The organism is Dongia soli (genome assembly GCF_034044715.1).
GTDB lineage: Bacteria > Pseudomonadota > Alphaproteobacteria > Dongiales > Dongiaceae > Dongia_B > Dongia_B soli.
The window spans coordinates 861,246-976,588 of sequence record NZ_JAXCLW010000002.1; the positions used below are offsets into that span (position 1 = coordinate 861,246).

At 60.1% G+C, this 115,343-nt stretch carries 104 protein-coding genes, 2 tRNA genes and 1 pseudogene (2 of these 107 cut by a window edge); 55 read left to right on the plus strand and 52 right to left on the minus strand.

What is annotated here, in order from left to right; all coding sequences use genetic code 11:
* The 3 genes from SMD27_RS10485 to SMD27_RS10495 all read left to right on the plus strand — a co-directional run.
* Positions 1–952, plus strand: partial view of an ABC transporter ATP-binding protein gene (locus tag SMD27_RS10485; protein WP_320508312.1) — the 3' portion only. Its footprint begins 194 nt before the window's first position; only the last 952 of its 1,146 coding nucleotides appear in the window; its start codon lies beyond the left edge, outside the window; the stop codon is at positions 950–952.
* A 70-nt stretch (positions 953–1,022) separates the two neighbouring features.
* The gene (locus SMD27_RS10490) at positions 1,023–1,937 is read left to right on the plus strand and encodes an ABC transporter permease subunit (RefSeq protein WP_320508667.1); all 915 of its coding nucleotides are present in this window, start codon (positions 1,023–1,025) and stop codon (positions 1,935–1,937) included.
* 2 nt (positions 1,938–1,939) lie between these two features.
* Positions 1,940–2,788: an ABC transporter permease subunit gene (locus SMD27_RS10495; protein ID WP_320508313.1), complete on the plus strand. Its 849-nt coding sequence runs from the start codon at positions 1,940–1,942 to the stop codon at positions 2,786–2,788.
* Positions 2,789–3,231: 443 nt separating this feature from the next.
* On the opposite strand, the gene SMD27_RS10500 is transcribed toward SMD27_RS10495, so the two are convergent.
* The 6 genes from SMD27_RS10500 to SMD27_RS10525 form a co-directional block, all read right to left on the minus strand.
* Positions 3,232–3,879 carry a bifunctional 4-hydroxy-2-oxoglutarate aldolase/2-dehydro-3-deoxy-phosphogluconate aldolase gene (locus SMD27_RS10500; RefSeq protein WP_320508314.1) on the minus strand — a complete coding sequence of 216 codons (648 nt, stop codon included), beginning with the start codon at positions 3,877–3,879 and terminating at the stop codon, positions 3,232–3,234.
* Positions 3,879–5,741, minus strand: coding sequence for a phosphogluconate dehydratase (gene edd / locus SMD27_RS10505; protein WP_320508315.1), 1,863 nt, complete (start codon positions 5,739–5,741; stop codon positions 3,879–3,881). Before edd ends, SMD27_RS10500 begins: the two co-directional genes overlap by 1 nt.
* A 9-nt stretch (positions 5,742–5,750) precedes the next feature.
* The gene (pgl, locus tag SMD27_RS10510; protein WP_320508316.1) at positions 5,751–6,458 is read right to left on the minus strand and encodes a 6-phosphogluconolactonase; all 708 of its coding nucleotides are present in this window, start codon (positions 6,456–6,458) and stop codon (positions 5,751–5,753) included.
* Positions 6,459–6,470: 12 nt separating this feature from the next.
* Complete coding sequence (zwf, locus tag SMD27_RS10515; protein WP_320508317.1) at positions 6,471–7,949, minus strand: glucose-6-phosphate dehydrogenase; 1,479 nt, start codon at positions 7,947–7,949, stop codon at positions 6,471–6,473.
* A 265-nt stretch (positions 7,950–8,214) separates the two neighbouring features.
* Positions 8,215–9,171 carry a choline kinase family protein gene (locus tag SMD27_RS10520; protein WP_320508318.1) on the minus strand — a complete coding sequence of 319 codons (957 nt, stop codon included), beginning with the start codon at positions 9,169–9,171 and terminating at the stop codon, positions 8,215–8,217.
* A 33-nt stretch (positions 9,172–9,204) separates the two neighbouring features.
* Complete coding sequence (locus SMD27_RS10525; RefSeq protein WP_320508319.1) at positions 9,205–11,655, minus strand: GcvT family protein; 2,451 nt, start codon at positions 11,653–11,655, stop codon at positions 9,205–9,207.
* A 201-nt stretch (positions 11,656–11,856) separates the two neighbouring features.
* Between SMD27_RS10525 and SMD27_RS10530 the strand changes: the two genes are divergently transcribed.
* The 7 genes from SMD27_RS10530 (at position 11,857) to SMD27_RS10560 (ending at position 22,412) form a co-directional block, all read left to right on the plus strand.
* Positions 11,857–12,846 carry an ABC transporter substrate-binding protein gene (locus SMD27_RS10530; RefSeq protein ID WP_320508320.1) on the plus strand — a complete coding sequence of 330 codons (990 nt, stop codon included), beginning with the start codon at positions 11,857–11,859 and terminating at the stop codon, positions 12,844–12,846.
* Positions 12,847–13,040: 194 nt separating this feature from the next.
* Positions 13,041–14,084, plus strand: a complete 1,044-nt coding sequence (locus SMD27_RS10535; RefSeq protein ID WP_320508321.1) for a quaternary amine ABC transporter ATP-binding protein — start codon at positions 13,041–13,043, stop codon at positions 14,082–14,084.
* A 12-nt stretch (positions 14,085–14,096) separates the two neighbouring features.
* Positions 14,097–16,118: an ABC transporter permease gene (locus SMD27_RS10540; protein ID WP_320508322.1), complete on the plus strand. Its 2,022-nt coding sequence runs from the start codon at positions 14,097–14,099 to the stop codon at positions 16,116–16,118.
* A gap of 116 nt (positions 16,119–16,234) precedes the next feature.
* Positions 16,235–17,026, plus strand: coding sequence for a DeoR/GlpR family DNA-binding transcription regulator (locus SMD27_RS10545; RefSeq protein ID WP_320508323.1), 792 nt, complete (start codon positions 16,235–16,237; stop codon positions 17,024–17,026).
* A gap of 83 nt (positions 17,027–17,109) precedes the next feature.
* Positions 17,110–18,009: a choline kinase family protein gene (locus SMD27_RS10550; protein ID WP_320508324.1), complete on the plus strand. Its 900-nt coding sequence runs from the start codon at positions 17,110–17,112 to the stop codon at positions 18,007–18,009.
* A 9-nt stretch (positions 18,010–18,018) separates the two neighbouring features.
* A complete protein-coding gene (locus SMD27_RS10555) occupies positions 18,019–20,478 on the plus strand; it encodes a GcvT family protein (protein ID WP_320508325.1) in 2,460 nt (819 codons plus the stop codon).
* Positions 20,479–20,663: 185 nt separating this feature from the next.
* Positions 20,664–22,412 (plus strand): TadE/TadG family type IV pilus assembly protein, encoded by a 1,749-nt coding sequence (locus SMD27_RS10560; RefSeq protein WP_320508326.1) that lies wholly within the window; start codon positions 20,664–20,666, stop codon positions 22,410–22,412.
* A 3-nt stretch (positions 22,413–22,415) separates the two neighbouring features.
* Here SMD27_RS10560 and SMD27_RS10565 read toward each other — a convergent pair whose 3' ends face one another.
* Together SMD27_RS10565 and SMD27_RS10570 are read right to left on the minus strand one after the other, a co-directional pair.
* Positions 22,416–22,940 carry a hypothetical protein gene (locus SMD27_RS10565; RefSeq protein ID WP_320508327.1) on the minus strand — a complete coding sequence of 175 codons (525 nt, stop codon included), beginning with the start codon at positions 22,938–22,940 and terminating at the stop codon, positions 22,416–22,418.
* A gap of 71 nt (positions 22,941–23,011) precedes the next feature.
* On the minus strand, positions 23,012–23,578 hold the full coding sequence (locus tag SMD27_RS10570; protein ID WP_320508328.1) for a TadE/TadG family type IV pilus assembly protein: 567 nt from the start codon (positions 23,576–23,578) through the stop codon (positions 23,012–23,014).
* Between the two features lie 536 nt (positions 23,579–24,114).
* On the opposite strand from SMD27_RS10570, the gene SMD27_RS10575 reads away from it, so the two are divergent.
* From SMD27_RS10575 to SMD27_RS10615, 9 genes are all read left to right on the plus strand, one after another.
* Positions 24,115–24,309 (plus strand): Flp family type IVb pilin, encoded by a 195-nt coding sequence (locus SMD27_RS10575; RefSeq protein ID WP_320508329.1) that lies wholly within the window; start codon positions 24,115–24,117, stop codon positions 24,307–24,309.
* A gap of 60 nt (positions 24,310–24,369) precedes the next feature.
* A complete protein-coding gene (locus SMD27_RS10580; protein WP_320508330.1) occupies positions 24,370–24,837 on the plus strand; it encodes an A24 family peptidase in 468 nt (155 codons plus the stop codon).
* 118 nt (positions 24,838–24,955) lie between these two features.
* On the plus strand, positions 24,956–25,954 hold the full coding sequence (cpaB, locus tag SMD27_RS10585) for a Flp pilus assembly protein CpaB (protein WP_320508331.1): 999 nt from the start codon (positions 24,956–24,958) through the stop codon (positions 25,952–25,954).
* A 2-nt stretch (positions 25,955–25,956) separates the two neighbouring features.
* Entirely contained in the window at positions 25,957–27,729 is a 1,773-nt protein-coding gene (locus tag SMD27_RS10590) for a type II and III secretion system protein family protein (protein WP_320508332.1), read from the plus strand.
* Positions 27,730–27,737: 8 nt separating this feature from the next.
* Complete coding sequence (locus SMD27_RS10595; RefSeq protein ID WP_320508333.1) at positions 27,738–28,424, plus strand: CpaD family pilus assembly lipoprotein; 687 nt, start codon at positions 27,738–27,740, stop codon at positions 28,422–28,424.
* 15 nt (positions 28,425–28,439) lie between these two features.
* Complete coding sequence (locus SMD27_RS10600; RefSeq protein WP_320508334.1) at positions 28,440–29,645, plus strand: AAA family ATPase; 1,206 nt, start codon at positions 28,440–28,442, stop codon at positions 29,643–29,645.
* A 4-nt stretch (positions 29,646–29,649) separates the two neighbouring features.
* Complete coding sequence (locus tag SMD27_RS10605) at positions 29,650–31,059, plus strand: CpaF family protein (protein ID WP_320508335.1); 1,410 nt, start codon at positions 29,650–29,652, stop codon at positions 31,057–31,059.
* Positions 31,052–32,056, plus strand: coding sequence for a type II secretion system F family protein (locus SMD27_RS10610; RefSeq protein ID WP_320508336.1), 1,005 nt, complete (start codon positions 31,052–31,054; stop codon positions 32,054–32,056). The genes SMD27_RS10605 and SMD27_RS10610 overlap by 8 nt, the downstream gene beginning before the upstream one ends.
* A 5-nt stretch (positions 32,057–32,061) precedes the next feature.
* Positions 32,062–33,021 (plus strand): type II secretion system F family protein, encoded by a 960-nt coding sequence (locus SMD27_RS10615; RefSeq protein ID WP_320508337.1) that lies wholly within the window; start codon positions 32,062–32,064, stop codon positions 33,019–33,021.
* A gap of 17 nt (positions 33,022–33,038) precedes the next feature.
* Here SMD27_RS10615 and SMD27_RS10620 read toward each other — a convergent pair whose 3' ends face one another.
* Positions 33,039–33,812 (minus strand): tetratricopeptide repeat protein, encoded by a 774-nt coding sequence (locus SMD27_RS10620; RefSeq protein WP_320508338.1) that lies wholly within the window; start codon positions 33,810–33,812, stop codon positions 33,039–33,041.
* Positions 33,813–33,959: 147 nt separating this feature from the next.
* On the opposite strand from SMD27_RS10620, the gene SMD27_RS10625 reads away from it, so the two are divergent.
* Complete coding sequence (locus SMD27_RS10625) at positions 33,960–34,388, plus strand: pilus assembly protein N-terminal domain-containing protein (RefSeq protein WP_320508339.1); 429 nt, start codon at positions 33,960–33,962, stop codon at positions 34,386–34,388.
* Positions 34,389–34,486: 98 nt separating this feature from the next.
* Here the strand turns inward: SMD27_RS10625 and SMD27_RS10630 are convergent, their stop codons facing one another.
* Complete coding sequence (locus SMD27_RS10630; RefSeq protein WP_320508340.1) at positions 34,487–34,660, minus strand: hypothetical protein; 174 nt, start codon at positions 34,658–34,660, stop codon at positions 34,487–34,489.
* A complete protein-coding gene (locus tag SMD27_RS10635) occupies positions 34,651–34,989 on the minus strand; it encodes an extracellular solute-binding protein (protein WP_320508341.1) in 339 nt (112 codons plus the stop codon). The genes SMD27_RS10630 and SMD27_RS10635 overlap by 10 nt, the downstream gene beginning before the upstream one ends.
* A 107-nt stretch (positions 34,990–35,096) precedes the next feature.
* Between SMD27_RS10635 and SMD27_RS10640 the strand changes: the two genes are divergently transcribed.
* Entirely contained in the window at positions 35,097–35,876 is a 780-nt protein-coding gene (locus SMD27_RS10640) for an aminotransferase class I/II-fold pyridoxal phosphate-dependent enzyme (RefSeq protein WP_320508342.1), read from the plus strand.
* Positions 35,877–35,995: 119 nt separating this feature from the next.
* Here the strand turns inward: SMD27_RS10640 and SMD27_RS10645 are convergent, their stop codons facing one another.
* Positions 35,996–36,778, minus strand: coding sequence for a 3-hydroxybutyrate dehydrogenase (locus SMD27_RS10645; protein ID WP_320508343.1), 783 nt, complete (start codon positions 36,776–36,778; stop codon positions 35,996–35,998).
* A gap of 286 nt (positions 36,779–37,064) precedes the next feature.
* Between SMD27_RS10645 and SMD27_RS10650 the strand changes: the two genes are divergently transcribed.
* A complete protein-coding gene (locus tag SMD27_RS10650; RefSeq protein WP_320508344.1) occupies positions 37,065–38,465 on the plus strand; it encodes an amino acid permease in 1,401 nt (466 codons plus the stop codon).
* Positions 38,466–38,574: 109 nt separating this feature from the next.
* On the plus strand, positions 38,575–39,531 hold the full coding sequence (speB, locus tag SMD27_RS10655; RefSeq protein ID WP_320508345.1) for an agmatinase: 957 nt from the start codon (positions 38,575–38,577) through the stop codon (positions 39,529–39,531).
* Here speB and SMD27_RS10660 read toward each other — a convergent pair.
* Positions 39,478–39,915 (minus strand): type II toxin-antitoxin system HicB family antitoxin, encoded by a 438-nt coding sequence (locus SMD27_RS10660; RefSeq protein WP_320508346.1) that lies wholly within the window; start codon positions 39,913–39,915, stop codon positions 39,478–39,480. The two genes, speB and SMD27_RS10660, sit on opposite strands and share 54 nt — an antisense overlap.
* Positions 39,916–40,067: 152 nt before the next feature.
* Between SMD27_RS10660 and SMD27_RS10665 the strand changes: the two genes are divergently transcribed.
* A complete protein-coding gene (locus tag SMD27_RS10665; RefSeq protein WP_320508347.1) occupies positions 40,068–40,952 on the plus strand; it encodes a DUF72 domain-containing protein in 885 nt (294 codons plus the stop codon).
* 5 nt (positions 40,953–40,957) lie between these two features.
* Here the strand turns inward: SMD27_RS10665 and SMD27_RS10670 are convergent, their stop codons facing one another.
* Together SMD27_RS10670 and SMD27_RS10675 are read right to left on the minus strand one after the other, a co-directional pair.
* The gene (locus SMD27_RS10670) at positions 40,958–41,641 is read right to left on the minus strand and encodes an aspartate/glutamate racemase family protein (protein WP_320508348.1); all 684 of its coding nucleotides are present in this window, start codon (positions 41,639–41,641) and stop codon (positions 40,958–40,960) included.
* Positions 41,638–42,555 (minus strand): 3-hydroxyacyl-CoA dehydrogenase NAD-binding domain-containing protein, encoded by a 918-nt coding sequence (locus SMD27_RS10675; RefSeq protein WP_320508349.1) that lies wholly within the window; start codon positions 42,553–42,555, stop codon positions 41,638–41,640. The genes SMD27_RS10670 and SMD27_RS10675 overlap by 4 nt, the downstream gene beginning before the upstream one ends.
* 343 nt (positions 42,556–42,898) lie before the next feature.
* Between SMD27_RS10675 and SMD27_RS10680 the strand changes: the two genes are divergently transcribed.
* Positions 42,899–43,099, plus strand: coding sequence for a hypothetical protein (locus SMD27_RS10680; protein ID WP_320508350.1), 201 nt, complete (start codon positions 42,899–42,901; stop codon positions 43,097–43,099).
* A 66-nt stretch (positions 43,100–43,165) separates the two neighbouring features.
* On the opposite strand, the gene SMD27_RS10685 is transcribed toward SMD27_RS10680, so the two are convergent.
* From SMD27_RS10685 to SMD27_RS10720, 8 genes are all read right to left on the minus strand, one after another.
* Complete coding sequence (locus SMD27_RS10685; protein WP_320508351.1) at positions 43,166–43,834, minus strand: trimeric intracellular cation channel family protein; 669 nt, start codon at positions 43,832–43,834, stop codon at positions 43,166–43,168.
* A 46-nt stretch (positions 43,835–43,880) separates the two neighbouring features.
* Positions 43,881–45,149 (minus strand): M20 family metallopeptidase, encoded by a 1,269-nt coding sequence (locus SMD27_RS10690; RefSeq protein WP_320508352.1) that lies wholly within the window; start codon positions 45,147–45,149, stop codon positions 43,881–43,883.
* Between the two features lie 164 nt (positions 45,150–45,313).
* Positions 45,314–46,093 (minus strand): 4,5-DOPA-extradiol-dioxygenase, encoded by a 780-nt coding sequence (gene ygiD / locus SMD27_RS10695; RefSeq protein WP_320508353.1) that lies wholly within the window; start codon positions 46,091–46,093, stop codon positions 45,314–45,316.
* Positions 46,094–46,331: 238 nt separating this feature from the next.
* Positions 46,332–46,407, minus strand: a tRNA-Glu gene (locus SMD27_RS10700).
* Positions 46,408–46,585: 178 nt separating this feature from the next.
* Positions 46,586–48,400 carry a single-stranded-DNA-specific exonuclease RecJ gene (recJ, locus tag SMD27_RS10705; RefSeq protein WP_320508354.1) on the minus strand — a complete coding sequence of 605 codons (1,815 nt, stop codon included), beginning with the start codon at positions 48,398–48,400 and terminating at the stop codon, positions 46,586–46,588.
* Positions 48,401–48,419: 19 nt separating this feature from the next.
* Complete coding sequence (glpX, locus tag SMD27_RS10710; RefSeq protein WP_320508355.1) at positions 48,420–49,379, minus strand: class II fructose-bisphosphatase; 960 nt, start codon at positions 49,377–49,379, stop codon at positions 48,420–48,422.
* Between the two features lie 125 nt (positions 49,380–49,504).
* On the minus strand, positions 49,505–50,842 hold the full coding sequence (locus SMD27_RS10715) for a homoserine dehydrogenase (RefSeq protein WP_320508356.1): 1,338 nt from the start codon (positions 50,840–50,842) through the stop codon (positions 49,505–49,507).
* Positions 50,843–50,891: 49 nt separating this feature from the next.
* Positions 50,892–52,169, minus strand: a complete 1,278-nt coding sequence (locus SMD27_RS10720) for an OmpA family protein (RefSeq protein ID WP_320508357.1) — start codon at positions 52,167–52,169, stop codon at positions 50,892–50,894.
* 359 nt (positions 52,170–52,528) lie between these two features.
* On the opposite strand from SMD27_RS10720, the gene SMD27_RS10725 reads away from it, so the two are divergent.
* Positions 52,529–54,328 (plus strand): PHA/PHB synthase family protein, encoded by a 1,800-nt coding sequence (locus SMD27_RS10725; protein WP_320508358.1) that lies wholly within the window; start codon positions 52,529–52,531, stop codon positions 54,326–54,328.
* Between the two features lie 25 nt (positions 54,329–54,353).
* Here the strand turns inward: SMD27_RS10725 and SMD27_RS10730 are convergent, their stop codons facing one another.
* The 5 genes from SMD27_RS10730 to SMD27_RS10750 form a co-directional block, all read right to left on the minus strand.
* Complete coding sequence (locus SMD27_RS10730) at positions 54,354–56,390, minus strand: elongation factor G (RefSeq protein ID WP_320508359.1); 2,037 nt, start codon at positions 56,388–56,390, stop codon at positions 54,354–54,356.
* Between the two features lie 125 nt (positions 56,391–56,515).
* Positions 56,516–56,998 carry a DoxX family protein gene (locus tag SMD27_RS10735; protein WP_320508668.1) on the minus strand — a complete coding sequence of 161 codons (483 nt, stop codon included), beginning with the start codon at positions 56,996–56,998 and terminating at the stop codon, positions 56,516–56,518.
* An 11-nt stretch (positions 56,999–57,009) separates the two neighbouring features.
* Positions 57,010–57,759 (minus strand): DNA-binding domain-containing protein, encoded by a 750-nt coding sequence (locus SMD27_RS10740; RefSeq protein WP_320508360.1) that lies wholly within the window; start codon positions 57,757–57,759, stop codon positions 57,010–57,012.
* Positions 57,749–58,633: an MNIO family bufferin maturase gene (gene bufB / locus SMD27_RS10745; protein WP_320508361.1), complete on the minus strand. Its 885-nt coding sequence runs from the start codon at positions 58,631–58,633 to the stop codon at positions 57,749–57,751. The genes SMD27_RS10740 and bufB overlap by 11 nt, the downstream gene beginning before the upstream one ends.
* Positions 58,634–58,701: 68 nt before the next feature.
* Positions 58,702–58,992: a BufA1 family periplasmic bufferin-type metallophore gene (locus SMD27_RS10750; RefSeq protein WP_320508362.1), complete on the minus strand. Its 291-nt coding sequence runs from the start codon at positions 58,990–58,992 to the stop codon at positions 58,702–58,704.
* A 135-nt stretch (positions 58,993–59,127) separates the two neighbouring features.
* Here SMD27_RS10750 and SMD27_RS10755 point away from each other — a divergent pair, with 135 nt between their 5' ends.
* Together SMD27_RS10755 and SMD27_RS10760 are read left to right on the plus strand one after the other, a co-directional pair.
* A complete protein-coding gene (locus SMD27_RS10755; RefSeq protein WP_320508363.1) occupies positions 59,128–59,772 on the plus strand; it encodes a sigma-70 family RNA polymerase sigma factor in 645 nt (214 codons plus the stop codon).
* Positions 59,773–59,775: 3 nt separating this feature from the next.
* Positions 59,776–60,426 carry an NrsF family protein gene (locus SMD27_RS10760; RefSeq protein WP_320508364.1) on the plus strand — a complete coding sequence of 217 codons (651 nt, stop codon included), beginning with the start codon at positions 59,776–59,778 and terminating at the stop codon, positions 60,424–60,426.
* Positions 60,427–60,436: 10 nt separating this feature from the next.
* Here SMD27_RS10760 and gcvA read toward each other — a convergent pair whose 3' ends face one another.
* Entirely contained in the window at positions 60,437–61,318 is an 882-nt protein-coding gene (gene gcvA / locus SMD27_RS10765; protein WP_320508365.1) for a transcriptional regulator GcvA, read from the minus strand.
* A 149-nt stretch (positions 61,319–61,467) separates the two neighbouring features.
* Between gcvA and SMD27_RS10770 the strand changes: the two genes are divergently transcribed.
* The 6 genes from SMD27_RS10770 (at position 61,468) to SMD27_RS10795 (ending at position 66,974) form a co-directional block, all read left to right on the plus strand.
* Entirely contained in the window at positions 61,468–61,698 is a 231-nt protein-coding gene (locus SMD27_RS10770) for a hypothetical protein (protein WP_320508366.1), read from the plus strand.
* Positions 61,699–61,817: 119 nt separating this feature from the next.
* Entirely contained in the window at positions 61,818–62,816 is a 999-nt protein-coding gene (gene tauA, locus SMD27_RS10775) for a taurine ABC transporter substrate-binding protein (RefSeq protein WP_320508367.1), read from the plus strand.
* Between the two features lie 56 nt (positions 62,817–62,872).
* Entirely contained in the window at positions 62,873–63,760 is an 888-nt protein-coding gene (locus SMD27_RS10780; RefSeq protein ID WP_320508368.1) for a taurine ABC transporter ATP-binding protein, read from the plus strand.
* Between the two features lie 10 nt (positions 63,761–63,770).
* Positions 63,771–64,604 (plus strand): taurine ABC transporter permease TauC, encoded by an 834-nt coding sequence (tauC, locus tag SMD27_RS10785; RefSeq protein WP_320508369.1) that lies wholly within the window; start codon positions 63,771–63,773, stop codon positions 64,602–64,604.
* A gap of 19 nt (positions 64,605–64,623) precedes the next feature.
* Positions 64,624–65,478, plus strand: coding sequence for a taurine dioxygenase (tauD, locus tag SMD27_RS10790; RefSeq protein WP_320508370.1), 855 nt, complete (start codon positions 64,624–64,626; stop codon positions 65,476–65,478).
* Between the two features lie 50 nt (positions 65,479–65,528).
* Positions 65,529–66,974, plus strand: a complete 1,446-nt coding sequence (locus SMD27_RS10795) for an FAD/NAD(P)-binding protein (RefSeq protein WP_320508371.1) — start codon at positions 65,529–65,531, stop codon at positions 66,972–66,974.
* 58 nt (positions 66,975–67,032) lie between these two features.
* Here SMD27_RS10795 and SMD27_RS10800 read toward each other — a convergent pair whose 3' ends face one another.
* Both SMD27_RS10800 and SMD27_RS10805 read right to left on the minus strand, forming a co-directional pair.
* A complete protein-coding gene (locus SMD27_RS10800; protein WP_320508372.1) occupies positions 67,033–70,212 on the minus strand; it encodes an efflux RND transporter permease subunit in 3,180 nt (1,059 codons plus the stop codon).
* Entirely contained in the window at positions 70,209–71,444 is a 1,236-nt protein-coding gene (locus tag SMD27_RS10805; RefSeq protein WP_320508373.1) for an efflux RND transporter periplasmic adaptor subunit, read from the minus strand. Before SMD27_RS10805 ends, SMD27_RS10800 begins: the two co-directional genes overlap by 4 nt.
* 332 nt (positions 71,445–71,776) lie before the next feature.
* On the opposite strand from SMD27_RS10805, the gene SMD27_RS10810 reads away from it, so the two are divergent.
* The 12 genes and pseudogenes from SMD27_RS10810 (at position 71,777) to SMD27_RS10870 (ending at position 83,582) form a co-directional block, all read left to right on the plus strand.
* Complete coding sequence (locus tag SMD27_RS10810; protein WP_320508374.1) at positions 71,777–72,568, plus strand: DeoR/GlpR family DNA-binding transcription regulator; 792 nt, start codon at positions 71,777–71,779, stop codon at positions 72,566–72,568.
* 28 nt (positions 72,569–72,596) lie between these two features.
* Complete coding sequence (locus SMD27_RS10815; RefSeq protein WP_320508375.1) at positions 72,597–73,775, plus strand: MFS transporter; 1,179 nt, start codon at positions 72,597–72,599, stop codon at positions 73,773–73,775.
* A gap of 201 nt (positions 73,776–73,976) precedes the next feature.
* A complete protein-coding gene (locus tag SMD27_RS10820) occupies positions 73,977–74,597 on the plus strand; it encodes a DUF6655 family protein (RefSeq protein ID WP_320508376.1) in 621 nt (206 codons plus the stop codon).
* A gap of 255 nt (positions 74,598–74,852) precedes the next feature.
* Positions 74,853–75,584: a substrate-binding periplasmic protein gene (locus tag SMD27_RS10825; RefSeq protein ID WP_320508377.1), complete on the plus strand. Its 732-nt coding sequence runs from the start codon at positions 74,853–74,855 to the stop codon at positions 75,582–75,584.
* 842 nt (positions 75,585–76,426) lie between these two features.
* Positions 76,427–78,603 (plus strand): annotated as a pseudogene (locus SMD27_RS10830) (HD domain-containing phosphohydrolase).
* A gap of 71 nt (positions 78,604–78,674) precedes the next feature.
* Entirely contained in the window at positions 78,675–79,544 is an 870-nt protein-coding gene (locus tag SMD27_RS10840) for an SMP-30/gluconolactonase/LRE family protein (protein ID WP_320508380.1), read from the plus strand.
* Positions 79,545–79,557: 13 nt separating this feature from the next.
* The gene (locus tag SMD27_RS10845) at positions 79,558–79,908 is read left to right on the plus strand and encodes a VOC family protein (RefSeq protein WP_320508381.1); all 351 of its coding nucleotides are present in this window, start codon (positions 79,558–79,560) and stop codon (positions 79,906–79,908) included.
* An 85-nt stretch (positions 79,909–79,993) separates the two neighbouring features.
* A complete protein-coding gene (locus SMD27_RS10850; protein ID WP_320508382.1) occupies positions 79,994–81,439 on the plus strand; it encodes an MFS transporter in 1,446 nt (481 codons plus the stop codon).
* Positions 81,440–81,705: 266 nt separating this feature from the next.
* Positions 81,706–81,921: a hypothetical protein gene (locus SMD27_RS10855; protein WP_320508383.1), complete on the plus strand. Its 216-nt coding sequence runs from the start codon at positions 81,706–81,708 to the stop codon at positions 81,919–81,921.
* 108 nt (positions 81,922–82,029) lie between these two features.
* The gene (locus SMD27_RS10860; RefSeq protein WP_320508384.1) at positions 82,030–82,197 is read left to right on the plus strand and encodes a Thivi_2564 family membrane protein; all 168 of its coding nucleotides are present in this window, start codon (positions 82,030–82,032) and stop codon (positions 82,195–82,197) included.
* 72 nt (positions 82,198–82,269) lie between these two features.
* Positions 82,270–82,965 carry an MgtC/SapB family protein gene (locus SMD27_RS10865; protein ID WP_320508385.1) on the plus strand — a complete coding sequence of 232 codons (696 nt, stop codon included), beginning with the start codon at positions 82,270–82,272 and terminating at the stop codon, positions 82,963–82,965.
* A gap of 137 nt (positions 82,966–83,102) precedes the next feature.
* Positions 83,103–83,582 carry a PAS domain-containing protein gene (locus SMD27_RS10870; RefSeq protein ID WP_320508386.1) on the plus strand — a complete coding sequence of 160 codons (480 nt, stop codon included), beginning with the start codon at positions 83,103–83,105 and terminating at the stop codon, positions 83,580–83,582.
* On the opposite strand, the gene SMD27_RS10875 is transcribed toward SMD27_RS10870, so the two are convergent.
* Together SMD27_RS10875 and SMD27_RS10880 are read right to left on the minus strand one after the other, a co-directional pair.
* Positions 83,546–85,282: a SulP family inorganic anion transporter gene (locus SMD27_RS10875; protein ID WP_320508387.1), complete on the minus strand. Its 1,737-nt coding sequence runs from the start codon at positions 85,280–85,282 to the stop codon at positions 83,546–83,548. The genes SMD27_RS10870 and SMD27_RS10875 overlap by 37 nt on opposite strands.
* Positions 85,283–85,313: 31 nt before the next feature.
* The gene (locus SMD27_RS10880) at positions 85,314–86,258 is read right to left on the minus strand and encodes a LysR family transcriptional regulator (protein ID WP_320508388.1); all 945 of its coding nucleotides are present in this window, start codon (positions 86,256–86,258) and stop codon (positions 85,314–85,316) included.
* A gap of 161 nt (positions 86,259–86,419) precedes the next feature.
* Between SMD27_RS10880 and SMD27_RS10885 the strand changes: the two genes are divergently transcribed.
* Positions 86,420–88,012, plus strand: a complete 1,593-nt coding sequence (locus tag SMD27_RS10885) for a 5-guanidino-2-oxopentanoate decarboxylase (protein WP_320508389.1) — start codon at positions 86,420–86,422, stop codon at positions 88,010–88,012.
* A gap of 83 nt (positions 88,013–88,095) precedes the next feature.
* Here the strand turns inward: SMD27_RS10885 and SMD27_RS10890 are convergent, their stop codons facing one another.
* Complete coding sequence (locus tag SMD27_RS10890) at positions 88,096–88,314, minus strand: hypothetical protein (RefSeq protein ID WP_320508390.1); 219 nt, start codon at positions 88,312–88,314, stop codon at positions 88,096–88,098.
* Between the two features lie 295 nt (positions 88,315–88,609).
* Here SMD27_RS10890 and SMD27_RS10895 point away from each other — a divergent pair, with 295 nt between their 5' ends.
* Entirely contained in the window at positions 88,610–89,197 is a 588-nt protein-coding gene (locus tag SMD27_RS10895) for a hypothetical protein (protein ID WP_320508391.1), read from the plus strand.
* 89 nt (positions 89,198–89,286) lie between these two features.
* On the opposite strand, the gene SMD27_RS10900 is transcribed toward SMD27_RS10895, so the two are convergent.
* The 3 genes from SMD27_RS10900 to SMD27_RS10910 form a co-directional block, all read right to left on the minus strand.
* Positions 89,287–89,362 (minus strand) — tRNA-Glu (locus SMD27_RS10900).
* 199 nt (positions 89,363–89,561) lie between these two features.
* Positions 89,562–90,608, minus strand: a complete 1,047-nt coding sequence (locus SMD27_RS10905; RefSeq protein WP_320508392.1) for a threonine aldolase family protein — start codon at positions 90,606–90,608, stop codon at positions 89,562–89,564.
* A gap of 36 nt (positions 90,609–90,644) precedes the next feature.
* Positions 90,645–91,022, minus strand: coding sequence for a DUF6476 family protein (locus SMD27_RS10910; RefSeq protein ID WP_320508393.1), 378 nt, complete (start codon positions 91,020–91,022; stop codon positions 90,645–90,647).
* Between the two features lie 66 nt (positions 91,023–91,088).
* Here SMD27_RS10910 and SMD27_RS10915 point away from each other — a divergent pair, with 66 nt between their 5' ends.
* Both SMD27_RS10915 and rpoH read left to right on the plus strand, forming a co-directional pair.
* Positions 91,089–92,078, plus strand: a complete 990-nt coding sequence (locus SMD27_RS10915; RefSeq protein WP_320508394.1) for an RluA family pseudouridine synthase — start codon at positions 91,089–91,091, stop codon at positions 92,076–92,078.
* A 267-nt stretch (positions 92,079–92,345) separates the two neighbouring features.
* On the plus strand, positions 92,346–93,239 hold the full coding sequence (gene rpoH / locus SMD27_RS10920; protein WP_320508395.1) for an RNA polymerase sigma factor RpoH: 894 nt from the start codon (positions 92,346–92,348) through the stop codon (positions 93,237–93,239).
* Positions 93,240–93,412: 173 nt separating this feature from the next.
* On the opposite strand, the gene SMD27_RS10925 is transcribed toward rpoH, so the two are convergent.
* The 6 genes from SMD27_RS10925 to SMD27_RS10950 form a co-directional block, all read right to left on the minus strand.
* Entirely contained in the window at positions 93,413–94,324 is a 912-nt protein-coding gene (locus tag SMD27_RS10925) for an OmpA family protein (protein ID WP_320508396.1), read from the minus strand.
* A gap of 272 nt (positions 94,325–94,596) precedes the next feature.
* Positions 94,597–95,067 carry a hypothetical protein gene (locus tag SMD27_RS10930; protein ID WP_320508397.1) on the minus strand — a complete coding sequence of 157 codons (471 nt, stop codon included), beginning with the start codon at positions 95,065–95,067 and terminating at the stop codon, positions 94,597–94,599.
* 12 nt (positions 95,068–95,079) lie between these two features.
* Positions 95,080–97,134 (minus strand): protein kinase family protein, encoded by a 2,055-nt coding sequence (locus tag SMD27_RS10935; protein WP_320508398.1) that lies wholly within the window; start codon positions 97,132–97,134, stop codon positions 95,080–95,082.
* 193 nt (positions 97,135–97,327) lie between these two features.
* Positions 97,328–98,878, minus strand: coding sequence for a purine-cytosine permease family protein (locus SMD27_RS10940; RefSeq protein WP_320508399.1), 1,551 nt, complete (start codon positions 98,876–98,878; stop codon positions 97,328–97,330).
* Positions 98,879–99,070: 192 nt separating this feature from the next.
* Positions 99,071–100,363, minus strand: a complete 1,293-nt coding sequence (locus SMD27_RS10945) for an adenylosuccinate synthase (RefSeq protein ID WP_320508400.1) — start codon at positions 100,361–100,363, stop codon at positions 99,071–99,073.
* A 48-nt stretch (positions 100,364–100,411) separates the two neighbouring features.
* Positions 100,412–101,560, minus strand: coding sequence for an ATP phosphoribosyltransferase regulatory subunit (locus tag SMD27_RS10950; RefSeq protein WP_320508401.1), 1,149 nt, complete (start codon positions 101,558–101,560; stop codon positions 100,412–100,414).
* A gap of 290 nt (positions 101,561–101,850) precedes the next feature.
* Between SMD27_RS10950 and SMD27_RS10955 the strand changes: the two genes are divergently transcribed.
* Complete coding sequence (locus SMD27_RS10955; protein ID WP_320508402.1) at positions 101,851–102,237, plus strand: GFA family protein; 387 nt, start codon at positions 101,851–101,853, stop codon at positions 102,235–102,237.
* 11 nt (positions 102,238–102,248) lie between these two features.
* Here SMD27_RS10955 and SMD27_RS10960 read toward each other — a convergent pair whose 3' ends face one another.
* The 3 genes from SMD27_RS10960 to SMD27_RS10970 form a co-directional block, all read right to left on the minus strand.
* Positions 102,249–103,277, minus strand: a complete 1,029-nt coding sequence (locus SMD27_RS10960) for an HAD family hydrolase (protein WP_320508403.1) — start codon at positions 103,275–103,277, stop codon at positions 102,249–102,251.
* A 107-nt stretch (positions 103,278–103,384) separates the two neighbouring features.
* Complete coding sequence (locus SMD27_RS10965; RefSeq protein ID WP_320508404.1) at positions 103,385–104,191, minus strand: PhzF family phenazine biosynthesis protein; 807 nt, start codon at positions 104,189–104,191, stop codon at positions 103,385–103,387.
* A 19-nt stretch (positions 104,192–104,210) separates the two neighbouring features.
* On the minus strand, positions 104,211–104,444 hold the full coding sequence (locus SMD27_RS10970; RefSeq protein ID WP_320508405.1) for a DUF1127 domain-containing protein: 234 nt from the start codon (positions 104,442–104,444) through the stop codon (positions 104,211–104,213).
* 95 nt (positions 104,445–104,539) lie between these two features.
* Between SMD27_RS10970 and ehuR the strand changes: the two genes are divergently transcribed.
* The 3 genes from ehuR to SMD27_RS10985 all read left to right on the plus strand — a co-directional run bounded on the left by ehuR (position 104,540) and on the right by SMD27_RS10985 (position 107,076).
* Complete coding sequence (ehuR, locus tag SMD27_RS10975; RefSeq protein WP_320508406.1) at positions 104,540–105,937, plus strand: MocR-like ectoine utilization transcription factor EhuR; 1,398 nt, start codon at positions 104,540–104,542, stop codon at positions 105,935–105,937.
* Between the two features lie 73 nt (positions 105,938–106,010).
* Positions 106,011–106,751 carry an AzlC family ABC transporter permease gene (locus tag SMD27_RS10980; RefSeq protein ID WP_320508407.1) on the plus strand — a complete coding sequence of 247 codons (741 nt, stop codon included), beginning with the start codon at positions 106,011–106,013 and terminating at the stop codon, positions 106,749–106,751.
* Positions 106,744–107,076 carry an AzlD domain-containing protein gene (locus SMD27_RS10985; RefSeq protein WP_320508408.1) on the plus strand — a complete coding sequence of 111 codons (333 nt, stop codon included), beginning with the start codon at positions 106,744–106,746 and terminating at the stop codon, positions 107,074–107,076. The genes SMD27_RS10980 and SMD27_RS10985 overlap by 8 nt, the downstream gene beginning before the upstream one ends.
* A gap of 7 nt (positions 107,077–107,083) precedes the next feature.
* Here SMD27_RS10985 and SMD27_RS10990 read toward each other — a convergent pair whose 3' ends face one another.
* The gene (locus SMD27_RS10990; protein WP_320508409.1) at positions 107,084–107,935 is read right to left on the minus strand and encodes a LysR family transcriptional regulator; all 852 of its coding nucleotides are present in this window, start codon (positions 107,933–107,935) and stop codon (positions 107,084–107,086) included.
* Positions 107,936–108,051: 116 nt separating this feature from the next.
* Between SMD27_RS10990 and SMD27_RS10995 the strand changes: the two genes are divergently transcribed.
* Entirely contained in the window at positions 108,052–109,056 is a 1,005-nt protein-coding gene (locus tag SMD27_RS10995; RefSeq protein ID WP_320508410.1) for a zinc-dependent alcohol dehydrogenase family protein, read from the plus strand.
* Between the two features lie 83 nt (positions 109,057–109,139).
* Here the strand turns inward: SMD27_RS10995 and glmM are convergent, their stop codons facing one another.
* From glmM to ybgF, 5 genes are all read right to left on the minus strand, one after another.
* Positions 109,140–110,492: a phosphoglucosamine mutase gene (gene glmM, locus SMD27_RS11000; RefSeq protein WP_320508411.1), complete on the minus strand. Its 1,353-nt coding sequence runs from the start codon at positions 110,490–110,492 to the stop codon at positions 109,140–109,142.
* A 52-nt stretch (positions 110,493–110,544) separates the two neighbouring features.
* The gene (gene folP, locus SMD27_RS11005) at positions 110,545–111,585 is read right to left on the minus strand and encodes a dihydropteroate synthase (RefSeq protein WP_320508412.1); all 1,041 of its coding nucleotides are present in this window, start codon (positions 111,583–111,585) and stop codon (positions 110,545–110,547) included.
* A gap of 188 nt (positions 111,586–111,773) precedes the next feature.
* On the minus strand, positions 111,774–113,690 hold the full coding sequence (gene ftsH / locus SMD27_RS11010; protein ID WP_320508413.1) for an ATP-dependent zinc metalloprotease FtsH: 1,917 nt from the start codon (positions 113,688–113,690) through the stop codon (positions 111,774–111,776).
* A 100-nt stretch (positions 113,691–113,790) separates the two neighbouring features.
* Positions 113,791–115,239 carry a tRNA lysidine(34) synthetase TilS gene (gene tilS, locus SMD27_RS11015; RefSeq protein WP_320508414.1) on the minus strand — a complete coding sequence of 483 codons (1,449 nt, stop codon included), beginning with the start codon at positions 115,237–115,239 and terminating at the stop codon, positions 113,791–113,793.
* Positions 115,240–115,246: 7 nt separating this feature from the next.
* Positions 115,247–115,343, minus strand: partial view of a tol-pal system protein YbgF gene (gene ybgF, locus SMD27_RS11020; protein ID WP_320508415.1) — the end only. Its footprint extends 905 nt past the window's final position; the window shows 97 of its 1,002 coding nt (coding positions 906–1,002); its start codon lies off the right edge, out of view; its stop codon occupies positions 115,247–115,249.

Sequence of the window (115,343 nt, forward strand, 5' to 3'; positions counted from 1 at the left end):
GCTGCGGATGCTGGCCGGTTTCGAAACGCCGACCACTGGCAAGATCTTCATCGACGGGGTCGATATGGCCGGCATCCCGCCCTACGAGCGGCCAACCAATATGATGTTCCAGTCATATGCCCTGTTTCCGCATATGACCGTAGAGCACAATGTTGCTTTCGGCCTGAAGCAGGATGGCGTCAAGGACGCGGAGATCAAACAGCGCGTCGCCGCAATTCTCGAACTGGTCAAGCTGACCCAGTTCGCCAAGCGTAAGCCGCACCAACTTTCCGGCGGTCAACGGCAGCGTGTCGCCCTCGCCCGCTCGCTGGTCAAGCAGCCGAAGTTGCTGCTGCTCGATGAGCCGCTGGGCGCGCTCGACAAGAAGCTGCGCGAAGCGACGCAGTTCGAATTGATGAATATTCAGGATCGCCTGGGCATCACCTTCATCGTCGTGACCCACGATCAGGAAGAAGCCATGACGCTCTCCACCCGGATCGGCGTCATGAATGCCGGCGAGATCGTCCAGGTCGGCACGCCGCAGGAGATTTACGAATACCCGAATAACAAGATGGTCGCGGACTTCATCGGCTCGGTCAACCTGTTCGAGGGGCGAATCGTCGAGGACGAACCCGGTCACGTCCTGATCAATTCACCCGAAGCCGGCGGCGATATTTATATCGATCACGGTATTTCCAGCGCACCGGGGGCCAAGGTCTGGGTCGCGCTGCGGCCGGAAAAGATCCACCTCTCCAAAGAGAATGTCCAGCAGCCAAACAACTGCCTCAAGGGCGTGGTCAAGGGCATTGCCTATATGGGCAATCTGTCGATCTATCTGATCCAGCTCGATAGCGGCAAACAGATCAAGGTGACGCAGCAGAACCAGCTTCGTTCGGCGGAGCAAGCGATCGATTGGGATGATCGCGTAAGCCTGACCTTCCATCCCAACAGTCCCGTCGCGCTGCTGAGCTGAGACCATGACAAGCGATAGCACATCTTCCCTGCCAGCCGGCGATGTCGGCAAGACCGGGATCGCCCGCCTCATGCCTTTTTCGGGAGGCCTGCATGCGTTCCTGCTGAAAATCGGCCTCTCGCCGCGGAACTGCGTCATCCTGGTGCCTTATATCTGGCTCACGCTGTTCTTCCTGGTGCCGTTCTTCATCGTCTTGAAGATCAGCTTTGCCTATATGACGATCGCGCAGCCGCCCTTCACCCATTTCTCGGAGACAGGGCATCTCAGCCTCAATATCAGCGACAGCTACGGCCGGCTGATCAGCGATCGCCTCTATATCGACTCATATCTCAATGCCATCAAAATGGCGGCGATTTCGACCGTGCTCTGCCTGTTGCTGGGTTATCCCATGGCCTACGGCATGGCGCGGGCAAAACCATCGACCCGCAACATCCTGCTGATGCTGGTCATCCTGCCGTTCTGGACCTCGTTCCTGATCCGCGTCTATGCCTGGATCGGCCTCCTGAAGAATAACGGCGTCATCAACAATATGCTGATGGCGCTCGGCATCATCAACGAGCCGCTCCATATGATGAATACCAATTTCGCGGTCTATATCGGTATTCTCTATTCCTACCTGCCCTTCATGATCCTGCCGCTCTACGCCAATCTCGAGAAGATGGATTTGTCCCTGCTGGAAGCGGCAGCGGATCTTGGCTGCCGGCCGTTGAAGGCTTTCTTCGTCATCACCGTGCGGCTCTCTTTGCCGGGCATCGTCGCAGGGGCCATGCTGGTCTTCATCCCGGCGGTCGGCGAATATGTCATTCCCGAATTGCTGGGCGGTCCCAGCACGCAGATGATCGGCCGCACGCTCTACAACGAATTCTTCTCCAACCGTGACTGGCCGACGGCCTCGGCAGTGGCCATTGCCATCCTCATTCTGCTCGTCGTCCCATTGGCGATCTTCCAGCGCTACCAGGACAAGCAGATGGAGGCTGCGGAGTAATCATGCATCGACAATCCTGGTTCATCCTCCTGGTCCTGACCCTTGGCTTCATCTTCCTTTATGCGCCGATCGTCTCGCTGGTGATCTTCTCCTTCAATGCCAGCAAGCTAGTGACGGTCTGGGGCGGTTTTTCAACCAAGTGGTACGGCGCCCTGGTCCAGGATCAGCAGATCCTCGATGCCGCCATGTTCAGCCTTCGCATTGCCGCCATCAGCGCGACTTTGGCGACAATCCTCGGTGTCATGGCGGGATATGTCCTGGTGCGCTTCCACAAGTTCCGTGGCCGCGCTGCCTTTAGCGGTATGGTGACGGCACCTCTGGTCATGCCAGAGGTCATCACCGGCATTTCGCTGCTGCTGCTGTTCATTTCCATGGAACAGTTGATCGGCTGGCCACAGGGCCGGGGCCTGACCACCATTATCATCGCCCATACGACCTTCACCATGTCCTATTCGGCCGTGGTGATGCGCTCACGCTTCCTTTCCCTGGATATCTCGCTGGAGGAAGCGGCGATGGATCTGGGGGCCAAGCCATCGAAGGTCTTCTTCGTCATCACCCTGCCGATCGTTGCACCGGCGGTGATCAGCTCCTGGCTGCTGTGCTTCACGATCTCGCTGGACGATCTGGTGATCACCTCCTTCACCAACGGCCCCGGCACCACGACCCTGCCGCAGGTGATCTTCTCCAAGGTGCGGCTTGGCCTCGACCCTAAGGTCAATGCCCTGGCGACGATCATCATCAGCATCGTTGCGACCGGCGTCATCATTTCCAGCTTCTATATGCGTCACAAGGAACATCAACGTCAGCGCGACGAACAGATGGCCATTCGTGCCGCAAGCCAGATGGCTTGACACCTCATATCAAGGGGATGTCAATGAAACGGGGAGCGAATGCTCCCCGTTTTCTTATCGGGAAGGCGATTTCCAGATCGCCGATCGGCAGAATACTTGTGCTGACCAGCCCTGCTTGCAGCCCGCGCTCCTTGTGAGTTTGACATTCGGGGACCAGGGACCCGATCCGGGCCCAAACCGGCAAACATCAGATGTTGGGAGCCAGCGCAGCGCACCATCGGCCAGGTGGTCAGCGACCTTGAGATGCAGCGCCCCCGAAGTCTTGCTGATAGAAGCTTCCGAAGCCACAGCCTTTGTGACCCGGATCACAGACGAAAAGACGGTTCAGGTTTAGCGTTAGAAACGTAGGGCCGGCCGTCACCTCACCGTCCCCAGCATAGCCAGTCCTGCAGACCGAGCGCCCGTGCTACTCATCCCAGCCGGGCGCTCTCCCCTTTTTGGCTTCAGACCGCAATTTCTTGTCGCATGATGGCGCGGAAACGCTCAACACGGTCGGCGATCTCCTGCCATTGCCCGGCCATGATCGCGCCTTCAGGCACCACCCAGGAACTGCCGACGGCGATTACATTGGGACAGGACGCGTAAGTCGCCGCGTTGTCGACATCGATGCCGCCGGTCGGACAGAACATCACATCCGGCAATGGCCCGCGCAAGGCGTTCAACATCGCGACCCCGCCGGACAATTCGGCTGGGAAGAATTTCAAGGTCGTCAGCCCCTCTTCCAATCCCGTGAGGATTTCCGAAGCCGTTACCGCCCCAGGCAAATAGGGCACATTGAGGTTACGGGCGGCGCGGATCAGGTTGACGGTCAAGCCCGGGCTGACGGCGAAACGCACGCCCATCTTCGCCAGGCGTTCCAATTGCGACGTGTTCGTGACACTGCCGGCACCGACGATGATCTCCGGCACCTCCGCGATCACCCGTTCCATGACCTTCCAGGCCGCCGGACGGCGGAGGGTAACTTCGATCATCTTGACGCCGGCAGCAACCAGGCATTTCGCTAGCGGCACTGCGGGCTCTTCGGAATCCATCACCACGACCGGCACCACGCCAGTCTCGCGCAAGGTATTCCGCATATCGAACTCGGCCATCACGCCACCTCCGCTCCGACGCGCTGCGCGCCGCCCAATTTTGTTCCCTGGCTATCGATCCAGGCACCGAAGGTCATTGCCCCCTGCTCCGCCGTGGTCGCCAGTTGCCGCATGCCGGCGAAGAGCTCACGGCCAATGCCATCCTGCATCGCATGGCTATGCCACAACTCACGCGCGGCCAATTTTGCATCCTCCACCTGAACGTCCAATCTACCGGTCTCCGCATCGAGCTCGACGATGTCGCCATCCTGCAACCTGGCCAGCGGCCCGCCATGGCTAGCTTCCGGCGTCAGATGGATGGCTGCCGGTACCTTGCCGGAGGCGCCGGACATGCGGCCATCCGTCACCAAGGCGACCTTGTAGCCCAGATCCAACAGAACGCCCAGCGATGGTGTCAGCTTGTGCAGCTCCGGCATGCCATTGCCGGACGGACCCTGGCCCCGCAGAACGACCACAACATCGCGATTCAACTTGCCGTCCTTGAAAGCCTGGATCACATCGTCCTGATCGTCGAAGACGGCGGCCGGCGCAATGACACGGCGATGCTGCGGTTTGACGGCCGATATCTTCATGACCGAGCGGCCGAGATTGCCTGTCATGAGGCGAATGCCGCCCTCGTCAGCGAAGGGATTATCGATCGGCCGCAAGATGGAAGTGTCGAGAGATTCGACCGTGCCCGGGCGCCAGATCAGGCGGCCGCCATCAAGAAAAGGTTCTTCCGTGTAACGCGAGAGTCCCTGCCCCATGATCGTCTGCACATCTTCATGCAGTAGGCCGGCCTTCAGAAGCTGCGCGATAACGAAACCGACGCCCCCGGCGGCTTGGAACTGGTTCACGTCAGCACTGCCATTGGGATAGATCCGGGCCAGCAAGGGAGTGATCCGGGAGATATCCGCGAAGTCCTGCCAATTGAGAATAATCCCCGCCGCCCGCGCGCAGGCGATGAGATGTATCGTGTGATTGGTTGAACCGCCCGTCGCCATCAAGCCGACGACCGCATTGACGAAAGAACGTTCGTCGATCACATCGGCGATCGGTCGCGGCGTTTTGCCGCCGATGGCGATATCCACCGCATGCTGTGCGGCTGCTACGGTCAAAGCATGGCGCAGCGGCATCTCTGGATTGACAAAGGCGGCACCCGGCATATGCAGGCCCATGATTTCCATGAACATCTGATTGCTGTTGGCGGTACCATAGAAGGTGCAGGTCCCAGCCGCATGATAGCTGGCCATTTCGGCCTTCAGCAGTTCCTGACGGTCCACTTGTCCTTGTGCGAAAAGCTGCCGTATCCGGCTTTTTTCGTCATTCGGAATGCCGGAGGTCATCGGTCCACCGGGAACGAAGATGGTTGGCAGATGACCGAAGCATAAGGCACCGGTTAGTAATCCCGGCACGATCTTGTCGCAGATGCCCAGGCACAAAACAGCATTGAACATGTCGTGGCTGAGCGCCACGGCCGTCGCCATGGCGATCACATCGCGGCTGAACAGTGACAGTTCCATCCCAGGCTGGCCTTGGGTTACGCCGTCACACATGGCCGGCACGCCACCGGCAAATTGCGCGATCGCGCCCTTTTCGCTCGCCGCCGCTTTGATGATATCCGGGTAATCCTTGTACGGGTGATGGGCGGAAAGCATGTCGTTATAGGCGCTGACAATCGCCACATCGATGCCGGCTTCATCGCTGAGCTTATGCTTGCCTTCGGCATCGCAGGCAGCGATGCCATGGGCGAGATTGCCACAAGAGAGATTCCGCCGGCGCTTACCCGTCTGGGCACGGGCCACCTTCTCAAGATAGACTTTGCGGCTTTCCGCACTGCGCTTGACGATCCGTTCGGTAACGTCGCGAAGAGTCGGGTTCATCTTCGGTTCTCATTCTTCCGTGAAATGAATTTCCACCGGCACACGACCTTGCCGAAGGATTGCGGCGATCGGCAGCTCCGATGCTGCCGCTGTCTTGGCACGCTCGATGACGGCCAGTTTGTCGGCGCCGCGTATGGCGAGCAGGATAAGGCGGCTGCGCAGCAGAAAACCCAAGCTGAGCGAGAGGCGGGGCTGGCCATTGATCGGCGCATCGCTGGCAATGCAGATAGTAGCACTCTCGGGGTTCAACCCTTCGGCCAGATCCGGCAGGCCCGGAAATAGCGATGCGAAATGCCCGTCTCCACCCATACCGAGCAAAACAGCATCGAGGGGCCGAGATAATTGCCGCAATGCAGTTTCAGCGCCTGGAATCCCAAGGCTTGGTTTCGGTGATGCGTCGTAGAGACCGATCATATGTGCCTCGGCCGCCGGTCCCTGCAAAAGGCGGTGGCGAACCAAAGCCTCGTTGCTGGATCGATCGGAGACCGGCACCCAACGTTCATCCGTTAGGGTGACAGCCACCCGAGCCCAGCAAAGCTGCATCTTCGCCAGCGCATCGAAGATCGGTCCGGGCGTTGTTCCACCCGGCACAGCGAGAGAGGCCGCTCCATGATCTTCCACTCCCAGCCGGAGTTGCTTGGCGATACGGTCCGCGACCGCCTGTGCAAAGACTTCGGCAGTTGCATGGCGATGATTTGTAATATCGGGGACAATCATCCGTATCGCGCGTCAATCCTCTTCATGCCAGGTACGACCATCGCGTTCGATCAGGGCGATGGCTGCTGAGGGGCCCCAGGCCCCTGCTGTATAATGCTTCACGGGCACGTTTTGTTGCTGCCAGGCATTGAGAATCGTGTCGGTCCACTGCCAGGCGGCTTCGACCTCGTCCACGCGCATGAACAAAGTGGGGCGGCCGCGAATAACATCCAACAGCAGGCGTTCATAAGCGTCAGGGATGACCGTTCCGAAGGTATCGGCAAAACTGAGATCCAAGGCGGTCTGCCGCAGATTCAATTCGCCCGGGCCCGGTTGCTTGTTCAGCATCTGGAAGCGAATTCCTTCATCCGGCTGAATGCGCATGATCAGCCGGTTGGGCGGGAAAGGTCCGGCCGTATCCGGATAAATGAAATGCGGCGGCGAGCGGAACTGCACGACGATCTCGGAGCAGCGCTGCGGCAGACGCTTGCCGGTGCGCAGATAAAAGGGCACGCCGGCCCAGCGCCAATTATCGATATGTGCTTTGATCGCCACGTAGGTTTCGGTGTCGCTGCCACCTTTGGCGTCCTGTTCCTCGAGATAACCAGGCACCGCTTTGCCGTCGATAGCGCCGGCCCGGTATTGACCGCGTACCGTCAAATGCGCGACCTCGTTCGGCGCGATCCGCACCAGGGACTTCAGCACCTTCACCTTCTCATCGCGAATGGCATTGGCTTCCAGCGAGATCGGCGGTTCCATCGCGGTCAGACAGAGAAGCTGCAGCAGATGGTTCTGGATCATGTCGCGCAACGCGCCGGCGCCATTGTAATAGCTCCAGCGGCCGGAGACGCCGACGGTTTCCGCCACGGTCACCTGGACATGATCGATATAGGTACGGTTCCAGAGCGGTTCGAACAGGGAATTGGCAAAGCGCAGCACCATGAGGTTCTGCACCGTCTCTTTACCGAGATAGTGATCGATGCGGTAAATCTGGTGCTCGGCCACGACTTGGCCTACCTCTGCATTGATCTCATGCGAGGACTCAAGGTCGTGACCGAGCGGCTTCTCCAAGACCAGCCGCGTCTCCGGCGTGATCAGCCCGGCTTCGCCCAGAGACCGTGTGATCGGCCCGAAGAGGTCAGGTGCCGTGGCGAGATAGAAGACGCGCGGCACCTCCTCCCGCCCCTCGAAGACTTTCTTCAAGGCGCCATAATCGTCATGCTGTGTCGCATCCATGCCGACAAAGGAGAGGCGCCGGGAAAAACGTTCCCAAGTCTTGGTATCGAACGCCTTTTCCGGCAGGAAGTCGTGACAGGCCTGCTCGACCAGCGCGCGGAAAGCATTGTCATCCAAATTGCCACGCGACGCGCCGATGATGCGACCGTCCTCCGACAGCCGATTGTCACGGTCGAGCTGGAACAAAGCCGGCAACAGCTTGCGCTTCGCCAGATCGCCCCGGCCGCCGAATACAACAACGTCAAAGGGATGGGTGATAAGGGTTGGTCTTGGCATTCGCCCTATACCTCTATCGCTGAAATCGGTCCGATGCCCTCAGACTAACCGGTCCCGACTTGAGAATGAAAGCGGCTAAGGCTGACCGATCCGAGATAGTTTGTCATCGCTCATTGTTAGCGCTAACTTGCATTGCAAATCAATGGCCATGAACGTAATCCCGGCGCTTCAATATCCTTATTTTAGATGCGAATTTCCGACGGACCCTTTCCTGCCTGTCACGGGTCGCCCGAGAGGTCCAGAATGCCCGGACGGCCCGATCGAATTACCCGTCGACGATCGCCTGCAGATGGCGACCGAAATCCGCCTGCCCCATCAGCTTCTTGCAGCGTTCGAAGCGGTTGACCGCATAGGCCCAGAAATCATCCGCGGGGTTCTCGTTGAAATGCTGGATGATGCCCCAAAGCGTCCAAAGAAGGTCACACATCGCCTTATAGGCCACCATCCGGCCGCGTTCCGCCGGCGGAATGCGGTTTTCGAAATAGGCGCGCAACAGGGCTTCGTCCTGATCAGGGCCGAAACTGGCTTCGACCGAGAGATCGCCAAGATCCCACATCGGATCGTTATTGCCGGCATATTCCCAATCGATGACATAGACGCGGCGCCCGGTATCAAGGAAATTCTCGGACAGCGGATCGCAATGGCAAGGCACTACCGGTAGCTCGCGCACGGCCAGCGCCTCGCGCACCTTTCCCGCATCGCGCTTGACGTCATGATAGCCATCGGGCAGTGGCGCGTTTTTCTTGCCGAGAAAATCCAGATACTCATCGATCATCTGGAACAGTTCAAACCGATTGCGGAAAGGTTTACCGCAATCATGTATCCGGCGCAGACTTTGAGCAGATCGTGCCACGGCGCCGAGATCCTTGAAGCGCTCAGCATTCATCGTGATAGCGCCATCGATGAAACGGCACAGCATGACCCCGTCTCTTTCATCGAACCACAGGAGCTCGGCATTGACACCGATCTCGGCGGCGATGCGGGCGGCCTGGGCCTCGTTCACCCGGTTGATATATTCGCTGGTACCGGCGCCGGGAATGCGTAGAACGAAACGGCCGCTCGGCGTTTCCAAACGATAGTTCCGATTGGTCAAGCCACCCAACCGCTCGATGGTGATTTCCATTGGCGGCAGATCGCGCATGGCCGGCATGCGCGCCAGGGCCGCCATCACATCATGTCTTGCGTCATGTTGCGCCGCGGCGCCTTTCCGCTCCTCGCTCAAGTTTTCCTCCCAGCATCATCAGGTTTTTTGTCATCAGGCTTTCAGCCTTTCGTTTTTTGCATCGTAAAGTGCGCCGTCATGGCGCGTCGCGGCGCTGACCTCGCCGAAAGCTTCGATTTCGAAGCCGGTTTGCTGCGCCAGATCGACCGGCAGATAGCCATAGGCAATGCTCTTGCCGATCGTGTAGCCGAAATTGCCGCTGCTGGTAACGCCGACCACCTTACCATTCTTCAGGATCGCCTCGCCGCCATAAACTGCCAAGGGATGCTCCAGCGTAAAAGTGCAGAGTTTCTGCCGGATGCCTGTCTCGCGCTGCCGCAGCAAAGCGTCGCGGCCGATGAAGTCGCCTTTCTTGAAATTGACCCGGAAGCCAAGGCCGGCTTCCAGCGGCGTATAATCCGGCGTGATGTCGCTACTCCAATAGAGATAGTTCTTTTCCATGCGCAAGGAATCGATGGCGCGGTAGCCGGCATCGCGAATGCCGTAAGCCTCGCCGGCCGCGCGCAGCAGCTCGTAGACATGGCCCGTATATTCCGTCGGGATATGCAGTTCCCAGCCCAGTTCGCCGACATAGCCGATGCGGATCGCCAGGACGGGCGCAGCGCCGATGGTGATCTGGCGGCAGGTGCCATAGGGAAAGGCGGCGTTGGAGACGTCCTCTTCCGCCACTTGGGACAGCACATCGCGTGCCTTCGGGCCGCAGAGATTGATCACCGCTTTTGCCGAGGTGACGTCGATGATATGCACCGAGCCGTCATTGCGCAGATGGCTTTCGATCCATTGCCGGTCATGGCCGCCAAAGGCGCTGCCGGTGACGAAATAGAAGCGGTCCTGTCCCAAGCGGGTGAAAGTTAGGTCGCATTCGATGCCGCCCTTCTCGTTGCAAAGCTGGGTATAGATGGCGGTACCGACGGGTTTGGCGATATCGGAGACGGCGAGGCGTTGCAAGGCGGGCACGGCGCCTGGGCCGATGATCTCGAATTTCGCGAAAGAGGTCTGGTCGATCAGCGCGACATTCTCCCGGATCGCCCGATGCTCCGCGCCGACATGTTCAAACCAGTTGGTCTGGCGCCGGTCATAGGCCGGCTTATCCACCGCTTCGACACCCACCGGTGCAAACCAGTTGGGCCTTTCCCAGCCGGCGCGCGAACCAAAGACGGCGCCCCTCGCCTTCAGCGTCTCGAAAAGCGGCGAGCGACGGATATTGCGCTGTGTCTCATGCTCATCACCTGGGCGATGCAGCTTGTAATGATGGCCATAGAGCTCGACGGCGCGGCGATACATGAACCAGCGGGTGCTATGATGGAAGCTGAACCGCCGCACATCGAGTGGCCAGAGATTGAGGCTGGGCGACCCTTCGGTGATCCATTCAGCCATCATCCGGCCGGCACCACCGCCGGCGGCGATGCCGTAGAGGAAGCCGGTCGAGACGAAGTAGTTGTTGAGTTCCGGCGCCTTGCCCATGACAAAATCGCCGTCCGGCGAATAGGGAATCGGCCCGTTGAGTAATTGCCGCACGCCCACCGTCTCGATTATCGGCGTCCGTTTCGTGGCATAGCGGGCCAGAGGCTCGAAACGCTCGAAATTATCCTTCAGCAATTCCTGGCCGAAATCACGCGGGATGCCGTTCGGCGCGAAGGCCAAGGTATTGTCCTCATAACCGCCGACGACGATGCCGCGCACTTCCGGCTTGTAATAAACGAGATGATCCGGATCGCGCATGGTCGGCATGCGGACCGGGATATCCGGGATCGGATCGGTGATGAGATATTGATGTTCAACCGCAAATGACGGCGCGCGCACGCCGGCCAGTTTCGCGACTTCATGACCCCACATACCGCAAGCATTAACGACGAGATCGCAGCTCCATTTGCCTTTATCGGTATGGACTTCCGTCACCCGGCGATTGGTGATGGTGTAATCGATCACACGCTCGCCGATGACGATTTTCGCGCCCCGGTCCTTGGCGCCCTTGGCCAAGGCCTGGCAGACGCTGGAGGGATCGATATAGCCGTCGCTGGGAATGTAGACGGCGGAGCGCACGTCATCGAGGCTCATGATCGGGAAAAGCTCCTGCGCCTCTTTTGGCGACAGCCAGTGCATTTCCAGATCGAAGCTCTTCGCCATGGTAAGCGAGCGTTTGTTCTCCATCTCGCGCTCGGCGGAGCATGCGAGACGCAAGCTGCCATATTTTTTCCAGTCCAGCGGCTGGCCGGTTTCGGCTTCAAGGCGGTCGTAGAGCTCGACGGAATATTTCAGCATCCGCGTGGTGTTGCGCGAAGTGCGCAGCTGGCCCACCAACCCGGCCGCATGCCAAGTGGCGCCATGCGTCAGGCCGCTCTTTTCCAGAATGACGACATCCCTCTTGCCGAGCCGCGTTAGGTGATAGGCGATGGAGCAACCGAGAATGCCGCCGCCGATGATGATGATTTCCGCATGCCGTTGAATGGCATCTTGCCGGCCGGAAGCCGCGGCGCCCGTCATTCCAATTCTCCCCGAAAGCCTTCAAGCCATCTCGGCGGAGCTCGGCCGAGATGCAGAGCACGATTATTGATGACACAAAACCACATGAATACAAAAATAAATCTTGCTCTTATGTGGCTTCTTGGCGTTCAATTGAGAAGTCAGGCGTGCAATGAGGCGCAAAGCGCCAATAATAAGCAACAAATTTGCATGGAGGCGGAGATGTCCAAGCTCAGGTTGGCCGGTGCGGCCGGCATCGTTGCGTCCGTTTTGTCCCTCGCTGTCCTATCATCTGCGGGTTTGTCGCAACGGGCCATGGCGGCAGCCGTGCCGGAAAGCACCGATCCGATCAAGATCGCTCTGTTCGACTGGACCGGCGTCAACCTGAACGCGACCATTCTCTCGAAGATCCTGAAAGCGCAGGGCTACAATGTGGATCTGGTGACGGCGGATTATCTCGCCAGCATCAATACCGGCCTGCGCACCGGCGATCTCACCGTGGGCATGGAATATTGGGACACCACCGCCAGGGAAGCGATGGCCGATGCGGATGCCAGCGGACAGACGGAAAATCTCGGCAAGCTCGGCCCCAAGGCCAAGGAAGAATGGTGGTTCCCGGAATATATGAAAGAAAAATGCCCCGGCCTGCCGAATTGGGAAGCGCTGAAGGATCCGAAATGCGCCGAGGCTTTCTCGACGCCGGAGACAGCACCCAAGGGACGTTATCTTGGGGGCCCGGTGACCTGGGGCGGTTTCGATGACGAACGCGTCGAGGCCCTGGGCTTGCCCTTCGAAGTCGTGCATGCCGGGACCGATGCCGCGATGTTCGCTGAATTGGAATCCGCTTATCAGCGCAAGGCGCCGATCATCCTGTGGATCTATTCGCCGCATTGGGCGCCGGCGAAATACAAGGGCGAATGGGTGCAGTTCCCCGAATGGACCAAAGAATGCTACGAAGATCCGAAATGGGGCACCAATCCAAATGCCACATATGATTGCGGCAAGCCTCATGGCGAGATCTGGAAATATGGCTGGGCGGGTATGAAGGACAAATGGCCCGTCGCCTATAAGATCACCAAGAACTATACCATCGATACCGATGAGCTGAACAAGATGATCGGTGAGATCGATCTCGACAAGAAGTCGATCGATGAGGTTGCCGATGCCTGGGTGGCCAAGCATCAGGCCGAGATCAAGAAGTGGGCTGAATAGGCCGCCGGCCGCGCTGTCGACTGGCCAGTCGCGGTATCGTCCGAGACTGGCCCGTGCCCGAGATGAGAGGTGCCGCAACCTGACCATGTTCACGGCGGCAACTCGCCAGCCTGAGTTGCCACCGTCATGCCGCTTCTCCCGATAGCGCGGCCTTGCTTTTAGAGGCGAATGATTAGGGCCCAATGACGGAGACAATGACGCGAATGCCCATGACCGACCGGCCCGTCAAACTCTCCTGCCGCAATGTCTGGAAGGTTTTCGGTCGAGAGGCCGAACGCTTCCTGCAAAATCACTCAACGCCCACTGCCGATCAGATCGCCGATGCAGGGTTGCTGGCGGCGGTGCGCGATGTCAGCCTGGACATTCATGACGGCGAGATCTTCATCGTGATGGGCCTCTCCGGTTCGGGCAAATCGACGCTGCTGCGCTGTCTCTCGCGTCTGATCGAGCCCAGCGCCGGGTCGATCCTGCTTGATGGCGACGATCTGCTGAAGGCTGACGAAGCTCGGTTGATCGATATCCGCCGCCACAAGATGGGCATGGTGTTCCAGAATTTTGCGCTGCTGCCGCATCTCTCCGTTCTCGAGAACGTGGCCTTTCCCTTGTCGGTCCAGAATGTCGGCAAGGTGGAGCGTTTGCGGCGGGCGATGGAAGTCATCGAATTGGTGGGATTGAAAGGCCGTGAGCAATCCTATCCCCGCCAGCTTTCGGGCGGCCAGCAGCAGCGCGTCGGGATTGCCCGCAGCCTGGCGGTCAATCCAGAACTCTGGTTCCTCGACGAGCCGTTCTCGGCTCTCGATCCCCTGATCCGGCGCGAGATGCAAAGCGAATTGCTGCGGCTGCAGAATGTGCTGAAGAAGACCATGGTCTTTGTCACCCATGATTTCGATGAAGCCATTCGCCTCGCCGACCGGATCGCCATCATGAAGGATGGCGCGGTGATCCAGACCGGTACGCCGGAGGAACTGGTGACCAATCCGGCGACCGATTACGTGGCGGAATTCACGCGCGATGTGCAACGTGCCAAAGTGGTTTCCGCAGCCAGCGCCATGCAGCCCCCCAGTACCGGCCATTTCGACAGCGCCGTCGCCGCCGATCTGAAGATCCAGGCGGTCGCCGCCCAGGTCATCGGCGGCGGCAAGCCGGTCGCCGTCACCGCCGCCGATGGTAGCGTCATCGGCGAGCTAACGCCGGATGCGGTGCTCACGACGTTAATTGGCCGCGAGGCGCATAGATGAGCTGGCTCCGTCATGGCCGTGCTTGATCAAACTGCGCCGGGATCAGCCCTGCGCTGGCGGAACTGGCGCTGGCCCCTTGCCTGGATGGCGTTGCTGCTGATCGCGATCGGGTTGATCAGCCTGCCCGGTCTCGCACCCTGGGCCATCGATTACCCGAAGCAATGGATCATCCCTCTCGCCGCCGAGCTGACGGTGCTGATGAAATGGGTGGTGAAGAATTTCTTCATCATCACCCGCGCCATCGCCTCGATCCTACAGGTGCCGCTTGACCTGGCGCTCGGTCTGCTGGCCAAGGGATTCACATTCGGCAATGGCGCCGGGGCCTTGCATTTGCCGCGCATGTCCTGGCTAGGCATCATCATCGCTTTCACCTTGCTGGGCCGCATGCTCGGCGGTGGCGGCATCGCCCTGATCGCCTTTATCTGCTTCAGCTATATCGCTTTATTCGGCCAGTGGGACAGCGCCATGTTGAGCCTGGCCTCGATTGCCATTTGCGTTCCCTTTGCCGTTCTGCTGGGCCTCGGCTTTGGCATCCTCGCGCATCGTAGCCCGAAACTCGATACCTATGCCATCCGGCCGATGCTGGACCTGATGCAGACCGTGCCGGCCTTCGCCTATCTGGTGCCGGTCCTGCTGCTCTTCGGTTTCGGTCCGGTCTCGGCGATGATCGCCACGATCATCTTCGCCATGCCGCCGATGGTGCGGGCGACGGCGCTCGCTTTGCAGCAGGTACCGGAAGACATCCAGGACTTTGCCAGCATGGCCGGCTGCACGCGGGGCCAGCGGCTGTGGCGCGTGATGATCCCCACGGCCCGCCCGTTGCTCATGGTCGGCGTGAACCAGGTCATCATGATGACTCTCAATATGGTGATCATCGCCTCGATGATCGGCGCAGGTGGGCTCGGCTACGATGTGCTGCTGGCTTTGCGATCCCTGGATATCGGTAAGGCCTTGGAGGCCGGCCTCGCTATCGTCGCGCTTGCGATCGCCCTGGACCGGCTGAGCCAAGCCGCCGCCGACCAGGGACCGCTCGACCCGACGGCACCTTCGCGCCGTCGTCGATATGCGATGATCGCCCTCGCCGTCCTTTTCCTCACCACCCTGGGCGGCCTGTTCTGGCCCTGGCTGGCTGGTCTGCCGAAGGATATGACGCTGACGACGGGACCGATCTGGAGCGAGATGATCGCCTGGATCAACGTGAACTTCTTCGATGCGATCGATGCGACCCGAACCTGGCTGCTGCTTCACCTGCTTAATCCCGTGAAGCAGTTTCTGCTGAAGACACCATGGATCGTGCTGGTCGCGGCGCTTGGCCTGCTCGGGCTTTATCTCGGCGGTATACGCCGGAAGCAAGGTTGGCACCTGGCGAGCTTGGCCATGCTGCTTTTCGCCTTCAGCGCCGTGGTCGGCCTGTGGGAGAAGGCCATGATCACCGTCTATCTCTGCGGCATCTCTGCCGCCTTCGCCTGCCTGATCGGCATTCCCCTTGGCATTCTCGGCGGCCGGCGCGCTTTGGCGAACCGCATTCTCGGCGTCGTGGTCGATACGCTGCAAACCCTCCCCAGCTTCGTCTATCTGATCCCCGTCGTCATGCTGTTCCGGGTGGGCGATGTCACCGCGATGATCGCCATCGTGTTCTTCGCCGTGGCGCCGGCCATCCGCTATACGAGCCATGGGATCCGGCAGGTGCCGTCACAGTTGATCGAGGCGGCGACCGCCATGGGCTGTACGCGCCGCCAGCTTCTCTGGCGCGTGCAACTGCCTTTGGCGCTGCCGGAAATCCTCCTCGGCATCAACCAGACGATCCTGCTCGCCCTCAGCATGCTGGTGATCACTGCTCTCGTGGGCACCCGCGATCTCGGTCAGGAAGTTTACATCGCCTTGACCAAGGCCGATCCCGGCCGTGGCATCGTTGCCGGCCTGGCCATCGCCTTCATCGGTATCACGGCGGACCGGCTGATGTCGGCCTGGGCCAGGCGATTGCGCCAGGGCATGGGGCTGGCAACCGTGGAAGGCGGAGCAGCGAATCATTGACTTGGGCATGTGTGGGCAGACACAGCTACGCACGAGAACAGGACTGCTTGCAGAGTTAAGGGCCAGGGTTACGTGCCCAAGTTACACGCTGGAGTTACGAGCCGGGGAGGCCCGCTATGAGTGATGTCGCATTGGATTTACCGGCCCTGCGCCTGAACGACCGGCAAGGCGCCTTGCTGGAGATGCTCCGGCGCGAACAGATCTGCAGCATCAGCGGTCTTGCCGAGGCATTGGAAGTTTCCACCGAAACCGTCCGGCGCGATATCCGGCTGCTGGCCGCCAAGGGCCTGGTGGTCAAAAGCCATGGCAATGTGCACTGGCCAGACCGGCGCGACGATCAGCCGTTGCAGCGGCGCATGTCGGAGAACATGGCCGGCAAGAGCCTGATCGCCGCCGCCGTTGCCCGGGAGATCACCGACGGCGAATCCCTGCTGATCGATAGTGGCAGCACGACGATCTTCGTTGCCGAGGCCTTGCGCGGGCATCGTAATCTCACCGCCATCACCATCTCCGCCCCGATCGCCCAGCATCTCAGCCAGGGCAGCGGCAACCGGGTCTTCCTCGCCGGCGGCGAGATGCGGGCGGATGACAGCGCGGTTTTCGGTCCGGCCGCCCTCGCCTTCATCGAGCAATTCAGCGTCCACACGGCGATCGTTTCCGCCGCCGCGCTCAGCGCCGATCAGGGGTTGATGGATAACCACCTTTGCGAAGCGGAGGTCTGCCGGGCGCTGGTCAAGCGGGCTGAACGCGTCATCGTCGCCGCCGATAGCAGCAAGTTCAGCGCCAAGGGCCTGATCGTCGCCTGTGGTTTTGAGGATATCGATCTGCTGATCACCGACGGGCCGCCGCCGCCGAATGTGGCGGAAAAGTTGGAAGCAGCGGATGTTCAAGTGCAGATTGCCACTTAAAACAACATAAAACAGTCATTATTTGTTGCTTTTGGATTGATGTACGCCCGGAAGCATGGCACTTTTCCGGCAGCAAGGAGGCGATGACGCATGAGGGTTTCGCGGTCGTGACAACGGCGCTGGAGCAAGCTGCGGCTTTGGATTTCTGGACCGGGCCGGTCAGCCCGATCCAGATCAAAGGCGGCATCACCAATGCGAATTTCATGGTCGAGGATGCAGGCCACAAATACTTCGTCCGCATTGGCGACGATATCCCCGTTCACGGCGTCATGCGCTTCAATGAACTGGCCGCCAGCCGTGCTGCTGCGTCTTGTGGTCTGTCGCCGGCAGTCCGGCATAGCGCGCCGGGCACGCTGATCTTCGATTTCATCGATGCCCATACCTTCGCGGCGGAGGATGTCAGGCAGCGGCCTAATCTGACGCGTATCCTGGATCTCGTCCGCCGTTGTCATCGCGAGATGCCGAAGCATGTACGTGGTCCAGCTTTGATCTTCTGGGTCTTCCAAGTGCTGCGCGATTACGGCCATAGCCTCAAGGACGGCAAAAGCCGTCATCTCGATGCGCTGCCGCGCCTGATGGGCATTGCCGGGGAGCTGGAGCGCATGGTGGGCGCGGTCGAGATCGTCTATGGCCATAACGATCTGCTGCCGTCCAATTTCCTCGACGATGGCAAGCGGCTTTGGCTGATTGATTGGGACTATGCCGGCTTCAATTCGCCCCTTTTCGATCTCGCCAATCTTTGCTCCAACAACGAGGTGCCTGCGGCGGACGAGGTCTGGCTGCTGGAAGCCTATTTCGAAAAGCGCGCAGATGACGATCTGCTGCTCCGCTATCATGCGATGAAATGCGCCTCGCTGTTGCGCGAGACGCTGTGGAGCATGATTTCCGAGATTCATTCGACGCTCGATTTCGATTACGCCGCCTATACGGCAGAAAACCTGGCGCGGTTCGAACGCGCCTATGACGAACTCACCCATCGCTGAGGTATGACGATGTCCGAATTCCCGAGCCAGGCCCGCGCTGTCGTCATCGGCGGCGGCATCATCGGCTGCTCAACCGCCTATCATCTCGCCAAGCTCGGCTGGAAAGGCACGATCATCGTCGAGCGGCATAAGCTGACCAGCGGCTCGACCTGGCATGCGGCGGGCCTTGTGGGCCAGCTCCGCACCTCGGCCAATATCACCCAGCTCCTGAAATATTCGGTCGAGCTCTACAACAAGCTGGAAGAGGAAACCGGCCTGGCAACCGGTTGGAAGATGAATGGCGGGTTGCGTCTCGCCTGCAACCGGGAACGCCTGACGGAAATCAAGCGCCAGGCGACCACGGCGCATTCCTTCGGTTTGGAGATGGAAATCCTCACCGCCCAGGAGGCGCAGAAGCTTTGGCCGGTGATGGATATCTCCGATGTGGTCGGCGCCGCCTTCCTGCCCACCGACGGCCAGGTCAATCCCGCCGATATCGCCCAGTCGCTGGCCAAGGGCGCGCGGCAGAACGGCGTGAAGATCTACGAGGAAACGGCGGTCACCGGCATCGTCATCGAAAAAGGCCGCGCGGTTGGCGTCGTGACCGACAAGGGGACGATCCGCTGCGATGTGGTGATCAATTGCGGCGGCCAATGGGCGCGTGAGATCGGTCAGCTTGCCGGCGTCAGCGTGCCCCTCACCTCCGTCCAGCATCAATATATCGTCACCGAGCCGATGGGCGGCGTGCCGAAGAACCTGCCGACCCTGCGCGATCCGGATCGTCTGATCTATTTCAAGGAAGAGGTTGGCGGCCTGGTCATGGGCGGATACGAGCATAATCCGATTCCGTGGAAGCCGAATGGCGAGCGCGGCAAGCTGCCGGAGAATTTCGCCTTCCAGCTTCTGGAGAATGACTGGGATCATTTCGAGCCGCTGATGGAACAGGCCATGGCCCGCGTCCCCGGCCTGCAGCAGGCGGGCATCAAGCAGATGATCAATGGGCCGGAGAGCTTCACACCGGATGGAAATTTCATCCTCGGCGAAGCGCCGGAGCTGAAGAACTTCTATATCGGCGCCGGCTTCAACGCCTTCGGCATCGCCTCTGGCGGTGGCGCCGGCCGGGCATTGGCGGAATGGGTCGCTGCCGGCGAACAGCCGATGGATCTCTGGCCGGTCGATATCCGGCGCTTCGGCACGGTGCATCGCGATAAGAACTGGGTGCTGACGCGCACGCTGGAGGCCTATGCCCATCACTATTCGATGGCCTGGCCGCATGAGGAACTGGAAAGCGGCCGTCCTGTCCGCACCTCGCCGCTTTACGGCCGGCTGAAGGAGCAAGGTGCCGTCTTCGGCTGGAAGCTCGGCTGGGAAAGACCGAACTGGTTTGCCCCCAAGGGCGTCGATCCGAAAGATATTTATAGCTACGGACGGCAGAACTGGTTCGATCATGTCGGCGCCGAACACAAGGCGGCGCGCGAGCGTGTCGTGCTGATCGACCAGACGTCTTTCGCGAAGTTCATGATGGTCGGCAAGGATGCCGAAGCGGCGCTGAGCTGGATCGCCGCCAATGACGTGACGAAGAAGCCGAGCAGCATCATCTATACGCAGATGCTCAACCAGCGCGGCGGCATCGAATGCGATCTGACGGTCACGCGTCTTGCCGAGGATGCCTATTACATTGTCACCGGCACCGGCTATGCGACCCATGACTTCAACTGGATCAGCCGGCATATTCCGGAGGGGCTCGATGCCCGTCTCATCGATGTCACCTCGGCCTATGGCGTCTTGTCGCTGATGGGGCCGAAGGCGCGCGATGTGCTGCATGAAGTGACGCTCAGCAACATCTCCAATACCGCCTTCCCCTTCGGCACGATGCAGGAAGTCATGATCGCCGGTGTGCCGGTGCGTGCTTTGCGCGTGACCTATGTCGGCGAGCTCGGCTGGGAGCTGCATGTGTCGATGGATGGGCTTGCTGTCGTCTATGACGCGCTGATGCAGGCCGGCGTGCCGCATGGCATCGCCAATGCCGGCTATCGCGCGATCGAGAGCCTGCGCCTGGAGAAGTTCTATCGTGCCTGGTCGAGCGATATCTCGCCCGATCATTCGCCGCTGGAAGCCGGGATGGGCTGGGTCGTGAAGCTGAAGAAGAATATTCCTTTCCTCGGCCGCGATGCCCTCTCGACCCTCGCCGCGAAGAAGCTGCCGAAGCTTCTTGCTTGCTTCACCGTCGATGATCCGTCGATCGTGCTGCTCGGACGCGAAACGATCTTCCGCAACGGCAAGCAGGTCGGCTGGCTGGCTTCGGGCGGCTATGGTTATACCCTGCAAACCAATATCGGCATTGGCTATGTCCGCAACCCGCAAGACGGCGTTTCACCGGAAGATGTACTGAGCGGCAGCTACGAGTTGGAAATCGCCTGCCAGCGCTATCCCGCCAAGGTCAGCCTGCAACCGCTCTACGATCCGAAGAACGAACGGGTGAAGGCGTAAGTATTCAATTTTAGGAATACAGTATTGAGAATAAGCGAAGCGCACATTTCAATGTGCGCTTTTGCATAAATATCGACGAAATATCCAATGATTTCAGGGCATTAATCGTTTCTTTAGCAATCTGACCTAAAAGGACCAGTCTCAAGATACGGCGCGCTGATGCGTGCCATCCTATGAGGATGCCGATGCGGCTGCGCTCGTTCCTGCCTAAACAATGCGATCTCGCGCTGCGCGCCAAGCGCCGCCTCTGGCGCGATACCAGCGGCTCGGTTGCTCTTTATGTCGCCGTCACCATGACCGTCATGATTGCCGCCGTTGGCATCGGCATCGATACGGCGCGGGCGTTTCTGTTGAAATCGAAACTGTCGCAAGCGCTCGATGCTGCTGCCTTGGCCGGCGGCAAAGTCATGATGTCGAGCAATCGCGACAGTGACATCGAGATGTTCTTCAATGCCAATTTTCCGGCGAATTACATGGGCGCCACGGTGAATGGGCCGCATATTGAAGAGCCCAATGGATCCTCAAGCAGCACGCTGACTTTATCGGCGACGGCAGATATCAAGACAATCTTTGGCAGCTTTTTAGGCGTCGATACGATGACCGTCGCTGCCTCAACCGAAGTGACGCGTGCCTTGAAGGCTCTGGATGTCGTTCTTTCCATCGACGTGTCCGGATCGATGAAGACCTATGACGATGATGTGCGCGATGCCGCCAATGATCTGGTCGACATCCTGTTCGATAATAAAGATGACCCGCCGGAGGTTACGATCGACGGCGTAACCTATCAGTTGCTACATATCGGTCTTGTGCCCTGGAATTCGAAAGTGAACATCAAGGGCAGCTCAGGAGTGAAGTTGGAGGCTAGCTCGACCATAAGCAATCCGGTGACAGGCAAGCAAAGCCAGAGTTGGGACATGATCTATCCCGATGACGGGGTCGGCGGCAAAGAACATCGCATCAAGCTCTTGACTCAACCGGATGACAATTGGAAGGGCTGCGTCTATGCCCGTTATCTCGGGGATGATGACCAGGGTTATGACAATGCCGACCTGACGCTCGGCTATACGGCAACCTGGCCAGGCTGGCAGCCGATTCCAACACTCGAGGGCGAGCCAAGGGAGTTCAAAAAAGGCGAACCTACGAAATGGGACAACAAAAGCGGCGGGTATATGAACGGGACCGATTGGACTAATACAACAAAGGTCTGCGACCAATCTTATTGGAATGACAGTATCGCCAATTCCGTTCCGCACGACTTGCTTGTGCGCTATCCCAGCAGTTACCCGGCGACCAATGGAACGCCGAATAACTGGAAAGTCGCAAAGCCGAACTTCGGCAAGAGCCATAATGATTGTGACGCTTGCTACGAGCGCGGCATCACCCGGCTGCAAACAAATAGACTCGCCATCCGCGATGCCATCGGCGGACTGGACGGTCCGAAGGGCTCCACCAATATTACCCAGGGTCTGTTTTGGGCTTACCAGACCGTCATGCCAGGCGCGCCATTCAACGATGCGCTGACCGATGAAGAGGTTGCCAATAAATTTCCCCGCAACCGTGCCATTGTGCTGCTGACGGACGGCGAAACCGTCGGCGGCAACGGTGATGCCTATAAAGGTTATTTCGGATCAGGGACCCAGGCTGGCACTAACACCAGCCATGGGATGTTGTCAGCGGAAGGCGATTACTGGCCGGCCAACAAGCAGAATAGCCTCAATAATCGGTTGTTGAAGCTGGCGGCCAAGATCAAAGGGCCCTCGGCTGCCCGTATCTATGTGATCCAGTTTCGGAGTACCGCCAATACAGCCCTGCTGCAAAGCGTAGCCTCAGGCAAGGACGCACCTTACTTCTTTAATGCGGCAGATCCGGATGAGTTGCGGAATGCTTTCAGGCAGATCGCAGCGGATCTCTCGACCCTCCGCCTGACACAGTAAGCCTTACGAAGTGCTGCCGTCACCGTCGCAGCCGCCACTGATTCCCGACAGGTTGTTCCCGCGTGGTCGGAAATAGGCGACGTCGTAATATTCCATACCGCTCCAGATGATATTGCCGAAAACCGGGGCGAAGTTGTAGCGCGTTTCGGCCACAATGACGTTCGCACCGGTATCGACAGTGAAGTTCGCCGGCAGGCTTGGCGTATCGCCCGATCCACCGATTTTGCTGCCGACACCAGCCTTGCTGGAACACTGCCAGGCTATTTTCGCCTGCTCATTCTTTGCCCGCGTAATCGAGCTGATCACCACGGCGCCCGGCTCGAAACTGAAGGGCCGCATGATCTCGTCTGCACCAGAAAACAGATCCTGCAATTGATCGCCGGTGATGCCGACCGGCTGGCGCGCGACGAGGTCGCCGATCTCGACAGTGACGCGGGTGATCTTTTGATAGATGATCAGGCCACGCGGTACCTCGAAGGCGCCGAGGGCCAATATTACAAGGAATGGCAACGCGGCAGCGAATTCCATCGCCGCGACGCCGCGCCGATTGCGACGGAGCCGATGGAAACCCGCACGGCAAGACCGCATAAGAGCTACCGTCAATTCTGCCAACCGCCTTCACCGGATTTGCAAGTCGATCCGACCGGGCAAGGTTCGTTCTGGACGACGACCGTAGCCGTCATGGGCATCTTGCCATCCTTGCCGAGAAATTGACGCATGATTGGCGTCAGCACATCCCAGTCGTAATCGACCTTATATTGAACGATCTCATTCCCCGAGCCCGGACTGTCCGCACCTTGATCCGCATCCCATTGATGATTCACATTGACGTCGGTATAGGGCTCGCCCTGGTCATATTGGCCATTGCCGTTGGTATCGGTATAGGGTTCGGGCTGGCCGATATTGCCAAAACTGGTATAGACCTTGGTGCTGATCCGCGACGGGTCGATTTCGACCGGGCCGATCGCATATCGTTTCAGGACCGCGACGATTTCTGCTTTCCGCTCGCCAGAGGTGGCTTCCTGTCCCGTCACACCATAACGCGCCGCCTCGCGCAATCCCCCTTCGATGGTCGACATGTTGAACATCATCAGACCGACTTCGATGGTACCCATGCTGAGCAAAAAGAGCAGCGGCGCGACGAAAGCGAATTCGATCGCGGTCACGCCATCGCTGCGACGAACGAAGCAAGATATTCGTTTTGAGAACCGGCTTGAGCTCAACAACATGACGGCACGTTTGATATGAGAAATGTCGATTGCGCCTAGAGTATCTGCCGAGTTTGCACGGCGCTTCTTATCAAAGCATAGACAGTGCAAAAACGGGCGATTATTTACGGTTAATAAAGTATTGACGCCCGCAGGTAGCGAAAATCCCATTGAAGCGGCGACATTCACCTTTTCGCAACCTTTCTGATCTACAAAACGGAACATTTGGCGGGGCTCTAATTCCCGCCAAAAATCACGACATGCACACGCAGATGTAAGTATAAAAATAAATATTTCCATGTGATTTTGCATCGTTTTTGAGATGTTTTACTGAATATCTAAACGATAATAAAGAACAGATGCGTATTTTTATTTGACCACTATGTTGAATAGAGTATCGTCATCGCAAGACGGATTTCCAGAGCCCCGCGGAAATCATGATGTGTCGGTTCAAGGGACAGCCTTCCGGGTCACCACTTCGTCAGGAGACAAATATGTTGAAATTGGTTCGCAAGTTTAAAGGTAGCAAGTCTGGCGTCACCGCCATCGAATACGGTCTGATCGCTGGTTTCATCTCGGTCGTCATTATTGGAGCGCTGACGGCATCGAGCAGCAGTATGGAAAGCATCTTCACAAAGATTCAGAACGCCCTCCACGATGCAGCGGCTGGTGGTGGTACGACTGGTTAAGTTTAATAGCGCGATGAACTGAACAGGTTCAACTGCGCGGATTTTACTTTGACCGCAGACATGGTTAGTAGCGCGACAGCAATCGCAGGCATCGTTCTGATGATCCTTGCCGCGCTATCGGATAGCCGGAGTTATCTAATTCCGAACTGGTTGACGGCGGGCGTCGCTCTGACGGCCGCCGTCAGTTTCTTGCGCCTGCCGTTTGACCTCACGTTCCTTGCGTTACATCTTGGCGCCGCGCTTCTGATCCTCGCCGTCGGCTTCGCGCTCTTTGCCCAGGACCTGTTCGGCGGCGGCGATGTGAAACTGCTGACTGCTTTGGCGCTTTGGACCGGTTTTGCGGATCTCCCTCGGCTGTTATTGGTAACGACACTGGCGGGCGGCCTGCTTGCGCTCGGCATCCTGATATGGCGACGGTTGCGCCTTGCCTCGGGCGGCGTCATCGATCAGCGCCTGCCTTATGGGATCGCCATCGCCGCCGGCGGAATCGATTTCTGTATTCGCCAGCTGGAAATATTCCCTAAGTAGAATAGATATTTCCGCCCTGCCCCTCTTTACCCTTTTTTCACTATACAGCCCCAAAATCATAGTAAATATGCGCGCTGTCCGGTGCGCTGCCTGAAATCACGCTGCTTCGAGACGCCATATGCGACCGATCGTCATCGTCTTCGTTCTGTTTGCGGTCATCATGGCCGGCCTCGCAGCTTTTCTCGCCAAGACCTGGCTGGATGCACGCAAGCCAATAGCGGTGCATAGCACGACGGCGCAAGCGCCGGCCAAGCCTGCCGGCATGATCCAAGTGCTGGTCGCGGCTCGTCAGATCGAGGCGGGCACACGCTTGACGTCCGAGGATATCCGCTGGGCCGATTGGCCGAAAGCGGCGGTCGAGGATCGCTTCATCAAGGAAGATGAGATCGACAAGGCGGCGGAAAAGGCAACCACCGAACCGTCCGGCTCTTCCATGATGCCGGTCGTCAAAAAGGAAACGGACCAGGCAACCCATACCGGCACCGTGGTGATTGGCGCCGTTGCCAAGCGGCGTATTCTGAATGGCGAGCCGATCGGGTTGGAATCCATCATCCAGCCCGGTGATAAAAGCATTGTCGCCGCCATCCTGCCACCCGGCATGCGGGCGATCAGCATCCCCATTTCCACGGAAAGCGCGGCAGCCGGGTTCATCGCACCGGGTGATCATGTCGATGTGTTGCTTGCATCGAATGTCCGCTCGGCCGTCGGCGATAGTGACAACAAGAAAGAAGATGTCATCATCAACTGGTCGACGGAAACTATTCTGCATGATGTCGCGGTTCTGGCGATTGATCAGCAATTGGGGAAGACCAAGGATGATGGACCGGCCATCATCGGCAAGACGGCCACGCTGGAAGTTTCCCCCGCTGATGCCGAACGCCTGCTGGCCGCCCAGCAACTGGGTTCGCTGAGCCTGGTGCTGCGGAGCATGGTCGCCGACGCTAAGCCGGAAGCCGAACCACTCGACGACGACTACGACGATCCGATCCTTTACACCTCGGATAAAGACGTCAGCAAAGGCTTGGCGGCGTTGTCCGGTGGGAAGAAGGGTATTGTCGGCAATAGCGACAAGGTCCGCGTCAACCGCGGTGGCGCCCTTTCGGAACAGAGCTTCTAAATATGCGTTTATTTCCCCGCCTTCTCTGCTTATCGGGCCCCGTCGCACTCGTCCTGGGAGTGATTCTCCCGGCCCATGCGCAGCAGGCGCCCACCTTAACCGACTGGCAGCCTGGCCCCGTTGTTACATCGCCGAATGTCGCTTCCCCTAATACGGCGCGGCGCGCCGACTGGGCGAAGATGGTTGATCAAACACCGGAACAGCATGCCAAGAAAATGTCGGCCGTCACGGCGCCGCAGATAAAGCCGGTACTACAGATTAATGATGCAACACCGCCGGCTGCGCAATCGGATGAGCCGCCGGTGATGGCAGCTCCCGTTCCTCCCGTCGCTGTGGCGCCGCTTGGAACCGCGGGAACGGCCGCTCCTGCTTTGGCAAGTATGACGCAGGAACAAACTGCTGCTACCGCGCCAGCGCCCAACTCGATAGCGCCGAAGAAAGTCGAAATACCAGTGCCTGTAGCCCCCACACCTGCGCCGCTATCAGGTATCGCTGCGGCCCCGGCCGACCGGCTCGTCCTGCCGCTGAATAAGACCAAGGGGCTGGCCCTGGGTGACGCTGTCCGGGATATCATCATTGGCAATCCGGATATCGCCGATATCGTCGTTCGCTCTCCCAAGCAGGTCTACCTGATCGGCAAGGCCATCGGCGACACCAATGCGTTTTTCGTCGATGCTCATGGCGAACTGATCCACAAGGTGGATATCGTCGTCCAACCGGACGCCGAAACTGTACAAAATAATATCGATACCTTGCTCCCCGGTGAGCATATCCAAGCAAAGGGCATGAGTGACTCGATCGTCCTCTCCGGCAGCGCCAGTTCCGACCGCGCAGCCGCCCAGGCACGTAACATCGCCCGGCGCTTTGTCGCCAAGGATGAGAATGTCGTCAATATGATCCGCGTCACCAGCGAACAGCAGGTCTTGCTGCGGGTGCGTGTCGCTGAGGCGCAGAAAACGGTGTTGAAGGAACTGGGTATCGACAACCTGCTGAGCCCGACCACCTTGGGGCCGCTCACCATCGATGCGGCAACCTCGGCCCTCGGCCTGGGTCCGAATATCGCCGGAACACTTGGCATTTCCTCGGGTAATTTCGATTCGACGGTCCGATTGCTGGAACAGCATGGTTTCATCCGCACCTTGGCAGAGCCCAATCTGCTGGCGGTTTCGGGCGAGACGGCCAGCATGCTGGCGGGCGGGGAATATCCGATCCCGGCGCCGCAGGATGTAGACACCATCACCATCCAGTACAAGCCATTCGGCGTCAGCCTGGCCTTCCTGCCGGTGGTGCTGGATAGCGGCCGGATCAGCTTGAAGATTTCCACCGAAGTCAGTTCGCTGTCTCAGGCCAATGCGGTTTCGATTCCGACTTTCTCCGGCGACATTCAGGTGCAGGGCTTCACCACCAGGCGCGCCAACAGCACGGTGGAACTCCCCAGCGGCGGCAGTCTGATGATCGCGGGCCTGATGCAGAACGATATCATCAGCAGCCTGAACGGTATTCCGGGCCTGATGGATATACCGATCCTCGGTACACTCTTTTCATCGACATCGTTCCAGCGGAACGAGACGGAACTCGTCATCTTGGTTTCGGTGGTGCTCGCCAAGCCGACCGATCCGCGGCAACTGGCCTTGCCGACTGACGGTTTCGCGCCGGCCACCGATCTCGACCGCTATTTCATGGGCAATTTGCAGAACATCTATGTGAAGCGCCCCAATCCGGATCCCAATGCGCCGCAAACCCTGCAAGGGCCGATCGGCTATATCGTGAAGTGAGCGGAGAGATGCGACATCCGATCAGAAACGTCATGATGTTGGGCGGTTTGCTGATGATATCGGCATGCGGAACCGAGCCCTACTCGCTTTATGATCCACATGCGGCCTTTCCGACAACGGCGACACGGCGAACGGCTTATCTGGATGTTGCGCCATTCCAGCAACAGATCCCGGCAGCGACCGACAGCGGGAGGCTTCAGGAGTTCCTGGCAGCTTATCGCCAGAATGGAGAAGCCCCAATCGCCGTGACCTCCACTGCGCCGCACGTCTCCGATCCAATGGCGCAACGCGAAGCGCGCGACATCGCCATCTGGCTACAATCCCAAGGTGTTCCCGCTGGGGACATTCGTCTCTATGTGATGGAATCGCCAGTTGCCGCTGGACCGCAACTGACTTTTCCAATGTACACAGTCGCCCAACGCGAATGCGGCTATTGGAATTCTGCGATCACGAATGATCATGACAGCGCCAATACCGACAATTTCGGCTGCGCGACCCAGAAGAACGTCGATGCGATGACCGCCAATCCCCGCGATCTCCTCATGCCGTCGACCGCAACCGGCCGTGACGGTGCGCGGGCCTGGAAGATCGTCGACAATTATCAGCAGGGCAAGCCGATTCCAGGCGCGAATGACATCAAACAGGACGTCAATTACTCGCTTGGCACGACGCAATCGAGCGGCGGCGGCCAGTAAATCGGGGAAGCAGCCGTGAACCATCGACTGAACATCGACGTTTTCGCCCTGGCGCCTGAAACGGCGGAATCGGCGCTTGGCCTCAAGAATCTTCCCGCCTTCCTGCGTGCGACGGTGAACCCTCATTCCGGTGGTTTGGCAGGTGCCGTGAAGCATTACGCAACAAATGCTGCATCCCAGCTCATCATCGTCGAGGATGATGGCGATACCGCGGCATTAATCAAACGGTTGGAAGGCCTGGCCGGCGTGGTGGAGCCCGGCCGCAAATTGATCGTGATCGGTGCCGTCAACGATATCACGATTTATCGGCAGATCATTTCAATGGGCGTCGCAGATTATCTGCTAAGCCCAGCTTCGATCGGAGATCTGAGTGCGGCGATCGAACGCGCGACCCATGACCCGGCAGCCCAACCCAAAGGCAAGGTTATCAGCTTCTACGGCATTCGTGGCGGCGTCGGCAGCAGTACCGTAGCGCATAATGTGGCTTGGCTTCTGTCGACGCAGATGAAGATGCGGACGATCCTGGTCGATCTCGACCTCGCCTTCGGCACGGCCGCCCTCGCCTTCAACGAGGAACCGCGCCAGCCGCTAATCGACGCATTGTTGGATCCTGAACGCCTTGACCCGATTTTGCTGCAGCGGTTTATGGTTGGGGAGAGCGATGATCTGCAAATCCTGTCGACTCACGGCATGCCGCGTAGTTCGATGATACTGAGCCAGCTCGCCATCGAGAAGCTGGTCGATCTCTCCCGGCAGATGGCGGATATCGTCGTCCTTGACCTGCCGCATTACTGGGCGAACTGGGTCGAGGATCTATTGCTTCTCGCCGACGAAACCATCCTGGTGGCATCGCTCGACCTCGCCAATCTTCGCGATGCGCGCAATCTTGTAGACTTGCTGCGTGCTAAACGGGGTGAAGAGCGTGAGGCGCGGCTTGTCATCAGTAAGGCTGATATGGGTAAGCGCAGCCGCCTGACTGTCAAGGATTTCACCTCGACATTATCCGTGCAGCCGCTCGCGCAGATTCCCTTCGATCCCACATCCTTCATCGAATCCGTCAATGATGGCAAGGTGATCAGCGAAAAGAACCGCAAGCATAAAGCCGCCCTCGCCTTCCAAAGGATCGCCGATGCCGTATCGGGGCGACCGCAGCCAGCGCGCCGCCTTATGTCGTGGCGGCCCGCCCTGAAGCGGCAGGTTGCCAAGCCCGCCAGGACCTAGAACGATGTTTGGCAAACGCAACCATCCGATTGGCCAGGAAGCGCCCTCTGGCGCCGTCGCGGCGGCACCGGTCTTTGTGGCGACGCCGGCACCTCCCGCATCGGCCGTTGTCAAAATTACGAATGTCCGCCCGGCTGAATTGGACGGCCGTCTGGCAGAAATCAAGGCCAATGTCTTCAACGACCTGATCGCTACGGTCGATCTCTCCGAACTGGCCAGGCTCGATTCAACGTCGATGCGCGAGGCGATCAATGATGTCGTTTCGGACATTATCGGCGTTCGCAATCTGACCATCAGCGCCGCCGAACAGCAGCTTCTGATCACCGATATCTGCAATGACGTGCTGGGGCTTGGACCCTTGGAGCCCTTGATCGCGCGCGACGATATCGCCGATATCATGGTGAATGGCCCCAACAAGGTCTATATCGAAGTCAACGGCAAGATCGAATTGACCGATGTCCGGTTCCGCGACAATCAGCAATTGATGAATATCTGCCAGCGGATCGTCTCGGCTGTGGGGCGCCGGGTCGATGAATCGAGCCCGGTCTGCGACGCCCGTCTGCTCGACGGGTCGCGCGTCAATGTGATCGTGCCGCCTTTGGCCATCGACGGGCCGACATTGACGATACGGAAATTCAAGCGCGATCGCCTGACACTCGATAAGCTGATCCAGTTCGGTTCGATCTCACCGGCCGGGGCGAAGCTGCTGCAGATCATCGGTCATTGCCGCTTGAACGTGATCGTCTCGGGCGGTACCGGCTCGGGCAAGACCACCCTGTTGAACTGCCTGACGCAATATATCGATAGCGACGAGCGTATCGTTACCTGCGAAGATGCAGCCGAATTGCAGTTGCAACAGCCCCATGTCGTCCGCCTCGAAACCCGGCCGCCGAATTTGGAAGGCGTCGGTCAGGTCACGATGCGCGACCTGGTCAAGAACTGCCTGCGTATGCGGCCGGAGCGCATTATCGTGGGCGAGGTGCGCGGTCCCGAGGCTTTCGACCTGTTGCAGGCGATGAATACCGGCCATGACGGGTCGATGGGAACGATCCACGCCAACAATCCCCGGGAATGCATTTCCCGTATGGAAAACATGATCGCCATGGGCGGCTATAACCTGCCCGCCAAAACCGTGCGCGAACACATTGCCGGCGCGGTACAGGTCATCATCCAGGCCGCGCGATTGCGTGATGGTTCGCGCCGTATCACGCATGTCACCGAAGTGATCGGCATGGAAGGCGAAGTCGTCACCCTGCAGGATCTGTTCGTGCATGAAATTGCCGGGGAGGATGGCGCTGGCAAACTGATCGGCCGGCATCGTTTTACCGGGTTGCGCCCCTCGTTCTGGGATCGAGCGCGGTATTTCGGCCGGGAGCGCGAACTGGCCGAGATTCTGGAAAGCGACGATGCTTGACCTCGTCCTGCAGATGCCACCCTTGATCCTCGGCATTCTCGCCGGGTTGATCCTCTTACTGATCTGCGTCGCGGCTCTGCTTTTCGGCTCCCTCTACGGGCCAAAGGCAAAATTGCAGAAACGGATCACCAATGTAGTCGGCAAGCCGGTGGGTTCGGTCAAGTCGAGCAAGACCGATAAAGGCGGGCCGGATCGCCGACGGGGCGTAGAAGCGAAGCTTCGGGAACTGGAGCGTTTAAAGAAAAGCAAGCGCGGATATCGCTTGAACGAAGAGCTGGTCCAGGCGGGCCTGCGCGTCTCGCCGCGTCAATTCGTCGTAATCGCATGCATGGTCGGTCTGCTGCTGGCGGCATTATATCTGGTTTCCGGCTTGCCGCGGATCGGTCTGCCGCTGATCGCCATTATCGGCATGCTTGGCCTGCCTAAATTCTATCTGCGATTCCGGATCAAGCGACGGTTGAAGCAATTCACCGCTCTTTTTGCCGATGGAATCGATATCGTCGTGCGCGGTGTGCGCACCGGCCTGACAGTGGGCGAATGCCTTGCCATTGTCGGGCGAGAAATGCGCGACCCGGTCGGCAGCGAATTCCGGCAGGTGACGGAAGGTATTCATCTTGGCCTCAGCCTGGAAGAATGCCTGAACAAGATGCATGGCCGCGTCCCGACAACTGAGGTGCGTTTCTTCAATATCGTCCTTGTCATGCAGCAATCGACCGGCGGCAATCTGGCGGAAACCCTGGAGAAGCTGTCTGATATTATCCGGTCTCGTAAACGCATGCGCGACAAGATCCAGGCCTTGTCCAGCGAAGCCAAGACGTCCGCCGCCATTGTTGGGGCATTGCCGGTGCTGGTGTCGCTCGCTCTGGTAGGAGTCGCCCCGGATTACATCAAGATTTTGGTGACCGCCGATCTTGGCAAATGGCTCATTGCGGGCGGTCTCGTCTGGATGAGCATCGGTGTGTTCGTCATGGCGAAAATCATCAGTTTCGACCACTGAGGAAAATGATGCGGTTCGATATCGAATTTCTCATCCTCATCTGCGCGGCTCTGGCGGCTTTCGCCTCCATCCTTGCAGTGGGCCTACCCTTCTTCCGGGGAGAGCGCTTCGAATCCCGGTTAAAATCCATCTCGGATCGTCGGCGCGAACTGGCCAAGCAGCAGCGCGAATCCTTCCACGTGCGCGGCCGGTTGCAGGTTGGCAGCGGCTGGAAATTGAAGCAGCTGGCGATCCGCAGATTCAAGCTGCAGGACCTGCTGGAGGCCAAGGAATTGCGGCTGCAATTGGCCCGTGCCGGGCGCCGGGGCCAGCAAGCTGTCGTCAACTTTCTTTTCGCCCGCGTCGCGGCACCGCTCGGCTTACTGATCTTTTCGCTCTTCTACGCCTTCACGGTATTCGCGGAAAAACCCCTCGTCTTTCGCATATTTGCCGTTCTACTGGCGACGACAATCGGCAATTACCTGCCGATCATCCTGCTCAAGAATGCCGTCACCAAGCGGCAGCAAAAATTGCAGCGTGCTTATCCGGATGCACTCGATCTCATCGTCATCTGCGTCGAATCCGGCATGTCGATCGAAGCGGCTTTTGCCAAGGTCACCGAGCAGATGATGGAGGGTGCGCCGGAACTGGCGGAGGAGTTCGGACTGACGACAGCTGAACTCGCTTTCCTAAACGACCGCCGCCAAGCTTTCGATAATTTGGCGGATCGCACCGGCCTGCCTGCATTCAAGTCGCTGAGCACCACTTTGCAACAGTCCGAAAAATACGGCACGCCGGTCGCTGTCGGCCTGAGAGTTTTAGCAAAGGAAAGCCGCGATAGCCGTATGGCGGCGGCGGAAAAGAAAGCGGCGGCCCTACCGCCGAAACTGACCGTGCCGATGATTATGTTTTTTCTGCCGGTGCTTTTTATCGTGATCGGCGGCCCGGCAGTCATCCAAGTCTTGGATATGATGGCCCACCGGTAATCGCCGGCCGGCCAACTTCAATTGCTACCCAGCCCCTGATAATAATTGATATTGTTCCGCGCCATGTCATCGGGCAGGTCCATCCGGATCAGGCGCGTTGCACCGTCCTTGTCGCCTTTGAAAGCGAGCAACAACGCCAGGTTCTGGCGCATCTGGGGGCTGGCACTCGGCTGATTGACGGCCTGCTGCAGGGTCGAGATCGCCATATCCAATTGGCCGGATTGCGCAAGCGACAAAGCGTAGTTGTTCAGCAGATCGGAATTGGCGGGCGCCAGCTTCAGACCCGCCTGATAGGCCTCCTGCGCCAGGGCATATTGGCCTTGATAGTCGTAAGCGACCCCTAGAGCCGAATAGATTCCCCAATCATCGCGCGTCAGTCCCTTGGCCTGATTCAGCGCTGGGATCGCCAAATTCAATTGATCGGCCGCGAGATAATCCTTGCCGAGCTCGACGAGCAACGGCGGCTTCACGCCAACTTTAGTAATGCGCGCATTGACGACCTGGATCGCCTGTTGCGGCGACCCGGCAAAACGGAAATTCCGCGCCAGGGCCAGCAGGATGGTCTCGTCATCGGGATAACGCTGCAACAGCGTCGTATAATGATTGGCGGCCTCGCTGTATTTGTATCCCGCCTCGGCGTCTGCGGCCGCCTGGCGGAGCGTGACGTCCAGATTGGGAACGGCCGGCTCTTTCGCGGCATCTGCTATGGGAGCGCTGTCGGCGATGTCCTGGGAAGTAAAGCTCTTCACCGTGCTGCAGCCCGCAAGGAGGATCGAGATCGATAGAATCATGCAGCTGCTTTGCCATGCACGGAGCATCGTCAACCTCTTTATCCTGTGCCGTACCGACGGGAATTAACCTGGTCTTCACCAAGCCCGCTTAACGTTGTTGCAACGCCGCCGCATCCGGCAGCCGCGCTGGGACATTCTGGGCCTTTTATGATGAAGAAATCCTTTATGGGCTTTCTGCCCGCTTTGTTGGTTTGGGGATTATTTCTCGCCAGTCAAGCGAAAGCCGATTCCGTCCTCGCCGTCGACTTGAACGGCGCCCGGAGTATCGGCCTGAACGCCGCCGCCAATGATGTGATTGTCGGCAATCCCGCTGTGGCGGATGTGTCCCTGCAAGCGCCCGACCACCTTGTCGTTATCGGCAAGCAGGCGGGCCGCACCCGCGTCATCGCCATGGATGCAGCCCAGAAGGTTCTATTCAACCAGATCATCGTCGTCGTGGCCGGCGATGAAGGCATGGTGACCGTGACCGGCCCGCGCAAAGGCAATATCGTCCAGAACGACTATGCTTGCGCCACTCATTGTTCCGCTATACCCGGCGGCTCGGGATCCGGATCAGGTCAGCCTCCCGCTCCCTGATCAGCAATAACAAAAGCTTCTTCTAAGAGTGTGCCCCGGCTGACCGCGCACGGTCTACTGCGCGAGCCAGCTATTGAAGTGCCCATTCCAGGCGGTGCTCATGACGACCTCTCCATCCGCCAGTAATTGCGGCGGTTGCGCGCCGGCGGTCCACCACACGCGCAGTCGGGTTTGATCTGGTCGAGTTTCTTGAAGGCGCGATCAACGCCTTCGCTGGTGCCAAGTACCTTATAGACGTCCTGCGGGGCTTCGCCGTCGGCGATCAAGGCCATCTCGAATGTGGTCTCGGCGATTTGCGCAAGGCGCGCGGTCCGGGAAACTTCTTCACATCCCAGAAATCGGCGACAGTCTTCGGCCCGCCATTCGGGAATTTGCCGGCGTCATAAGCGTAGATCGTGTCGAAGACGATGGTAGCGAGGGCGCAATCCATTGCCGCGCCTTCGACAAACTGGTCGCGCCCGCCAAGCGCGCCATAGTCGATCGGTTCCAGCCAGCCTTCGTCGCAACCTTGCAGTGCGTGGCCGGGTTCGACATCGACCACATCCCACTCATCTGCTTCAGCTCCACCATGCTTTTGAGCTTGGCGGTCGAGCCGTCCCATTCATCCTGCAGGATTTTCGTGCCAGTCTTTTTCGCGAAAGGTTCGAAATAGGTCACATCCTGGCTTTTCGTGTAAGCCTCGCCGCCAGGGCATGATGCCGGATCAGCTTGAAACGGCCTGTCGGCAATGGTGGCCTCTGGGGGGGTGTGGTTCCGAGTTATCAGAACCCCACGGCCATCACCTTGCCCCTGGAACGTCGCCGGGCGCTTTTGGCGATTGCGCAGCGCTACAATGTCCTTCTGATCGAGGATGATGTCTACTGCCCCTTTCTGGATGCACCGCAGCAAAGCTTTGCCAGCATGGCACCCGATCTGATGGTGTATGTCAGCGGCTTCTCGAAATTTGTCGCCCCCGGCTTGCGCCTGGGCTTCGTCGTGGCGCCTCGCGCTTTGGTGGGCGATATTGCCGCCGCCGTCCGGATCAACTACTGGAGCATCAGCCCCCTCACCGCCTTGATTGCCACAGCGATGCTGGAGGACGGCGTTATCAACGACCTCGTGATGCGCCAGAAGGAGGACCTGCGCCGACGCCAAGCTTTGGTCAGCCGGATTCTGGCGAATTTCGATATCCGGACCGGCGATACCTCAACCCATTTCTGGCTGCATCTGCCCGAACCCTGGCCCTCTGCATCTGCACGACGTCGTGTGAGGAGCGTCGGCTGCCACGCTGGGAAAAAGCAAATACATCAATTGCGCGTGAAGGGCGAACTATCGCTCCGGTGTCGGGTTGTCGCTCCATTCCAGCGTCGCCCGGCCGATCACAAGACGATAAGAGCCGGTCGGGACTGCCTTCGGGAGGCTTCAGTCATGCGCTCAGTTCTGCTTTGGATTCTAGAAGTTCCGGTCCCCGTTATCCTGCTCGCCCTTTTTATCAATTCGTTGCAGTAATCGTTCGCATCATTTCACCTTTGATGAAACGGCGTGCAATCAAAAGCACAGCCCCAGTTGCCGACACGGCTATGCCGCCGGCAACTGGGCTGCCTGCCAGCCATGGTTGAATTTCCGGCTTACGCCGCGGTCCAGCCACCATCGATCGACTGCATGGAACCGTTAATCGATTTACCTGCATCCGAAGCCAAAAAAACTGCCAGGGCGGCAACATCCTCGACCGTGACGAATTCCTTCGTCGGCTGGGCCAGCAGCATCACATTCTTCTTCACCTCATCTTCCGTGATGCCGCGGGCTTTGGCGGTATCAGCGATCTGCTTTTCCACCAACGGCGTCCAGACATAGCCCGGACAAATGGCATTCACGGTGATGCCGAAGGTGGCCAGTTCCAAAGCGGCGGTCTTGGTCAGGCCAGCGATGCCATGTTTGGCTGCGACGTAAGCCGCCTTGAAAGGCGAAGCCACCAGGGCATGGGCTGAGGCGGTGTTGATGATGCGGCCCCATTTGCGCTGTTTCATGCCGGGAATGGCGGTGCGGATGGCATGGAAGGCTGAGCTGAGATTGATGGCGATGATCGCATCCCACTTCTCCACGGGGAATTCCTCGATCGGCGCGACATGCTGGATGCCGGCATTGTTGACCAGGATGTCGACGCTGCCGAAGGTCTTTTCGGCGGTTTTGATCATCTCGGCAATCTCACTGCCTTTCGACATATCGGCGGGTGAATAGATCGCCTTGACGCCGAAGGTGGTTTCGATCGACTTCCGCTCTTTTTCGATCGCCGCCGCATCACCGAAACCGTTGATCAAGACATTGGCGCCCTCTTTCGCCATTGCCTGGGCGATGGCGAGACCGATCCCACTGGTCGAGCCGGTGACGACAGCGGTTTTACCCTTCAACATGCCTAATCTCCGTCGTTTTGGTAGCTGGATGACGCGCTGGTCGGCTGGGATGCCGGCCGAATTGAGGTCACAGCATGCAGCGGTTTTTTGTGCGCTGCAATATACTTCTGGAAGCTGTCATCGATCTGCCATCTCCACTTCCCCTTGCCCTACAGGTAACGAAGGCATGATTTTCGAAAACGATGGGGCTAGCAATTCCATCCTTCGACGCCTAAACCTGATCATATTCTCTTGATCCGTGTCCCGGATCGGCAAATCCCTACGACAAATCCCCAAGGAGAAGCGCATGCTTGAAAAACTGACGCGCCGCATGTCGGTCGAACGGCTGCAAGCCGAAAGCCTGAAGCGCAAGGATTTCCACCGAGTGCTTACCCTCTGGCAACTGACGGCGATCGGCATCGGCGGCATTATCGGCGTTGGCGTTTTCGTCCTGACCGGCGTGGTCGCTGCGACCCATGCCGGACCAGGCGTCGTGCTCTCCTTCATCGCCGCCGGCATTGCCAGCGCGGCCGCCGCTTTGTGCTATGCCGAATTCTCCAGCATGATTCCGGTGACCGGCAGCGCCTATACTTATGGCTATGCGGTGCTCGGCGAGCTGGCGGCCTGGATCATCGGCTGGGACTTGCTGCTGGAATATGCGCTGGTTGTCGCGGTGGTGGCGATCGGTTGGTCGGGCTACGTACGTGCTTTGCTGGATGCCGCCGGCATCCACCTGCCCGATTGGGCGGCCGAGGTCGAGGTTGGCCAGGTAGGCCACCGTTTCGACGTCATTGCCGCCTTGGTCTCCCTGTTCATCGCGGCCTTGTTGACGATCCGCATGGAAACCGGCGCTCGCTTCAACAGCTTCATCGTCGGCATCAAGCTTGCCGGTGTCCTGCTGGTCATCATCGTCGGTGCCTTCTTCATCAAGCCGGAGAACTGGCACCCCTTCCTGCCCTTTGGTTTTCACGGGGTGCTGACCGGTGCTGCCATCGTCTTCTTCGCCGTTTTCGGCTATGACACACTGACGACCGCGGCCGAGGAGGCGCGCGATCCACAGCGCGATCTGCCGCGTGCGGTGCTGCTATCTCTCGCCATCGCCATGGTCCTCTATATCGGCATGTCCCTGGTCCTAACCGGTATGGTGCCTTACCAGTCGCTGAATAATACAGCCCCCGTTGCCAATGCCTTCAAAGATCTCAACCTGAACCTGGTGATGATCATCATTTCCATTGCCGCCATCGCCGGCATTACCAGCGTGCTCTTCGCCTTCATGCTGGCCGCGGCACGCATCTGGTTTGCCCTGGGGCGCGATGGGCTGCTGCCGCGATGGTTTGCGAAACCGCACCCGACCTTCGGCACACCCTATCGGCCGACGATCATCCTGGGGATCGGCACCGCGCTCGCCGCCGGTATCTTTCCCATCAGCGAGGTCGCCGAACTGGTCAATATCGGCACGCTCTCGGCCTTCATCGTCATCTGCGCTTCAGTGGTGCTATTGCGTTGGAAGCAGCCCGGCCTGCAGCGGCAATTCCGCGTACCCTTCGTTTATGTCGTCGCGCTCGTTGGTATCTGCGCGTGCATCGCCTTGATCGCCGGTCTGCCGGTGCCGACTTATGAGCGTTTCGTCATCTGGCTGGTCATCGGCCTCGTCATCTATTTCCTTTACGGCATTCGTAATAGCGCACTGGCCCGGGAAGGAAAATAAACGGCACTAAACGCGGGAGTGCCGAATGCTTTGTGCATTGACTTCCCGCATTGGCCGGGGAAAAGTGCGGCAATAATTGAACGCATAATCAAATTGCTGGGGGTCGAATATGAGTGCAGCTTACGGCAATGATCGGGCTTTCACCGCTACCGATCTGAAGGGAACCCAGATGGAGCCGACTTTTGCCGGCGCGCTGAGCTTCCTACGCCGCAAATACAGCCGCGATCTGAGCGGCGTCGACGTCGCTGTGACCGGCTTTCCCCTGGATACAGCGGTCACCAATCGACCGGGTACGCGTTTCGGCCCACGCGCTATTCGCGCCGCCTCCAGCCATATGGCCTGGACGCGGCCCTATGGCAGCCCCTTCGATCCGCTGGATCGGCTTGCGGTCGTCGATTATGGCGATTGCCGCTGGGATCACGGACGCCCGGAGCAGATTCCCGGCGCGATCGAAGCCCATGCCGATGAGATCATCTCGAAAGGCGTCGCGCTGCTTTCATTGGGCGGCGATCACTTCATCAGCTATCCGCTCTTGAAAGCCCATGTGAAGAAGCACGGCCCCCTTTCCCTGGTCCATTTCGATGCCCATTCCGATACCTGGAATGACGAAGGCGGCGATGGCCGGGTCGATCACGGCACCATGTTCTATCATGCCGCCAAGGAAGGGCTGGTCGACCCCAAGCGCTCGGTACAGATCGGCTTGCGGACGCATAACGACGATCTTCTGGGCTTTAACGTCTTCGATGCGCCCTGGGTACATGAGCACGGCGTCAAGGCAGTCATCGAGCAGACACGGCGGATCGTTGGTGACAACAAGGCCTATCTTACCTTCGATATCGATTGCCTCGACCCCGCTTTCGCGCCGGGAACAGGCACACCAGTCTCGGGCGGCCTCACCTCGGCCCAGGCACTGGCGATCCTCCGCGGTTTCGCCGGCATCAATTTTGTCGGCATGGATATCGTCGAGGTGGCGCCGGCTTATGACGTGGGTGAAATCACCGCGCTTGCCGCTTCACATATCGCCCATGAGTGGCTCGTGCTCTACGCCAGCCGTAAACGCGCGTAATCGGCAAAAGGTCTCATAGCGAAAAAGCGGGCGGTCCAGATAGCGCAACAAGGGATTACCCGACAGGGGGCCGCATAGCGGATTGACTTCCGCTTCCTCCTTCCCGTGTATATGCGACGGCAGAAGGGGAACCACGGTGATGGCGCCCTCCCGGAGTTTATCAGCAGCGGCTGGCTCGGCAAGAATTTCGTCGACCCGGCGCGGCAGCGGCACCTTACGATTCTTCGCACGCATCGCCGACACATGACGAAAGAGAAGAATCTCGGCCTGCGACAGAGCCTTCTTGAGTTGCGGATGGCGGACGGACAGGCCGGGGAAATCCGGAAAACCGATTTCGTATCCCCCCAGCTGATCGCCACGGATCACTGCAACGTAATAAATCATCTGCTGGTTCCACTCATCGCATATTCGGTTCGCGCTATATAGGCGCCACCGAGCCACAGGCAAGACTGCGGCTCATCACGAAGCCGCGATATATCCTCGGCATCGAACCTTTCCCCCTACTGTCTGTTTCTCCATTTTAATGGAGGTGCGGGATGAGCAGATCGGGGAAGGTTCGCATCGGCATATCAGGCTGGCGATACAAGCCATGGCGCGGTGTGTTCTATCCGGAAGATCTGAAGCAAAAGGATGAATTACCCTTCGCCGCAGATTGTTTCCCGACAATCGAGATCAACGGCACGTTCTATTCGCTGCAACGCCCGGAAAGCTTCGCGCAGTGGGCCGCCGAGACGCCGGCAGATTTTGTCTTCGCGGTTAAAGGCCCACGCTACATCACCCATCTCCTGCGCCTGAAGAATGTCGAAAAGCCGCTCGCCAATTTCTTTGCCAGCGGCATCTTTGAACTCGGCGCCAAGCTTGGTCCGATTCTTTGGCAATTTCCGCCGAATTTCAAATTCGATTCCGACCGCCTCGAAGCCTTTTTCAAGTTATTGCCGCAAGATACCGAAGCAGCGGCGCGCCTCGCCCGCCGGCACGATGACAAGGTGAAAGGCCGGACATCCTTGAAGCCACCAAAGAAAATTCCCCTCCGTCATGCGATGGAAATCCGTCACGATAGCTTCCGCTCGCCCGACTTCATCAAGCTGTTGCGGAAATACAAAGTGGGCCTGGTCGTCGCCGATACGGTGGAATGGCCCTGCCTGATGGACCTCACCAGCGATTTCATCTATTGCCGCCTGCACGGCTCCGAAGTGTTATATGCCAGCGGCTATGACAGCCGTGCCCTGTCACAATGGTGCAAGCGCGTAACGGCCTGGGCTAAAGGCGAGGAGCCCAAGGATGCCAAACGCGTCCTTGATGAACCCGCGCCGAAACGGGCGACGCGCGATGTCTATGTCTATTTCGACAATGACATGAAGGTGCGTGCCCCACGCGATGCGGCCTCCCTGATCAAGCGCGTCGAAAAAGCCCTCGCGTGACGCGCTCAGCTTGGTCGTTGAGCTGCCACCAGCTGACGCATTTTCCGGACGGCGCTGTCCGGTGTGGTGAGAACCGTGCGGCCCGCTACCGGCGCAATCGCCGCCGCGGCCCGGGCAAGAGAGAACTGGCCGAGCACCAGCACATCAACGTGCATCTCCGCCGCTGCCTCCGCAACCAATGCATCATGCCGCGCGCCGTCACCTGCTTTCAGGGCTGCGAGCGCGCCATCGACGTTCCGCGCCATGAGATTGATCTCGATACCCCGCGCCGCGGCCATGCCGCGCAACTCGGTTGTCAAAGCAGTTAAGGATGGCGGAAAGGTCACCAGTAGGCCTATGCACCGGCCGGTATCGAGCGCCGCCTCGAAAGCCGCTTCATTGGGGCGCAGAACCGGCAGGGACAAATCGGCTTTCACTGCATCGATGGCCGGCTGGAAGGCCGAACAGGTGAACAGAATTCCCGCGGTCTTGCCGCCATCGCCAGAGAGATTGGCCGCGTAACGCCCCAATGTGAGAAAGCGTTCTCGGATGCTCTGCGTGAGCTCGCCGGCAGCGGCAAGGTCGCTGGAGAGCGAGTTATCCATGAGATCGAAACAAGTCGCCTCGGGCCAATGGGCGGTGAAGGCACGGTGGATCGGCGCCACGGATTCCGTCAAGGCATGAACCAGCATGATGCGCGAAGGGCTCATTGCTTGGTCCTCAGCCGCAGCGTCGCCATCAGCTTTGCATCACGCTCCTTTTCCAGATCGTCGATGGACCGACCCGCGGCTTCCTCGGCGATCCCGGCGACCAGCTTGGCGCATAGCTCTGGGGTCAGCTGCGGATTACCAAGGGTTTTCCAGCGGCGTTCCTGGCTAGGACCGAGATGCTGGAGGTAATGTTCGATGCCGCCTGCCCCGCCGCCCAGATGATAGGCCATATGCGCGCCGATGATGGACCAGCGCAGCCCCGGCCCATTCACCAGGGCCCGGTCGATATCCGCCACGTCGGCGACACCTTCCTCGACCAGACTGACCGCTTCGCGCCACAGCGCCGAGGCCAGCCGGTTGGCGAGATGGCCGGCAACCTCGCGCTTGAGACGAACGGTCTCGCGATCGAGACCACGATAAAATATCTCCGCCCGGGCGAGCACCTCATCATCCTGGCCATATAGCTCAACAAGCGGCATGAGATGCGGCGGATTGAAGGGATGCGCCAGGATGAAGCGCTTCGGATGCGCCAGTCCTTGCGACAGATCCGACCAGCGCAGTGACGATGTGCTGCTGGCGATGACGGCACCTTGCGGCGCGGCAGGCTCGATTTCGCGGTAGAGCTTGGTCTTGAGCTCGACGGATTCAGGTGCATTCTCCTGAACCCAATCGACCCCATGCACCGCCCCGGCCAGGGTCTCGACCACGGTAACGCTGCCCTCGGCGCGATAGCCCAGCTGAACCAGCTGCTTGGCCGCCTTGTCCGCCCGATCAGCAAAGCTCTCCCGTGCCGCCTCCGACGGATCCCAGGCCCGAACCAGATAGCCACCGGCCCGCGCAAACAGCGCCGCCCAACTGGCCCCGATCAGGCCACCGCCGATAACGGCTACTGTCTTCAGATCTTTCTGTGTCATCCCTCGTCTCGCGATGTTGCCGATTATGCAGGAGCTTCCTAGGCGCGAATAAGTTGCTTTTCCGCAATCTTATCCAAGAAGAATCTTTCGGAAATGACGAAAAATTAGGGGGCTTCGCACCTTTGCCGGAACGTAACGGTAAGCTTGGCCCGATAAAAGAGCACCAAACGCGACCCGCAGCAGTCAAATCGGCGGCATCGCAGCACCTTTGGACTCGTCTCTGGTAAAGACTGAAAGCCGTCGCAGCGCGGACCGGGGCGGACTTGAAGAGCCAAACGAAGCCCGCGGCAATTCGCAAAGTGACCTTTCGAAATGCCGGTCAACTTCATGGAGATTCGTTGTCATGCTTTATTCATTGATTATTACGATCTGCGCCATCAATGCCCCAGACCGTTGCCAAGTTTACGAGCAGCCAATGGAACACGGTTCGGCCATGCCCATTATGGCCTTTGTGGAAGCACAAGGCATTCTCGCGCAATGGCTGGAACAGCATCCCGGTTATAAGCTCGCGCATTGGCGGCTCGAACCTGGACAAGGATCGTAACCGTCTTCGGTCCCTGGGATCTGGCGATGGCTATAGGCTCCGGCACCAGCATCACGACAAGAACCACTAACCGGCATCTTCCGGCGGCGGTTGCGGATTGGACCCTGGATCGCGGCCACGCCGCCTGCGAGTTGCGGCGACCGGCAATCGCCAGCCGTATTTGATTGCCATGACCCGAAGTCCGAAACAGAGAGCCGCCCCCACAAGCGCCGCTGCAGGGGACGGCAGTTGCAGCATGTTGGCGATCACCACGATCGCCGCACCAGCCAGGGCGGCTACCGCATAAAGCTCCGCCCGCAACACGGTTGGGATTTTCGCCAACAGGACATCGCGCGCCATGCCGCCGCCGATACCGGTCAGCATGCCGAGCAAGGTTGCCATGACCGGGTTCAGCCCATAGACAAGAGCCTTCTGCGCCCCGGAAACCGCAAAAAGAGCCAATCCCGCAGCGTCGAACACCAGTACCGGACTCCATCGCTGCGTAATCGCGGCTGGAAAGTAAAATGTAATGAGGCCGGCGAGGAGCGAGACGCCTAAATAGTGCCAGTCGTTGATAGCCCCGGGCGGAACGGCGCCAATCAAAACGTCCCGTGTGATTCCGCCGGTATTGGCCGCGGCAAAGGACAGCACCAGAATGCCAAACACATCGAGCCGATGCTTAACACCGGCCATCGCACCGCTGAGGGCGAAGACAAAGGTGCCGGCAAGGTCGAGTATATATGGGAGCAACTCCATGAATGCCTTTTCCCCTGACACCGTTACATGGTGTTTTCAGCATTGCTTAGGGTGAGAGCCATGCCTGCGTCGCGGCGACCAGTGTCTCGATGCCGGTCCGCAACGTAGGATGGATGACCGGCGCAAACTTCGGGCTGTGATTGACCGGAAGCTCGTTCAGCCGATTAGCCGCCTTGGCTTTCTCATAGATATCGGGATCGGTGCCGCCCACGAACCAGAAAACCGACGGTGACTGCCACTGGGATCCAAATGACCCGAAATCCTCGCTTGCCGGGGCCGGCCCCGTTTCACGAACCCGCCCCGCACCGAAATGCGCGCGGAATGCGTCGACCACCCGCTTGCTTGCATCGCGATCGTTCATGTTAAGGGGATAATGATCCAAGATCGTGATTTCGGGTTTGCGCTGAGCGCCTGACGCTTCCGCCTCGGCATTGACGATGCGCTCAATCGCCGCGAGCACGCGCTTTCGCACCCCGGCATCGAATGTCCGGACATTCAGTTTAATGATGGCTTCGTCGGGAATGACATTCTCTTTGGTGCCCGCCTGCAATGAACCTACGGTGATGACGGCAGCCTCGGCGGCCGCCACCTCGCGCGAAACAATGGTTTGAAGCCGTATCACAATCGCCGCCGCCATGATGACGGGATCAATACTGGCCTGTGGCATCGACCCATGCGCGCCGCGGCCGAACAGGCGGATCTGCAAACTGTCCGCCGCCGAAGTGATCGCAGCCGCGCGCCCGGCAACGGTGCCGGCCGGTCCCACCATGACATGCTGGCCAAGGACCACATCCGGTTTGGGAAAGCGACTGAAAAGGCCATCGTCGATCATGGCTTGGGCACCTTCGGCCGTTTCTTCTCCAGGCTGGAAGACCGCCATCAAGGTTCCATGCCACGCCGTGCGTTCCTCGGCGAGCAGTTTCGCGGCGCCCGCCAGCCATGTCACATGCATATCATGCCCGCACATATGCGAGACCGCCACGGTCTTACCATCTCGATCGGCGGCGGTTACCTTGCTGGCATAGGGTAAACCCGTCGCCTCCGCCACCGGCAGCGCATCCATGTCGGCCCGCAGCATGACCGTCGGTCCATTCCCGTTCCGCAGCAGGCCGACGAGGCCGGTCTGCCCGATGCCAGTCGCCACTTCATAACCGGCGGCGCGAAGGCGATCGGCGGCCAATCCTGCCGTACGCGTCTCCTGCATCGAGAGTTCCGGATGAGCATGCAGATCCTTGTAGAAGGCTTCCAAATCCGCGAGCAGACCGTCGACATTATCCAATATCGTGTCAGTCGAATTGCCTTGGACCTTGTTCATGATGAGAACCCTCTCCTTGTCATAATCGTGGCCGTTCGCCGTGCATTCATGCCACCCCGGCCTACAGGCATATCCGAGCTTTTTTCAGAGACGGCGGAGAGCAGCGATGAGGGTCCCGCCGTTTCTCATCAGCATGGTTGCAGACCGGCACGTGCGGCGCCCGGTCACCCCACCTGAACCGTCAGCATGGAGATCGAGCCGCCATCGACACCTTCGACAGGAAAGCCGATTTGTTCCTCGTGTTGCCCGGCGCCAAGGACATAGAGCAGCGGCAGATAGTGATCAGGGGTCGGAATTGAAAGCGCCGCATCGGGGCCGAGGTTTTCATAGTGGATGAGCGGATCGAAATCGCCGGCAAGGATCATTTGCTTCGCCTCATCTTCGAAGCGAACCGCCCAATCATAGGGGTCGCGCGAATGCCGTCCCCAGGCATAGGTATGGAGATTGTGCACGAGATTGCCGCTGCCGAAGATCAGCACGCCTTCATCCCGCAACGGCGCGAGCTTCTTGCCGATCTCAAAGTGGAACGAGGCTGGTTCAGTCTCGTCGATGCTGAGCTGCACGACGGGAATTTCGGCCCGGGGATAAACATGCCGGAGCACGGACCATGTGCCATGATCCAGTCCCCAGGAATTGTCGAGTTGCACGTCCAAAGGCGACAAGAGTTGTTGCACCCGGCGCGCCAACACAGGATCGCCCGGTGCGGGATATTGGACCTGATAAAGTTCCGGGGGGAATCCGCCGAAGTCGTGGATCGTCTTTGGCGCCGTGGCGATCGTCACACCCGTCTTGGGCACGAACCAATGTGCGGAGATCGACAGGATGGCCGTCGGCCTCGGAATTTCCTGCCCGATGCGCCGCCATGCGTCCGAAAAGCCGTTGCTGGTGACGGCGTTCATCGGATTGCCATGACCGAAGAAGATTGCAGGCAGCCTATTGGTCATCGCTCAGCCCGTGCTTCTGGAGATTGTCGATCTCCCCTGCGGTGCCTTTGTCGCATCGCGCGCCGCTAGAATGTGCTCAATGACAGTTGATCATCGTCATCCCGTTTTGGCCGGAAGGCAACGGCAAGGTGCCAGACAATCCAGACGCGCATAACGAGCCGAGCCTGCGGTCAGCGGGCGCATCTCTCTCTACAGATTTTGGCAAATAGCCGTTTCCGGCAATGTCATCGCAGCGCGATGGCGTCCCCAAGGGGATTCGAACCCCTGTTACCGCCGTGAAAGGGCGATGTCCTAGGCCTCTAGACGATGGGGACTAAAGACCGGTGGCGGCTGAGCGGCTCGCCACGGAACGGCGCTTGTTTAACCGGTGGCCGGGCTAAATGCAACCCTGAAACGCCGAGTCGGTTCGCTTTCTTGCGCATTCCTGTCCGGATCGTCCCGCTTGACAGAAGCGGCGGGTAAATCGCTGAATTTTCGGTTGTTTCCGCAGGCTCAAAGCCCGGTACTCAGCCCGGCTGGGGCGGCATCGTCGATCAGGAGCTGGACTTCCTCCCGCCCCTGCCAGCGGTCGAGGCGCAGGCTGCCGGCGAGATGCAAGGTCGCGCCGCGCGATTGCAGCAGCAGCTTGCCGAGCGGCTCGTCCGCCACCCGGAAGGCGATGGCCTTCATCCTTGTCCCGTCGCTGCCCTGGATCTGACAGCGGACATGGCCGGTGCCGACCACATCGGCAAAGGCGATCCGGGCATCGGGAATGGCGAAACGCGGTTCGGGATTGCCGCTGCCGAAGGGGCCGATCTGCTCCAGCATGGTGACGAAATCCGGTGTGACGGCGCGCGGCTGAAGGGCGCCGTCAAGCGGCATCACCGGCACCAGGGGACTACCGTCGAGATCGGTAACGAAACGACGGGAGATGAAATCCGCGAGTTCCGGCATGCGCTCGGCGCCGACTTCGAAACCTGCCGCCATGGCATGGCCGCCGCCTTTGGCGATGATGCCGGCCTCGCGAGCGGCGATGACGGCATTGCCGAGATGCAGGCCGGCGACCGAGCGGCCCGACCCCTTCCCCATCCCGTTGCTATCCAAGGCGACGACGCAGACCGGGCGTTGATAGCGTTCCTTGAGACGGCCGGCGACGATGCCGATCACCCCGGCATGCCAGCCTTCGGCACCGACCAGGATCAGATGCGGATTCTCCGCCGCCTGACGCTCCGCCGCTTCGATGGCGGCAGCCAATACGTCAGCCTCGATGGCACGGCGCTCGGCATTCAGCTCATCGAGCCGGCGCGCCAGCGTTCCCGCCAGGATCGCATCTTCACCGGACAGCAAGGTGGCACCGAGATCGGAGGCGCCGACCCGGCCACCGGCATTGACGCGGGGACCGAGCAGGAAGCCGGCATGATAGGTGCCCGGCCGTTCGGCAACACCGGCCACGTCGCTGAGCGCGCTGATGCCGATATTGCGGCGCTGGGCCATCACCTTGAGGCCTTGGGCAACCAAGGCACGGTTAAGACCGGTCAGTGGCACGACGTCGCAGACGGTGCCCAAAGCCACGAGATCGAGCCACTGCAAGAGATCCGGCTCAGGCCTTGTCGTATTGTACCAGCCGCGTTGCCGCAGCGCGCGGTTGAGTGCCACCACCAGCAGGAAGGCGACGCCGACCGCCGCCAGATGGCCATGGCCCGGCGTTTCGTCCAGGCGGTTGGGATTGACGATGGCGGCCGCGATAGGCAGCGCCGGCTCGGCTACGTGGTGATCGACGACCACGACAGAGAGGCCGATCTTCGCCGCCTCTTCCAAAGCGGCGAAAGCGGTGATGCCGCAATCGACCGTGATGACGATGTCGATGCCTTCCGATCGCAGACGATGCATGGCCGGCGCATTGGGGCCATAGCCTTCATTCATCCGGTCGGGCACATAGAGGCGGATCGGCGCCGCGCCGACCGCTTTCAGGAAGCGCATCAGCAGGGCCGCCGAGGTTGCGCCATCAACGTCGTAATCGCCGAAGATGGCGATGCGTTCGTTCTTTTCGATGGCCGTGACGAGGCGATCCACAGCCTTTTCCATGTCGCGGAATTGCGACGGATCGGGCAGCAGATCACGCAGGCGCGGCGCCAGGAAGGCTTCGGCGGTTTCCACCGTCTGGCCGCGCGCGGCAAGCAGCCGGCCGACCAGTTCAGGCAATTGCAGGCGCTGGGAAATGGCGAGACCCTGTCGGTCGACCTCGCCACCGCCATCAGGAACCCGCAACCGCCAGAGGCGGCCGCAAGCCGAGCGAGCGACGCCGAGAAATGCGTCGACAGGCCCCATATTCAAACCACCGCCATGCTCAGACGTCGATCGGACGCTTGATTTTCCAGTTGTGCTGCGCCTCGACATAACGGACGGTGCCGCTCTTCGACCGCATGACAAGCGAATGGGTCGAGGCCATGCCGGCGGACCGGCGGACGCCGCGCAGCATGGCGCCGTCGGTGACGCCGGTCGCGGCGAACATCACATCGCCCTTGGCGAGATCCATCAGATTGTATTTGCGGTTGAGGTCTGTGATGCCCCAGCGATGGGCGCGACCGCGCTCATCGTCGTTGCGGAACAACAGCCGGCCCTGCATCTGGCCGCCGATGCAACGTAAAGCCGCCGCCGCCAAGACACCTTCCGGCGCACCGCCGCTGCCGAGATAGATATCGACACCGCTGGTGGGCGTTGCCGTCGCGATGACGCCGCTGACATCGCCATCGGAGATCAGCATGATCCGCGCACCCGCGGCGCGCACCTTGGCGATCAATTCGGCATGGCGCGGGCGATCGAGGATGCAAGCGACCAGATCGCTCAATTCCATCTTTTTCGCCTGGGCGAGATTCTTGAGATTCTGTTCCGGCGAATTATCGAGATCGACGACGCCTTCCGGCAGGCCGGGGCCGACGGCGATCTTATCCATGTAAACGTCCGGCGCATTGAGGAAGTTGCCGGCCTCCGCCATCGCTACCACGGCCAGGGCATTGGATGCGCCCTTGGCGCAGATCGTGGTGCCCTCGAGCGGGTCCAAAGCGATGTCGATCTTCGGGCCGCCGGAGCCCACTTTCTCGCCGATATAGAGCATCGGCGCTTCATCGCGCTCGCCCTCGCCGATGACCACCGTGCCCTCGATGGGAAGGTCATTCAAGGCACGACGCATGGCATCGACTGCCGCCTGATCGGCGGCCTTCTCATCGCCACGCCCCATCAGCCGCGACGCCGACAAGGCCGCCGCTTCCGTTACGCGCACTGCTTCCAAAGCCAGATTACGATCCATTCTCTCTACTCCCCGCAATGGGTCTCAAGGCTTATCGCCGCCGAGGCCGCGTTGCACGTCACGTTTTCGTTGCCGGCCTATTGCCGCTGCACGTGCATGTTGCAGCGTCTTTGGGCACGAGTCTATCAGGCCAACATCTCGATCGGCATTACATGCGCAGGTTCCAGAATCGCCTCGACCTGATCCAATTTGACCACGACGCGGGCAATGGCCGCCTCCGTGGTTTCATGGGTGGTGAGGACGATCGGCACCGGGCCGCCGGGCTGGCGCGCACGCTGGATCATGGCCTCCATCGACACATGTTCGTCACGCATGATAGCAGCAATGTCGGCCACCACGCCGGGCTTATCCACCACCATCAGCCGCAGGTAAAACGCGCCGATCCGCCGGCCGACCGGGGCCGAGGGTAGCTTACGCAGGGTCTCGGCCGGCGCCGAGAAAGCCGGCAAGATGCGGTCGCGGGCGATATCCATCAGGTCGCTGACCACGGCGGAAGCCGTCGGCCCTGCCCCGGCGCCCCGGCCGATAGCAACATTCTGGCCGACGAAATTGCCGTTGGTCACCACGGCATTGAAGACGCCGTCGACTTTGGCGATGACGCTGGATTGCGGCACCATGCAGGCATGCACGCGTTGCTCAACACCGTGCTCGGTCAGGCGGCTCAAGCCCAGCAGTTTGATGCGATAGCCGAGTTCCTCGGCATAGACGATATCCATTGCCGAGACATTGCGGATGCCGCTGACCCGGATACCGTCGAAATCCACTGCGCAGCCGAAGGCAACGCTGGTCAGGATCGACAGCTTATGCGCGGCATCGATGCCGTCGACGTCGAAACTGGGATCAGCCTCGGCATAACCGAGAGCCTGCGCTTCGGCCAGGACATCGGCGAATTCGCGGCCCGTCTCGCGCATCTGCGTCAGGATGTAATTGCAGGTACCGTTGAGGATGCCGTAGACGTGCTCGATGCGATTTGCCGCTAGGCCCTCGCGCATTGCCTTGATGACGGGTATGCCGCCAGCGACCGCCGCTTCATAGGCAAGTCCCAGGCTGGCCCGTTCCGCCGCCAAGGCCAGCGCCGTGCCGTGATGGGCAAGCAAGGCTTTGTTGGCGGTAACGACATGTTTCCCGTTGGCGATGGCCGCTTCGACCAGAGCCTTGGCCGGACCGTCGGAACCGCCGATCAATTCGACGACGACATCGACCTTCGGATGGCTGGCCAGCGCCAAGGCATCGTCACACCAATCCAACTGGCTGAGATCGAGGCCGCGATCCTTCTTGCGATCCCGTGCCGAAACGGCAACCACCTCGATGGCTCGCGGGCAATGCTGGAGGAGGACGTCGCGATTCTCCGTCAGGAGCTTGACCACGCCGCCGCCCACTGTGCCAAGGCCGGCGATACCGACACGCAAAGGCCGGTCCGCCCCCGCTTTCGTTTTGCGAGACGTTGCACTTTCAGCGGCCATGACCGTCTCCGATCGACCGCCGATGCGGTAACACGTTCATCATAAACTTTCAGTTGCTGCTGAGATAAATTTCTGCACGCCGATTTGCCGCTTCGCCCGACGGCATGATTTCCGGATAGACCGGCCGGCTGTCGCTGACGCCCGCCACCTGGACGAGGCTGGCATCGACGCCCAGGCGCACCAGATAGGCCGCCACGGCTTGCGCCCGCTGCTGGGACATATCTGCATTGGCTTTGTAATGCCGATCGAGCGGCATGTCCTCGGTGCGCGAGCTGGCATGGCCGACGACGCGAACGACGCCGCCATAAGTCTTCTGCATGCGAGCAACCTGCTTGAGGATGCGGCGGTCATCTGCGGAGAGTTGGGCCGAACCGTTCCCGAAATAAATCAGGCCGACCGGCTCTCCTCCCGGCTGGTCGGCAAAGCCGGCAACCGGCTGGCCGAAGCCCTGTGGGCCGGAAACCTGCGGACCCGTTCCAGCATAATTGACATATATCCCTGGCTGATTGCCATAGGCAGCCGAACCGCCATTCGAGGTGCCGCTCAGTACGACCGGGCCGCCTATGGCAGTACCGCGGATCCCAGGCACTGCGCCGGTGTAAGGCGAATGATAAAGCTGCTGCGACCGGGCCTGCTTCTGTGCATCATCATAGCCGATGTAAGGCGGCAAGGTCGTCTGGCCGAACAGGGGATCCGGCTGATTGTCGGCTTGAGCGATCTGGCCGGTATCGGCCTGCGTGTCGCTCGTATCGACATCGCCTGCAGCAGTAATAATAGTCAGCTCTTCGTCAGCTGCCCCGGCAAGTCGATCCATGGCATTCGGCACCGCGTTGAGCGATTGCGGCGAGCCGTTCGACTGATCATCCGCCGGCGGCTGATCAGGTTCCATATTCGGTTCCGGCGTCGGCCTTTCCATTGGCACTGTGTTGATATCGGGATAGCCCGAACTGTTTTTGGCAGCCGGGGCTGGGGTCGGCGTGGGAGCTGCCTGTTCGGACGGTGTCGGCGGGGCGGCAGGCGTGCCGGGCTCAGTCGACGGTTGGGCTTCGCCGGGCGGCGCGGCTTCCGGCGCCTCCCCTTCCGCGGCCTTGGGCGTCGGAGGCGGTGCCGGTTCCGGCCGTGGCACGCTTTCGGACTGCGGTTCCAAGGTCTGGTCGGTATATTGGGCATTGGCGCTGTCGCTGCCCAATCCTTGCGGGACGGTCGTCAGATCCGGCCCGCTAGCGGTCGGTGGGAATGGCGGCTCGTCGCTGCTACAGGCACTGACTGCAAATACCGCGGCCGCGATGAAACCCCAACGGCATATATGGCGTCGTAACGCCGGCATGCGATTCATGTCCTGTCCAAATGGGCTTTTGTCCCCCGCTTGCGCTTCGCATGGGCGCACGGCTCGACCGCAATCCAGCTGACGATTGCCGTCGTTACTATAGTCGATCATCCTGCCTCTAACTCCCCATCCGCGCCGTGCGGACATGTTCTGAGCCCTCGCATCCTTTCCGACCAAACAAAATCCTGGGCGGAGCAGATGACAGTCACCGCCAAGCGACCTAATATATTTACCAAGGGCTGGCAATATGGCGTTCGAATCCCGTCTCGGTTCCTAACTATAGCAGAGAAACCTTGCCGTCGATTGGTATTTTCCGCCGTATGCAACATCTTGAATAAAGGCCACTTTCAGGAGATTTCATGGCTGAACAACCCGACCTGGAAAACAAGGGCACAGATCCGGCGGCCTGGTCGGAAGCAATGGCGAAAATTGCCGAGCAATCACAACGTCTGGTAAGCGATTTTCTCAGCCGAAATGCCGATGATATCGGCGCTCAGGCGGATCCCCTGAATATCGGTCGTGCCTTCCTGGAAATGACCTCGCGCTTGATGGCCGATCCGCAAAAGCTGGTCGAGGCACAGATCTCGCTCTGGCAGGATTACATGAATCTCTGGCAGAACACCGCGCGCCGGATGATGGGCGGCGAAGCCGAGCCTGTAATCAAGCCGGCAGCTGATGACCGCCGCTTCAAGGATGCTGCGTGGCAGGACAACCAGGTCTTCGACTACATCAAACAGTCTTATTTGCTGACCGCCCGCTGGCTGCAATCGACCGTTCATAATGTCGAGGGGCTGGACCGCAGGACCGCCCAGAAAGTCGACTTCTATACGCGCCAATTTGTCGATGCCATGGCGCCTAACAATTTTGCCATGACCAATCCGGAGGTCTTGCGCGCAACGGCGGAAAGCGGCGGTGAAAACTTGGTGAAGGGCCTGCAGAATCTGCTGGAAGACCTGGAGCGCGGCAAGGGTAAGCTGGCGATCCGCATGACGGATCTGGAAGCCTTCGAGATCGGCCGAAACATCGCCGTCACGCCGGGCAAGGTCGTGTTCCAGAACGGCCTGATGCAGTTGCTGCAATACGAGCCGGTGACCGAGAAAGTGGCGAAGCGGCCGCTGCTGGTCATACCGCCCTGGATCAACAAATATTATATCCTGGACCTGAAGCCGGCGAATTCCCTAATCAAATGGCTGGTGGAACAGGGTCACACCGTCTTCGTCATCTCGTGGGTCAACCCCGATGAGAAACTGGCCGCCAAGAGTTTCGAAGACTATATGAACGAAGGCCCCCTCGCGGCGATCGACGCCATGGAGGCGATCACCGGCGAAAGCAGCGCCAATGTCATCGGCTACTGCCTGGGCGGCACCCTGCTTGCTTGTACCCTCGCTTATCTGACCGCGAGTAAGAAACAGGACCGCATCGCCAGCGCCACCTTCATGACCACGATGGTGGATTTCGCCGAGGCCGGCGAGCTTGCCGTCTTCGTCGATGAGGAACAGCTCGCCTCGCTGGAAGCGCGCATGAGCCAGCAGGGTTATCTCGAAGGTACGGCGATGGCGAATACCTTCAATATGCTGCGGGCCAATGACTTGATCTGGTCATTCGTCATCAACAATTACCTGCTGGGCAAGGAGCCCTTCCCGTTCGACCTGCTTTACTGGAATTCCGACGCCACGCGCATGCCGGCGGCGATGCACAGCTTCTATCTCCGCAATATGTATCAGGAGAACCGGCTCAGCAAACCGGGCGGGCTGACGCTGAAAGGCGTGCCGATCGATCTCACCAAGATCAAGACGCCGGCCTTCATTCTCTCGACCAAGGAAGATCATATCGCGCCGTGGAAATCGACCTATGCCGCGACACAGCTTTATCGCGGGCCCGTCAAGTTCGTGCTGGCCTCATCGGGCCATATCGCCGGCGTGGTCAATCCGCCAGCGGCAAACAAATACAATCACTGGGTCAATGAGGCGAAGACGCTGCCGAAAAAACCGGATGACTGGCTGGCCGGTGCCGAGATCCGCCCCGCCTCCTGGTGGCCGGAATGGCAGAAATGGGTGACCACCCACAGCGGCGGCACAGTGCCGGCCCGCAAGCCAGGCAACAACAAGATGAAGCCGATCGAGGATGCGCCCGGCAGCTATGTGAGGGTGCGGTCCTGATCTCCGCGATCGGCGATCGATCCTATTACTGCGCCGCCCGGCGTTGCTCGATGACCTTTTCCGCAAGGCGTCCGGTCAGCTCCTGCAAATGATCGAAATGAGCCGTGAAATTGCCGACGCCCTGCGTCAGGGAGCGCAGCTCGATCACGAGATCGAGAATTTCCGATTGCGGCATCAGCGCTTCAATCGATTCCCAGCCGGGCCAGTCGGGCTTCGCCGCGAATTGCAGGATCTGTCCGCGCCGCGAACTGATCAAACCATGAACCCGGGAGGTGAATTCGTTGGGCGCCGAAATCTCCACTTGATAAATCGGCTCCAGCAGGACCGGATCGCATTTCGGCAAGGCCTCCTGCATCGCCATGCGGCCCGCCGTCTTGAAGGCTTGGTCCGAGCTGTCGACCGAATGATATTGGCCATCGCATAAAGCCACGGCGACATCAACGACCGGGAATCCCAAAGGACCGCGACCGAGGTAATCCTTCACGCCGTCCTGGACCGAGCCGATGAACTGGCGCGGGATGGCGCCGCCGACGATGCGGTCCTCGAATAGGAATCCCTGGCCGCGCTCCAGCGGCCAGACCTCGATATGCACATCGCCGAATTGCCCATGGCCGCCGCTTTGCCGTTTGAAGCGGGCATGCTGCGCCGTCTTGTGGCGAATGGTCTCGCGATAGCTGACCTGCGGCCGCTGCACCCGGACCGGCAGATTATACCGGCTTTTCAACCGCTCGATTGCCACCTGCAGATGGATCTCACCCTGTCCATGGAGCAACAGCTCGTGGGTATCCGGATCGTGACCGAAGGTCAGCGATGTATCTTCTTCCGTTAACTTGGCCAACGCCGCCGTCAACTTCACTTCATCGTTGCGGTTCTCGACACCCATCGCCAAGGCGAAAAGCGGCGCGAGCGGCTCCGGCCACTCTGCATGCCGCGCGGCAGTTCCTTCCGCCTGCAGCAGATCGCCGGTCTTTGCCTGATCCAAACGGCCGAGCGCGACGACCTCACCGAAGCCGGCCTGCGGCGTCTTTTCCAGCACATTGCCCTTGGGGCGCATCAGGCCGGCGACACGCTGTCCATTCAACGTCATGCCGTCAGTCAGCTTACCGGCGAGGATGCGGGCAAAGGACAATTTCCCGGCATGGGGCTGATGCACAGTTTTGTAAATCAAAGCGGCTGTTGATTTATCCTGCAGATGCAGCCGCTGCACCGTCAGATCGGGACCTGGCACGTCATGACGCAAGGCTTTCAGCAGGCGCCGAACCCCGTGATCCTTTTCTGCCGCGCCGAGCAATACCGGCACGATGAGATCGGCGGCAAGATCCTTGGCAATTTGGTGATAGATAGCGTCATTGCTGGGCTGGGCGTCGCTTAATAACTGTTCCAGCAAGTCGTCATCGAAATCCGCAAGATGCTCCAGCAGATCGCCGCGCGCCTCCTGCTCCCGGGCGAGAATGGTATTCGGCAATTGGATCAGCGCCGATTCCCGACCCGGTTGATAATGATAGGCCCGCTCGCTGACGAGATCGACATAGCCGGTGATGACATCGCCGTTTTTTCCGGCTTCGCGGATCGGCACCTGGCGCAGCAGGAGCGGCCGCGCGGAGACCGATTGCAGGGCGGACAGCACCTCCCGCACCGGCTGGGCGGAGACATCCATCTTATTAATAAAAATGAGATGCGGGATGTCGTGATCGTCGAGATATTTAAAAAGCCCCGTCAAAGCGAGGGCACGTTCGACCACTGGTTCGATCACGACCACCGCCACATCGGCGATCATCAGGACATTGCGGGTATCCTGATTGAATTCAACCGAGCCGGGGCAGTCGATGAAGCACCAATCCTCGTTCAGATATTGCGTGACCGCCGCGGTGGGTTCGACGGACATCTTGCGTTGTCGCGCTTCCGGCGATGCATCGCCCAGCGTGTTGCCCTCCTTCGCCGTCCCCTTGCGATGCAACGCATTGGTGACGTACAGGAGGCTTTCGAATAAGGCTGTTTTTCCGCTGAGATAAGGTCCGATAAGAGCGGCGCAACGCGGCGCCGTCGGATCTCTGCCAGGCATGCGATCCTCCCTCTGATGCGGCCGCGCCGGCTGGTTCCGGGAGGTACCCGTCCGCGCAGCCTGGTTGCTTCAGATAGAAAATCATTTCAGCCCCAGGCAGCCGGCGCAAGAGAGAAATCCGCACATTAGTCAAGTTTGACCGAGTGCACCGCAATATCCGACCGCGCTTCGCCACCCGGTCTATGAAACAAATAATCGATCGAAAACAACCCCGGACCGCGCACGATAATGCTCAGCAGAAGCACCATCCACAGATAATGCTCCAACTGGCTATAATCAGGATTGGCAGCACCCAGCACGAATTGAATAACCATCGCCATGCCCAGTAAGGGCAAGGCGGCGAGACGTGTGAGAAAACCGAGCAGGACCAGGCTTGAAGCACCCAATTCGAAAGAGGTCGCCAAAAGCGCCGCTATGGATGGCGACAGGAAAGGTACCATGTATTCGTATTGGAATAATTGCACGGTTCCTTCCCAGTCATGAATTTTAACCAGGCCGGACCAGAAGAAGACGCGAAACACGGCGATCCGGATCAGAAGATCCACGATTGGTCCGCCGACCTGCTCGAGCGATCGTAGCCAATTCGCTAATTTTCCTCGAAACGCCATCAACTCATCTCTTACGGTTCTGAAATATCGGTGAAGCTGCCGAGCCGCAATTCCGCCGCAAGACTTGCTTGCAGATCGAAACCGCGATCCGCCCTCAGGGCCGTTTCGGTCGCCGCGAAAATGGAATGTCCGTCGATCAGTGCCAGGAGAAAGACAGCATGGCCCAAAGCGATTTGCGACATCACGACGCTGTCGCTTGCGCAGGACACGCGTACCGCTTGGGATTGCCCGATATCGATATTTTCCAGATCGGGGCGGTCGACCTGATGGGCGGTCCAGATCGACCAGATCGGACTCTCGCCAGTTATCACCCGTAGGCTGGGTTCCGGTTGAAGTCGCAGCGAAGGCAAGATATCGGGAGCGTATCCCAGCAACCGGTCCACCTGCACCACCTGCACCGGGGGCCCGGTGAAATAGGCTTCGATCCTCGCCCATTCCAATTGGGCCACTTCGGCAATGTAATGCAGGTCGTTAAGTACCGGCAGGCGCCGCAGATAATCCGGATAGCTGCCGCCATAGGCGGAAAGACGCGGAACACGCGGCGGCTCCTGCTGCACATAGTCAACGGTGAACGCGCTGAAGAAGCGCTCACCCACCAGCAGCCGGGTCACTGGAAAAGCATCGCCCAAAGCAGTGACGAGCGAAGCGGTGACGCTGTCGCGATAAATGGCAAACCGCCGCTTGCTATCCTGCAAGGCCGCCGGCACCGCGCGTGGATCGCGCAGGCAGCGGGAGAAATCCTGTTGCCATTCATGCAACATGGGAGACCTCGTCCCTCAACCGGCAGCCATCAATCAGCCGCTGCGCCTTTTCAGCTTCTGCCAATAAGATTTCGAGCGGCGGTACGTTGTTGTCCCATTCGACCAGAACAGGTTGCGGTCCGGCGATCGACAACAGCACATCGAGCAGGGTCCAAACTTCTTGCGTCACCGCGCTGCCGTGATCGTCGATCAGCACGCTATCCACCACTTTGCCGTCTTCCGCCAGATCCTGGTGGCTATGCCCGGCGACGTGAATTTCACCGATCGCTTCGATCGGCAGATCCCAGAGATAGACCGCCGTATCGAGATGCAGGTTATGGGCGCTGACAAAGAGATTATTAACGTCGAACAGCAGGCCACAGCCGGTCCGGGCGACCATCTCGCGCAGGAATGCGGGCTCGGAAAAATCACTGTCCGGCAAGATGAGATAACGTGCGGGATTTTCGATCAGGAGACGGCGACCCAGCATCTCTTGCGCGAGGTCGATGTTGTCGCAAACCACTTTCAGAGATTCGGAACTATATGGCAGCGGCAAGAGATCGTTGAAGTAATGGTCATCGAGAACGCTCCAGGCGAGATGCTCCGATATCATGCAGGGTTCGAGCCGGTCATACAGCTCTTTCAGCCCGGCCAGATGGTTCCTGTCCAGACCGCTCGCGGAACCGATTGACAGGCCGACCCCGTGACAACTGAGATCATAGCGCTCGCGAACCTTTTCGATGGCCTTGAAGCGCGGCGCCAGAGGCGGCAGCAGATAATTCTCGCTGTGAATCTCCAGCCAGGAGAGATCCGGCCGCCTCTCTTGGACCTGCGCCAGATGCGGGTTCCGCAGCCCGATCGCTGCGCGTGGAAAAGATCGGGCCGCGGTTCCCATTACAGGCATGTCCGGGGAAGATGACATGGCTGTATAATACTATATAATACTATGGCGTTCGGGTGCCATTACATCGGCTTGCCTATGCCATCGAAGGCTTCCTTCTTGCCGCCCATCTTCTCGCAGGTGCCGGCCGGGACCAGTTTCCAATCCTTGCCCGAATAATCGACAGTGGAATGGCCAGCGCAGGAATGCATGCCGGCATTGCTGGAGCCGGAGCAGGCATTCTCGCCAGCCTTGGCCACGCCAAAGCACTTTTCCTGGTCATCCGCGCGCGCCGAACTGGAGGTCGCAAGACCAGCGGCCGAGAGACTGAGCGCCGCGCCGAGGATCGACGCCGCCACTGCTGATTTATTCATGTTTTTCTCCTCTGTTTGATCGCCGGCATCATCACCTGACGAGAACTTATTCGCCGACTGCGCGCATCGGGTTACATTATGTGACAAGTTTTTTGTTGCGATTTGCGTGACACCGCCTAGGCTCACCCGGACAGGATGACCAAGGGCGGTACTTTGGCGCAGGATAACAGGCAGCGGACCGGCAATGCCAAGACGCGATCGGCGGCGGGTAACGCCGAAGCATGGACGGATATGGCTGCCTTATTCGTGCTCGCACAAAATGGCGACAAATCGGCGTATGAAGCATTGTTGCAGGCCTTGCGCCCATATTTGCGCGCGCTCGCAGCCCGCCGCCTGTCCCGGCCTCAGGACATCGATGATACGGTACAGGAGATTTTCCTCTCGATCCACGCCATCCGACATACTTTTGATCCCGACCGGCCCTTGCAGCCTTGGATCAATGTCATCGCCGAACGGCGCATTGCTGATCGGTTGCGGCGCCTGTATCGGGAACGGGCGCGCGAAACCGAATTACCCGAACATGAAGATGAAACCTTTGTTGCCGATGACGCGAATATGGTAACCGAGGCCAGTCTCGATATGCGCGCTGTGTACCGGGCCTTGGAACAATTGCCGCCGGGGCAGCGGCAAGCGATCTCCCTGGTCAAGATCAAGGGCATGTCGTTACGCGAGGCGGCGGCCGTGACCGGGCAAAGCGAGGGTGCCGTCAAATTGGCGGTACATCGAGCGATGAAAGCCTTGCGCCGCGCTTTGGGGGCGGCAGAAACGGGTGAGCGATAAAAAATGACCGATCAGACGGACAAGCTGATTGCCGATCTGGCGGCGGATCTGACGCCAGTCCAGCGCCTCGCCTCACCATTCCGCCGAGCCGCGTTGTGGCTGGTGACAGCTCTAGTCATTAACGTTGCGGCGGCGCTCATCCATGGACTGCGGCCAGACATCGCCGAAATGTTGCATCACACCGGTTATACGCTGCTGCTGATCACGACATTCCTGACCGGCCTGCTTGCCGGCGTCGCCGTCTTCCTGGTAAGCGTGCCCGGCTGGTCGGCGCGTTGGGCGCTCCTCCCGGTGCCGGGGCTGCTTCTATGGTTCGCTTCGGCCGGCTATGGCTGTTTCAGCGACTGGGTGCGGATGGGGCGAGCTAGTCTTTCGCTCACTTCCAGTTTCGACTGTTTTACCTGGATCGTCGGGCTCAGCCTGCCGCTCAGTCTCGGGCTCTATTTCATACTGCGTCACGGCGCGTGGATCCGGCCCGGCCTAACCCTGATTCTCGGCATGCTCTCCACCTCCGCTTTGGTCGCCAGTGGCCTGTCCTTGTTCCATCCGGTCGAGACATCCCTAATAAACGTCGTCTATCACGGTGGTGCGAGTGTGATCCTCGTCGCGCTCTCGGCACTGGGCGTTCCACTGTATAAGCCCAAGCAGATCTGACGCCTTTCGCTTATTTCTCGGCGACCGCCTCGCGCAGCACGAAGTCGCGGAAAGCGGCAACCTTAGCCAGTTTCGCCATGCCAAATTGGTGTACCAGGTAATAGCCCCACCCTTCGCCGATCGTCAGGTCGAAAACCGGCACCAACTGACCGGCGGCGATCTCCTTTTCCACGAGATTGCGTAGAACCAAGGCAACGCCCTGCCCGCTGATCACCGCCGCAATCAGCACATGCTCGTCATCGAAAACCGGGCCCTGCTGCGCCCAGGCCGGATCCAGTCCCGCGATCGACAGCCATTCGGCCCATTCCTCCCGCGTTTCGTCATGCAGCAAGATTGCGCGGGACATGTCTGCGAATTTCCGCAACGCCAGACCTTCGATGTAAGACGGTGCTGCCACCGGCACCATGGTCAGTGGCGCGATCAGGGTTGCTTCGAGGCCCGGCCACTGGCCCCGGCCGGTACGGATGGCGAGGTCGATCCGCTCCGCGCCGAGATCGAGCATCATCGTCGTATGCCGCACGGAGATCTCGATTTCCGGATGGCGCGCGGCAAAGCGGCCAAGGCGGGGCGCCAGCCAACGTGCACCAAAGAACGGGGTGGTCGTGATGCTCAGTTGCGCCTTGGCGCGCCGCAGATCGGCGATCGCCCGTTCCAACGTGCCGAAGGCGGCACTCGCCGCCGGCAGCAGGCGCTCGCCCGCCGCCGTCAAGGCAAGGCGACGGGTGGTGCGTTCGAAGAGCGGCTGGCCCAGTTGATCCTCGAGACTGCGGATCTGGTGACTGACCGCCGCCTGGGTGACATTCAACTCCATTGCCGCGCGGGTGAAGCTCAGTAGGCGCCCTGCCGCTTCAAAGACCCGCAAGGCCGGCAATGACGGCAATCGTTCGGCCATAGTCTTCGCCAAATTATGAATATATCTAATGAATAACAACCAAATTCCAATATGTTCTCGTTTGTTCCCTCCGTCAATTAGCGTCAAATAAAGGGCATAGGTAGCGGCGTTCACGCAAATGCCGATCGCCGAGCCCCTAGGAGGAACTCATGAATGACCGTGATGTATTGGATTGCCTGATCTTCGGCCTTAGCCGAGGTTTCGTTTCTGCCCGGCGTCCGCCTCGTCCCAGCCTCGACGAGCAGTTTCCGCAACCTATCGAGCCTGAAAGCGCGCCCGTGAAGACCCGCGGCATCCTTTCCCGGTTACGGCAATGCGGCCGGCATCGACAGTGGAATACCCGGTTATCGCCGCACCGCCGGCTGCAACATTGCGGCTAAGTAAAAATCGTGGCGCGCCACAAGAAAAACTTGCGGCGGCACGAGAAACACTCGTTTGTCTACTAATTTGGTAGGGATTACCACTCCCTCAGAGATCGAACCTTCTTTGGGAGCTTGAAATGTTGAAGTCACTTTCCGGCATTCTGGCGGGCGCGGCCCTGCTGACCGCCGTCACTGCCTCAGCGCAGGCAGCCGATAACGAGGTCACCATCGCCTACCAGACCACCGTGGATCCAGCCAAAGTGGCGCAAGCGGACGGCCTTTATGAAAAGGCCACCGGCTGGAAGATCAACTGGCGGAAATTCGATTCCGGCGCCGACGTGATCGCCGCCATTGCCTCGGCCGATGTCGATATCGGTTACGTCGGCTCCAGTCCCCTCGCCGCTGCCGCGACCCGCAAGCTGCCGGTCGAGACCATCCTCATCGCCTCGCAGATCGGTGAATCCGAAGCCTTGGTGGTGCGCAACGGCGCCGGCATCGACAAGCCGGAAGACCTGATCGGCAAGAAGATCGCCGTTCCCTTCGTCTCCACCACCCATTACAGCCTGCTGGCGGCGCTGAAGCACTGGCAGATCGATGCCACCCAGGTGCAGATCCTGAATTCTCGCCCGCCGGAGATCGCCGCCGCCTGGGCGCGCGGTGACATCGATGCCGCTTATGTCTGGGACCCTGCTTTGGGCAGGGTCAAGGAAAGCGGCAAGGTCCTGGTGAGCTCGACGGAAGTCGGCAAATGGGGCGCCCCGACTTTCGATGCCTACATCGCCAGCGCCGATTTCTCCAAAGCTCATCCCGATGTCGTCACCGCCTTCGTCAAGGTCACCGGCGACATCTATGCCGATTACAACAAGGATCCTAAGGCCTGGACGGCGAATAACGACAACCTGAAGAAGGTATCGCAATTGAGCGGCGCCAAGGTCGAAGAAATCCCCGCTTTGCTCGCCGGCAATCACTTCCCCGCTTTGCCGGAACAGGTGAAATTGCTGGGCAACAATACCGTCGATGCGCTCGCCAAGACATCGGATTTCCTGGTGCAGCAGAAGAAGGTCCCGGCTGCCCTGTCCGATTACCATCCTTATGTCACCGACCGGTTCGCGAAATCGGCCATCGCCACCAACTGATCCAATCCCTGAACGCCGGCCGGATGCGGGACCGCTCGCATCCGGCCAGCCCCTCCATGACCGCATTTGATCAGGTAGCCGCCATGTCGCTCCTTTCCATCGATCGCCTCTCCGTTGCGTATGAAGACAGTGCCAAGCAGCCGGTTCAGGCGCTGCAGGATGTCTCGCTCGATATCGATGCGGGCGAACTGGTCGTGGCCCTCGGTGCCTCCGGTTGCGGCAAGACGACCTTGCTGAATGTCATGGCGGGCTTCCTGTCGCCCGATGCCGGTCAGGCGCGGTTTCGCGGCGAAGCCATCACAGGGCCGGATGCCGATCGCGGTGTCGTGTTTCAGAACGATGCCTTGTTCCCCTGGCTGGATGTCCGCAGCAATGTGGAATTTCCGCTGCGCGTGAAAGACTGGCCGAAACGGGAGCGTGCGGACCGGGTCGACTATCTCCTTCGTATGGTGGGCTTGTCGAAAGTCGCGAACCAGGCGATCTGGTCGCTCTCTGGCGGCATGCAGCAGCGGGTCGGTTTGGCGCGGGCGCTCGCCAACGATCCGGAAGTGTTGCTGATGGATGAACCCCTGGGCGCGCTCGATGCGATCACGCGCCAGACCATGCAGACCCTGATCCTCGATCTCTGGGGCCGGACGCGTAAGGGCATCTTCCTGATCACCCACGAAATCGAAGAGGCGGTTTTCATGGCAACGCAACTGATCGTCATGTCGCCGCGACCCGGCCGCATCGTCGCTCGCAAGAACTTGGATTTCAGCCGCCGCTATCTGAGCGGCGAACCGGCCCGGCGGATTAAATCGGACCCCGCCTTCGTCGCCACGCGCGAGGAGGTACTGAGCCTGATTCTCGATAGCCAGCTTGACAGCGATAGGGCGGAAGGCGAGAAAAGCGCTACCTACATCACACGGCCCAAGATCGAGCGGCTCCATGCCGCACACCGCTGAGGAGCAAGCCATGGTCGATGTCACGACGCAGGCGCTGCCCCAAGCGGTGGCGCATCCAGTGAAGAAACGCCGCAACTCGCGTTACTTGACGCTGTGGGTGGCCGGCACGACCAGCCTCGGCTGGATTGTCCTCTGGTGGCTCGCCGCCGAACTCACACTGGTGCCGCCGCTTTTCCTGCCGGCCCCGGCCGATGTGCTGCACCAGTTTACCGCCGTCGCCCGTGACGGCTTCGTCGATGCGACCCTGGCACAGCATGCCGGCGCCAGCCTGATGCGCATCGGCCTGGCGCTGCTGGCCGCCTCGCTGACAGCGGTGCCGGTCGGCTTCGGGCTTGGCCTCAGCCCGGTGCTGCGCGGTATCTTTGATCCGATCATCGAGTTCTACCGGCCGATTCCGCCTTTGGCCTATCTGCCGCTGGTGGTCATCTGGTTCGGTATTGGCGAATTCTCCAAAGTCCTGCTGATCTCCGCCGCCATGTTCGGACCGATCGCCATTGCCACCGCATCGGGTGTTCGGGCCGTGCCCCGCGACCGTCTGCGTGCAGCGCAAAGCATGGGCGCGACCCGATCGCAGATCCTTCGCCTGGTCGTCCTGCCCAATGCCTTGCCGGAGATCCTCACCGGGCTGCGGATCGGCCTCGGCGCCGGCTGGTCGACCCTGGTCGCAGCGGAACTGGTGGCGGCGACGCGTGGCCTCGGCTTCATGATCCAGTCGGCATCGCAGTTCCTCGTTACCGATATCGTAGTAATGGGCATTCTCGTCATCGCCATCATCGCTTTTGCCCTGGAGCTGGTCGTGCGCGGCATCGAACGTTTCCTGACGCCCTGGAAGGGCCATATCTGACACATCTGGAGAACTGATCATGAGCAATCGGACAATCGCCGATCGCATAACCGTGACACCGCTGAGTCCGACGATCGGTGCGTTGATCGGCAATGTCGATCTCGCGGCCGAGCTTGACGAGCGCGCCATCGAACGTCTGACGCACGCGCTGCTGACGCATCAGGTGATCTTCTTCGAAGACCAGCATCTCACATCCCAACAGCAGCGCGACTTCGCCAAGCGTTTCGGCAAGCTGCATATCCACCCGCTTTACCCGAATGTGCAAGGGGCCGAAGAGATCATCATTCTCGACACCCATAACGACAATCCGCCGGATAATGATAACTGGCATACCGATGTGACCTTCATCGAAACGCCGCCGATGGGCGCCATTCTCTATGCCCGGGAGCTGCCGCCGGTCGGCGGCGATACGACCTGGTCGAGCATGACGGCTGCATATGAATCGCTGTCACCCGCCTTCCGCGCTTTCCTCGATGGGCTCTATGCCGAACATGATTTCGAAAAGTCCTTCCCGCGCGAACGCTATGGCACCACGCCAGAGGACGAGAAACGCTGGCTGAAGACCCGTGAAACCCATAAGCCGATGACCCATCCGGTGGTGCGTACGCATCCCGTGACCGGCAAGAAGGGCCTGTTCGTCAACGAAGGCTTTACCACGCGCATCAAGGATCTCAGCAAGACCGAAAGCGATGCGGTCCTACGGCTGCTTTTCGCCCATATCGCAAAACCGGAATTCACCATCCGCTGGCACTGGAAGCAGAATGCCATCGCTTTCTCGGACAATCGCTGCACCCAGCATTACGCCCTCGCTGATTATCTGCCCCATCGCCGGATCATGCACCGCGCCACGATCATTGGTGATCGTCCGGTCTGATGCCATGAGGCGACACCGCCAGTGAAGCCGCGCCGTCAAAGGAGGTCGACATGTTGCCCACACAAGGTCGTGCCATTGCCATCGTCGGTGCCGGCTTCAGCGGCTCTTTACTTGCGTTGCATTTACTGCGGCGATGTGCGCCGGATGATCGCATTCTTCTGATCGAACGGAACCAGCGCTTCGGCCTGGGTCTTGCCTATTCAACCGGCAACCCCAATCATCTCCTCAATGTACGGGCCGGCAATATGAGCGCGTTCTCCGACCAGCCGGACCATTTTGTTCAATGGCTACGCAGCCTGCCGGCGGAAATGCGGGCGACGCTGCCGGACGATCCGGGACCGAACAGCTTTGTGCCGCGTGGTCTCTTCGGCCGCTATGTGCAGCAATTGCTGGGCGATCGCATCTGGCGGCAAGGCAATGACCGCAACCTGTTCCTCGTGAACGATGAAGCAGTCGCCATGCATCGGCAACAGGATGGATGGTCGGTCGAACTGGCCGTCGGCCGCAAGTTACCAGTCGATCAGGCGGTGCTGGCCATCGGCAATTTTCCGCCGCGCAGATCGCAGCCGGGTTATTTCGGCGATCCCTGGGCCGAGCGCGCGCTGGCCAATCTCAATTCGGATGCGCCAGTTCTCCTGATCGGCACCGGCCTAACCATGATCGATACCGTGATCTCGCTGCTCGACCAAGGCCATCGCGGACCCATTCACGCAGTGTCGCGACGCGGCTTGCTGCCGCAGCGCCATGGCGCGGTCGCCCAGGCCTGGCGCTTCGCCAAGCTGCCGCAGGGGGCCTCCCTGTGCCGGCTCTTGCGAGATGTCCGTGCAGCTATCCGCGAAGCGGCATCGGAAAATATCAACTGGCGGGCGGTGATCGACGGCCTGCGTCCTTATACCCAGCGCCTCTGGCGCGAGATGCCGATAGGCGAACGCCAGCGTTTCCTCCGCCATCTGCGCCCGTGGTGGGATGTGCATCGCCATCGCGCCGCGCCGAGAATCGATTCACGTATCCAGGAGGCGCGGGAACGCGGCCAACTCAGGATCGCTGCCGCGCGCATCGGCAGAATTGAACATTGCATCGAAACGGTTCAGGTGACGTTGACAGCACGGCATGGCGATCGATCAGTGCTGAATGTCAACCGCGTCATCGATTGCTCGGGCCTGCAAAGCGATCTTGCCAAGATCGACGGACCTTTGATCCGGCAATTGCTCGATGCCGGTCATATCCGCGCCGATGCATTGCGCCTCGGCATCGATATCGCGGATGGTGGCGCCGCGATCAATACCGCAGGTGAACGCCATGCCGATCTTTTCGCCATCGGCCCGATGACCAAGGGTGCCTCCTGGGAAATCACCGCCGTGCCGGATATCCGCCTAGCTTGCGAAGAGCTTGCTGCTCGTCTGCTCATACTGCCCGCAACGCAAGCGCCACCGCCGTCATCTTCCGCCGATATCCTGCCTTTCGATCCACCGGCACGTCCTCAGCGGGCGAGATAGGCTGAAAAGGAACACCGCCGATTTTGCAATCGGCAGTGTTCCTTTTGGTAGGCAGCGGTTAAACCCCGGCTTCCTCTTCCTCGTCCTCATCGCCGACCGGGCGATGCGTTTCATGGCCTCGGCCAAGCTTCGCCTTGACCCATTCGCGCATCCGCTGGAAGACGACATAGAGCATGGGAATGAGGAAGATGCCGACAGCCGAGGCGGCGATCATGCCACCGAAAACCGGCGTGCCGACCGCCCGGCGCGTCGCCGCGCCGGCGCCCAGAGCCGTGACGAGCGGCAGCAGGCCGAGAATGAAGGCGAAGCTGGTCATCATCACGGGTCGGAAACGCAGTCGTGCCCCTTCCAAGGCGGCATCCAAGATAGTCTTGCCGCTTTCACGCTGCAGTTTGGCGAATTCGATGATCAGAATGCCGTTCTTCGCCGCCAAAGCGATCAGCACCACAAGGCCGATCTGCGCGTAGACGTCGAAGCTCAGTCCCGCAAGAGAGATGGCGACGATTGCCCCCAGCATACCGGTGATCACGGACAGCAACACCGGCACTGGGATCGTCCAACTTTCATAGAGCGCGACCAAGAACAGATAGGCGAACAGCACCGCCATGCCGAGCACGATGGGTGTCTTGCCGGCCGCCGCAATTTCCTGCAAGGCAGTGCCGGTCCATTCGTAGCTGAAGCCCTGCGGCAACACCTTTTGCGACAACTGATCCATGGCCGCCAAGGCAGTGCCGGTACTGGCGCCCGGCGCGGCGGAGCCATTGATCGACACCGCGCGGAAGCCGTTATACCGAGTGATGCCCTGGGGGACCAATCGGTCTTCGATCTTCATCAAGGCGCGCAATGGGACCATGCCGCCGTTCCGGTTGCGGACATAGATGTCGTAGATGTCGTCGATCCGCCGGCGATAATCCTGTTCCGCCTGGATCTGCACCTGCCAGGTGCGGCCATAGAGATTGAAGTCGTTGACATAGATGCCGCCCAGCGTGCCCTGCAAGGCGGTGAAGATATCCGAGACCAGCACTCCCATGGTCTGGGCCTTGTCACGGTCGATATTCAGATAGAGCGATGGCGTGCTGGATGAATAGGTGCTGAAGACGGCTGCCAGATCCTTGTTCTGGGAGGATGCGACGATCAACGCTTGCATCAGTTGCTGCATCTGCTGCGTCGTGCCGTTGCCGCCGCGATCTTCCATCATGTACTGAAAGCCGCCGGTACTGCCGAGACCGATGATCGGCGGCAGGTTGAATGGCACGATGACGGCGCCGGGAATGGCAAAGAGCTTGCCGCGCAGTTTTTGCAGGATCGCCTGTACCCGCAGGGACGGATCGGTGCGTTCTTCATAGGGCTTCAACGCCACCACGAAGAAGCTGGAATTCGACTGCGCGATACCGTCCAGGAAGTTGAAACCCACCACCGAGAGCACGTCACGGACCCCGGGCTCGTGCTTGATGATGTCTTCGACTTGCTTGGTGATGGCCTCATTCCGCCCCACAGCCGCAGCGTCAGGTAACTGCATCGAGGCGAAGAAATAGCCTTGATCCTCATCCGGCAGGAAGCCTTGCGGCGTCCGCCCCATGAGGAAGAAGGAAAGGATGCCGAGACCGGCAATCACCACGATGCTGATCACCGAGACGCGGATCAACCGGGCCACGATCGCGGCATAACCGTCACGCACCTTGTCGATGCCGCGCAGGACATATTTAATCGGCCCCCGGCTCGGGCCGTGGCTTCTTTTCAGCAGGACGGAGCACAGCGCGGGGCTGAGGGTCAAGGCATTGATCGCCGAAATCAGCATCGACACCGAGACGGCGATGGCGAATTGCCGGAACAGCTCACCGCTGAGGCCTGGAATGAAAGCCACCGGAATGAAGACCGATAGCAATACGAGCGTGATGGCGATGATTGGGCCGGTAATTTCGGCCATGGCCTTCTTGGTCGCCTCGGCAACGCTGAGCAATGGCTCCTCTTCCAGGACGCGCTCGACGTTTTCGATAACGACAATGGCGTCATCGACGACGATGCCGATCGCCAGCACCAAGGCGAGGAGCGAGACGGTATTGGCCGAGAAGCCGATCATCAGCATGACCGCGAAAGTACCGATGATTGACACCGGCACGGCGATCAGCGGGATGAGCGTGGTCCGCAGCTTGCCGAGGAACAGATAGACGACGATGGCAACGAGAACGAAGGCTTCCAGCAGTGTCTTAATCACTTCCTCGATGGTCGAGTTGATGAAGACTGTGGAGTCGTAGAAGACCTTGTACTGCACATCCTGCGGGAAGGACTTGGAAAGCTCATCCATCTTATCCCGCACTTCCTTGGCCACCGCCACCGCGTTGGCACCCGGCGACTGATAGATGCCGATGGCCGCGCTGGGCACGCCGTTGAAGCGGGTATGGCGGTCCGCCGATTGCGCCCCCAATTCGACGCGGGCGACATCCGACATACGGACCACCGAACCGTCGGGATTGGCGCGCAGAACGATGTTCTTGAACTCATCGACCGTGGTCAGGCGGCCCTTGGTGGTCAGGTTGATCTGCAATTGCTGATCGTTGGAAATCGGCTGCGCGCCGATCCGGCCGACCGCCGCCTGGATGTTTTGCGCGTTGAGGGCGTTGATGACATCGTTCGCCGTCAGGTTGAAACTGGTCAAGCGATCGGGATTGAGCCACAGACGCATCGAGTAATTGAGCGGACCGAACAGGCTGGCATCACCGACGCCAGGCAATCGCTTCAACTGGTCGAGAATGTAGATAGTGGCATAGTTGTTGAGGAAGAGCGGGCTATTGGTCCCTTCGGGCGAGAACAGCGTGATACCGTAGAGCAGTGCCGAGCTTTTCTTTTTGATGGTCAGGCCCTGACGCGTCACTTCCTGCGGCAGGTTGGGCTCGGCCAGCGCCGCCCGGTTCTGCACGTTGACGGTATTGATGTCCGGATCGGTGCCCAAAGCGAAGGTGACGGTCAGGCTGTAACTGCCGTCGGCGCCGGAGATCGACTGCATATAGAGCGCATTGTCGACGCCGACCACTTGCTGTTCGATCGGCTGCGCCACGGTGGTTTCAACGACGCCGGCATCGGCGCCTGGATAGGTGGCCGCCACTGTCACCTGCGGCGGCACGATATTGGGAAACTGAGCGACCGGAATCTGCGTCAGCGCGATCAGACCCGCGATCGTGATAACGATCGAGATGACGAAAGCCAGACGCGGGCGGTCGACGAAGACCGCAGAAATCATTGGCCGACTCCTTTGGCTTTATCGCCCTGAGTCTTATCCGCCTGACTCTTATCCTCCGGCGTTTTATTTTCCGGTTCGCCGCCCTGTTCCTGCTCCTTGAAGTCAGGCTGTGGCTTCACTTCGGTCGGCTGAACGATCTGGCCGGGTTTCGCTTTCTGGATGCCATCGACGATGACCCGCTCACCCGGCTTCAACCCTTTCACAATGATATAGTCCGAACCGGCGGTCTGGCCAAGCTCGACGACCCTGGCCGCGACCTTGTTATCCTTGTCGACGATCAGCACCTGGCTGCCACCCTGCGCCGTCTGTACCGCCGCCTGCGGCACGACCACGCGGGACTGCGGCTTACGCTCCCGCAGAATGACCTTCACATACTGGCCATCGATCAGCTTGCGCTCCGGATTGGGCAAGGTAGCACGCATTTCAACGGTATCGGTCTGCTGGTCGACCTGCGGGCTGGTAAAATCCCAGCGTCCCGCATGCGGATAGGTGCTGCCATCCGGAAAGCGGATGACGAATTCGATCTTGGTGAGCGTACCATCCTCTTGTTGCCGGTCTTCACGGATTTTCATCAACTCAGTCTGGGCGACCGGAAAAGTCACATACATCGGATCCTGCGTAACGACCGTCACCAGCGGTTTTGAGGCTGGGCTGACCAGATTGCCGACATCGTAATTCGTGGCGCCGATCTTGCCATCGACCGGGGCATAGATATCGGTATAGCCGAGGTTGATCTGCGCCTGTTCGAGCTGCGCCTGGGTCAGCAGCACCTGGGCCTTGCCGGCATCGCGCGCCGCCTTGTCCTTATCGACGGTGGATTGCGGGACGTTCTGGTTCTTCACCAAGGCAAGGTCGCGCTGATACTGGATTTCGGCATTGGCGAGATTGGCTTGTGCGGCGGCGACCTGCGCCTCGAATTGGTCGACCTGGGCCTTGAACATATCTTTTTCAATGGTGAAGAGCAGGTCGCCCTTCTTAACCTCTTGTCCTTCGCGGAAATGCTGCGCTTCGAGGAAGCCTTCCACCCGAGCCAGGATATCGACCCGGCTGATCGATTCCACACGGCCAATAAATTCCTGCCCCTGGGCAACCGGCCTTTCAATGATGGTTTGAACACCAACCGCGGCTGGCGGCGCGGCCTGGGCCTGCTGGGCAGGTTTCTGCTCCCCACAGCCGGCGAGCAACAAAATTGCGACACCGGTACACCAGACCTTTGCAATCGCAGAAGCCACAATACTCATCCCGTTCAGAAGTGAGACCGATCATCCGTTCAGATCATCGCCATCCCCCCGACGCGGACTTCGACGATTCTAACAGCGTATCGATGCATGCAGAAAGCGGAGCGGTCAAGCATACACCGCAAATCTTAGCATTATCGCTAAGCGATTTATTTGCAACGACTTATTGAAGTGGCGCGACCAAACTGCGCAGGCAACGAGCCGTATCAAAGAGCAGGTCCACTGCTACACTGCAGGCATCTTACAGAGGCCTGACCGTCTTTTATTTGGCTTGTATAAGAAGCACATTCGTGCAGATATAACCGCATATTCCGGAGAAATACCGCATGAACACGCAGGCGCAGGAACCTGTCCTCCCTGAGGAGCGTCGACATCGATTGCTGGAATTATTGCGGCGCAACGGCAAGATCGTCGCGACTGAGGTCAGCCAGCTCCTGGCGGTATCCGAGGATACAGTCAGACGAGATCTGAATGAGCTTGCCGCTGCCGGTTTGCTTCGGCGGGTCCATGGGGGCGCCTTGCCGGTCCTCCCCCTGACGCCCGCCGCGGCCCCTTTTGCCGTCCGCCTGACCGAGGATGTCGCCGCGCGCGATCGGCTCGGCAAGACGGTAGCGGCGCTCATCCGCCCGGGTGAAACGGTGCTGCTGGATGGTGGGACGACGATGCTTGCCGTCGCCCGGCATCTCGCGCCGGATCTCCAGGCGACCATTATCACGCCAAACTTGCCCGCAGCCATGGCACTGATCGATCATCCCGGCATTGAAATCGTCATGCTGGGCGGCCGGGTCGATAAGACTGAGCGCGTCAGCAGCGGCATCACCGCCTGGGAAGCCCTCAAGGGGTTGTCAGTAGACCTATGCCTGCTTGGTGTCTGTGCCATCGACGCCGATGCGGGGATGAGCGAGATGACGTTGGATGATGCGCGCCTGAAGCGCTGCATGATGTCCTGCGCCAGCCGCGTCGCAACGGCCGTGACAGGCAATAAGCTTGGCACCCGCGCGCCCTTCCCCATCGGCCCGATCAGCGGTTTGACTCATCTGATTACCGAGGGCGAACTGCCGGCCGACCGGCTCACGCCCTATCGCGACGCCGGCATTGATGTGCGGATCGCCGGCTGACCAGAAATTCAAAACGAACAGAGCAAGTATGAGCGTCTCTCGCAAAATCACGGCTGATCAGGCCGATATGTCGCGGCATTACAATCCGGCGGCTGCCCGCCGGGCATCGCGGTCCGTGTTTTTGTCGAATGGCATGATCCTGTCGAGCTGGGTGCCATTGATCCCCTTGGCGAAGGAGCGTCTGGCACTCAGTGAAGCCGAGCTTGGCTTTGTCCTCCTGTCGCTCGGCGCCGGCGCACTGCTCATCATGCCGATTTCCGGCCTCCTTGCCGCCCGGTTCGGCTCGCGCAATGTAATTCTGGGATCGTCCGCCATTTTCTTCCTGATGCTGCCGCTTTTGGCCTGGGCGCCCACCATCGCCATCCTGGCGACCTGCCTCTTCATCTTCGGCGCCAGCAATGGCGCAATGGATATCTCAATGAATGCCCAGGGTGTTGCTGTCGAACATCTCGGCAGCCGGCCGATCTTCTCATCGCTGCACGGCATGTTCAGTATCGGCGGCATGGCCGGCGCCAGCCTGTTCGGCGGCTTGATGCATCTTGGCCTTGGGCCGATCGTGGCCGCCGCGGTGATCGCCGGCGCCATGGCAACGATGATCGCCAGCCAGTTCAGATTCATGCTGCCAAGCCGCAGCGGCCAAGGCGGCAAGCATTATGCCTGGCCGTCCCGCCTGGTCGTGCTGCTCGGCCTACTGGCCCTGGTGGCGATGATGGCCGAAGGCGCGATGATGGATTGGAGCGCCGTCTTTCTGCGCTTCGAACGCGGTTTCACGGAATCCGCGGCAGGCCTCGGTTTCGCGGCCTTCTCACTTACCATGGCGTTGGGACGCCTCACCGGCGATTGGATTGTGACGAAGATCGGTCCGGGCGCCACGATTCGCTATGGCAGTGCCCTCGCCGCGGCCGGCATCTTCATCGCGATGATGAGCAGCTCCGGTACGATCGGTCTCATTGGCTTTGCTTTGACGGGCATCGGGCTTGCGAATTCGGTGCCTCAGCTCTTCGGCATCGCCGGCCGTCTGCCGGGCGTGTCTCCCGGCATCGCGATTTCGGCCGTTGCAATCTTCGCTTACGCCGGCGTTCTCGCCGGTCCGCCGCTGATTGGACCACTGGCGCAAGTCACCAGCCTCCCCATCGCTCTTAGCCTGGTCGCCGCCGGCCTGATCGTAATCGCCTGTTGCGCCGGCATCGCTCGGTCTCGCCCCTAACCTTCCGCAATCACATATCAAGAATGTGTGAGGCGCCCTTTGTGGCATTGCCTCGCGCAACGCAGTTCTGGCATCAATCCGCCCGGGCCATGGCCCGGTCAGAACACTCGTTTTCTCGTCGGTGCAGAGTTCCCCGCGCCGTCATCCAGCAATCATAGCCATCGTCTCACACTCATGCGGCTTATCGGCAGGAGGAGCGGTTTGCGATTTGAGTTCAAGCGCGCCAGTTTCGTTGTCAGCGTGTTGTCGGTCATTGCCTTGACGGGCTGCACCACGGTCCGTGAAACCGATCCGGCGAGAACGGCCACGGAGCAACTACTGATATCGGCCGCAGCGGATCGCGCCGCCGAAAAGCTTGTCTTCAACATCCCCCAGAATTCGAAGGTGTTTATCAACGCCGACAATTTCGAAGGCTTAGACGGCAAATACGCCATCGGCTCGATCCGTGATCACGTCCTGCGCCAGGGCTTCGCCATTACCGACAACAAGAATGACGCCGACACGATCGTCGAGATTCGCGCGGGCGCCCTGTCGATCGACAAGCAGGAGGTTCTGGTCGGCATTCCCAATTTCGATATTCCTATTCCGCTGGCCGGCCAATTCACCTTTCCCGAAATCGCGCTGTTCAAGCGCGAGGAACAGCTCGGCGTGGCGAAGTTTGCCGCCACCAGCTACGACGCCAAGAAGGGTACATTGGAGAACTCCACCTCTCCCCAATTCGGTGGATCGGAACATAGCAAAACCGTCCTGCTTTTCCTGATATCGTGGTCCAATGACAACCTGCACGCGACCACTCAACCGGTAAGCCGTTCATCGAATTGACGGAACGTCGCCTTTTTCGAGACTTGCAATACCACCGCAAGAAGTGCTTACCGCCTATTGTCCCCCGCTGACTTTCTCCAATTTTATGTTAACATTTTAAGCGTGGGGGACAGGTTCTACAGCCAGGAAGGCGCCCCGCGGGCTGACAACGAAGGCTGATGACGGGGGTACGACGTGAGGCTGCGATGGTTTCGCGCGCTTATGCTTGTCTTGATGGGGATGCCGGCCGGTCAGTCCGCTGCAGAACCCGCGTCGGTGCGGAATGAATTGGGCTGCAACCGCCCGATCCGCGTCGCCTTCTACGAATTTGGCACTCTCTATCACAAAGGTCAGGGTATTGACGCCGACATCATCCACGAGATCGCCCGCCGGACCGGCTGCGTCTTCGAAGAAAGCGTCGTGACCACATCCGAGATCTGGCAGGAAATCGAAAACGGCGAGCTCGACATGACCACCAGTGGCATCCTTACGCCCGCGCGCGAAAAGATCGCCATGTTCGCACCCTATCTCGCGTTTGAGAATATGGTGGTGATGCGTGCTTCCTTGGCGGAAGATATTCACGAATTTGACGACATAATCAGGCACCGGGACTGGCGCCTGGGCATCGTCCAGGGATTTCGCCACGGCCCCTATTACGACTTCCATCTGAAGGCGATCAAGGACCGCCGCCGGGTCGTCGCCTATCCGGATCAGCAATCGCTTTACAATGGGCTGGTCCATGGCCAGGTGCAGCTTATTCTGTCGCCCGAAATCAACCTCGCTTTCTATCTCACCGACAAATCCGCGCTCACGGATTTCAGCTTGCTTGACCTGTCACCGGCGCCACCTGTTATTCATGCCCTCGTCTTCAGCCGCAGGAGCTTTGCGCCGGCCATGGCGAATGCCTGGCTGCGATTGATCGAGGAAATGCGGCTCGATGGAACGCTCCAGACAATTTATCGCACCCGATTGCCGCAGCCGATGTCGGATCGGTTGCTGGAATTTTGATCTCGGTCTGTAGAAAGAAGGCCAATCTGACCGACGCCATCGCACCATTGCCTGCCAAAAGACGCATCCGCCTGCCCTTGCAGGTCGTTGCCGCCTTCAGCGTCATCGGGTTGCTTGCCGTCGTCGTTTCCCTGTTGAGCTGGCAGGCTTATCGCGGCACCCAGGAAGTGTTGATCAGCGCATCGAATGATGCGATCGGCTATATCAGCGAAGCCATCGCCGAAAAAGCCCGCCGGAATATCGAGCCGGCGGAAGAACAACTGGCCGCCCTGGTGCACAGCTCCTTCGGCGAGGCGGATACGCTGGAGCAGCGCTTGGCACCGTTGCCGCTGGTAAGTGACCTCTTATCGCGCAGCACGCTGATCGATGCCCTCTTCGTCGGTTATCCGAACGGCGAATTCATCCTGTTCCGTCCCTTGCGAAATGAAACCGAGCGGCGGCGTTTTTCGATAACTGGCGATGCAACGATTCTCGCCCAATCCATCACCGATGATGGCACCGGCCAGATGATCGGCGAATACCGGCTCTATGATCGCCAGAACCGCTTGCTGAAAACGGAAAGCCGACCTGAATACGTGTTCGATCCGCGCATGCGGCCTTGGTATCAGGAAGCGGCGACGCAAGACGGGGTCATCACTACGCCGCCTTATGTCTTCTTCACCAATGAAGCGATCGGCATGACCCTCGCGCGCCGGTCGCTGACGGGCGGCGCCGTTCTCGGCCTGGATATCAAGTTGATTTCCATCGCCACCGAACTTAGCCGAATGCGGATCACGCCATCGACCGAGCTGGCGCTTGTCGATCAGCAGGGGCAGGTTGTGGCCTATCGCGACATGCTGCAGATGATCATCCGGCCCGCCCATTCGGAAATCCGCTTGGCGCGGATTGATGAGCTGAATGTCCCGGCTCTGCAGCAGGCCAATAAGCTCAGCCTCCGTGACAACCAGAAAAGCCGTGCTACCGTCGTATCCAACGGACGCACCTGGCAGATCATCAAATCGCCGCTGGAGGTCCGGCCAGGCCGGACATTGTCCTTGCTGATCGGCATTCCCGACGATGAATTCTTCGCCGCCGCCCGGCATGTCGTGTGGCGGCAGACGATCATCGCCGGGGTCCTGATACTCCTCGCCATCCCCGCCGCCTGGTTCATCACCAAGCGCATGGTCAAGCCGCTGCGCATTCTCGCCCGCGAGACGATGAAGATCGAGAGTTTCGACTTCAGCAGCGACATCAAAATCCGCAGCCATATCGGTGAGATCGATGATCTCGGCCGCTCGCTCGACCGCATGAAGCGCACGATCCGTAAATTCCTTAAGATCGGCACGGCGCTGGCGGCCGAGCCCAAGTTCAAGCCGTTGCTGGACCGCGTGTTGCAAGAAGCGGTGGACCTCGTTCGCAGCGACGGCGGCGCCATTTATATGATCAGCGAAGACCGTCAGATGCTGATACCGGAGGTCATTCGCTGGCACGACCGCGAACTTTTCTCGGCCGAGCAGCTTTCGCAGCCTTTGCCGCTCGACGGCCCGGCTATCTGCATCAACCTGGCCGAGGCGCTGGAAACCAAGGATATCCGTACGGTAGAACGCCCCTTGAACGAGGACGAACTGACGGCCTTGGGCCTGCATGGATTCGTCCATCGCCTGCAGGCGCTCCGCGTCCTCCTGATCATCGTTCCCCTGCTCGACCGCAATCAGGCGCCCTTGGGCGCTCTGATGCTCATAAAGGCGATCTCGCATGAGAATGAGCAATTCGACGCCGGTGAACGGCTGCTCAAATTGGTGCATGCCGTCAGCGGCAGTGCCAGCGTCGCGATTCAAAACAAGTTGCTGCTGGAAGCGCAACGCAAGCTGATCGATGCGCTGATCAAGCTGGTTGCCGGCGCCATCGATGCCAAATCCGCCTATACCGGCGGCCATTGCCAACGCGTGCCAGTGCTGACCCGCCTGCTGGCCGAGGCAGCCTGTGGCGCCAAAACCGGTCCCTACCGCGACTTCAATCTCAGTGAAGAAGAATGGGAAGCGTTGGATATCGCCGCCTGGCTGCATGATTGCGGCAAGGTCACGACACCGGAATATGTGGTCGACAAGGCCACCAAGCTGGAAACCATCTATGATCGCATTCATGAGATCCGCAATCGCTTCGAGATCCTGAAACGCGATGCCGAAATCGACTATTGGCGAGGCGTTGCTGAAGGCGGTGATCCGGTCGAACTGCGGTCAAAAATGACATCGGCCCAGCGGCAACTGGATGATGACTTCGCCTTCGTCGCCCACTGCAATGAAGGCGGCGAATTCATGGAACCCACGAAGATCGAGCGCATCAAGCGGATCGCCAAACGGACGTGGCGGCGGACGATCAGCAATCGTCTCGGTGTCTCCTATGAAGAAAAGGCGCGGATGGACCGCGTAGCTGAGCCGATGCTGCCGGTCGATGAGCCGCTGCTGGCGGACCGGGACGATCATCTCATTTATCACAGCGAGCGCGATCTGATCGGCAAGACCAATCCCTGGGGCTTCCAGTTGAACGAGCCGACTTACAAATATAATCGCGGCGAAGTCTATAACCTTTGCATCTCGCGCGGCACGCTGACCGCCGAGGAGCGCTACCGCATCAATGATCACATCGTGCAAACCATTGTCATGCTGGAAAGTCTGCCCTTTCCGGCGCATCTCAAGAGTGTGCCGGAACTGGCTGGCGGCCATCACGAGAAAATGGATGGGAAGGGCTATCCAAGCGGCTGCGCGGCGAGGAGATGTCACCCGTCGCCCGCATGATGGCGATTGCCGATGTCTTCGAAGCCCTCACGGCAACCGACCGGCCCTATAAGAAGGCGAAGAAACTTAGCGAGGCCATCAGGATCATGGGCAATATGAAGCGTGACCATCACCTGGACCCGGATCTGCTGGACCTTTTCCTGACTTCCGGCGTCTGGCGCGACTATGCCCATCGTTTCCTCGATGGCCAGCAAATTGACGAACCGGATATCGAGTCGGTCCTCGGCATCCGGCCGGCGGCATAAGCGGGGTTGTTCGCGCCGGTGAAAGATGCACAAATACCGCCCATCAGTCGCATGACGGGGGATGGGGTGGTATGAGCGACGCGAAACTGATCTGGGATGCCAAGGCCAAAATCGGCGAAGGCCCGCTCTGGTCGCAGCGTGAACAGGCGATCTATTGGACTGATATCAAAGGCCAGTTGCTACATCGCTATGGCCTCGATGGCAGCCAGCAGAGCTGGACCATGCCTGATTATATCGGCTGGGTGGTGGAGCGTCGCGAGAAGCCGGGCTTTGTCGCCGGCTTCCGCAAAGCAATTGCCGAACTGACCTTATCGCCGTTCAGCATCACCGAAGCCGAGAAGATCGAGCAGGCTTTGCCCGATAATCGGCTCAACGATGCCAAGGTCGATCGCCTCGGCCGCATCTGGTTCGGCACGATGGACGATGGCGAACGTGGGCCCGTCGGCAGGTTCTACCGCCTCGATCCCGATTTTTCACGCCATGAAGTCGACCAGGGTTACATCTGTTCCAATGGCCCGACCTTCAGTCTCGATGGCCGCATCCTGTATCACACCGACAGCGAAGCCTATGAGATCTATCAATTCGACGTTGAGAGCGACGGCCGTATCACCAATAAGCGCGTCTTTGCCAGTTTCACCCGGGCCGAAGGCTCGCCTGACGGCATGACGACTGATGCCGAGGGTTGCCTTTGGGTTTGCCTATGGCAGGGCTGGAGCATTGTCCGGCTGCGGCCCGATGGCAGCAAGGATCGCACGATTCCCCTGCCCGTTTCCCAGGTCACCAGTTGCACCTTCGCGGGTGACAAGCTTGACCGGCTCTTTGTCACCTCGGCCCGTATCGGCCTGACCGCCGAACAGTTGGAAAAGGAACCGCTCGCCGGTGCTTTGTTCGAAATCGATCCCGGTGTCACCGGATTGCCGACGCAGCAATTCGCCGGTTGATCGGAAATAAGCCATGAAGGTTAAACGGATCACCACCAACATCTCCACCCGCGATGTGGCCGCTGCCCAACGATTCTATGGAGAGGCACTCGGCCTGGATATCTTGATGGATCATGGCTGGATCGCCACTTACGGCTCGTTCGACACGATGACGGTCCAGATCAATTTCGCGGAACAAGGCGGCAACGACACAGCGACGCCCGATCTGTCCATCGAAGTCGATGATGTCGACGTGGCTCTCGAGCGCATGAAAGCGGCAGGCTTCCAGATTGAGTACGGGCCGGTCAACGAGGTCTGGGGCGTCCGGCGCTTTTATGTGCGGGACCCCTTCGGCAAGCTGGTCAACATCCTCTCTCATCTGTAAAGGCTGCGGTTCCCAATGAACCGATAGCTGCGCTGATTGTTCATGCTTTGAACTGCGCCAGAGCAAGGGGAACAGCGGGGGAGATATGGCAAATCAGGGGACTGGCCTTTCCGTCATCGAAACCATCATCCCGGCGCGCCTCGATCGCCTGCTTTGGGGCCGGTTCCATACCTTGGTGGTGATCGCTCTCGGCGTGACCTGGGTGCTGGACGGATTGGAGGTCACCCTGGCCGGCGCAGTTGCCGGGGCATTGAAGGAAAGCCCGGTCCTGCGTTTTGACAACACCGATGTCGGCCTGGCGAGCAGCGCCTATCTGGCGGGTGCCGTCTTCGGCGCCGTGCTTTTCGGCTGGCTCACCGATCGGCTGGGGCGGCGGAAGCTGTTCTTCATCACCCTCTTCCTCTATATCGCCGCGACCCTGCTAACGGGGCTCGCCTGGAATCTGGAAAGCTTCATGCTATTTCGTTTCCTGACTGGTGCGGGGATCGGCGGGGAATATACGGCGATCAATTCCACCATCCAGGAACTGGTGCCGGCGCGTTATCGCGGCTGGACCGATCTCGTCATCAACGGCAGCTTCTGGCTTGGTGCCGCCCTCGGCGGTGCCGGATCGCTGCTGCTGCTCAATCCGGTGATTTTCAGCGGCGATCTCGGCTGGCGGCTTTGCTTTTTGATCGGCGCAGCGCTGGGCATCATCATCCTGGTGATGCGTTATTGGATTCCGGAAAGCCCGCGCTGGCTCATCACCCATGGGCATATCGACGAAGCCGACCGTGTTGTGGCAGAGATCGAGCAACGCTTTCCGCCGCATCATCTGACATCGACGGAAAAGCTGGTGGTGCTGCGCCTGCAGCCGAGAACGCACACAAAACTCGGCGAGGTCTTTCACGTGCTGTTCCGGCTTCACCGCCGTCGCGCTTTGGTCGGGCTCAGCCTGATGGCGGCGCAGGCATTTTTTTATAATGCCATCTTCTTCACCTATGCCTTGGTCCTGACGGATTTCTACGGCGTCGCTGCGGATCGCGTCGGCTGGTATATCCTGCCTTTCGCCGCGGGGAATTTCCTCGGGCCCGTGCTGCTAGGCCGAATGTTCGATACGCTCGGCCGCCGCGTCATGATCCCCATCACCTATGGCCTCTCGGGCATCCTGCTAATCATCAGTGGCTTTCTGTTTGAACAGGGCCTGTTGACGGCGCAAACGCAGACCCTCTGCTGGATGGCGATTTTCTTCTTTGCATCCGCCGCCGCCAGTTCCGCTTACCTGACGGTCAGCGAGACCTTTCCCCTGGAGATGCGGGCCCTGGCCATCGCCATCTTCTTCGCCATCGGCACCGGCCTCGGCGGTGTCGTTGCGCCGTCCTTCTTCGGCTATCTGATCGAGACCGGATCGCGGCGGGACGTCTTCCTCGGCTATATCGCCGGCGCTGTCCTGATGGTGGGCGCCGGCCTTATTCAAGCTATCTGGGGCGTTGCCGCCGAACGCAAATCCCTGGAAGCCGTGGCGCGGCCACTGACAGCCGTTGAGGATTGATTCATTGCCATACGGGATCGAGGCGCGGACTGACATTTGCTCAAGCAAATGTGCAAATTTAAAGATCGCCGCAAATAACCGCGCCTAAACAATTGGCATATCGACATTTTTCCATGCGGGAATTCTGCCGCGCGCCCCTTGCTCGCTAGACCCCGCTCTCCGTTGCACGCGGAAGTGGAACCTCAGAGCCAGACGAGCGTTGCTTCCATGATCCGCCAGGTCACGATGCGGATGAGGGACGCGTAAATGTATCGGGGAGGTTCGACATGATGGGACCCTCTTTTTGGGATATTGTAGCCGGCGCAGGTTTGTCGGTTTGCATGCTGACGATATTGCTTTTTGGCTCCTGGCGCGTGCGGCGTGCCGCCTTTCTGATCTTCTGCCTGTTTATTCTCAGCACCTTCGTCTGGCGCGCCGGCTGTTGGTATCACCAGTTCTCCTGCGGTGGCATCTATACAACTGCAGCGCTCAAAGAGGGATGAAGATCTTCTTCGCGACGTTTTATCGTCATTTCTGTGCGAACTGATCCAGTTATCTGTTTTTGCAGCATTCCGGTCCGCTTCACGATTTGACCGGCTAAAGGAGCACGTATGAATATCCTGATTGGAATCCTGATCACATTCGTAGTCGTCTTCCTTGTCCTCTATCTTGTCGGCTTGCTGCCAATCGAGGGCCGCGCGAAACAAATCATCCGCATCATCGTCATCATCATCGGTATTCTCTCGCTACTCAAATATCTCGCCGTCCTGCCATTCTAAACGAGGCCTACTGAAGGAGACTCGTAGCCTCATGCTATCCTGCCGGCCACGCCATGATGCGAGGAGGTGCCAGTGACGTTGCATCTCGAATGGCAGGAGATGGGAATCCGGCTGCTTTGCACATTGGTTGCTTGCGGGATCGTCGGCTTTGAGCGTGGCGAGGTCGAACGGGCAGCTGGCATGCGCACCACGATGCTGGTCGGCCTCGCTGCCTGCCTCTCGATGCTCCTCGCCAATTGGCTGCTCGCGACCGTGGGCAAGACCCCGGAGTCCTTCGCACAGATGGATACCCTGCGCCTGCCGCTGGGGACCCTTTCCGGTGTCGGCTTCATTGGTGCCGGCGCCATCCTGCGCCGCGACAATCTGGTGGTCGGCCTCACCACTGCCGCCTCGCTTTGGTATGTCACCGCGGTTGGATTGTGTTTTGGGAGTGGCCAATATGTCCTCGGCTGGAGCGCGACCTTTCTCGGCCTCGTCATCCTCTCCGGCTTGAAATCGGTGGAACGTCGCCTTCGCCGCGAGCGGGAAGTTATCTTGCGCCTGCGCTGGCGCGTCGAACATTTGAGCGAAGAGATCGTGCGCAAGGCCTTATCCGATGCCGGCCTGCATATCAGCCGCGTGACAACGACCTATGACAGCATCGATCAGATCGGCGAGCTTGACTGCCGGCTGAACTGGCGCACGCTGCCGACTAATCACGATATGCCACCGGCCATCCGCGCATTAGCGGAAATGCCCGGCATGTTGAAGCTTGAATGGACTACCTGACGAATATCTCCGTCCGCTATTACGGCTTTTTTAATTTTTTACACTCTAATGTAAAAGTGCGTTATCTCAGCGCCCGGCAATACCGCAATTGACAGCATATCGCGGCATTCCGCTATACCGATACCGCTTCGAATTACATGTATCCACGTACGACCGATCCACAGGAAATGCTGCGTCGCTGCAAACCGCGCATTCGAGGCATCTACCAGTACTGGGATGCCAAGCGGGGCGCGCGTCTGATGCCGGCACGCCGCGACATCGATCCGATCGAAATGAAGCCATGGCTGTCGGCGATCCAGTTGATCGACATCTTCCATAATCCGCGGCGCATGATTTATCGGCTGGTCGGACAGGTAGATGTCGAGTTTCGCGGCTTCAATCCAACCGGCCGCACGGTCGAGGAATGTGCGGTCGGCGCCAGCCTTCAGGAGGCGCTGGCAAACTACGACATCGTCATCACGCAACGCAGCTTCGTCTATGACCATGCCGATTATGTCAGCGCCTCCGGTTTTCTGCGCGGCCAGGAATCGATCCTGTTGCCGCTATCCGACGATGGCGAGACCGTCAATATGGTGCTGACCTATGCCGAAGTCTTGCCGATCACACCTTCGCCATAACCCGGCCTCGCCGGCACTTCGGCGACAGCCTCATATTGCTCGATGGCTTCCACCGCTTTGCGCACGGTATCGAACAGCCACTCGGTTCCGATAGCATCCCTCAAGCCTGAGCGCTCGAGGATCTCCCGGAACTGGCCGTGACCACTCGCCAGCACCAGGCGGATATGCTGCTGGTCCAATTCTGCCTTCAATTCGAATAGTGTATCGACCGCGCCGATATCGGCGTGGGTCATCGCCTCGGCATCCAGCACCAGCCAGCGTGCATCCGGCATCGCCCGCAAGGCGCGCCGGACCCGGCGGGCGAAGTAATTCGTGTTGAAGAACAGGATTGATCCTTCGAAGAGATAGACGAGAATGCCCGGCACTGGCTCGGCCTTGGGATCGTGATGCAGCTTGACGAATTCAAATCCCTCGGGACGCCGTCCCAGCATACCATCGCGCGGCTTCGCCGCCTGGCGCAGCAACCCCAGGAAAGTCGCACCCATCGCCACGATCACCCCTTGCAAGACACCGAACCAGATGACGCCGCCGGTGGCGATCAAGGCGAGGAACAATTCCGGACGATTGATTTTCCCCAAACGGCGGAAGCTGGCGATATCGATCAGATCGACCGCCGCCGAAACCAGGATGGCACCCAACGCCGCCTGGGGCAGCAAGGCCAAGGGCTCAGTGAAGAAGGAAACCACCAGCGCGATCGCCACGGCAGCAACGATCGCCACCAGCGGTGATGACCCGCCGAGGGAGAGGCTGACGGCGGTTCGTGAATCCGCGCCGGTCACACAGAAGCCCTGGAAAAAGCCCGCGGTGATATTGGCCGCGCCGAAGCCGATCAGTTCGCGGTTGGAATCGACCTTGTCGCCGCGCCGCGCCGCGAAGCTCTCGGCGGTGATGATGCCGCTGGAAAAGCTGACCACGAAAACACCCAATGCACCCAGCACCATGAGGCCGATTTCGCCCGAACTCACGGGCGGTACGAAAGATGGCAACCCGCTGGGAATGGCACCCAGCACGGCGACGCCACGTCCCGGCAAGTCGAACAGCCAAGACAAAGCGATGGCGACGATCACTCCCAGGATCGGCCCGGGGATGGCTGGCGATAACCACTTGATCAGGCGCAAGGCGAGGAAGAGACCGAGCCCGAGCGCGACGGTCAGCCCATGGATTTGGCCAATATCGCGGATGACGTCCAGCAGCGGCCGCAGGATGCCCTTGCTGTCGATGGGAATCCCCGTCAGCCGCGTCAATTGCCCGACCGCCAGGGTGATGGAAACGCCGGCCAGATAGCCGGTCAGGATGGGCCGCGAGAGGAAATTGGCGATGAAGCCGAAGCGCAGAAAGCTGGCGATCAGACAGATGACGCCGACCAGCACCGCAATGGCCGAGGCCGCGAGAATGCGGCCTTCGACGCCGCTCAAGGCGAGCTGGCCCAAGACGGCAGCCACGACAGTGCAGGTCGCGGCATCGGGCCCGACGATTAAAAGCCGCGAGGGGCCAAACAGGGCATAGACCGCCGTCGGCAGGATGCTGGCATAGAGCCCGATGATCGGCGGCAATCCCATCAGGGCGGCATAAGCCAAGCCAACGGGGATGGCGACGGCGGCGACGCTGATCCCGGCCATGGCATCGCGAAAGGCCAAGCGGCGATCGTAGCTGGCCAGATGCCCTAGACCCGGCATCACTTTTGTCAGCAGATGCGGCACGCTTCCCTCCCCGGGGATCCTCCCGTGCAGCTTATCCGGTACGGCGTAAACGCTGCCCGCTCTTGTCGGTTCCGGCCGAAAGCCCGTGCACCCGGTGAAACTCCTTCAGGAATGCACCGATGACCGGCGATGGCCTGTCGCTCTTGCGCATCGTCAGATAGATCGGATTGCGATAGCCGAGCCTGCCGGCCAGAAGCGGCCGCATACGGCCCTGATCGACCCAGTGCTGCGCGAAATGCTGCGGCAGGAAGCCGATATAGCGGCCCGAGAGAATGAGCAGCGCGACACTTTCCATGAGATCGGCAACCGCGCGGGCCGGCGGCCGCATATTGGCTGGGAAAAGATCCGGCGCCGCATAGGCGCGGCGCACCAACTGCTGGCTCTTGAGATCCTTCAGGGCGATCTCGCTGTTGCGCTCGAACAGCGGATGGCCGCGGCCGCAATACAAGATCTGCTGTTCATCGAACACATCTTCATAGGTCAAATTGGGTGAATGGCGACCGCAGGCGCCAAGGCCGAGATCGAATTTGCCGTCGAGCACGCCACGCTCCAGATCGGTCGGCGCCACCACATGCACGGCGATTTCGACTTCCGGCGCTTGCCGGTTCAAGGCCTCGATCGCCTCCTCCAGATGGGAGGCGGGATTGGTGACGATGTTGTCGACCAGGCCGATCGCCAGCCGCCCGACCAGACGGTCGCGCACCGCCCCGGCCTCGGTGCGGAAGGCGTCCATCGAGGCAAAGAGCTGCAGCGCCGCTTGATGGATGCGCTGGCCTTTTTCCGTCAGGCTGAATCCCGAGCGGCCGCGCCGGCACAGCCGTACGCCGAGCCGCTGCTCCAGCGCCGTCATATGGGTGCTGATGGTCGATTGGCTGATATTGAGGTCGATCTGCGCGGCGGAAAAGCCGCCCGCTTCCACCACTTTCACAAAGATCCGCAACAGGCGGATATCGCCATCGCTCAGATTGGACAGCATGCCGCCTCTCTCCCCTGTACCGGCCGGCCAGCCCGGCCTACATCTGATCCGGCTTACATTGACCTGTCTCGATGTAACTTTTAATTATTCTGTATCGTATCGATCTGTCCGGCAAGGCAGGATCGGTGCGTTTCTTATGCTGATTTAGAGGGGCTGCACTTATGACGACCTGTGGCGAATTCATCGTCCGCCTGCTGGAATCTTATGGCGTCGACACCATTTTCGGGATTCCCGGCGTGCATACGGTGGAGCTTTATCGCGGCCTCGCCGACAGCCCAATCCGCCATGTGACGCCGCGCCATGAGCAAGGCGCCGGCTTCATGGCCGACGGCTATGCCCGCGTCACCGGCAAGCCGGGTGTGTGCTTCATCATCACCGGCCCCGGCATGACCAATATCCTCACCGCCATGGGCCAGGCCTATGCCGATTCCATCCCCATGCTGGTCATCTCCAGCGTCAACCAGGCCGATCAGCTCGCCATGGGCGACGGCCGCCTGCATGAACTGCCCTCCCAGCGCAACATGACGGCCGGTGTCGCCGCCTTCAGCCATACCGTGCTGACGCCGGCGCAATTGCCCCAGGTGATGGCGCGCGCCTTCGCGGTCTTTAATAGCGCCCGGCCGCGCCCGGTTCATATCGAGATTCCGATCGACGTCATCTCCATGCCGGTCGATGCCTCGCTCTCTGCCAAGGCCTGGCCACTGCCCAGCCGCCCAGCGCCGGCTGCCGATGCAATCAAACAGGCCGCCGACTGGCTCGCGGCTGCCAAGGCGCCGGCCATCGTCTTGGGCGGCGGTGCGGTCGATGGCGCGGCGGAAGCGCTTGCTTTGGCCGAGCATCTCGATGCGCCGGTCGTGCATACGGTTAATGCCAAGGGCATCCTGCCGCCCGGCCACAAGCTGCGCGCCGGCGAGAACATGGCGCTGCCGCCGGTCCGCAAGCTGCTGGAAAGCGCCGATGTGGTGCTGGCCGTCGGCACCGAATTCGGCGAGACGGAGATGTATCCCGATGCCCGGACGTTGCAGCTTCAGGGTAAGCTGATCCGCATCGATCTCGATCCCGAGCAATTGATGCGCGGCCTACCGGCCGATCGCCCCATCGTCGCCGATGCGAAACTCGCTCTGGCGGAACTCAACCGCCAGCTCGCCAGCCACAAGCCTGCCGACCGCAATGGTGCTGCGCGCGCCGCCGAGACGCTGAAAGCCGCGGCGACACATTGGTGGCCGGCGGTCGGCGTGCATCAGCGTATTGCCGATGTCATCCTGAAGACCCTGCCCGATGTTATCATGGTTGGGGATTCGACCGAGCCGGTTTATGCGCTCAACCAGAGCTACCAGGCGCCGACGCCGCGCGCTTATTTCAATTCCAGCACCGGCTACGGCACCTTGGGCTACGGCCTGCCCGCCGGGATCGGCGCGAAGCTCGCCGCACCCGACCGTCCCGTCGTCGTGCTGGCCGGCGACGGCGGGTTGCAATTCACCATCAGCGAACTCGCCGCCGCGGTGGAAGCGGAAGTGCCGGTCATCGTCTTCCTCTGGAACAATAACGGCTATGGTGAGATCAAGACCTATATGCAGAACCGCCAGATCAAGCCGATCGGCGTCGATATCTTCACACCGGATTTCCAGGTGATCGCCAAAGGCTTCGGCTGCGCCGCCGTGCATGTCGAAAGCCTCGACCAGTTGCCGCAGCAGCTCACCGAAGCCACCAAGCGCAAGGTCCCCACCATTATCGAAATGCGCCCGCAGGTGTAAGCAGGCGATGATATGAGAACAGGAAAGCGCCGGCTCAATGCCGGCGTTTTCTTTTTGCCCAGCGCGTTAAAACTGCGTCGCGATCACTGCTCGCGGAATTCCGTGCAGGTCGCCTTCTCATTCACCGGACAATGATAGAGCCTCCCGGTCTGCGTATTGACCTTCCAGGCCTCACCCGGCGCTGCCGTGGTGATCTGATACCCGCCGGACGATGCCGCAAAAGGCCGATCCGCCAACCCCACCACCAGGATCGACACGGCAATCAGAGCGAAGCCGGCAAGAATAGCTTTGGGCGTGGTCATGGGGAGCTCCTCCAGAATCGTTGTGGAGAAGAGGGAACGGCTACTCTTCAATTTAGTTCAGCATGATACACACATTCGAACATTTCTAAACATCACACAGTCGGTGGAAAGTATACTTTTTGAGACACAGCCATAGCAGGCCGCTGGCTGCCCTCCTACCGCTGCCCACATGCCTTTCGCTAGCAGGCACCCGGCACCTCGACGGGGGAAATCGGCTAACGGTGCATCGTATATACGCAAACAGAAATTGTGCTGTAGATATTTGGAAGGAGTGCATCAACGACGAGTCGAGGCCATGGCTGACTTATCACCAGTGCTTGCATTTGACTGCGAGAAGTTTGAACGAGAAATGGCGCTGAAGGAGCACGAAGTCACGGCCCATGAAGTCGAAACTCGTAGGGCACGCTGGGCTAGTCCGCTTGTGCTCGCCATTGTGGCCGCGACGGTAGCCGGTGTAGCGAATGCTGTGGTGGCATCGCTGAACGCGGATTATCAGCGCCAAGCTGAAGCTGAGAGGACCGAGAGCGCGAGAATCCTTCAGGTCATCCAAACGGGCGACGCCAAAGCTGCGACTGCCAACCTGCAATTCCTCATGGACGCTGGTCTCATCTCCGAACATGTGTCCCCAAAGTTGGCCGCTTATTTGAAGACCAACCGGGAAATCCCTGCCATTTCGGCTTCACCTGTCGTCAAGGTCCCGGTGCTCACGCCGCTTCCTACCTCGCTAACGACACCATGTGATACGCCTGATCTTCCCGCTAAGGTGGAGACTGACGTTGCTCTGCTAGAGGTGGCTTTGCGCTTGGAGGCGTGGGGCGAGTGCAACGCCAGTAAGCTAAGCGCCATCGGCAGCCTCCAGCCGAAAGAGCGCGTCTTACCCTGAGCGGGTGAGTGTGGAAAGCGTCTGTCGGATAACGAAATTGGAAGCGTCCAACCTTTTATTCGCACTCATAAATCCATAATGTCGATTTATGGCGTCCCCAAGGGGATTTGAACCCCTGTTACCGCCGTGAGAGGGCGGTGTCCTAGGCCACTAGACGATGGGGACGTGGCCGCTGGTGCGATGGGCCTTCTGATAGTGGATGGCGCGGCCGGGATCAAGTCCCTTTTCCGGCGCGCTCATGTTTCGAGCGGTGATCTCGCTGGAATTGCGGGTTTTTTGCGGGTGCGGCCTGCGTTGCCCCCTGCCCTCCCCCAGTTTGGGGAGGGTTCTGGAGAGCTTCCCCCAATTTGGGGATGGTTCTTACTTACGCCGCGACGTTGCTGAGGCGCCGCGCTGTGTCGATAAAATGATCGACGGCGGTCTGCTGCGTGTTGAAGGCTGTTACCAGACGGATCGTGCCGGGTTCGCTGTCGGGCCAGTCGTAGAATTCGAAACCGGCTTCTCGCAGGGCCGCCACGGTCGGCACTGGCAGCTGGATGAAGATCTCGTTGGCTTCGACCGGATAGAGCAGCTTCACGCCCGGTAAGGCGGTCAAGCCCTGGACCAGGCGCTGGGCCATGCTGTTGGCGTGGCGCGCCAGTTTCAGCCACAGGCCGTCGGTGAGATAGGCATCGAGCTGCGCCGACAGGAAACGCATCTTGGAAATGAGATGGCCGGCGCGCTTGCGGCGGAAACCGAAAGTCTCGGCCAGCTTTTCATCGAAGAACACCACAGCCTCGGCGGCCAGCGCGCCGTTCTTGCTGGCGCCGAAGGAGAGAACGTCGATGCCGGCTTTCCAGGTGAGCTCGGCCGGCGAGATGTTGAGATGCGCCACCGCATTGGCGAAGCGCGACCCATCCATATGGGTCTTGAGGCCATGCTGTTTCGCCAGGGCGCAGAGGGCGGCCACTTCCGCCGGCTTGTAAACGGTCCCGGCCTCGGTCGCCTGGGTGAGGCTCAGCGCCGCCGGCTGCACGCGATGCACATCGCCGGCGCAGCTATTGGCAAGGACCTTGGCAAGTGCATCCACCGGGATCTTGCCATCGGCGCCGGAGATCGGCCGTAGCTTGGCGCCGCCCGTATACATTTCCGGCGCGCCGCATTCATCGACTGCGATATGCGCTTCGTCATGACAATAGACAACGCCGTAAGGCGGCGTCATGACCGAAAGCGACAAGGCATTGGCGGCGGTGCCGCTGATCACCGGGAAGGCCACCACCGGGCGCTCGAAGATCGCCGTCAGATGCTGCTCCACCCGCTTGGTCCAGGCATCGTTGCCATAGGGCCGGGCGGCGGCGTCGCGATTGGCGGTCTCGATCGCGGCCAGGATTTCCGGCGTCACGCCGGCCACATTGTCGCTGCAGAAATTCATTTTTTCCTCTTATGCAAGAATCCCAGCAGCCGCCGCTTATTGGCCGGCCGTCGGAAACTGAAATTCGCCCAGCTTCTTACCGCTCTTGAGATCTGCGATCACGACGCGGCGGCATTCGTCCGGCCCGCCGACAAGCAGGACCAGGCGATCGCCCGAGGCCGTCGCGCTCTCCACCTCGCAGCCAACCGGCAGCGCCAGTTGAGCCGTGCCGAAAGCCGGCAGGCTATCCGTCGCCGATGCACTGGTTGCTGGCGTATTAGGCGTGGTCGCCGCGACGGGCTTCTGCTGTTCGGAGAATTTCCATATGGCGGCGAAGACCACCACGATGGCAGCAACGCCCAGCAGAATGCCGAGCCCGATCACCAAGCCCTTGAGCAGCCGCAATTGGCGCGGTAGTTGATCTGTCTCGCTCATCGTTACGACCGGATTCCCCTTCGTGCCTTTGGACAATTCAAACTTTTTCGACAGCCGATTTCAATCATGACCAGTTCCGCCACCCTGTTGACATTGACCACCGAGGCCGAACAAGCCGGCGAAAGGCTGGACAGGGTCATTGCGGCGGGACTGCCCGAACTGTCGCGCAGCCGGGCCAAGGCATTGATCGAGCAAGGACATGTCGCTCTCGCCGGTACCGACGGCACCGCCGCGACCATAGACGACCCGTCCTATCGGGTCAAACCGGGTCAGCGGATTCATGTGGCCGTGCCGCCGGCTGAGGAAGCGGTGCCGACCGGCCAGGAAATTCCCCTGACGGTGATTTACGAAGACGCCGACCTGATCGTCATCGACAAGCCGGCCGGCATGGTGGTGCATCCCGCGCCCGGCAATCCCGACCAGACTTTGGTGAACGCCCTGATTGCTCATTGCGGCGACAGCCTGTCGGGCATCGGCGGGGTGAAGCGCCCCGGCATCGTGCATCGGATCGACAAGGATACCAGCGGCTTGCTGGTCGCCGCGAAGAATGATGCGACGCATCAAGCGCTCTCCGCCGCCTTCGCCCGGCACGATATCGATCGCAGCTATCAATGCGTGGTCTGGGGCGTGCCGCAGCCGCGCGAAGGCCGGATCGAAGGCAATATTGGCCGCAACACGGCGGACCGGAAGAAGATGGCGGTGGTCAGGAAAGGCGGCAAGCCCGCGGTCACCCATTACCGCGTCCTCCAGGCCCTCGGCGATGGCGCCGCTTTGATAGAGTGCCGCCTGGAGACCGGTCGCACCCATCAGATCCGGGTTCACATTTCCGCGCTGGGCCATCCCCTGATCGGCGACCAGACCTATGGCCGCGCCACACCGGCCCGGCGCAGCCGGCTCTCCCCCGATGCCAGGGCCGCCGCGTTAATCTTTCCCCGCCAAGCATTACATGCCGCGACACTGGGTCTCACCCATCCTGGTACCGGTCAGAGGATGCGTTGGGATAGTCCGCTTCCCCTTGATATGGTTGAGTTAATTCAAGAACTTAAGGGCATTTAACCAGTAGATTATAATCGTTCCAGCCTTGCCTTGAAGAAGTTGACTAATGCGCTATATTATTAATCATCCTGGATTGTCCGCCGAGCTTGGAGGAGAATTCACGAGCGAGGCCGGGGGAAATGGCCGGTCCATCCGTAATAAGAAAATATACTGTGTTGAACTGAGTGACCCTGCGTTTACTGGTGTCAGGTGTCTCCTGCGGAACCGTCTTCTCCTCATGGGGTTAGCGGTGACGGGGAGAATAGGACGGAGCGACGTAAGCAAGCGATGACGACAGCGACGAGAAATCTGCCGAGCCTTGTCAGCGACAGCAATCTGGCCCGCTATCTGGCCGAGATTCGCAAGTTTCCTATGTTGGAAGTGAGCGAAGAATTCATGCTGGCAAAGCGTTGGCGCGAACATGAAGATCCGGAAGCCGCGCATCGGCTGGTGACGAGCCATCTGCGTCTGGTGGCGAAGATCGCCATGGGCTATCGCGGCTATGGTCTGCCGCTTTCCGAACTCATCTCCGAAGGCAATGTCGGCATGATGCAGGCGGTGAAGCGCTTCGATCCGGACAAAGGTTTTCGCCTCGCGACCTATGCGATGTGGTGGATCCGTGCGGCGATTCAAGAATACATCCTGCATTCCTGGTCGCTGGTGAAGATTGGCACCACGGCGGCGCAGAAAAAGCTGTTCTTCAATCTGCGGCGCATCAAGGGTCAGCTGAAGGCGATCGAAGACGGCGACCTGAGCCCCGAGAATGTGAAGGAAATTGCCACCCGCCTCGACGTGTCGGAAAACGATGTCGTCGATATGAACCGCCGCCTCGCCGCCCCGGATCACTCGCTGAATGCGCCGATGCGTAATGACGGCGAAGGCGGCGAATGGCAGGAATGGCTGATGGATGAAACCGAAAGCCAGGAAATCCGCCTGGGCGAAAGCCAGGAGCTTGGCAAGCGGCAGAAGATGCTGGCCAAGGCGATGCAGGCGCTCAATCCGCGCGAGCGTCGCATCCTCGTGGAGCGGCGGCTGAAGGAAGATCCGGCCACGCTGGACGACCTCAGCCGCGAATTCAACATCAGCCGCGAACGCGTGCGCCAGATCGAGGTCCGCGCTTTCGAAAAGATCCAGCGCGCGATCAAGAAATCGGCGATGGAAGAAAGCCTGACCCACGCTTGATGCGGTTGGAATAAGAATGAAAAAGCCCGGCTTGTTAGCCGGGCTTTTTGCTATCGGACGCACGGTCCCTTCGAAGGCGAGGACGGAGGGAAAGGAGAACCTGATGCGACGACGATCAACTCAGGCCGCACCGTCATCCTTGTTGTCCCTTCCGCCGATCGGCAACGTGTCGACTAGAAGTGGAAGACGGCGCCGACTGTCGTGTTGATGATGCCGTGATCCGCACTCTGGTTGAATGGCATGTCGTATGCCACCTTGAAATTGAACATGCCCGCAGTGATACCAATCTCAGGCCCGGCGATGCCGGCATCGTCGATACCGGAGCCATAAAGATAGCCGACATTGCCACCGATATAGGGCGCAACCGGCAAGTCCATGTTCAATAGGTCGCCGAAATAGAAGTCCGGTCCGAAAACTGAACGCCCGCCAAAGCCGTTATTGTCGGTCTCAAAATTATAGAAGACAGCTTGCTCGACACCGACGGTCATCCAATTAATCACCTTGTAATCGAGCCCGAAATTGACGCCGGCCATTTGGCTGTGTTCGTCTTTCGAATCCCTGAAGTTGTAGCCGTAAAAACCTCCGGCGCTGGCCATCCAACGCTTTTCTTCCGGTGGCGGCGGTGGCGGTGGCGGTGCTGCCGCGACCGGTTGCTCGGGGGCCGGCGCGGGTGGCGGCGGCGGCGGCGCTACGATATTGATCTCAGTCCGCCGGTTTTGCGCTTCTCGGACGCCGGGACCGGTCTGGACGGCAAGGTCGCTTTCACCAACTCCGGATTCCGAAATGGCCGATGCCGGAACGCCCAGCCGGACCAGCTCATCGGTGACCACCTTCGCGCGGCGTTCGGAAAGTCGCTGGTTCAAAGATGCCGTTCCGGATGTGTCGGTATGCCCCACGACCGTGATATTGGCCGAACCGGTACGATCATATTCCTGCTTTGCGGAGGCAATGGTTGCATGTGCCTCCGAATTGAGAGTCGCTTTTCCCAGCGGGAACAGCACGACATATTTTTTGCCGTCTTGAGCCAAGGCCGGTGTACTTCCAATCAGGAAGCCGATGGCCAACAGCAATAGCTGTCGCTTCATGACATTCTCCCCTGATGTTGGTTTTTATCGCGTCCTAAGGTCTGCAGGCAGATCACCCACGCGGCGGCGCGTTTAAACCGCCGCTATTCTGGTGAGCAGGATAAACCTCTCGTCACCGTGACACAATTGGGCTTTGCGCCTTCCGTGTCATTTACCCGTGATGAGCGGCTTTTTGTGCCTTTCAGAGCGCGTTGGCTTCCCGGGAGAGGCCTCGCCGATGGTTCCTTCCATTGTCGGTTTCGCTCCGCCCCCGCTCTTTCCTTCGGACCGTCTCACGTCTCAGCCGGCACCTCATCGCTCGCGCCGGTGACTTGCTGGCCCCAATCCTGGACCAGCTTTTCCTGTTCGCGTCGGAGCGTATAGAGGCGGATGCGCGCTTCGGCCGCCGCGATATGGCGGATGATGAAAGGCATGCCGAGGAAAAGCATCCAGCCACAGGCCGCACCGCTCAACGAAGCCAGCCATCCATAGCTGTTGCCGAGAACGATGCGGATATCCCCCAGCCCCTGACCAAGTGTCCAGAGCTGATGTAGGAAATAAAGCGAGCCCACCAGGTTGAGACCGCCGACGGTGACGGTGAGATAGCGCCGCCTGGAGCCGTCGACCACGAAGGCAACCAGGGTCGGGATCATGCCGACGGTCAAGACCGCGGTGGTCGGCAGGAAAACCAGCGCGAGCGGCACCAACAGGATGAGCAGAATTTTCGGACGGAGGCTAAATTGAGTCTGTTCCATGGCTGCCATTACGGCCTCCTCCTATAGCACCATCAACATGGCGAAAATCGCCAACCCGACGCTGGCGGCGAAAGCGGATGTCACCGCCGCGGTACGATGGGCGATGAGCCGCACGCGATCCGGCTCCGTTAAACCGCCATCCTCGATCCAGTCGATCTCCTTCAGCTTACTGCGATAGGCATGCTTCGCCGCGGTGAAGCCGATCTCGTCGCCGCGGCGGAGCGGTCCCTCCGGATCGAACAGCACCAGCATGGCGCCAAAATCGCAAGCATTGACATGACGGTCCAACTGCTTCTGCAAATGCTCGCGGGTGCCAACCAGATGGAAACTGGCGATGACCGGCTGCAGCAATTCCTTCATCGCCTGCGCCAGGTAAGGCAGCTTGGTGTTGGGATGAACGCCCTGCACGATGGCCAGCAGGTTGAGGATGGCAATCGCCTGGGTGGCATCCGTGGTCGCATTGTTGAGCGCCGCCATCTCGCGGTCGATCGAGCGCTTGAGGCCGGCGGCGATGAAAGCCGCAATATGCCGGTCCATCGGCTTGGTCCCGTTTTCGAGACCGGGCAGAGCGGCGTCCAGGGCCGGCAGCAGATCGCGCAGATGCGTCACATAGAAATCGCCGATCAGCGCGCTACGGCACGGCATATTGGAATCGAGCTCATAAAGCGCGCGCTCGATGCCGTAGCCATAGCCGGCCCTGTCGAGATACTTCTCAGCTTCGTCCAGTGGCTTCAGCGCTTGGATCTGTTCCGGCCGTAAGCTGGCCTGTTCCTGAATCCAGGCTTGAGGCAGTTTGGCGCGCATCATTTCGGCAAACTGGTTTAACAGATCCCGCTTGTCGAGGATTTCCGCCAACAGCGTTGGCATGCCGGTCAGGCAGACACGGATATCGCGATAGCAGATCGGCACCGGCTGACCAAGGAAGACGACGAGCCGGCCCACCAGCCGGTCGCGCATCGTGGCATTGGGGCCATAGCCTTGCGCCATGGCCCGGATCTTGGTCAGCGCTTCATTGATCTTCTCGTCATTGAAGCTGCGCCGCATCCAGTTTTCAAAATCCGGCTTTTCGACCAGCGTCGTCGCCTCGCTCCAATTCCAGGCCATGGCATGGCCGATCGACGGTCTATTGAAATGATCGATACCGGCGAAATTGATCGGCCGGGTGGCGCGCTGCGGCAGATATGGCAGCACCGGATTGAAATGCTGGCCGTCAAGCCAGGATTCCAGCGTGCGCAGGTTCCAGCGTTCCGTCACCTTGTCGTTGAGCAGGCCGCGCAAGGCTTCAGTCAAGGAGGGGGGCAGCTTCTCGCGTCCGGCGAGTGCAGCGAAGGAGCCGTAATTAATCTTGGCGAGGATGATCTGCTCATCGCTCATTCCGGCCAGTGGATTGCGGCCGAGATAGAACATTATACAGAGTACGCCAAGCGCATAGAGATCGTCCGACTGGCTGCCGGTCGGGCGGCCATAGGGATGAGCGCTGCCGCTTTCGATGGTTTCGAAAATCGCTGGCTGCGCATAGCCGGGCGGCATGCTGAAACACTCACCCAGCATGACAGCACCGGAATCGCCGAGCTGATAGAACAGATTGTCCGGCCTGATCGCCCGATGGGTTAAGCTGGATACCGACAGATCGCGCAAGGCTCTTACGATCGGCTGCAGCAACTGCTTGGTGATCTGGCTCTCGGTCCATTGCGGCAAGGCGGTGTTGAGGCCACCATTGCTTGTCATCGGGATGACACGTTCGCCGGTGGGCGGGCGAAAGACCAAAGCCGGCCGCCGGCCCCAGACGGCTTCGCCATCTTCTTCGCCATCGCCGCTCGCGCTGAGGCGCCAATCGACGATACCGGTGCTGACGGGCCAGAGCACAGTGAGCGGATTCATCGTCTGGGTCGCGAACTGGAACGCACGGCAGGGCAAATGACCCGGTGCGATTAGCGCGAAAAGCTGCTTGCCCGCTTCCTGATGGTCGCGCACGGCAAAGGCCATCGCGCCCGGCGAATCCAGGTGCGGCAAGGGCTCGTCCGGTAGAATTTCATATCGCCCGGCCAGCAGGATGGAATCGGTGTTGTCTGCCATGATTTGCTACCCATGGCATTTCACCGGGAAACCGTTAACCGGGGCTTAAGCGAAGGGAAGAATTCCCCCTTCCCGCCGCACATATCTGTGAATAAGCACCTAAAGGAGGTGAGAACAAGAGGAATTGCCGGAGCAATTCCTCTCGTGATCTGAATCCACAGCGATTCTATGTACTGGCGAACGATCGAGTTGACTATGAGCGGACGGTATCTATCACCCCACGGCCTGAGACCGTATCAGCGCGATCTGCCGGCAGGATCATTCGATCGGGTACCCTCTGCGTCTTCCGAGCCCACGCATAATACAGAACCGACGTTACGATCAGGCTGACGATCCAGGAGATATCAGCATCGCCGAGCATGCGGGATAGGACGCCTTGGTACATCGCCTGGTTGACGAACGGTATCTGCACCAGAATGCCTAGGATATAACAGCCAAGGGTGCCCCAATTATAGGCGCCGTAGCGGCCATTGGGATTGTATAGAGCCGGAATGTCGACCTGCTCCTTCGAAATCAGGTAGTAATCGACAAGGTTGATCGCGCTCCATGGCACGAAAACGGCGAGCAGCAGCAACACAAAGTTCTTGAAGTTCTGCAAGAAGTCGGCGCTGGCAAAAAGTGCCACGACGACAGATACCGCGACAAAGCCCACAATATAGGTGATGCGAGCGGCTTGCGAAATCCGCCTCTCGTTGCTGAAGGAGCTGACTGTCGTCAACATGGTCATGAAGCCGCCATATGCATTCAGGCAGTTGATGGTCAACTTGCCCATGACAATAACGAAGTAGACAACGATCGCCACGCTGGCGCCGGCGAGCTCGCCCATGAAGCCCACTTGATTTTTCAGGAAGCCCGCGCCGACCGCGGCCACCAGAACACCGAACGTCATCGCCAATTGCGCGCCGATGGCGCTACCGAGCAGACTGTTCCAGAAGGTGGCGGCATTGCTCGTATTCGACGGCAGATAGCGGGAATAATCTGCCACATATGGGGCGAAGGTCATCTGCCAACCGGCCGAGAGCGAGATCGTCAAAAGGAGGGAAGCGAGCGAAAAGGGCTTCTGACCGAATACCTGTGGGATCTCATAATGACCGAAGAGCCGGATCGCGAGATAGCCGAAACCGAGGATGCTGACGATCGTGGCGATGCGGCCGAGGATGTGAATGAGGCGGTAGCCGACAATCGCGACCACGGCTGTCAGCATACCAAAAGCCATGATGCCGAATTCGGGATTCGCGACGCCGAACATTAAATTGATCGCCTGTCCCGAAAGAACTGTGCCGGTGGCGGCAAATCCGAGATACATGAGAACGACGAGGACCAGAGGTAGCGTTGCCCCCTTTACGCCGAACTGGGCTCGGCTAGAAATCATCTGCGGCAGGCCCAGCCGAGGGCCCTGTGCGGCATGGAGCGCCATGATTGCGCCACCAAGGATATTGCCGATCAGCAGGCCGATGATGGCCGTCAACGCTTCGGAGCCGAAGACGACGGCCAGTGCGCCGTCCACGACCGCTGTAATCTGCAAATTGGCGCCGAACCAAAGTGTAAACTGATTGGATGGAGAGCCGTGCCGCTCCGCCTCCGAAATCATTTCGATCGTGCGGTATTCAACGATCGAGTCACTGGAACCTTCAGACATGGCTCTCCCCCAAAATTTGTTCAAAGTCCCAAATGTATATACATGTGAATACAAGCCCAGCAACGCGAAATTTCGGTATCGCGGCTGCGTTCCAACCTCGGCCAAGCTGCACCCGCCAGGATACGCGAAGGGGATTATCCGGCGCCAAAATGGCCACATAGTCGCGGAGTGCGACACCCGGCTTCAAGCTCAGGCGCAAAGTCGGCCGGCACGGATTTGGTGGGACGTGGCCTAGATCTCTATCGAGCGCAAGTTTCGGCTCCAGACGCGAAGCTGCCAGGTTGTTCTTGGTCAGCGCTAATCCGCGAAGGGATCCGTCACGAGAATGGTGTCGTCCCGCTCGGGACTCGTGGATAACAGGGCGACGGGCGCTTCGATCAGCTCCTCGATGCGGCGGATATACTTGATTGCAGTCGCCGGCAACTGCGCCCAAGAGCGCGCGCCGAAGGTTGATTCCGACCAGCCTTCGACGGTTTCATAGACGGGCTCAGCCTTCGCCTGAAGATGGCTGCCGGCCGGCAGATGGTCGTAGACCTTGCCATCAATGTGATAACCGGTGCAGATCTTCAGCTCCTTCAGTCCGTCGAGCACGTCGAGCTTGGTCAAGGCGATGCCGTGAATGCCGGAGACCTTGATTGACTGGCGCACAAGCGCCGCATCGAACCAGCCGCAGCGCCGCTTGCGTCCGGTGACGACGCCGAATTCCTTGCCGCGCTGGCCGAGCAACTCGCCGATCTCATCGGTGAGCTCGCTGGGGAATGGTCCGCTGCCGACCCGCGTCGTATAGGCCTTGGTGATGCCCAGCACATAGCCGATCGCGCTAAGCCCGAGGCCCGAACCCGATGCCGCCTGCCCCGCCACCGTGTTCGACGAGGTGACATAGGGATAGGTGCCGTGATCGACATCGAGCATGATGCCCTGGGCGCCTTCGAATAGAATGCGGTCGCCACGCTTGCGCGAGGCATCCAGGCGCTGCCAGACCGATTGCATGAAGGGCGTGATCTTTGGTGCGATCTCACGCAGCTTGGCGATCAGCTCGGCGCCGTCGACTTCAGCCGCGGACATGCCGCGCAGCAGCGCATTGTGATGCAGCAGCAGATTCTCGACCTTGGCCGGCAGGCTGTCGAGATCGGCAAGATCGCAGACACGAATGGCGCGACGCGCCACCTTGTCTTCATAGGCCGGGCCGATGCCGCGCCCGGTGGTGCCGATCTTGGCGGTGCCGCGCGCTTCCTCGCGCAAAACGTCAAGCTGGCTGTGCAGCGGCAGGATCAGCGCGGCATTCTCGGCGATCGCCAGATTGTCCGGTGTGATGACGACGCCCTGCTTGCGCAGCTTTTCGATCTCCTGCAGCAGATGCCAGGGATCGACCACGACGCCATTGCCGATGATGCCGAGCTTGCCCGGACGCACGACACCCGATGGCAGCAGGCTGAGCTTATAGGTATTCTCACCGATCACCAGTGTATGGCCGGCATTGTGACCGCCTTGGAAACGCACCACCACATCGGCGCGTTCCGACAGCCAGTCGACAATCTTGCCCTTACCCTCATCGCCCCATTGCGATCCGATGACAGCTACATTCGCCATGATGATCCTCACTCAAGTCGCGATGACAGTCGCGCCGATCCTCGCGGATCAGAGCGCCTGCACCTCGCGTCCGTTCCACAAATGCTGACAGCCCAGGCGTTTCGCTTCCGCCGCCGGGTCGACGGCGGCAAGGCCCAGGTCCTGAATCGTCACCCAGCCATCGGCGCGTAAGGAAGCAGCCTGTTGCGGGGTTGTGCCGCGCGGCAGGAAAATGCGGCGCGGCGCGGCCGGTACCGGCAAAGCTGCCAGCACCGTGTTGAGATAAAGCGTGAAGCCGGTCGCCTCTTCGCCTGCCTGATTGATGTAGCGGCCGCCGCGCCCGAATTCGCCGCTGACCCGCCGGCCGAGCAGGGAGAAAGTGATGCCGGTGTGATATTCGAAACCGCGATGATCGGTCGGGTCGATGGTCAGCGGCAGATCGGGTGCTGCGCTGAGGATGAGATCGACCACTTCGTTGAGGCGCTGGCGCTGGGCCGCGGCAGGCGCCGGCAGATCGAGGGCATTCAATTTTGCCAGAGCCTGTTTCGCTGGACCGACCGCGCGCAGCAGGCCTTCCAGCAAGATCGCTGAATCGCCGGAGAGCTTGCGCACCGCCGCGACATCCTTGCGGTCGAGCGCGCCGATCAGCAAAGCCTGTTCCTGCACGCCCCGCTCCTTCACGCCATGGGCGGCAAGGATCGAGGGCGTCAGGGTCGGCAAGTTAAGATCGACGGCGAGATACGGGACCCCGGCCTGGCGCAAGGCATCGACCGCCAGAAGCACGGCCTCGGCATCGGCTTCGGCGCTGGGGGCCCCGACCAGTTCCGTACCCGCCTGGCCGAGCTGCCGTTCCGGACGCATCTGCTCGCCCCGCACCCGCAGCACTTGGCCGGCATAGGAGAGACGCAGCGGCCGCGGGCTGTTCTTCAACCGGCTGGCAGCGATGCGGGCGACCTGCGGCGTGATATCGGCGCGCAGCCCCATCATGCGCTGGGAAACCGGATCCATCAGGCGGAAAGTATGCGCCGACATGGCTGCACCGGGGCCCGAGAGGAGGCTGTCCTCAAATTCGATCAGCGGCGGCTTGACGCGCTCATAACCCCAGGCCGCGAAGACCGCCATCAGGCGTTCCACCATGACCGCTTCGAAGGCGGCATCGGGCGGCAGGCCATCGGCCAGCCCGGCGGGCAAGAGATAATTCTGGCTGTCGGTTGACATCGCTATCGGGCGCTCAATCGGATCGCTATGATTCTGCGCCCAAGCCGTAAGCGGCGTTGAGTGCAAAGCCTAATAGCGAATTCGCCGCCCCACGGCAAGCATCGAGTGACGCCCCTGCCCAATAAGCCGCAGGGATTGCAACCTCCTGGCGCGAAAGGATCTTTCCGGAAGCAACTTATCTGTACAGGATCAGATAAGTGGGCGAGCTGTTGGGCGGCAAGGCTCGCCTGGGTCTTGAGATCGGCGCATTGACCCACAATTGCCGCTATGTCGCATCATGGGAGCCTAGCATGAGTGAGCAACAATTCGAGGGTGGATGTCTTTGCGGCCATATCCGCTTCCGGGCAACCGGTGAGCCGCTCAGGCCTCACACCTGTTCTTGCACCATGTGCCAGCAGCATTCGGGTGCGCCGACACTCTGTTGGGTGATCTTTCCCAGAGACGCGGTCGAGTGGATTGGCGAAGGCGGCATGCCGGCGCTCTACCGATCATCCGATTTTTCCAGCCGCGCTTTCTGCCCCCGTTGCGGCAGCAATCTGGGCGCGATCGATGATGCGCCGACGATCGGCTTAGTCAGCGGCAGCTTCGATGAGAAGGACCAGTTGGCGCTGCGTCCCCTGACGCATTCCTTTGACACGTCGCGTCCCAGCTGGTGGTCCATTGATATCGTGTCCTAGATCGGCTGGCGTCAATCCCGGAAAACCTTGGCCCAATCGCGGCGCATATCGACAATCACCCAATGGCGCGCCGGCGCGGTGGCCAAAGCCTGTTCAAGCCGGCCGCGGAACGCCTTCCGGTCATAGGCATATTCCCGCTCGGCGTCCGTATGATGCAGGAGCAGGCCGAGTGTCGGCCTGGATTGCATGGTCGCCCATTCCAGCATCGCGATGTCGCGGTCGGAATTCCCGAAAGCGAGAATTGGGCGGCGGCCGATCACCTTGTGGATGGCGATAGGCTTGCTGTCGCCGTCATTGATGAAGTCCACCGCGCGCTGGCGCATCAGCACGGGCTCACCGTTCCTGATCTCATAGAGCAGCTTGCTGCTGCTGCCGATCACCTGTTCAGGCGGAATGCCATAAGCCTGCTCCACCCAGCTCCGCATGAAATCGGTGCCGCCGGATGCGACGATATAGGTACTGAAGCCGTTGCTCCGCAGATAGATCAGCAATTCCAGCATCGGCTGATAGACCAGGCGCGTGTAAGGGCGGCCAAAACGCGGATGACGCGCGCGGGTGAGCCAGTCGCGGACCATCGCGTCGAAATCATCCGTGCTCATGCCCGAATGCGTGACCGTCATCAATTGCAGGATGGCCTTATCGCCACCAGCCGCCACGGCTTCGATATCGCCGGCCAAAGCCGATTTAAACGGCTCCGTATCACGCCAGAGCGGATGCGCGGGCGCCATCGCTCGGAGGCGATCCAGCGTGAAAGCGAATTGCGTGGAGACCGGCATCTCCGGACAGAGGGTGCCGTCATTGTCGAAGACAGCGACACGTTCTGCCGGCATCAGGTAATCGGCACCGGGCGTGGTGACGCGTTCAACGAAGTGAATGATCGCCGCCTTTGCTTCCCCGTCCCGCCAGGAGGGGAGCGGATCATCCGCCTGGGCGATCCGAGCGGCAATCCCCAGAACGAACAGCAGCAGAGACCATAGTGCCACGCGCGGCCAGGACCGGGCAGGAGAAAAGACGGCGCCATATTCCCGATAACGTGCCAATGCCCTTCACTCCTCTAGAGAAGCCAGGCATGTCCATTCAGGCTAGCTACCGAATTTCCACATATTTTCGAGGTAAAGTCGAGATCGTCCGTGACGGCGGGGACAGGTCAAACCGTCATCGTACCAGTCAGGACACAGACGCTGTAACCCGACATGCGGACGCGCTCACCGGCCAGTTCGATCCAAAGATCGCCGCCCCGAGGCGAGACCTGCTTGGCATGGAAGCGCGTCTTGCCCAAGACCCCGGCCCAATAAGGCGCCAGCAGGCAATGTGCCGAGCCGGTGACCGGATCTTCCGGTATGCCGTGATTGGGCGCAAAGAAACGCGAGACGAAATCAACATTGTCGCCCCGCGCGGTGACAATCACGTCCTTTTCCAGATTGGCGAGCGCCATGAAATCGGGCTTCAGCTTTCGGATGACCGTCGCGCTCTCGAAGACCGCGAGGTAAGCCATATAGCTATCGTTGTTGTGTACCTCGACCGGCCGATGGTCAAAGCAACCCGCGATGGCATCGCGCCGATCATTGGCGGGCAGCACCGGCAGGACGGGAAAATCGAGCTGCAGCTTATCGCCGTCTTGCGTCACCGTGAGCTTGCCGGAGCGGCTGTCGAATTCGACGCGCTCCCGCCCCGGCTGGAGCAAACGCGTGATCACATGCGCCGTCGCCAAAGTGGCATGGCCGCAAAGATCGACCTCGTGGGTCGGCGTAAACCAGCGGATATGAAACTGGTCGCCCTTCGGAATGAAGAAGGCCGTCTCCGCCAGATTGTTCTCCGCGGCGATGCGTTGCATCAGCTCATCCGGCAGCCAGTCGGTCAACGGCATGACGGCTGCCGGATTGCCGGCAAAGGCCCGATCAGTGAAGGCATCAATCTGGTAAAGCGGCACTCGCATCATAGATTCGGGCATCATTGTCTCCAAAGATCGGGGGTCAGATCCGCCAGAACGGCTTGGTGGCTTCCTGTTCCACATCGACCCGGCTGAGCCCAATGTCCTGCAGCAAGCGGTTATCGAGCGAGGCGAGATGACGCCGCTGGCGGGCCCGGGCCTGCCATGCGGACATGACATCAAGCAGACGGATCAGGCTAAAGCGGGCAGTCAAGCGGGACCGGGACAGACCGAAAGTATTCAGGGAGCCCGGTCCAATGTCATGGGTATTCTTCATTGGGCTTCTCCGAATTGTATCTATTGTATCCATTTATTGTGGTGAAATTGATCCTCTCATTGACACAATTCGAAAGCAATATTTATATTGTCCCTATGACAATTTGGGCTCCCGATATCTCGCAATATGACGGTCCGCGCTATCTGGCGATTGCGGATGCCCTGACCGCCGATATCCGCGCCCGCCGTCTCGCACCCGGCGACCGGCTTCCAACGCATCGTGATCTTGCGTACCGACTGGGCGTCACCGTTGGTACCGTAACCCGGGCCTATAACGAGGCCGAACGGCGCGGCCTGATTGGCGGTGAAGTCGGGCGCGGCACCTATGTGCGAGGCGATCTGGCGCGGCGCCTGCCCGAGCCATTCCAGGCAGCCGAAACTGCGCCGCAGGATCTGATCGATCTCAGCATCAATTTCCCGACGCCCATGTCCGGCGATGAATTGCTGGCAGAAAGTCTGCGCGCGATTGCCGAGCGCAGCGGCATCGCCCGCTTGATGGATTACCATCCCCATGCTGGCCTTGCTCATCATCGCGAAGCCGGTGCGCAATGGCTCGCCAATTTCGGTTATCACACCACAGCGGACCGTATCATCGTCACTTCCGGTGGGCAGCATGCGATGACGGCAGTGATCGGCGCCCTCACCCAGCCCGGCGATATCGTGGTGACCGAGGCCCTCACCTATCCGGGCATGCGGCGCCTTGCCGATTTCCTGCGCCTTCGGCTGCATGGCCTGCCGTTGGACGACCACGGCATCGATCCCGATGCGCTGGACGCCGCCTGCCGCAACCTGGCGCCAAAGGCGCTTTATTGCGTCACCAACATTCACAACCCGCTCGGCTATACGGTGCCGGAATCGCGCCGCCGCGAAATCGCCGAGGTTTGCCGCCGTCATGGCGTGAAGATCGTCGAGGACGATCTCTACGGCTTCCTGCTGGATGAGCAGCCGGCGCCGCTGGTCAGCTTCGCGCCGGAACTCGGCCATTACGTCAACAGCGTCTCGAAATCGCTTTGCCCCGGTTTGCGCGTCGGCTATCTGGCGATCCCGCCCGAAGGCCAGGATGCCTTCGCGCAGGTGGTGCGATCGACCACCTGGATGGCGACTCCACTGACCGCCGAGATCGCCACCAACTGGATCGAGAACGGAACCGGCTTGCGTCTGGTGCATCAGCATAAAGCGGAAGCCATCGCCCGGCAGCAATTGGTGCAGGATATTCTCGGCAGTTGGGAACTCCGCGCCAATCGCGCCGGCTATCATGTTTGGCTCGGCCTGCCGGATCCCTGGACCCCGGACAACTTTGCGCTGGAAGCCCGTTTGCGCAATGTCGCCGTGTCACCGGCCGGCACCTTCTCGCTGACACGCAACAGTCTCTCGGGCGTCAGGCTCTGCCTCTGCGCGCCGGTTCAAAAGGAGACGCTGCGGCGGGGCCTCGAAACACTCGCCGCCCTGCTCCGCCAACGGCCGGCCAGTCGCGCGGGGATGGGAGTCGTTTAAAAGAACCTCGGCGATTGTGCCAAACCGGCGCAAGTCCGGTTCACATCGCCGCTGCCACCTTGGGGGATAATTCATGACGGCAACCAGGACGGCCCTCCCCGCAATGTCGCGCCGCGATGAGATCTGGCACGGCTTGCGCGACACCTTTCCGATGATGGTCGGCGCCCTGCCCTTCGGCGTGATCTTCGGCACGCTCGCCACGGCGCAAGGTTTGAGCCCGATGCAGGTGATGAGCATGTCGCTCTTCGTCTTTTCCGGCTCGGCGCAGTTCATCGCCGTCGGCCTAGTCGCAAGCTCGGCGCTCTGGGTGATCTGGGCGGCCACTTTCATCATCAATCTGCGCCACCTGCTTTATGCCGCAAATCTGGTAAGCCATGTGCGGCACCTGCCGCAATATTGGCGCTTTCCCCTGGCTGCCATGCTGACGGATGAAACTTTCGCCGTGATGGAGCTGCGCTATCGCCAGCGCGGCAGCGCCGGCCAGGCGCACTGGTACTATCTCGCCTCCTGCATCGGCATGTGGCTCAACTGGAATTTCTGGACACTGGTGGGTCTCGTCCTCGGCCAGGGCTTCCCCGATCTCAAGAGCCTCGGCCTGGAATTCGCCATGGTCGCGACCTTCATCGGCATCGTCATTCCGGGGCTGAAGACGAAGCCGCTTTGGGCGGCGGCGATCACAGCGGGGCTGATCGCCACGCTGTTGCATCACCTGCCCTATCAAAGCGGCTTGATGCTGGGCGCGCTTGCCGGTGTCGGCACGGGCCTCATTCTCGATCTCCGACGTAAGCAAGTGAAGGAGACGGCCTATGAGTGAAACCTCGCTCTCGCTCCTGATCCTCGGCATGGCGCTGATCAATCTGGCGATCCGCTACCCGGTCTTTCTGCTGGCCGACCGCTTCCGCTTTCCGGCGCTGATCGAACGCGCGCTGGCTTTTGTCCCTGCGGCGGTGCTGACCGCGATCATCGTGCCCGCTGTCATCTTCCCGCATGGTGCGGAAGCCGAGCTGGACTGGTACAATCCATATTTGCTGGCGGCGATGCTCGCAGCGGCGATCAGCTATTTCACCCGCAACCTGCTGGCCACCATCGTGCTCGGCATGGCGGCCTTCCTGCTGCTGCGCTGGTGGCTAGGCGTGTAACGGCAATTCAACCGGAGAGACGCTCCACCGTGAGATCCAGCAAGGCGCGCAAGCGCGCCAGGCGCCGAAGGTCGCGATGATAGCCAACCCAGGTATCGCGACCGGGCGGCACCTCGCCCAGATCGATCCGAACCAGTCCAGCAGTTGCATCGCCAAGCGGCCGCGGCAGCACGGCAAAGCCCGCACCGGCGGCGCAGGCGCGTGCCTGCACCTCGCGATTGTTGCTGCGGAAGGCGATCCGCGCCTCGGGCAGTAGGCGTTGCAGCCATACGACATCCGGCAGATCGCCAAAGGCGGTGTCCATCGTCACCAACCGGCAATCGCGGCCGTCGCCAAGCGTCGGCGGCACCATATCGGCTCGGCCGTAGAGACTGTAATCGATATGCAGCAATTTGCGCTGCACGACTTCCGGTTCCTCAAAGGGCCGGATGCGAAAAACCAGATCGGCCTCGCGACGGGCAAGACTGAACATCCGTGAATCAGTCACCAACTCCACCGTGACGCCCGGATGGATGGCGGTGAAGGCGGCGAAAATGGGGGTCAGTACATAGACGCCGAACCAATCGGAAGCCGAAACCCGCAACATGCCGTCCAGTTGTCCCGCGCCACCCGCGAGGCGGCGTTCGAAGGCGATGGCCTCCTCTTCCATCCGCTCCGCATGAGCGAGTACCGTGGCCCCTTCATCGGTCAGGACGAAGCCATTGCTGGTCCGCTGGAACAGCGTCTGACCAACTGCCTCTTCAAGTACACGCAGCCGACGCCCCATGGTGGGCTGCGTCTGTCCCAGATATCGCGCGGCAGCCCCCAGCGTGCCCAGCCGGGCGATTGCGAGGAATATCTTGAGATCGCTCCATTCCATTGCCACGCCCATACAATATTGAATGCTCGAAATTCATTCTATTTACTCGCCATATGAAAATGCATAGACAAGATTGGTCATGTCAACCCCGGCCAGAGCCCTAGATCGGAGAGAACATGACCAAGAGAGACACCATGCAGGCAGCCGTCCTGGAGCAGTTCAACGCGCCGCTGAGCCTCCGCCAATTACCGAAGCCGGTCCCGCACGCCGGACAGGTCCTGGTCCGCATCCTGGCGAGCGGTGTCAATCCGCTGGATGTCAAAATTCGCGCAGGCGCAGCGGCGCATGCCAAGGTACAGACGCCAGCCATCCTCGGGCTCGATCTCGCCGGCGTGGTGGAAGCCGTGGGCGCCGGCGTCGATCGCTTCAAGCGGGGCGACGAGGTCTATGGCATGACTGGCGGCGTCGGCGGTGTGCAGGGTTCACTGGCCGAATATGCCGCCGTCGATGCGGATCTGCTGGCGATCAGGCCCGCCAATCTTACAGCTCGCGAAGCGGCCGCCCTGCCTCTCATCTTCATTACCGCCTGGGAAGGTCTGGTCGATCGCGCCCAGGTCCAGCGCGGCCGGAAGGTGCTCATCCAAGGCGGTGCCGGCGGTGTTGGCCACCTCGCGATCCAGATTGCCAAGGCGCGCGGTGCAAGCGTCTTTGCCACCGTGTCGGCAAGCCAGAGCCAAGTCGTCGAATCGTTCGGCGCCGCGGCCATCGACTGCGTCGCCATGTCGGTCGAAGATTATGTGGCGCGATATGCCGATGGCGAAGGCTTCGACATCGTCTATGACACCGTGGGGGGCGCCGTGCTGGATGCCTCATTTGAAGCGGTGCGTCCCTATGAGGGGCGCGTCGTGAGTTGCCTGGGCTGGGGCACGCACGCCCTGGCCCCGCTCTCGTTCCGCGGCGCCACCTACGCCGGCGTCTTCACCTTGCGGCCATTGCTGACCGGCCGACATCGCCGGCATCATGGCGAGATTCTGCAGGAAGCGACCAAACTCGCCGAGAAAGGCCTCTTGCGTCCCATCCTGGATGCACGGCACTTCACGCTCAATAGCCTCGCCGCTGCCTATGAATCGATCGAGACCCACAGCAATACAGGCAAGATCGTAATCGATATCGGCGGTTAGCGGATGGATAAGGGCCTTGCCGGCAGTTACATCGGCAAGGCCCCTCTGAAAGTTAGGCGTTTCGAAGGAAGCGCCGCAAAGCCTCAGGCTTTCGCCGCCTCCACAGCTTTCACGATATCGCCGACCACGGCAGCAACGAGCGTCTCGTCCTCGCCTTCGGCCATGACGCGGATCAAGGGCTCGGTACCAGACTTGCGGATCAGCACGCGGCCGCAGCCATTCAACCGTGCCTCGCCCTCGGCAATAGCCTGCTGAACGCTGGCCATCTCCAAAGGCTGCTGGCCGGTGGTGAAGCGCACATTCTTCAGCAATTGCGGCAGCGGCGTGAACAGTCGCCCGGCTTCGCTGGCGGGCTTCTCCGCCGCGACCAGCACGGAGAGAACCTGCAAGGCGGCCAGCAACCCGTCGCCGGTCGTTGCATGATCGCTGAGGATGATATGGCCGGATTGCTCGCCGCCGACATTGTGTCCGCGGCGGCGCATCTCTTCCAACACATAACGATCGCCGACCGGCGTGCGTGTCAGGGCGATGCCGAGGCCGGTAAGGAAACGCTCGAGGCCGAGATTTGACATCACGGTCGCGCAGATGCCGCCGCCGCTCAGACGACCGGCCCGATGCCAGGAGCAGGCAATCAGCGCCATGAGCTGATCGCCGTCTAGCAATTGCCCCTTCTCATCCGCAATCATCACCCGGTCGGCATCGCCGTCGAGCGCGATGCCGAGATCGGCGCCGTGATCCAGCACGGCCTGCTGCATCTGCTTGGTATGCACGGCACCGCAATTGTCGTTGATATTCGTGCCGTTCGGCTCACAGGCGATTTCGATCACCTCGGCGCCCAATTCCCACAGCACGGTGGGCGCGACTTTATAGGCGGCGCCATGGGCGCAGTCGATGACGACCTTCAACCCATCCAGGCTCTGGCCCTTGGGGAAGCTCGCCTTGACGAACTCCATGTAACGTCCCGGCGCGTCATCGATCCGCCGCGCACGGCCAAGCTGCGCCGAGGGTGCGAGATTGGCGGAGAGATCGCCGCTTTCCATGCGCTGCTCGATCTCGCTTTCGATCTCATCGGACAGCTTATAGCCATCGGGACCGAACAGCTTGATGCCGTTATCGGCGAAAGGATTATGCGAGGCCGAGATCATCACGCCGAGATCGGCGCGCATCGAACGCGTCAGGCTGGCAACCGCCGGTGTCGGCATCGGCCCAAGCAGCAGCACATCCATCCCCATGGAGAGGAAGCCCGAGGTCAATGCCGTTTCCAGCATGTAACCCGAGAGGCGCGTATCCTTGCCGATGATGACGCGGTGACGATGATCGCCGCGGGTGAAATGAGCGCCGGCAGCAAGCGCCAGCTTGAGGGCAGTCATGGCGGTGATCGGCTCGGCATTTGCCAGGCCGCGAACGCCGTCGGTTCCAAACAGTTTTCGTGTCATCGTATGTCCTGCAATGAGAGAACTGCCGGTCCCTGCTTCCAGATATTAAACATCAAGCCGAGACCGCCTGCCATATCACAATCGCCTGATAGGTTTCCGCCACATCATGTACGCGCAGGATCTGAACCCCGCGGGCAATGCCGGCCAATCCTGCCGCAAGCGAGCCGGCGACACGCTGCTTGGGCGGTTCCTTACGACTGAAGCGACCGACGAAACTCTTGCGCGACACACCCAGGGTGATGGCGCAGCCGAAAGCATGAAAAGCGGCCAATTCTGCCATCAGCCGCATATTGTGCTGGTCATTCTTGCCGAAGCCGATGCCAGGATCGAGTGACACTTTGCTGGCATCGATACCGAGCTGCCGCAACGCCTTAAGGCGCGCGGCGAAGTAGTCCAGCAGGTCCAAGGTGACGTCAGCATAATGCGGATCGCGCTGCATGGTCTGCGGCTCGCCCTGCATATGCATCAGCACAAGATCGGCGCCGGCTTTGGCCGCCACCATCTGGCTGTCGGGATCGCCGGTCAAAGCCGTCACGTCATTGATGATCCGTGCACCCGCTGCAACCGCCGCCTCCATCACGGCGGCATGCCGGGTATCGATGGAAATCACCGCACCTTTTTCCGCCAGTGTGCGAATGACCGGAACGACACGCGCGATCTCGTCCTGCGGCGAGACCGGCTCGGAACCGGGCCGTGTCGATTCGCCGCCGACATCGAGGATATCCGCACCGGCTTCCAGCAACTGTTCGCCGAAGCGAATGGCGGTCGCGGCATCGGCATTGTCGCCGCCATCGGAGAAACTGTCCGGCGTCACATTGATGATGCCCATGATCAGCGGCCGAGCGAGATCGAAACCGGCCCAAGGCCGCCGCGGCGCCGATAGCGCGGCCAACTGCGAGGCAGCCTTTTCTTTGGCCGCCCGCAGCGACATCGCCTGGCGGCGCCCGGTGCCATCTTCGGCGCGGGAAAGCTGGGTTAGCGTGGTGAAAGCGATCTGCTCGCCGGCCAATGGACAAGCGTCTCCGGCAGCGACCGCACGTGCCGCAGCCTCGCCGCTCACCAACCCGGTCGGAATAAGATGAAATGGGGCCAAAGACCGCTCCGCAACCTACCGCTTACAAGGCGGTTGCCCGTTCCATCTCAGTCATCGGGATGAGCACGGGCAATGCCGACCTTGTCCCTCATAATGCGCAAATCGGAAAAGCGAAAGCCCCGCCGAAGCGGGGCTTTGCATGGTCACGGATTTATTCCAGCCATATCCCAGGCCGGTACAAGCGCGGATCACGCGCCCGGCTGGGGCTTCGGTTCGAACCCGCCGCTCGGCTTGCCGACGGTCGAACCGCTGCTGGGGATCGAGGAGCGCGGCCGGCTGGAGCTGGTATCCTTGCCGTCGTTGCGGCGGATATCATCGCCATTCAGCAGCGTCCTCACCTCATCGCCGCTCAGCGTCTCATATTCCACCAGAGCCTTGGCGACCCGGTGCAATGCATCGATGTTGCGTGCCAGAATTTCGCGGCAACGCGTCTCGCCAACTTCCACCAGGCGACGGATTTCCTCGTCGATCATCCGGGCGGTCTCTTCCGAGATGTTCTTGCGTTGGGTGACGGAGTGGCCGAGGAACACCTCTTCCTCATTCTCCGAATAACGCAGCGGCCCCAGCTTCTCGCTCATGCCGAATTCAGTGACCATGCGCCGTGCCATATTGGTGGCTTGGCGGATGTCATCGGCGGCACCGGTGTTGAGATGCTGTTGGCCATAGATGAGCTGTTCGGCAATCCGGCCGCCGAAGCACATGGCGATGCGGCTTTCCATCCAGGTCTTGGAATAAGAATGCCGATCCTTTTCCGGCAGCGGCATGGTGACGCCAAGTGCGCGGCCCCGCGGGATGATCGTCACCTTATGCAGCGGGTCGAATTCCGGCACTTCCAGATTGACGATGGCATGACCGGCCTCGTGATAGGCGGTCGCCAGCTTTTCGTCATCCGACATCATCATGGAGCGGCGCTCGGCGCCCATGATGACCTTGTCCTTGGCCTGCTCGAAATCGAGCATGGTCACCACCCGCTTCCCTTGGCGGGCGGCCAGTAGAGCAGCCTCATTCACCAGGTTGGCGAGATCGGCGCCAGAGAAGCCGGGCGTACCGCGGGCGATCGTGCGGGCATCCACGTCCGGCGCCAGCGGCACCTTGCGCATATGCACCTTGAGAATGTGCTCGCGGCCATTGATGTCCGGATTCGGCACGGTGATCTGGCGATCGAAGCGACCCGGCCGCAACAGCGCGGGGTCGAGCACGTCCGGGCGGTTGGTCGCGGCAATGAGGATGACGCCCTCATTAGCCTCAAAACCATCCATCTCGACCAGCAACTGGTTCAATGTCTGCTCGCGCTCGTCATTGCCGCCGCCGAGACCGGCGCCGCGGTGACGGCCGACTGCATCGATTTCGTCGATGAAGATGATGCACGGCGCGTTCTTCTTGCCCTGTTCGAACATGTCGCGGACACGGCTGGCGCCGACGCCAACAAACATTTCAACGAAGTCGGAGCCGGAAATCGTGAAGAACGGCACGTTGGCTTCGCCGGCGATGGCGCGGGCGAGCAGCGTCTTACCGGTACCCGGAGGGCCAACCAGCAAGCAGCCTTTGGGGATCTTGCCACCCAGGCGCTGGAACTTCTGCGGATCGCGCAAGAATTCGACGATTTCTTCTAGTTCGGTCTTGGCTTCTTCAATGCCGGCAACGTCATCGAAAGTGACGCGGCCCTGACGTTCTGTCAGCAAACGGGCGCGGGATTTGCCAAAGCCCATGGCCTTGCCGCCATTCGACTGCATCTGCCGCATGAAGAAGATCCAGACGCCGACCAGGAACAGGATCGGCCCCCATTGGGCCAGCAGATACAGGAAGGTGTTGCCCTCTTCGGCCGGCGCTGCCTTGATCGCCACGCCCTTGCTGCGCAGGGTATCGACCAGTTTGGGATCCTGCGGCGCGTAGGTGGAGAAGTCACGGCCGCCTTCGAGATGGCCGGTGATATCTTGACCACGAATGGTGACATCCTTGACCTGACCGTCATTGACAGCCGTCAGGAAGGACGAATAGTCCATGGCTTGCTGATCGCGACTGGAATTGTACTGGAACATCTGGAACAGAACCGCCAGCAGCACCAGAATGGCAACCCAGATCAACAGGTTTTTGCCGATATTCACGTCCCGTTCCTCGTCCCTTTCTGCGGCCAAACTACAACTTGGCCGGTCAATGCTTAGGCGCTAATGCCGGGCTTTGCAAGAAATCCGGCTTCGCTGACAATTACATAATGCGCTTTTGCGGTCTGACAACTGCAAAGCCGCAAGATGTTGCCCCCCGTCGCGGCAAAAAGGCCACATCTGACCGGGGGAACGCGGACAATTCCCTCACCGCGACGTTTTGTCCTGCCGACCCATGTTGTGCTCTTGCCTCGCCCAGCCGTGGCCAGACAGCTATCTGGCCATCTCGCCGGAGGGCTGGCAGAGCCTGTCGAGCCCGTAAGGGTAAATCTAACACATCCTGGGGAACCGGCCGATTGGCCAAACCCCATTCGCCAATAGCGCCTAAGGACCAAGATCCGGCATTCGCAGGCAAAGGTCCCATCAAATTTACGCGATAGCGCTTATCCCAAAGGATAATGGGGCCCGGCTGAACTAAGCGTGGTGCCTCGCATCCTGCGGCCTCGCGATAAATCGCAATTTTGTCGCCCGACCATTCCACGTGGCAGCCAGCCAATGTAAGCCCACCTTTCGCCGCCGTTTCGATTTGCACCATAAGCGTCGCAAGCTTGTCCGCGGACAGAACGAAATCCGCCGTGCCGATCGTATAGATAAGGTCGCGCAGGACGGATTTCACGAGGCTCGCCGGCACGGTGTTAAAGGCAACGCGCTTCAGCACCGCATAACCGGCGGAATCGACATGGCCGTGCCGTGCAAGCCAGGCGGCCGCCTCGCGTTCTGTCCGGTCGCGTCTCATGCCCGCTGCGCAAGTCGCGTCCAGCAATGCGGGTAGCTCAGTATCCGGGTCTGCCCGGCGGCGCCAGCGAACCCGTTCAAAGCGCAGCGAGGTGTTGCTGGGATCCTCGATCCAACCGACCTTCCGTTCCAGTAGGGTCTCGATCAACCGGGCTTTGCTGATGCCCAGCAAAGGTCGCAGTATTCTGACACCATCCAGGGGCCTGATGGCCGGCATGGCGGCAAGGCCATATGGCCCGCTGCCATGGGCTTGCCGCATCAAATAGGTTTCCGCCTGGTCCTCGGCCTGATGGGCGATGGCGAGATGCAGGATGTCGTGGCGGCGGCACCAATCGGTCAGCAAGGCGTAACGAGCATCGCGCGCCGCGGCCATGATGCCGGTCTTAGGTTTCGGGCCGGTCCAGGTGAGAATATGGTGGTCGATCGCCTGGGGTCGCTCCCCGGCTGCATAGTCAGCCAGGATTTCACCGACCCGGCGGCACTCCTCTGCCGCTGCCCGACGCAAACCATGATCGACACTGAGCACACTGAGCCGGCCGCCTCTCGCCGCCACCCATTCCGCCAGCAGCAGGGACAAAGCCATGCTGTCGCTGCCACCCGAGACGGCAACGGCCAGATGCACACCTGTCTCGAAAGGTCCGAGCGGCAGCATCAGATCGGTGAATTCCTGAAGATGCAGCGGTGCGACCGGCTTCACGGCCGCGCCGTGCTGCTCTGTCAGATCCAGACCGCCCCGATCCTGTTTGGCCGGGTTCATCCCGCTGTCAGCAGCCGAAACGCTGCTTGGCCCGACTGGCCCGATCCTTAATGGCGCCGGAGGCATCGGGGAATTTCTTGTCGAGCTGCTTCAAAGCGACGCAG

Bases quoted from the DNA above. Each gene is read 5' to 3' on its own strand.
- SMD27_RS10490 (WP_320508667.1), top strand. From the start codon at position 1,023: ATGCCTTTTTCGGGAGGCCTGCATGCGTTCCTGCTGAAAATCGGCCTC.
- SMD27_RS10495 (WP_320508313.1), top strand. From the start codon at position 1,940: ATGCATCGACAATCCTGGTTCATCCTCCTGGTCCTGACCCTTGGCTTC.
- SMD27_RS10500 (WP_320508314.1), bottom strand. From the start codon at position 3,879: ATGGCCGAGTTCGATATGCGGAATACCTTGCGCGAGACTGGCGTGGTG.
- edd (WP_320508315.1), bottom strand. From the start codon at position 5,741: ATGAACCCGACTCTTCGCGACGTTACCGAACGGATCGTCAAGCGCAGT.
- pgl (WP_320508316.1), bottom strand. From the start codon at position 6,458: ATGATTGTCCCCGATATTACAAATCATCGCCATGCAACTGCCGAAGTC.
- zwf (WP_320508317.1), bottom strand. From the start codon at position 7,949: ATGCCAAGACCAACCCTTATCACCCATCCCTTTGACGTTGTTGTATTC.
- SMD27_RS10525 (WP_320508319.1), bottom strand. From the start codon at position 11,655: ATGACGGGCGCCGCGGCTTCCGGCCGGCAAGATGCCATTCAACGGCAT.
- SMD27_RS10530 (WP_320508320.1), top strand. From the start codon at position 11,857: ATGTCCAAGCTCAGGTTGGCCGGTGCGGCCGGCATCGTTGCGTCCGTT.
- SMD27_RS10535 (WP_320508321.1), top strand. From the start codon at position 13,041: ATGACGCGAATGCCCATGACCGACCGGCCCGTCAAACTCTCCTGCCGC.
- SMD27_RS10540 (WP_320508322.1), top strand. From the start codon at position 14,097: ATGGCCGTGCTTGATCAAACTGCGCCGGGATCAGCCCTGCGCTGGCGG.
- SMD27_RS10545 (WP_320508323.1), top strand. From the start codon at position 16,235: ATGAGTGATGTCGCATTGGATTTACCGGCCCTGCGCCTGAACGACCGG.
- SMD27_RS10550 (WP_320508324.1), top strand. From the start codon at position 17,110: ATGACGCATGAGGGTTTCGCGGTCGTGACAACGGCGCTGGAGCAAGCT.
- SMD27_RS10555 (WP_320508325.1), top strand. From the start codon at position 18,019: ATGTCCGAATTCCCGAGCCAGGCCCGCGCTGTCGTCATCGGCGGCGGC.
- SMD27_RS10560 (WP_320508326.1), top strand. From the start codon at position 20,664: ATGCGGCTGCGCTCGTTCCTGCCTAAACAATGCGATCTCGCGCTGCGC.
- SMD27_RS10565 (WP_320508327.1), bottom strand. From the start codon at position 22,940: ATGGAATTCGCTGCCGCGTTGCCATTCCTTGTAATATTGGCCCTCGGC.
- SMD27_RS10575 (WP_320508329.1), top strand. From the start codon at position 24,115: ATGTTGAAATTGGTTCGCAAGTTTAAAGGTAGCAAGTCTGGCGTCACC.
- SMD27_RS10580 (WP_320508330.1), top strand. From the start codon at position 24,370: ATGGTTAGTAGCGCGACAGCAATCGCAGGCATCGTTCTGATGATCCTT.
- cpaB (WP_320508331.1), top strand. From the start codon at position 24,956: ATGCGACCGATCGTCATCGTCTTCGTTCTGTTTGCGGTCATCATGGCC.
- SMD27_RS10590 (WP_320508332.1), top strand. From the start codon at position 25,957: ATGCGTTTATTTCCCCGCCTTCTCTGCTTATCGGGCCCCGTCGCACTC.
- SMD27_RS10595 (WP_320508333.1), top strand. From the start codon at position 27,738: ATGCGACATCCGATCAGAAACGTCATGATGTTGGGCGGTTTGCTGATG.
- SMD27_RS10605 (WP_320508335.1), top strand. From the start codon at position 29,650: ATGTTTGGCAAACGCAACCATCCGATTGGCCAGGAAGCGCCCTCTGGC.
- SMD27_RS10610 (WP_320508336.1), top strand. From the start codon at position 31,052: ATGCTTGACCTCGTCCTGCAGATGCCACCCTTGATCCTCGGCATTCTC.
- SMD27_RS10615 (WP_320508337.1), top strand. From the start codon at position 32,062: ATGATGCGGTTCGATATCGAATTTCTCATCCTCATCTGCGCGGCTCTG.
- SMD27_RS10620 (WP_320508338.1), bottom strand. From the start codon at position 33,812: ATGATTCTATCGATCTCGATCCTCCTTGCGGGCTGCAGCACGGTGAAG.
- SMD27_RS10625 (WP_320508339.1), top strand. From the start codon at position 33,960: ATGATGAAGAAATCCTTTATGGGCTTTCTGCCCGCTTTGTTGGTTTGG.
- SMD27_RS10630 (WP_320508340.1), bottom strand. From the start codon at position 34,660: ATGGCCTTGATCGCCGACGGCGAAGCCCCGCAGGACGTCTATAAGGTA.
- SMD27_RS10635 (WP_320508341.1), bottom strand. From the start codon at position 34,989: ATGGGACGGCTCGACCGCCAAGCTCAAAAGCATGGTGGAGCTGAAGCA.
- SMD27_RS10645 (WP_320508343.1), bottom strand. From the start codon at position 36,778: ATGTTGAAGGGTAAAACCGCTGTCGTCACCGGCTCGACCAGTGGGATC.
- SMD27_RS10650 (WP_320508344.1), top strand. From the start codon at position 37,065: ATGCTTGAAAAACTGACGCGCCGCATGTCGGTCGAACGGCTGCAAGCC.
- speB (WP_320508345.1), top strand. From the start codon at position 38,575: ATGAGTGCAGCTTACGGCAATGATCGGGCTTTCACCGCTACCGATCTG.
- SMD27_RS10660 (WP_320508346.1), bottom strand. From the start codon at position 39,915: ATGATTTATTACGTTGCAGTGATCCGTGGCGATCAGCTGGGGGGATAC.
- SMD27_RS10665 (WP_320508347.1), top strand. From the start codon at position 40,068: ATGAGCAGATCGGGGAAGGTTCGCATCGGCATATCAGGCTGGCGATAC.
- SMD27_RS10670 (WP_320508348.1), bottom strand. From the start codon at position 41,641: ATGAGCCCTTCGCGCATCATGCTGGTTCATGCCTTGACGGAATCCGTG.
- SMD27_RS10675 (WP_320508349.1), bottom strand. From the start codon at position 42,555: ATGACACAGAAAGATCTGAAGACAGTAGCCGTTATCGGCGGTGGCCTG.
- SMD27_RS10680 (WP_320508350.1), top strand. From the start codon at position 42,899: ATGCTTTATTCATTGATTATTACGATCTGCGCCATCAATGCCCCAGAC.
- SMD27_RS10685 (WP_320508351.1), bottom strand. From the start codon at position 43,834: ATGGAGTTGCTCCCATATATACTCGACCTTGCCGGCACCTTTGTCTTC.
- SMD27_RS10690 (WP_320508352.1), bottom strand. From the start codon at position 45,149: ATGAACAAGGTCCAAGGCAATTCGACTGACACGATATTGGATAATGTC.
- ygiD (WP_320508353.1), bottom strand. From the start codon at position 46,093: ATGACCAATAGGCTGCCTGCAATCTTCTTCGGTCATGGCAATCCGATG.
- recJ (WP_320508354.1), bottom strand. From the start codon at position 48,400: ATGGGGCCTGTCGACGCATTTCTCGGCGTCGCTCGCTCGGCTTGCGGC.
- glpX (WP_320508355.1), bottom strand. From the start codon at position 49,379: ATGGATCGTAATCTGGCTTTGGAAGCAGTGCGCGTAACGGAAGCGGCG.
- SMD27_RS10715 (WP_320508356.1), bottom strand. From the start codon at position 50,842: ATGGCCGCTGAAAGTGCAACGTCTCGCAAAACGAAAGCGGGGGCGGAC.
- SMD27_RS10720 (WP_320508357.1), bottom strand. From the start codon at position 52,169: ATGCCGGCGTTACGACGCCATATATGCCGTTGGGGTTTCATCGCGGCC.
- SMD27_RS10725 (WP_320508358.1), top strand. From the start codon at position 52,529: ATGGCTGAACAACCCGACCTGGAAAACAAGGGCACAGATCCGGCGGCC.
- SMD27_RS10730 (WP_320508359.1), bottom strand. From the start codon at position 56,390: ATGCCTGGCAGAGATCCGACGGCGCCGCGTTGCGCCGCTCTTATCGGA.
- SMD27_RS10735 (WP_320508668.1), bottom strand. From the start codon at position 56,998: ATGGCGTTTCGAGGAAAATTAGCGAATTGGCTACGATCGCTCGAGCAG.
- SMD27_RS10740 (WP_320508360.1), bottom strand. From the start codon at position 57,759: ATGTTGCATGAATGGCAACAGGATTTCTCCCGCTGCCTGCGCGATCCA.
- bufB (WP_320508361.1), bottom strand. From the start codon at position 58,633: ATGGGAACCGCGGCCCGATCTTTTCCACGCGCAGCGATCGGGCTGCGG.
- SMD27_RS10750 (WP_320508362.1), bottom strand. From the start codon at position 58,992: ATGAATAAATCAGCAGTGGCGGCGTCGATCCTCGGCGCGGCGCTCAGT.
- SMD27_RS10755 (WP_320508363.1), top strand. From the start codon at position 59,128: ATGACCAAGGGCGGTACTTTGGCGCAGGATAACAGGCAGCGGACCGGC.
- SMD27_RS10760 (WP_320508364.1), top strand. From the start codon at position 59,776: ATGACCGATCAGACGGACAAGCTGATTGCCGATCTGGCGGCGGATCTG.
- gcvA (WP_320508365.1), bottom strand. From the start codon at position 61,318: ATGGCCGAACGATTGCCGTCATTGCCGGCCTTGCGGGTCTTTGAAGCG.
- SMD27_RS10770 (WP_320508366.1), top strand. From the start codon at position 61,468: ATGAATGACCGTGATGTATTGGATTGCCTGATCTTCGGCCTTAGCCGA.
- tauA (WP_320508367.1), top strand. From the start codon at position 61,818: ATGTTGAAGTCACTTTCCGGCATTCTGGCGGGCGCGGCCCTGCTGACC.
- SMD27_RS10780 (WP_320508368.1), top strand. From the start codon at position 62,873: ATGACCGCATTTGATCAGGTAGCCGCCATGTCGCTCCTTTCCATCGAT.
- tauC (WP_320508369.1), top strand. From the start codon at position 63,771: ATGGTCGATGTCACGACGCAGGCGCTGCCCCAAGCGGTGGCGCATCCA.
- tauD (WP_320508370.1), top strand. From the start codon at position 64,624: ATGAGCAATCGGACAATCGCCGATCGCATAACCGTGACACCGCTGAGT.
- SMD27_RS10795 (WP_320508371.1), top strand. From the start codon at position 65,529: ATGTTGCCCACACAAGGTCGTGCCATTGCCATCGTCGGTGCCGGCTTC.
- SMD27_RS10800 (WP_320508372.1), bottom strand. From the start codon at position 70,212: ATGATTTCTGCGGTCTTCGTCGACCGCCCGCGTCTGGCTTTCGTCATC.
- SMD27_RS10810 (WP_320508374.1), top strand. From the start codon at position 71,777: ATGAACACGCAGGCGCAGGAACCTGTCCTCCCTGAGGAGCGTCGACAT.
- SMD27_RS10815 (WP_320508375.1), top strand. From the start codon at position 72,597: ATGAGCGTCTCTCGCAAAATCACGGCTGATCAGGCCGATATGTCGCGG.
- SMD27_RS10840 (WP_320508380.1), top strand. From the start codon at position 78,675: ATGAGCGACGCGAAACTGATCTGGGATGCCAAGGCCAAAATCGGCGAA.
- SMD27_RS10845 (WP_320508381.1), top strand. From the start codon at position 79,558: ATGAAGGTTAAACGGATCACCACCAACATCTCCACCCGCGATGTGGCC.
- SMD27_RS10850 (WP_320508382.1), top strand. From the start codon at position 79,994: ATGGCAAATCAGGGGACTGGCCTTTCCGTCATCGAAACCATCATCCCG.
- SMD27_RS10855 (WP_320508383.1), top strand. From the start codon at position 81,706: ATGATGGGACCCTCTTTTTGGGATATTGTAGCCGGCGCAGGTTTGTCG.
- SMD27_RS10860 (WP_320508384.1), top strand. From the start codon at position 82,030: ATGAATATCCTGATTGGAATCCTGATCACATTCGTAGTCGTCTTCCTT.
- SMD27_RS10870 (WP_320508386.1), top strand. From the start codon at position 83,103: ATGTATCCACGTACGACCGATCCACAGGAAATGCTGCGTCGCTGCAAA.
- SMD27_RS10880 (WP_320508388.1), bottom strand. From the start codon at position 86,258: ATGCTGTCCAATCTGAGCGATGGCGATATCCGCCTGTTGCGGATCTTT.
- SMD27_RS10885 (WP_320508389.1), top strand. From the start codon at position 86,420: ATGACGACCTGTGGCGAATTCATCGTCCGCCTGCTGGAATCTTATGGC.
- SMD27_RS10890 (WP_320508390.1), bottom strand. From the start codon at position 88,314: ATGACCACGCCCAAAGCTATTCTTGCCGGCTTCGCTCTGATTGCCGTG.
- SMD27_RS10895 (WP_320508391.1), top strand. From the start codon at position 88,610: ATGGCTGACTTATCACCAGTGCTTGCATTTGACTGCGAGAAGTTTGAA.
- SMD27_RS10905 (WP_320508392.1), bottom strand. From the start codon at position 90,608: ATGAATTTCTGCAGCGACAATGTGGCCGGCGTGACGCCGGAAATCCTG.
- SMD27_RS10910 (WP_320508393.1), bottom strand. From the start codon at position 91,022: ATGAGCGAGACAGATCAACTACCGCGCCAATTGCGGCTGCTCAAGGGC.
- SMD27_RS10915 (WP_320508394.1), top strand. From the start codon at position 91,089: ATGACCAGTTCCGCCACCCTGTTGACATTGACCACCGAGGCCGAACAA.
- rpoH (WP_320508395.1), top strand. From the start codon at position 92,346: ATGACGACAGCGACGAGAAATCTGCCGAGCCTTGTCAGCGACAGCAAT.
- SMD27_RS10925 (WP_320508396.1), bottom strand. From the start codon at position 94,324: ATGAAGCGACAGCTATTGCTGTTGGCCATCGGCTTCCTGATTGGAAGT.
- SMD27_RS10930 (WP_320508397.1), bottom strand. From the start codon at position 95,067: ATGGCAGCCATGGAACAGACTCAATTTAGCCTCCGTCCGAAAATTCTG.
- SMD27_RS10935 (WP_320508398.1), bottom strand. From the start codon at position 97,134: ATGGCAGACAACACCGATTCCATCCTGCTGGCCGGGCGATATGAAATT.
- SMD27_RS10945 (WP_320508400.1), bottom strand. From the start codon at position 100,363: ATGGCGAATGTAGCTGTCATCGGATCGCAATGGGGCGATGAGGGTAAG.
- SMD27_RS10950 (WP_320508401.1), bottom strand. From the start codon at position 101,560: ATGTCAACCGACAGCCAGAATTATCTCTTGCCCGCCGGGCTGGCCGAT.
- SMD27_RS10955 (WP_320508402.1), top strand. From the start codon at position 101,851: ATGAGTGAGCAACAATTCGAGGGTGGATGTCTTTGCGGCCATATCCGC.
- SMD27_RS10965 (WP_320508404.1), bottom strand. From the start codon at position 104,191: ATGATGCCCGAATCTATGATGCGAGTGCCGCTTTACCAGATTGATGCC.
- SMD27_RS10970 (WP_320508405.1), bottom strand. From the start codon at position 104,444: ATGAAGAATACCCATGACATTGGACCGGGCTCCCTGAATACTTTCGGT.
- ehuR (WP_320508406.1), top strand. From the start codon at position 104,540: ATGACAATTTGGGCTCCCGATATCTCGCAATATGACGGTCCGCGCTAT.
- SMD27_RS10980 (WP_320508407.1), top strand. From the start codon at position 106,011: ATGACGGCAACCAGGACGGCCCTCCCCGCAATGTCGCGCCGCGATGAG.
- SMD27_RS10985 (WP_320508408.1), top strand. From the start codon at position 106,744: ATGAGTGAAACCTCGCTCTCGCTCCTGATCCTCGGCATGGCGCTGATC.
- SMD27_RS10990 (WP_320508409.1), bottom strand. From the start codon at position 107,935: ATGGAATGGAGCGATCTCAAGATATTCCTCGCAATCGCCCGGCTGGGC.
- SMD27_RS10995 (WP_320508410.1), top strand. From the start codon at position 108,052: ATGACCAAGAGAGACACCATGCAGGCAGCCGTCCTGGAGCAGTTCAAC.
- glmM (WP_320508411.1), bottom strand. From the start codon at position 110,492: ATGACACGAAAACTGTTTGGAACCGACGGCGTTCGCGGCCTGGCAAAT.
- tilS (WP_320508414.1), bottom strand. From the start codon at position 115,239: ATGAACCCGGCCAAACAGGATCGGGGCGGTCTGGATCTGACAGAGCAG.